Source organism: Citrobacter sp. Cf132 (genome assembly GCF_030333885.1).
Classification (GTDB): Bacteria; Pseudomonadota; Gammaproteobacteria; order Enterobacterales; family Enterobacteriaceae; genus Citrobacter; species Citrobacter freundii.
The window spans coordinates 1-115,343 of record NZ_JAOWFA010000054.1 but is presented as its reverse complement, the minus strand read 5'-3'; the positions used below and the strand labels follow the sequence as shown (position 1 = coordinate 115,343).

Below are 115,343 nucleotides of genomic sequence, written 5' to 3'. Positions count from 1 at the left end.
ACTTCGTCCTGGTTAAACCAGCCCAGACGCTGCTTGGTTTTACGCAGGTTAAAGAACAGCTTACGCTGCGCTTTAGTGGTCGCGACTTTAACGATACGCCAGTTACGCAGAACGTATTCGTGGATCTCAGCTTTGATCCAATGCACGGCGAAGGAAACCAGGCGCACACCCACTTCCGGGTTGAAACGGCGCACGGCTTTCATCAGGCCGATATTACCTTCCTGAATCAAATCCGCCTGCGGCAGGCCATAGCCCGCATAATTACGAGCAACATGAACAACAAAGCGCAGGTGAGACAGGATCAGCGTTTTAGCTGCTTCCAGATCGCCCTGGTAATGCAGCTTTTCAGCCAGTGCCCGCTCCTCGTCAGCCGACAACATCGGCCACGCGTTCGCAGCCCGGATGTAAGATTCCAGGTTACCAACAGGGGCTAAAGCTAAATTTTGCATTTCTTTGGTCATTCAAATCCTCTCAATCTTTTCATCTGGCGCATTGGCTAAAACCAATAGCAACAACCATGCCAGAGCTTATGAGCAACGAGAATATCATTCAATCTTTTATCAGACAGTGATTTTATCCACAAGTTCCATGTCGTAATGTGTATAGATTACGCACAAAATGTGACATCACAATGAATACGCCGGGAAGAGATCACAGGGACTCTTTCCCTGCAGAGCGAACTACTCAGTGCAGGGAAAGATTATACCAGAGATTTTTTAATCGGGGGTAAAGTGGCGTAAATGTTGAACCGTGGCAAGCCAGGCTGCCACCCAGCCAATCATCGAGCACACCAGCAGCAATAACAGGCATTCATCGAATGATAAACCATTGATATCAAACTTGGTTCCAAATACCTGTGCCACTTCAGTCACCGCTGACGACAGACGCATCACCAAAATTTCTGACAAAATCAGTGAAAGAAATGCACCGGAAAAACCGAGCAGTGCCCCGCCGTAGAGGAACGGACGCAGGATAAATCCATCCGTCGCACCAATCAGTTTTTGCACGTTAATGGTATCGCGACGCGCAAAAATACTCAGACGCACGCTGTTACCAATGACGAGGAAGACCGCCGCCACCATCAGCACGCCAATCATCGCGGAAACGCGTCCGACAAGGCCCGTCAGCGCCGCCAGGCGAGCGAACCAGCTGTCATCCATCCGCACTTCATCAATACCGTTGATTTGTGCGATGCGGTCACGCAGCGTGTTTAGCGACTCCGTACCCTGGAAGTCCAGTTTCGGAATCACCACCGCCACGGCCGGCAGCGGGTTCTCTTCCAGCATATCCAGCGCACCGCCAAATCCAGACCAGTTACGGAATTCGCCCAGCGCGTCGTCACGGGAAAGATAATTCACTTTCTCCACGCCCTGCTCGGCCTGCAACTGACCAACCACCCGCGCCGCCGCATCATCATCCAGCGTTTTTTGCAGGTAAACGGTGATCTGCGGGGACGGATAATACTGGCTTGCTGCATGGTTTACGTTCTTATAAACCATGTAGCACACGCTTGGTAGCGTCAGGGAGATGGCAATAACCATCACCGTCAGGAACGTCGCCAGCGGCTTGCTTTTCAGGTCCTGTAACGCGCCCTGGAACGCATAACGTACCTGCTCATTAAAGACATTGGTTTTACGCGAGTTCGGCTTTGGCGTGGCCTTCGCACGCTTAGGCGCGTTGCGACCGCCGTCACCCGGTGCACCGCCCGATTTACGAAAGCGATCCAGTCGGCCACCGAACTGCTTGATTTGATTAATAGCGTCACGTCTATTCATGCGCCAGGCCTCCATGCAGATGTCCATCGCTCAGAACCATTTGGCGATAGGAGCGACGGGAGATCAGGCCAATATCGTGCGTGGCCATTAATACCGTGACCCCGACGCGGTTAAACTCTTCGAACAGGCGCAGGATCCCTTCCGACAGCGCGTCATCCAGGTTCCCCGTTGGTTCATCCGCCAGCAGCACCGCTGGTTTATTCACCACCGCACGGGCAATGCCGACGCGCTGTTGTTCACCGCCAGAGAGCTGAATCGGGAAGTTTTTCGCTTTGTCCAACAGCCCGACCTTATCCAGCGCCGCTGACACGCGACGACGAATATCGTCCCCGCTGGCGCCCGCGATGATCAGTGGGATTGCCACGTTGTCAAACACGGTTCTGTCCATCAACAGGTGGTGATCCTGAAAAATCATGCCAATCTGACGACGCAGAAACGGCACTTCGCGGTTTTTCAAACGGCTGATGTCATGCCCGCTAAAGTAGATTTTCCCGGCGCTGGGCCGTTCAATTCCACAAATCAGCTTCAGCAGGGTACTTTTCCCCGCGCCGGAGTGGCCGGTCAGAAACGCCATCTCGCCAGGCTGCATATGGAAGGTCACTCCCTGCAGCGCTTGTCTCCCACCGAGATAGGCCTTGCTGACATGTTCAAAGCGAATCATTGTTAATCCTCTCGGGCAAAAAGTGCCTCTATAAAATCGTCCGCTTTAAACGGACGTAAATCCTCGATACGTTCGCCCACACCGATATAGCGGATAGGGATGCCAAACTGATCGGCAACCGAGAAGATAACCCCGCCCTTCGCCGTACCGTCCAGCTTGGTCAGGGTGATACCGGTTAAGCCCACCGCTTCATGGAACAGTTTGGCCTGGCTTATCGCATTCTGCCCGGTGCTGGCGTCGATAGTCAGCATAACTTCATGCGGCGCATCTTCGTCCAGCTTCTTCATGACGCGAACGATTTTTTTCAATTCTTCCATCAGGTGCGATTTATTCTGCAAACGCCCTGCGGTATCAGCGATCAGCACGTCTACGTTACGCGCCTTCGCCGCCTGGATGGCATCAAAGATAACGGACGCGGAATCCGCACCGGTATGCTGAGCAATCACCGGGATATTATTACGCTGACCCCAGACCTGCAGCTGTTCTACCGCCGCCGCACGGAAAGTATCGCCCGCCGCCAGCATTACTGTTTTACCCTGCTGCTCAAACTGACGCGCCAGCTTACCAATAGTGGTGGTTTTGCCCACACCGTTGACGCCAACCATTAAGATAACAAATGGTGTTTTGCCCTCAACATTCAGCGGTTCGTCAACCTTCGCCAGAATCTCGCCCATCTCTTCTTTCAGCAGGCCGTACAGCGCTTCCGCATCTTTAAGCTGCTTGCGGCTGGCACCTTCTGTCAGATTCGCAATGATCTTACGGGTCGTTTCTACGCCCACATCGGCGATCAGCAGCTGCTCTTCCAGCTCTTCAAACAGATCATCGTCGATCTTTTTACCACGGAACAGACTGATAAATCCGGAACCGAGGTTTTCTTTTGTTTTCAGCAGGCTGCGTTTCAGACGCGCAAAGAAACCTTCTTTGGTTGGTTTTTCCTGCTCCTGGACCGCCTCTTCTTCTACCGCTTCTTCTACAGCAGGTTCTTCTACCGGCGCCACCATAACCGCTTCTTCAGCAGCCTCAGCGTCCAGCGCCTGTGCTTCCAGCTCTTCGTCGGTCAGTTGCGGCTCGTTTTCAGCTTCTTCTTCAGCCGCCTCAACGATTTCCACGGTTTCCGCTTCGGCCTGCCACTCTTCGGCAGAAACTTCTTCGGTTTTCACCTCTTCCGGCAGCGGCAATTCTTCGCGTTCGATAACCACCGCCGCTGGCGTTTCCACTACAGTTTCAGCAACGGGTTCAGCAACCGGCTCAATTTCCGGCTGCGCCTGTTCGGCGACAGGTTCTTCTTCCGGCTGCGGTTTCTCAATTTCCGCAACCTGTTCAGTTACTTCAACGACTTCAGCTGCAAAGGCTTGCGTTTCCGCCTCGCTACGGGTTTCCTCGGCGCGCGGCTGTTCGTCAACGACGGTAGTTTCTTCAGCAACCGGTTGTTGTTCTTCGTTTTTTACTTCTGTCTCGTTTTCCGGTGCCTGCTCTTTTTGACCAAAGCCCAGCCAGGAAAAAAAGCCACGTTTTTTCTCTTTCGCCATTTGCGACTACACTCCCCCGCTGTTGCTTCATGGCACAGCGTCAACGCTATGTACATAGCAGCTAAAAAAATGATGAAATAGTCTATCACTTATACCCAATGAATTTCGAGTTACGTCAAGGCGGCAAGCGCACGAATCCCGATGAGCTTACTTTTAGTAAGTGATTCGGGTGAGTAAGTGCAGCCAACGAAGAGGTAACTTGAAAGGCGACGGGTTAACTTAACTCACATCACCGCCTGGAATGACATGCTATAGGCGGATTGAGCAATAATAGAAATGAAAAAACCGAATCACTCTGGTAGCGGCCAGATCCGCATTATTGGCGGGCAATGGCGTGGCCGTAAACTCCCGGTTCCGGACAGCCCCGGCCTGCGTCCGACCACCGACCGTGTGCGCGAAACGTTGTTTAACTGGCTGGCCCCGGTAATGGTCGATGCTCACTGTCTGGACTGCTTCGCCGGCAGCGGCGCGCTGGGGCTGGAAGCCCTCTCTCGCTATGCGGCAAATGCGACGCTTCTGGAGATGGATCGCGCGGTATCTCAGCAGCTACAAAAGAACCTCGCCACCCTGAAAGCCTCCCATGCCCGCGTCGTCAATACCAATACGCTGACATTTTTGGCTCAGACGGGTACGCCGCATAACGTGGTATTTGTGGATCCGCCGTTTCGCAAAGGGTTACTGGAAGAAACATTAACACTTCTGGAAACTCATGGCTGGCTGGCAAATGAAGCGTATATTTACGTTGAAAGCGAAGTAGAAAACGGTTTGCCGCCGGTTCCGGTGAACTGGTCGCTATACCGTGAGAAAGTTGCCGGACAGGTCGCCTATCGCCTGTACCAACGTGAAGCACGAGGAGAACACGATGTTGATTAACCTGGGACGCCTGCTGATGCTGTGCGTCTGGGCATTTTTACTACTGAATATTTTCCAACCCTTTCCACGCCCGCTTAACATCTTCGTTAACGTCGCACTGATATTTATGGTGCTGATGCATGGCATGCAGTTGGCGCTACTAAAAAGCACCATGCCTAAAGATGGCCCACAGATGACCAACGGAGAGAAAATCCGTATTTTTCTGTTCGGCGTCTTTGAGCTACTGGTGTGGCAGAAGAAGATTAAAGATCAGCTGAAGAAGTAACTGCGATCTTTTCGCCCGGCGGCACGTTGCGAGCCGGGGCGAAAAAATCTGTAGGCCGGATAAGGCGTAAGCCGCCATCCGGCATCAGTCAGATGACACCTTAGCGTTCAAGCGTAAAATCAACAAAACGCGAACCTTTGTAACTTAGCGTGCCTTTATCCCCGACCGTTAGCGCATGGTACTGCTGAGCATCCAGACGAAACGTCTGCTCCAGGCCGCCGTTTTGTGGCTTAAAGCTGGCTTCATAGCGCATGCTGGTTCCCGCCGGGCTCACTTCCTGTTGACGGGATCGTCGATCGTTAAGCGGTTTTTCCCGTTTGTTACTCACCACCACCTGCTTTTGCACCAGCGGCGCCGCATCATTATCGGCTTTTTCACGCCGCTGCTGAACAAAGCGAAACGACGCGGCGACAACAATTAAGATAATGATAACAATGAAAAAAAGTGGTGGTTTGCTCATAGTATTACCCCATCAGAAAATGCGGAAATAAGCATACATTGCCCGTTATGGTGTTGTCATCTGGCAGTGTCGACCTCTACACTGGACAGTAGAGCCGTAAGCACCCCGCTTACGAAAAAATAACGAATTCAAGGAACTAAGATGCTTTGGTCGTTTATCGCTGTCTGCCTTTCCGCATGGTTGTTCGTGGATGCTTCCTATCGTGGGCCCGCCTGGCAACGCTGGGTCTTTAAACCCCTGACGTTACTCCTGCTGGCGCTGCTGGCCTGGCAGGCGCCAATGTTTAACGCTATCAGCTATCTGGTGCTGGCTGGTCTGCTGGCCTCGCTGCTGGGCGATGCGCTGACGTTATTGCCGCGCCAACGCCTGCTGTACGCAGTGGGGGCATTCTTCCTGTCGCATCTGCTGTATACCATTTACTTCGCCAGCCAAATGACGCTGTCGTTCTTCTGGCCTTTGCCGTTGGTGCTGGCGGTACTGGGGGCGTTGCTGATCGCCGTGATCTGGACGCGTCTGGAAGAGCTGCGTGTCGCTATCTGCACCTTTATTGGCATCACGCTGATGATGGTCTGGATGGCCGGTGAGCTGTGGTTCTTCCGCCCGACCGCTCCGGCGCTGTCGGCATTTATGGGCGCATCGCTCCTGTTCATCGGCAATATTGTCTGGCTGGGTAGCCATTACCGTCGTCGCTTTCGCGCCGATAACGCCATTGCCGCCGCCTGCTACTTCGCCGGACATTTCCTGATTGTTCGTTCGTTGTATCTTTAAAACGCTTGACTCTGGAGTCGACTCCAGAGTGTATCCTCCGGTTAATACGAAATGATTATCAACCGGAGGATGCCATGTCGACACCTGATACCAGTGGCAAAAAGGCCCCACAATTTTCTTCTTTCAAGCCAGCGCCTGCGCCACAAAAGGCGGATGACTGCTGCTGCGAAGGAAGCTGCTCCACTACACCGCCCGTATCCGATACCGTACTAGGTACCCGCTATTCCTGGAAAGTGGCGGGCATGGACTGTGCAGCCTGCGCCCGCAAAGTAGAGAATGCGGTCCGCCAGGTCAGCGGCGTCAACCAGGTCCAGGTTCTGTTCGCCACTGAAAAACTGGTGGTCGATGCCGGTTCCGATATCCGCCAGCAAGTTGAAAACGCGGTGCAAAAAGCAGGCTATACCCTGCGCGATGAGCACGCGACGGACGCCGCCCCCGAGTCACGTTTTAAAGAAAACCTACCGCTGATTTCGCTGATTATCATGATGGCGATTAGCTGGGGACTGGAGCAGTTCAATCATCCCTTCGGTCAGATAGCGTTTATCGCCACCACGCTGGTCGGTCTGTATCCCATTGCCCGTCAGGCCCTGCGTCTGATGAAAACCGGCAGCTACTTTGCCATTGAAACATTGATGAGCGTGGCCGCCATTGGTGCACTGTTTATCGGCGCGACGGCGGAAGCCGCCATGGTGCTGCTGCTGTTTTTAATTGGCGAACGCCTGGAAGGATGGGCCGCCAGCCGTGCCCGTAAAGGGGTCAGCGCACTGATGGCGCTCAAACCGGAAACCGCCACACGCCTGCATAACGGCGAGCGCGAAGAGGTGGCTATCAATACCCTCCGGCCTGGCGATGTTATTGAAGTTGCCGCGGGTGGGCGTTTACCTGCCGACGGCAAACTGGTTTCCGGTTTTGCCAGCTTTGATGAAAGCGCCCTGACCGGCGAATCGATCCCGGTTGAACGCGCCACCGGCGAGAAAGTCCCGGCAGGTGCCACCAGCGTGGACCGTCTGGTTACGCTGGAAGTGCTCTCCGAACCGGGCGCCAGCGCCATTGATCGTATTCTGAAGCTGATTGAAGAAGCGGAAGAACGTCGCGCCCCCATTGAGCGCTTTATTGACCGTTTCAGTCGAATTTACACTCCAGCCATTATGGCGGTTGCGCTGCTGGTCACCCTCGTACCGCCGCTGCTGTTTGCCGCATCCTGGCAGGAGTGGATTTATAAAGGACTGACGCTGCTGTTGATTGGCTGTCCTTGCGCACTGGTGATTTCAACCCCCGCAGCCATTACCTCTGGTCTTGCCGCCGCGGCGCGTCGTGGAGCGTTAATCAAAGGCGGTGCCGCGCTGGAACAGTTGGGTAGAGTCACACAGGTGGCGTTTGATAAAACCGGCACCCTGACCATCGGTAAACCGCGCGTCACAGCGATTCATCCGGCAAGCGGTATTGGTGAAGCTGAACTGCTGGCACTGGCGGCAGCAGTAGAGCAAGGTGCGACACACCCGCTGGCACAAGCGATTGTCCGGGAAGCACAAACACGTGAACTGACTATTCCTGTCGCAAGAGAGCAACGGGCTCTGGTTGGCTCTGGAATTGAAGCGCTGGTCGACGGCGAGCGCGTGCTGATTTGCGCCGCCGGTAAGCAGCCTGCTGATGCCTTTGCCGGGCAGATAAGCGAGATGGAAAGCGCGGGCCAAACGGTGGTGCTGGTGCTGCGTAACGATACTGTACTCGGCGTGCTGGCCCTACAGGACACGCTGCGCGACGACGCTCGCAACGCTATCGCCGAGCTTGATCAGATTGGCGTGAAAGGCGTGATCCTGACCGGTGATAACCCGCGTGCAGCGGCCGCCATTGCCGGTGAACTGGGTCTCGAATTTAAAGCAGGACTCTTGCCGGAAGATAAGGTGCAGGCCGTTACCCATCTCAACCGACAATCGCCGCTGGCGATGGTTGGCGACGGTATCAACGATGCTCCGGCAATGAAAGCGGCTACCATCGGCATTGCGATGGGAAGCGGTACCGACGTCGCGCTGGAAACCGCCGATGCCGCCCTGACCCACAACCGCCTGCGCGGTCTGGTGCAAATGATTCAACTGGCGCGGGCCACCCACGCCAATATTCGCCAGAACATTGCGATTGCGCTGGGCCTGAAGGGGATTTTCCTCGTCACCACGCTGCTCGGGATAACCGGATTGTGGCTGGCAGTGCTGGCCGATACGGGGGCAACGGTACTGGTGACCGCTAACGCGCTGCGGTTGTTACGTAAAGGATAGTTTTTTGCCGGATGACGGCGTGGCCTTATCCGGCCTACGGGTTACACGTTCTTTGTAGGCCGGATAAGCGTTAGCGCCATCCGGCAAACAAAACTAGTGACCTTTACGCAGCAGATAGCGGTACGGCAGCGAGTCGGTCTCTTTGGCCACCAGCTCATGCTCCATATAGGTACAGAAGCCAGGAATATCGCGGGTTGTTGCCGGATCGTCGGCGACAATCAGCAGTGTTTCACCGGCCTGCATGCCACGTACGGTTTTACGCACCATCATCACCGGTTCCGGGCAGCGCAGTCCCTGGGCATCAAGAGTATGGTCGGGGGAAGTAAACAGATCGCTCATCGTCGTCTCATTCATACAAAAACGGCGTTATTTTACGCTCTGTTGTGGCGTAAGCCAATCAGGTTAACGATTGCGTGAAAAACAACCATTGCAATGTGCTCTTAAAGCAGTATCATGCGACGGTTTTTTATTGGGTTCCCTCACCCCATCCAACAAAAAGGTCACAATATGACTCCGTTTACACAAACTCAGCGCGTAAAAGCGTTGTTCTGGCTATCGCTATTTCATCTGCTGGTGATCACCTCCAGCAACTATCTGGTGCAGCTTCCAATCTCCATTTTTGGTTTCCATACCACATGGGGCGCGTTTAGCTTTCCGTTTATTTTCCTCGCGACCGACCTGACCGTGCGTATTTTTGGCGCGCCGCTGGCTCGACGTATCATCTTTGCGGTGATGATCCCCGCGTTGCTGATCTCCTATGTCGTTTCGTCCCTGTTTTATATGGGATCGTGGCAGGGATTTGGCGCACTGCTGCACTTTAACCTGTTTGTTGCCCGTATCGCCGCCGCCAGCTTTATGGCTTACGCGCTGGGACAAATTCTGGATGTGCACGTCTTTAACCGCCTGCGCCAGAACCGTCGTTGGTGGCTGGCACCGACAGCGTCCACGCTATTTGGCAATATCAGCGATACGTTGGCCTTCTTCTTTATCGCTTTCTGGCGTAGCCCGGATGCCTTTATGGCCGAGCACTGGATGGAAATCGCGCTGGTCGATTACTGTTTCAAGGTGCTGATCAGCATTATTTTCTTCCTGCCGATGTACGGCGTGCTGCTGAATATGTTGCTGAAAAGGCTGGCAGATAAATCCGAAATCGCTGCATTGCAGACGAGTTAAAGGTTCATTTTCCGAGTTGTGATAAGATGGACGAATGAGCCGTTATGGCCGTTTATCGAAAGGAAGAAGTCAATGCGCAATCTGGTTAAATATGTCGGTATTGGCCTGCTGGTTATGGGGCTTGCAGCCTGTGATAATAGCGATACAAAAGCGCCAGCCGAGGGTGCTGCCGCAGAAAGTAGCGCCAGCGGACAACCGGTCAGCCTGCTGGACGGCAAACTCAGTTTTTCCCTGCCAGCGGATATGACCGATCAGAGCGGCAAGCTGGGCACCCAGGCGAACAATATGCACGTCTATTCTGACGCAACCGGCCAGAAAGCGGTGATTGTGATTGTTGGCGACAACACCAACGAAGACCTGGCTGTGCTGGCAAAACGTCTGGAAGATCAGCAGCGTAGCCGCGACCCGCAGCTGCAGGTCGTCACCAATAAATCTATTGAGCTGAAAGGCCACACGCTGCAGCAGTTAGACAGCATCATCTCAGCCAAAGGCCAGACCGCTTACTCTTCCGTAGTGCTGGGTAAAGTGGACAATCAACTGCTGACCCTGCAAATCACGCTGCCTGCTGACGATCAGCAAAAAGCGCAGACTACCGCAGAAAACATCATTAACACGCTGGTTATCCAGTAACGGTTAAGACGATGACGCGGCCTCCGGTGACACCACCTGAGGCCGTTTTTTTAGCCGCCAGGTCAGCAATAACGCCACCGCCACCAGCCCAGCTGCCGCCAGATAGATAACCGGCACGCCCGCCCACGTCATTATCAACCCGGCCAGCGGCCCGGTAACCCCCAGCGATAAATCCATAAACACCGTGTAGGTCGCCAGCGCAGCGCCCTGATTTTGCTGCGGGACGGCTTTTACCGCTACCACGCCCAGCGCCGGGAAAACCAGTGAGAACCCAGCCCCAGCCAGCAGAACGCCGATTTTCGCCATCCACGGCATGGAAGCCATCCCGACCAGCAGCAGCCCGACAATCTCGACGCTAAAGCAAATCATCGCCACATTCAGCCCGCCTAAACGGTTGATACCATTTGGGAACAACAGTCGAGTGCCGACAAATGTGCAGCTAAAAAGCGTCAGCGCGAAAGCTGCGCCGTCCCAGCCTTTGGCATCATAAAACAGGGTAATAAACGTGGCGATCACCCCAAATCCAGCGGAGGCCAGGGCCAGCGCCATACCGTACAACCAGACGCGCCCGAGCACCGCGCGAAACGGCAACGGTTTGCCTTTGCTGGCCTTCACCGCAGGACGAGGAAGCGCCAGCAGTATCGCCACCAGCGCCACGCCCATCACGGTCAGCGCCAGCCCCTGTAAGCCCCCCCAGGCATAAAACAGAACGCCCAGCGGCGCGCCTATCGCCATTGCGCCATAGGTCACGATGCCATTCCAGGAAATCACCCGTCCGATGTGCATTGAGCCAACCACCCCCACGCCCCACAGCGTAGAGCCAGTTCCGGCAAAGCTTTGCCCGATCCCGAGAATCACCCGCCCCAGACACAGCAGCAGCAGACTAGCCAACGGCCAGCCGTTCGTTGATCCTGCCAGCAAATAGCCCAGACCACTTAAAAAGCAGCCACACAGCCCGAATACCACTATTTTCTTTGGCCCCAGCAGGTCAGCATAGCGACCGGCATGCGGACGGCTCAGCAGCGTAGCGAAATATTGCAGGCTGATAACCAACCCAGCCCAGAAGGCGCTGAACCCCATCACATCGTGGACGTAGCCCGGCAATACCGCGAGCGGCAGGCCGATGGTCAGATAGCTGGCGAAGTTGAACATCACCACAGAGACAATGCGCAGATTAAGGCGTAAACCGCTCAGCGTCGGTTCAGCGACGGGTTCGGGCATGGAGGGTCACCACATTTTCACAACAGTGTTTCATTTCTACCATGTTGCCGCGCAGAAATCAGCAGTCAGTTTAGGAATCTCAGCCGCAAGCCAGCCGCTACACTTAATGCAAAAACGCAAACAGGAAGAAAATATGACAACCGCTCAGCCCGATAAAACGGGTTTGCACATTTTACTCAAACTGGCTGCTTTGGTGGTGATCCTCGCCGGTATTCATGCCGCGGCGGATATCATTGTGCAACTGCTGCTGGCCCTCTTTTTTGCCATTGTATTGAATCCGCTGGTCGCCTGGTTTATTCGCCGGGGAGTACGTCGCCCGGTTGCCATTACGCTCGTAGTGGTGGTGATGCTGTTCGTCCTCACGGCACTGATCGGCGTCCTCGCGTCTTCGATCACGGAATTCATGGCCATGCTACCCAAATACAACAAGGAGCTGACACGTAAGGTCCTGCATCTGCAAGAGATGGTTCCCTTTTTAAATCTGCATATGTCCCCGGAGCGCATGCTACAACGCATGGACTCCGACAAAATAATGACCTTCACCACCACGCTGATGACAAGTCTTTCCGGCGCCATGGCCAGCGTCGTTCTGCTGGTGATGACGGTCGTCTTTATGCTGTTTGAGGTACGTCATGTTCCTTATAAGCTGCGCTTTTCGCTGAACAACCCACAAATCCATATTGCGGGGCTGCATCGGGCGCTCAAGGGCGTATCTCACTATCTGGCACTGAAAACGTTGCTCAGCTTATGGACCGGTGCCATCATCTGGCTGGGTCTGGCACTGATGGGGATTCAGTTTGCTCTGATGTGGGGCGTGCTGGCCTTCCTGCTAAACTACGTGCCCAACATTGGCTCGGTCATTTCCGCCGTCCCGCCCATGATCCAGGCGCTGCTGTTCAACGGCATTTACGAATGCGTACTGGTTGGTGCGCTGTTCCTGGTGGTGCATATGGTTATTGGCAATATCCTCGAACCCCGCATGATGGGGCATCGGCTGGGATTATCGACGCTTATCGTCTTCCTCTCTTTGCTGGTATGGGGATGGCTGCTCGGCCCGGTAGGCATGCTGCTCTCTGTGCCGTTAACCAGCGTGTGTAAAATCTGGATGGAAACGACCACAGGCGGTAGCAAACTGGCAATTTTACTGGGACCCGGCAGGCCCAAAAGTCGATTACCGGGATAAACTTGCAAACAGCATGTGAAGAGTGGTACACAACCCCATTATTACTAAAGGTTAGTCCTGATATGTACCGGATCGTTCTTGGGAAAGTTTCTGTTTTAAGCGCTGGCGAACTGCCTGCCGCGATGAAAGAGCAAGCGCCGCAAGGTGTTCGCCGTGCGCGCTGGCTGGCAGGTCGCGTGCTGCTTTCCCATGCACTTTCGCCATTACCGAACATCATCTATGGCGAGCAAGGAAAACCGGCCTTTTCCGCCGATACGCCGCTGTGGTTCAATCTCAGCCACAGCGGCGATGACATCGTCCTGCTGCTCAGCGACGAAGGGGAAGTCGGCTGCGATATTGAAGTTATTCGCCCGCGCGATAACTGGCAAACGCTGGCAAATACGGTATTCAGTCTTGGGGAACACGCTGAAGTTGAAGCCGAACACCCGGAGCAACAGTTGGCGGCGTTCTGGCGCATCTGGACGCGTAAAGAAGCTATCGTGAAACAGCGCGGCGGCAGTGCCTGGCAAATCGTCAGCGTCGACAGTACCGCGCTGACCTCCTCACTCTCCGTCAGCCAGTGCCAGATCGATACCCTGAGCCTGGCGGTGTGCACCCCCACGCCGTTTACCCTGACCGCCGACGCCGTACAGCGTCTGTAATGCCCTCATTCCCGTGCGCCACCGCGCAATATCGTAAGGTTGAAATCTGATGCAACGTATCACCATCACACTTGATGACGATTTATTAGAAACGCTCGACGGCCTGAGTCAGCGCCGTGGCTACAACAACCGTTCCGAAGCGATCCGCGATATTCTGCGCGGCGCACTGGCGCAGGAAACCACTCAGGAGCACGGCACTCAGGGCTTCGCGGTACTCTCGTATGTTTATGAGCATGAGAAGCGTGACCTGGCGAGCCGCATTGTTTCTACCCAACACCACCACCACGATTTATCGGTCGCCACGCTGCACGTGCACATCAACCATGACGACTGCCTGGAAATCGCCGTACTAAAAGGCGATATGGGCGATGTACAGCATTTTGCCGATGACGTGATCTCCCAACGCGGCGTGCGCCACGGTCATTTGCAGTGCCTGCCGAAAGAAGAGTAATTGCCTGTTTCGTTGCCGGATGGCGGCTACGCCTTATCCGGCCTACTCCGTTACCGTTTGTAGGCCAGGCAAGCGAAGCCCCTGGCAATAATGTTTACGCCATCGTGCCAATCGTCTTTCTAAAGCGCAGCAGCGCTATCAGGAAGAACGCGCTGCCAATCGCCAACAGCGTCAGGAACTGCGGCCAGACGATGCCAAACCCTGCGCCGCGGTAAAGTATCGCCTGCGCGAGGCTGACAAAATGGGTAGTTGGCATAGTCAGCATTATGTCCTGCACCACCTGCGGCATGCTTTCACGCGGTGTAGAACCACCAGAGAGCATCTGTAGCGGCAGCAGTACCAGAATCATCAGTAACCCCAGTTGCGGCATAGAGCGCGCCAGCGTGCCCATAAAAATACCGATAGAGGTGGTGGCGAACAGGCTCAGCGCCACGCCCAGCATAAACAGCGGTATCGAACCTTCAATCGGTACGCCGAGCACGCCTTTTACCATCAGCATCAGCGATAAACCGGAAACCACCAGCACCACCAGACCCATCGACCAGATTTTTGCCATCATGATCTCAAACGGCGTCACCGGCATAACCAGCAGATGCTCAATGGTCCCGTGCTCGCGCTCGCGAATTAGCGCCGACCCGGTAAGCACGATCGCCAGCATGGTGATGTTGTTGATAATCGCCATCACCGCACCAAAGCGGGCGGGTTCCAGATTAGGGTTAAAGCGCATACGCATTTCCAGCGCCACCGGCGGCTCACTATTGTCACGGTAACGCGCCACAAAGCTGTTCACCTCGCCGCTGATGATATTCTGGATATAGCTGTTGCCGGTAAAGGCCTGGCTCATCCGCGTGGCATCGACGTTAACCTGAATATCCGGCTGCCGCCCGGCCAGCACATCACGCTGAAAATCAGGTGGAATGTTCACGGCGAAGGTGTAGCGCCCGGCGTCCAGTCCGGCATCCATCTCATCAGCGGTGATCATCTCCGGCGGTAAAAACCACGGGCGATAAAAGCTGTTCACAATCCGGTTCGACAACTGCGACTGGTCCATATCGGCAATAGCAATCGGCGCCAGATGCAGCGAACCCGGCAGGACGGTCGCGGAAGAATAAACCGAAATCGTGAAGGCAAAGACGATCAGCGTCAGCATCGCTTTGTCACCCAGCAGGCTGCGCAACTCTTTGATGCCGAGGTTATAAATATTGCGTAATCGGCGCATCACCCCTCCTGTTTTTTCAGCAGTAATACGCTCAGACCAATCACCACCGGAATGGCTACCACCAGCGGAATAAACAGCTGCCAGAGATCGGTCAGATCCAACGCTTTAGAGAACGTCCCACGCGCGATGGTCAGAAAATGGCTGGTCGGGTAAATTTCACCAATCCAGCGTCCAGGCCCTTCGAGCGAGGCGACCGGATCGATCATCCCAGAAAACTGCGTCGCCGGGATCAGCGTAATAATCGCCGTACCAAAAATGGCCGCGATCTGGCTTTTCATAAACGTGGAAATTAACAGACCCAGCCCGGTAGCAATGGTGACGTACAGCAGCGCGGCCAGCGTCAGGGTTAAAAAACTCCCTTTATGCGGGACGCCGAACACAAACACCGACAGCGCACACAGCAGCAGGAAGTTCAGCATCCCCAGCACGATGTACGGCAACTGTTTGCCGAGTAAAAACTCGCTGCGGGTCGTGGGCGTAACGTACAGGTTGATAATCGACCCCAGCTCTTTCTCACGCACTACGCTGAGGGCGCTGAGCATCGAGGGGATCATCATCAGCAGCAGCGGGATCACCGCCGGAACAATCGCCGGCAGACTCTTTACATCCGGGTTGTAACGATAGCGAGTTTCAATGGTCATCAGCCCGTTTTGCCCACTGGAATTGGGTTGACGCGCCATCACATCCTGCAGCCAGGTCTGATGCATCGCCTGTACGTAACCTCTGACCGTTTCAGCGCGGCTCGGCATTGCGCCATCGACCCAGACGCCAATCTTCACCGGCGTGCCACGCGCGATATCGCGGCCAAAGTTTGGCGGGATCTCTATTGCTACCGCCACTTCGCCCGAACGCATCCGTTTGTCCAGCTCGTCATAGCTGGTGAGCGGCGGCTGTTCGATAAAATAGCGCGATCCCGCCAGATTCAGCGTCCACGCCTGGCTGCTGACGGTCTGATCACGATCGAGCACCGAAAAACGCAGGTTCTCCACATCCATGCTGATGCCGTAGCCCATGATCAGCATCAGGATCACTGTGCCCATCAGCGCCAGCGTTGAACGTACCGGATCGCGTCGTAGTTCCAGCGCTTCACGGCGGCTGTAGCTGAACAACCGCCGCAGGCTAAAGCCCTGCCGCGGCGGCTGACTATTTTCATGCGCTATCGGAACATTGGCTGGCGGTAACTGAGCTTCCGGTGCCGGGCCTGCCGCTTCCTGTAACCAGGAGATAAACGCCTCTTCCAGACTGGCGGCGCCACGCTGTTTCACCAGTTCCTGCGGCGTGCCGCTGGCCAGTACTTTTCCGGCGTGCATCAGCGACATCCGGTCGCAGCGCTCCGCTTCGTTCATAAAGTGGGTGGAGATAAAAATGGTCACTTTGTCCTGCCGCGACAGATCGACCATCAGTTGCCAGAACATGTCCCTCGCCACCGGATCGACCCCGGAGGTCGGCTCATCAAGAATGAGCATTTCCGGGCGATGGATCACCGCCACCGCCAGCGACAGACGTTGACGGATCCCCAACGGCAGCGCGCCGGGCAACGCGTCTTCGACATCGGTCAGCGAAAAGCGCTCGCTCATCTCTTGTACCCGCCCGGGGATTTCTGCTTCGGGGATATGGAACAACCGCGCATGTAGTTCGAGGTTTTGCCGGACGGTCAGCTCGCTGTAGAGCGAAAACGCCTGCGACATATAGCCCACCCGGCGGCGGGTATCGATATTCTTCGGGTCAACCGCTTGCCCAAACAACCACGCCTCACCTTCGCTTGCGGGTAGCAGACCGGTGAGCATCTTCATGGTGGTGGATTTACCGCAGCCATTGGAGCCGAGAAAACCGAAGATTTCCCCGCGCGGAATACGAAAGTTAACGTGGTCAACGGCGACAAACTTACCGAAGCGCATAGTCAGGTCTTTCGCCTCGATGGCAATCTCTTCCTGCTCAGCGTGATACGGCGGGATCACCACCGGCTTATGCGCCTGGCGCTGGGCTTCAGGTAGCAGCGCGATAAACGCCTGCTCCAGCGTGTTGCTGTTGGTTTGTTCGCGTAACTGCTGGGCGCTCCCGGTGGCTAACACCTCCCCGGCGTTCATCGCTACCAGCCAGTCAAAGCGCTCGGCTTCTTCCATGTAAGCGGTCGCAACCAGCACGCTCATGTTGGTCTGCCGCTGGCGAATGCTGTTAATTAGATCCCAGAACTGGGCACGGGACAGCGGATCGACACCGGTGGTGGGTTCATCGAGAATTAACAGTTCCGGGTCGTGGATTAACGCGCAGCACAATCCCAGTTTTTGCTTCATCCCGCCCGAGAGTTTCCCGGCGGGACGGTCGCGAAACGGTGCCAGGCCGGTGCTGTTCAGCAGCTCGGTAATCCGCGCTTCGCGTTCCGCTTTATCATGACCAAACAGCCGGGCAAAGAAATCGACGTTCTCATACACCGACAGCGTATGGTACAGGTTTTTCCCTAACCCCTGCGGCATCCAGGCAATGCGCGGGCAGACATCCCGTCGATGTTTTGGGTCGCGCATATCGCCGCCCAGCACCATCACGTTGCCGTGTTCAATGACCCGCGCGCCGGAGATGAGCGACAGCAGGCTCGATTTTCCGACGCCATCCGGGCCAATAAGCCCCACCATACAGCGGGCAGGGATATCCAGCGTGATGTTGTTCAGCGCGACCGTTTTCCCGTAATGCTGACTCACGCCGTCAAGGTGCGCCACGGGAGGAACGGGAACCAGCGCCAGATGCGTCATTGCGGCAACCTCACCACCAGGTCGTCAGGCCAGGGGTGATTTTCATCAACACGCACCCACGCCATGCCCGGCAGACCGGTTTTCACGTACTCCAGATGCTGCTGCAACAGCTCTGGCGGGATACGCGCTTTAACGCGGAACATCAGCTTCAGCCGTTCATCACTGGTTTCGACCGTTTTCGGCGTGAACTGCGCGACGCTAGCCACAAAGCTAATGGTCGCCGGAATACGCAGATCCGGCGCAGCATCCAGCACCAGGCGAGCTTCACCGCCAATCTTCAATAAACCAGCCTGTTCGGTAGGTAAGAAGAACGTCATGTAGACATCGCTGAGATCGACCATGTTCAGTACGCGCCCGCCCGCGGAAAGCACCTCGCCCGGTTCAGCGACGCGGTACTGCACACGACCATCGCGCGGGGCTTTCAGCTCGCTGTCATCAATATCAGCGGCAATGCGACGTTCGGTGGCCTGCGCGGCTTCTACGCGGGTTTGCGCCTGAATGATGCTGGTACGAGCGGCTTCAATTGCGGCTTTTGCCGCAGAGACCTGCGCCTTTGCGGATTCCAGTGCCGCGCGAGCACTTTCAGCCGCGGCCCTGTCGTCATCCAGCTGTTGCTCGGATACAGCCCCACGCTGGGATAGAGAACGGGAGCGAACGTGACGTTTAGAGACCGACTGCAGTTCCGCCTCGCGCTGTTTTACCACCGACTGCGCGGCTCGCATTTCACTTTGCCGCTGTTCCAGCAGCGCTCGTGCCGCCGCCACCGCGCTTTCGGCTTCTTTGATTTGCGCGACAGCTTCCAGCCGCTGCTCCTGCAGCACGCGGGTATCCATTTTCGCCAGCACCTCGCCCTGACGAACGAACTGCCCTTCCGATACGAGGATTGTGTCAATTCGTCCGGCAATCTTGGTGGCAATATCCACTTCGGTAGCTTCTATTCTGCCGTTGCTGGCCGCGAAACCTTCCGGAATCCCCGCAGGACGCAACATCCACCATGCTATTGCAGCAACCACCACCACAATACCCGCGCCCCACCACACCAGATGACGCTTAATCTTTTCCATATCCGACCCGCCGTAATCCCTGTTATCAAACGATGCGTGTCACAAAGCCCACTGAACAGCTATTCAGCGGGAGATTCCATCCGGGATGAGAAGGAATGAGAAATAATGGCCAGAGTGCGGACAGGCGTAATAGCAACGCACGCCGCGAAGGAAGTGAGTGACGAAAATGCTGTGAAATCGGGTAGTAATGTTGTCATCATCAGCGTTCCTGGCCGGAAATGAAACACGCATACTCATAACTGCTGTCTATTGAATACTAACACCTGGATTCAATATGTCTATTCGGTTGTCGTTTCCAGTTCAGCCCTGGCACAAGAAATATTTCGTATATCAACGATTGATAAACAATCGCAACTATAAACATAATCAATGATTAGGCATCCTTATAATAGCGGCTCATTTACCGATCTCGTTATGGCGAGGCTCCTGTACAAATACAAGTTACCGCCCTGCTGGTATCGAGAGAGACCACTCAGGGAAATACAGGCATCCATCGAATCAAGGTGTTGCCAAGGTAACTTCTGACGATTTCACCATCGGGCAGATACGTTGTTCAGTGCTAAAACCAGGACGTAGGGATCTGCCTGCGCTAACCCTGTCTTGTTCGCCCCTATGAGAGATTTTTATAGGGAATTACACCATGTCATCTATGCCACTCTGCGCCGCTCATCATCCTATGCCGGATTTCAACGGCGACGCTATCGCCCAATATATGCGCACCGATTTTATTACTCTGCCGGACCATCTCAGCGTGAACGGCGCTCGCGAGTACTTTGTCTCCCAACTCACAACGGATGACATCCCAGGCCAGGTCTTTGTTGTGGCCGGAAAAGCGCTGCGCGGGGTGTTATCCATCAAGCGCTTATTGCAGGAAAAAGATACGTCGCTGAACATCAACCATCTTACGGACAGCTGTTTATTTCATGTAAAGCCTGATGATGAACGGGCGCAGGTCGTTGCCGAGTTAGCCGAACGCGAAGTCGATCTGGTTGCTGTCGTTGAGAGAGGTGAGCTGGTCGGTTGTCTGATGGAAAAAGAGATCGCTCATCTACAGGAAGATGATGTTACTGAAGACGTTCAGCTTCAGGGCGCCACGCTACCGCTGGAAAAACCCTATCTGGAAATTAGTCCGTGGACATTGTGGAAAAAACGTTCGGTCTGGCTCCTGCTGCTGTTTGTCGCAGAAGCCTATACCAGCAGCGTGCTTCAGCATTTTGAAGAGGCGCTGGAATCCGCAATTGCCCTGGCCTTTTTTATTCCGCTATTAATTGGTACTGGCGGCAACAGCGGTACGCAGATCACTTCGACGCTGGTACGTTCAATGGCGCTGGGAGAAGTGCGGCTGCGCGATATGGGCCGGGTGATCCGCAAAGAAGTTTCAACTTCGCTGCTGATCGCTCTGACGCTGGGCCTGGCAGGGTGCTTACGCGCGTGGATGATGGGCATCGGCATGGAAATCACGCTGATCGTCAGCCTGACGCTGGTTTGCATTACGCTGTGGAGCGCCGTGGTGTCATCAGTGATCCCCATGGTGCTCAAGCGTATCGGCATTGATCCCGCCGTGGTTTCGGCCCCGTTTATCGCCACGCTTATCGACGGTACCGGGTTAATTATCTACTTTAAAATCGCCCAGCACTTTCTTGGTCTGAACTAATGATAACGCCCGGCAGCTCAGGTTGTCGGGCGTCACAGTCAGGCTGGCGCTAAATCTTGCGCACACGCCCAGGCACTCGACCATGCCCACTGGAAGTTATAGCCTCCCAACCAGCCGGTAACGTCCATCACTTCGCCGATAAAATAGAGTCCCGGCACTTTACGTGCTTCCATCGTGCGCGATGAAAGCTCATTGGTATCAACGCCGCCCAGCGTGACTTCAGCGGTACGATACCCTTCCGTACCGTTCGGCTGCACCCGCCAATCGGTCAGCGTCTCAACCAGCGTTTGTTGATCGCGCACGTTAAGCTGTTTCAGCGAGACGTCCGGGATTTGCCCTAACTGCTGTAAACATTCCACCAGACGTTTTGGCAACTGCATAGCAAGCGTATTCTTTAAGCTCTGATTAGGGTGGGCGCTGCGTTGGTCATCGAGGAAGCTCGCAAGGTCAACATCCGGCAACAAATTAATGCTGACAAATTCGCCTGGCTGCCAAAAACTGGAAATCTGCAGTACGGCCGGACCAGAAAGCCCGCGGTGTGTAAAGAGCAGATTTTCACGAAAGACGGTGCCGTCCTCGGCGGTGATAACAGAGGAGACCGACACGCCAGAGAGCACCTGAAGCTGCTCCAGCAGTGGCTTATGCAACGTAAAGGGCACCAGCCCTGCGCGCGTTGGCAATACGTTCAGACCGAACTGTTCGGCAATTTTATAACCAAACGGCGTTGCCCCCAGACCCGGCATAGAGAGACCACCGGAGGCAATAACCAGCTTTTTCGTGCCCACGGTCATCCCGTTCAATTCGAGAATGAAATCATCACCCTCTCGCTCGACGCTCAGGACTTCGCTACGTAACCGCATAGTTACGTTACCTTTTTCACACTCGGCCACCAGCATATCGACAATTTGTTGGGCGGAATCATCGCAGAACAGCTGACCCAACGTTTTTTCGTGCCAGGCAATACCGTGTTTGCCCACCAGGTCGATAAAATCCCACTGCGTGTAACGCGCCAGCGCCGATTTGCAAAAATGGGGGTTTTGGCTCAAATAGGCGGCAGGCTCGACATAAAGATTGGTAAAGTTGCAGCGTCCCCCGCCAGACATGAGAATCTTACGCCCTGGCTTTTTACCATTATCAATCAGCAGTACGCGACTACCTGCTTGTCCTGCCTGCGCGGCACAAAACATACCCGCTGCGCCAGCGCCTATAATAACGGTATCAAACCTTTCCACGTTGCGATCCTCTCTAAAAAGCGGGTGTGAATTGTAAAGATTCCTCAGTGGTCGCACCAGCACCAAACTACCGATAAAGGGTATTTATCTGAAATATATAGGATAATTCTTTAGTGGTGTAAAACAAAGCAGGAGACAAATCAAAAAAACTCTATATTTCACTTTGCCCGCGCCGCCAAAGTCACTGATAATGCGCCGCGTTCATGTCCTCAAAATGGCGTAACGTCCTATGCTACATTTGTTTGCTGGCCTGGATTTACATACCGGGCTTTTACTATTGCTTGCTCTGGCTTTTGTGCTGTTCTACGAAGCGATTAACGGCTTTCATGATACAGCCAATGCTGTCGCAACCGTGATCTATACCCGTGCAATGCGTTCGCAATTGGCGGTGGTCATGGCTGCGGTGTTCAACTTCTTTGGTGTTTTGCTGGGCGGTCTCAGCGTGGCGTATGCCATCGTGCATATGCTGCCAACGGATCTGCTGCTCAATATGGGATCGTCACATGGCCTCGCCATGGTGTTCTCCATGCTGCTGGCGGCAATTATCTGGAACCTGGGTACCTGGTACTTTGGTTTGCCTGCATCCAGCTCCCACACGCTGATTGGCGCCATTATCGGTATTGGTTTAACCAATGCGCTGATGACCGGCACTTCTGTGGTAGATGCACTTAACATTCCGAAAGTAATGGGTATTTTTGCCTCGCTTATCATCTCGCCGATTGTCGGCCTGGTGGTTGCAGGTGGTCTTATTTTCATTCTGCGTCGCTACTGGAGCGGTACGAAAAAACGTGCCCGTATCCACCTGACGCCAGCAGAACGTGAAAAGAAAGATGGCAAGAAAAAGCCGCCGTTCTGGACGCGTATTGCCCTAATCCTCTCCGCTATCGGCGTGGCGTTCTCTCATGGCGCTAACGACGGGCAGAAAGGCATTGGTCTGGTGATGCTGGTGCTGATTGGCGTAGCGCCTGCGGGCTTCGTGGTGAATATGAATGCTTCCGGTTACGAGATTACCCGTACCCGTGATGCCATCAATAACGTCGAAGTCTTCTTCCAGCAGCGTCCTGACCTGCTTAAACAGGCCACAGGCGTAGACCAGTTGATTCCGTCCCCGACGGACGCGGCTCCAGCGACGACGACAGAGTTCCATTGCCACCCGGCGAATACCATCAACGCGCTGGAACGTGCGAAAGGTATGCTGGCGAACCTGGAAACCTACGACAAGTTAAGCGTCGAACAGCGTGGTCAGCTGCGCCGTATTATGCTGTGCATCTCTGATACCACGGATAAAGTGGTTAAGCTGCCTGGCGTAAGCACTGACGATCAGCGTCTGCTGAAAAAACTGAAAGCTGACATGCTGAGCACCATTGAGTATGCGCCTATCTGGATCATTATGGCCGTCGCACTTGCGCTGGGCATTGGTACCATGATCGGCTGGCGTCGCGTAGCCACCACCATTGGTGAGAAAATCGGTAAGAAAGGCATGACCTATGCCCAGGGGATGTCGGCACAGATGACTGCCGCAGTCTCTATCGGTCTCGCCAGTTACACCGGTATGCCCGTTTCCACCACCCACGTTCTCTCTTCTTCCGTTGCGGGGACGATGGTTGTTGATGGCGGCGGTTTACAGCGTAAAACGGTGACCAGCATTCTGATGGCCTGGGTCTTCACCCTGCCAGCCGCAATTCTTCTTTCCGGCGGGCTTTACTGGCTCTCTCTGAAGCTTATCTAAGCGAATGCACGGTAAAAAAGCGGGTCAGTTTTCTGACCCGCTTTTTTTGTATCTGTCGTTGGCATCAGTGCCAGATAATCAGCGCAACCATGCTGATTAGCACCAGGCCACATAGCGCGCTGGTGAGGATGAACTGACCGCGAACCCGCTCACAGCGGCGAATAAACTCATCATCATGATGATCGCGGTAACGCTGAGCGTAGATATACCACACCAGACGCATCTGCTTGTTCGGTTGCCCATGCGAGGTAAAAAAGCCCCCACCATCTACATACTGGTAAAGCAATGGATCGCAACCACGAAGTACCACTAACAGTGCGCGTAACGAAGAAAAATAGCGCGCCATATTAACAATGCAAACGACACATAAAGCCCAGAACAATGCAATGGTGCTTATCATACCTCCTCCCCGGCGACCCGCCCACGGAACTCCTTTCCGGGACTACCGCTCCCCGATACCCTGCCAAACCATTCAGTGAAGAGTACAGCCGAACCGTTCGTATTAGTATCACGCATCCGAACGCCTCTCTAGATAGTGTAGGAGATTAGTTAATTTTTTTGCCAGAAGGTTAATCGCTATCAATGCAATTAACTAAAAAATTTGTTTAACTGCTTGGCAAGCAAGGCGGATTGACGGATTATCCTGGTCGCTATAATGTAAGGATAGTCCTTATATGGTACGTTTTTACGACTGGGCTAGCCCCGCGCGCAAGGTTCGCAGGATGCGGATGACGCGGCGGCAGGTAAACGCCAGCAGGCTAGTCATCGACAACTTATGGAAGGAGTAACACTATGGCTTATAAACACATTCTTATCGCGGTTGATCTTTCTCCGGAAAGCAAAGTTCTGGTTGAAAAAGCGGTCTCTATGGCGCGGCCTTACAATGCTAAAGTCTCCCTTATCCACGTTGACGTAAACTATTCCGACCTGTACACCGGGCTTATCGACGTGAATCTGGGCGACATGCAGAAACGCATTTCTGAAGAAACCCACCACGCGCTAACCGAGCTTTCCACCAACGCAGGCTACCCTATCACCGAAACCCTGAGCGGTAGCGGCGACCTGGGTCAGGTTCTGGTTGATGCCATCAAAAAATACGACATGGATCTGGTCGTTTGTGGTCATCACCAGGATTTCTGGAGCAAGCTAATGTCCTCCGCGCGCCAACTGATCAACACTGTCCACGTCGACATGCTGATTGTTCCGCTGCGTGACGACGAAGAAGCATAAAACGCTGGCCGTCGGGAGATAACCCGACGCGCTACAAGTCGTTAAGCCTGTAAACGCCCGCCTTTGCGGGCGTTTTTGTTTTTATCATTCAGACACAATTAGTACATCAATCCAACAAATAAATCATAATTAGTGTGATCAACTAATTGGATCGAAAACTATCTCTATAATACTCTACTCCTGCGGCCAATAACCGCAGTCTATAACAAAATAAGACTTTTTCGGCGCGTTTAAGCATACGCGTTCATACTTTTCGGGATGGCTTTGAAAGGCGATGGAATATGAATAAAACTGCACCTACGGGCTTGCTGCAGCAACCTCGTCCGTTCTTCATGATCTTCTTTGTGGAATTATGGGAACGATTTGGCTATTACGGCGTTCAGGGCATCCTGGCGGTATTTTTTGTTAAGCAGCTCGGTTTTTCGCAGGAACAGGCATTTGTCACCTTTGGTGCATTTGCCGCGCTGGTCTACGGCCTGATCTCGATCGGCGGCTACGTCGGCGACCATCTGTTAGGTACCAAGCGCACGCTGGTACTCGGCGCCATTGTGCTGGCGATCGGCTACTTCATGACCGGGATGTCACTGCTTAAGCCCGACCTGATTTTTATTGCTTTGGGTACCATTGCCGTCGGTAATGGGCTGTTTAAAGCCAACCCGGCAAGCCTGCTGTCAAAATGCTATCCACCGAAAGACGCCCGTCTGGACGGTGCTTTCACCCTGTTTTATATGTCGATTAACATCGGTTCACTGCTGTCGTTGTCGCTGGCACCGGTGATTGCCGATAAGTTTGGCTATGCGGTGACCTATAATCTGTGCGGGGCCGGGCTTATTGTCGCGCTGTTGGTCTACTTTGCCTGCCGTGGAATGGTGAAGAATATCGGTTCAGAGCCAGACCATAAGCCGCTGAATTTCCGTAATCTATTCTGCGTGCTGGCCGGAACGGTAGTGATGGTATTTATCTGCGCCTGGCTGATGCACAACGTGCAGATTGCCAACCTGGTGCTGATCGTCCTGTCGATTGCCGTGACGATCATCTTCTTCCGTCAGGCCTTCAAACTGGATAAAACCGGGCGCAACAAAATGTTTGTGGCCTTTATCCTGATGCTGGAAGCGGTGGTGTTCTACGTGCTGTACGCGCAGATGCCAACTTCGCTGAACTTCTTTGCTATCAATAACGTGCACCATGAAATTCTTGGTTTCGCCATCAACCCGGTAAGCTTCCAGGCGCTGAACCCGTTCTGGGTGGTACTGGCGAGTCCGGTACTGGCCGCAATCTATACCCGTCTGGGCAACAAAGGTAAAGACCTGACCATGCCGATGAAGTTTACGCTCGGTATGTTCCTGTGCTCGCTGGGTTTCCTGACCGCCGCTGCAGCCGGAATGTGGTTTGCCGATGCGCAGGGGCTGACGTCGCCGTGGTTTATCGTGCTGGTGTATCTGTTCCAGAGCCTGGGTGAACTGCTGATTAGCGCCCTGGGGCTGGCTATGGTCGCCGCTCTCGTGCCACAACACCTGATGGGCTTTATTCTCGGGATGTGGTTCCTGACCCAGGCAGCAGCCTTCCTGATGGGGGGTTATGTCGCGACGTTCACCGCCGTACCAGAGAACATCACCGACCCGCTGCAAACGCTGCCTATCTATACCAACGTCTTCAGTAAGATTGGTCTGGTGACCCTGGCCGTAACGGTGGTGATGGCGATTATGGTGCCATGGCTGAACCGCATGATTAATACGCCGAGCACCGAACAATAACCTTCAGTGCCGGATGGTGGCTATTGCCCTATCCGGCATTTTCACTCACTACCCTTTACGCGCGTCTATCCACTCCTGCACTTCCACCACAAAGGTGTCCGGCGCTTTGCGGTACATTTTGCGCGCCAAGTCCAGAATCGTATGCTGACCGAGCGCTTCTTCCATCCGCTGCTGGGCCATGTCCATTACCGAACGCACACCACAAATGCCTTCACAGGCCCACTCTGGTGGATGCTCCTCAAATACCGCCAACCGCTGGCGAATTTCACGACATTCAAAGATGCGCTTATCACCATCAATAGCATTCACCACATCCAGCACAGTGATGTGTTCAGCAGGTTTAGCTAACTGGAAACCACCGCCCTTGCCTTCAATGCTGCGCACCAGACCCGCTTTGGACAGACGGGTGAAAATTTTTGCCAGATAGTCATATGGCACACTTTGCAGTTCGGCAATTTCCCGCACGCTCATATCCCGCGCGTCGCCCTTACTGTCGACCATACACATCAGGCTATGAATGCCGTACTCAACCCCAGAACTGTAGAATGCCATTCTCTTATCTCAGTAAAAATTAATCTGAGTTTATTGTAGCTTTTTCGTTTCACTCATTCCAGACAGCAAAGTAACCCCTCTTCACAATAAAACTTTAAATACATATTTATCAAATAGATAATAAAAAATCCTCACCCTTTGAGGCAAAAAGGAGTTCAATCGCATTGCAATTCATAACTACGACAAATAAAATCCGAGTAAATAACTCGTAGTCACCAGTGAGAAAACTCCAATGCGTAAACAAATTCTGATCGTGGGCGCCGGCTTTGCCGGTATGTGGGCAGCATTAAGCGCCGCACGACTGGCGGATAAACATCAGCAGGCCATTGATATTACAGTAATTGCGCCACAGCCAGAGCTGCGTGTCCGCCCACGTTTTTATGAAAGCGCCGTTCATACGCTGGTCGCACCACTGCAACCGCTGTTTGACGTTACCGGCGTCAACTTCCTGCAAGGTCACGTCGAGCAAATCCTCCCGGACTCTAAAGAGGTGAGCTGGAAAGATGCCAACGGTGACATTCATCTGCGCCGCTACGACCGCCTGGTGCTTGCCAGCGGAAGTCACGTAAACCGCGACGCCGTCACCGGTGCCGCCGAGCACGCGTTTGACCTCGACCAACTTGAGAGCGCCGCCGTACTGGAGCAGCACATTAACGATCTGGCATTACAACCGGAAAGTGAGGCTCGCAATACGGTAGTGGTCTGCGGCGGCGGCTTTACCGGCATTGAAATGGCGCTGGAATTACCAGGTCGTTTGCGCGAAATATTGGGCGCTGATGCTAAGACCAGAGTTGTCGTAGTTGAACGCGGCGCTCAGCCGGGTGGACGCTGGAGCCAGGAATTACGTGACGTGATTATCGAAGCCTCTGCTGAACTGGGCGTCGAGTGGCTGGTCAATGCGGAAGTAGAGTGCGTGGATGCCTCTGGCGTCACGCTGAAAGATGGACAGGTGATTTCTTCCCAGACAGTTATCTGGACCGTCGGCGTACAGGCTAATAGCCTGACAGCACAGATTAACGCCCCGCGCGATCGCCAGGGCCGTCTGCATGTCAATGCCAATCTACAGGTTGTGGGTCACAATGATATCTACGCCACTGGCGATGTAGCCTATGCCGCCACCGACGACAAAGGCAATCATGCGCTGATGACCTGCCAGCACGCCATCTTGCTGGGTAAATTCGCCGGTAATAATGCCGCGGCAGACCTGTTAAACATAACACCACTGCCATATCGTCAGGAAAACTACGTCACCTGCCTGGATCTTGGTGCCTGGGGTGCGGTGTATAGCGAAGGATGGGATCAGCAGGTGAAACTGACGCGCGCAGAAGCGAAAAAGCTGAAGGTGTCGATTGTCAGCGAGCTGATTTACCCGCCGAAGGCGGACCGCGCGGTAGCGTTTGAGATTGCCGATCCGCTGGCACCGTTTGTTTAACCCATGATGCCGGATGCGGCTACCGCCTTATCCGGCCTACTAACGGCACCGAACTGTAGACCCGATAAGCGTAGCGCCATCGGGCACTATAGCTGACCATCTGGCCTATGCCGTTCCCGCATAAATATCGAACCGATGCCCTTTTGTAACTACCGCGTTCGGCGTGGCGACATCCGCCAGCGGCGGCGCGTAGTCCGGACGCTTCACCACCACTCGTTTGGTGGCTAACTGACGAGCAGGCTCCAGCAGCCCATCCGCATCCAGATCCGGCCCCACCAGCGACTGAAACACGCGCATCTCTTTTTTCACCAGCGCGCTTTTCTGCTTATGTGGGAACATCGGGTCGAGGTACACCACCTGCGGGCGCGGCGTGATATCGGTTAACGCCGTCAGGCTCGACGCGTGAATCAACTGCAAACGCTCCTGCAGCCACGGACCGATTTCCGGGTCGGCATACCCGCGCGCCAGGCCATCGTCAAGCAGCGCAGCAACCACCGGATTACGTTCCAGCATTCGTACGCGACAGCCTACCGAGGCCAGTACAAACGCATCGCGCCCCAGCCCTGCGGTTGCATCGACCACATCCGGCAGGTAATCGCCTTTAATGCCGACCGCCTTCGCCACCGCTTCACCGCGGCCACCGCCAAACTTGCGCCGATGGGCCATCGCACCGCCCACGAAATCGACGAAGATACCGCCGAGCTTAGGTTCATCGCGTTTGCGCAGCTCCAGATGTGCTGTCGTCATCACCAGCGCCATCAGGTTATCTTCATCGTGTTCCAGTCCCCAGCGGGCGGCCAGAACAGATAAGGCGCCGTCTCCGGCGCCTGTTTCATCGACTAAGCAGATTTTCACGTGAATAATCAGCCTTTAATCCCGTAATGCTCCAGCATTGCATCCAGCTGTGGTTCACGGCCACGGAAGCGCTTGAACAGTTCCATCGGCTCTTCAGAACCGCCACGGGTGAGGATGTTATCGAGGAACGATTGTCCGGTTTGACGGTTGAAAATCCCTTCATCTTCGAAACGAGAGAAGGCATCTGCCGCCAGCACGTCGGCCCACAGATAGCTGTAGTAACCCGCCGCGTAGCCACCAGCAAAAATGTGGCTGAAGGCATGTGGGAAGCGGCCCCAGGTTGGGCCCGGCACCACTGCGACCTGTTTTTTAATTTCCGCCAGCGTGTCGAGGATTTTAGCCCCTTGCTGCGGGTTAAATTCCGCGTGCAGACGGAAATCAAACAGACCGAACTCCAGTTGACGCAGAATAAACAGCGCCGCCTGGTAGTTTTTCGCCGCCAGCATTTTATCCAGCAGTTCCTTCGGCAGCGGTTCACCGGTCTCAAAGTGACCAGAGATAAACGCCAACGCTTCCGGCTCCCAACACCAGTTTTCCATAAACTGGCTCGGGAGTTCGACCGCATCCCATGGCACACCGTTGATACCGGAAACGCCCGCGGTTTCGATACGGGTCAGCATATGGTGCAGACCGTGGCCGAACTCGTGGAACAGGGTAATCACTTCATCGTGGGTAAACAGCGCGGGTTTGCCGTTCACCGGACGGTTAAAGTTACAGGTCAGGTAGGCAACCGGTTTTTGCAACGTGCCGTCACTTTTACGCATCTGGCCGACGCAGTCGTCCATCCACGCCCCGCCGCGTTTATGTTCACGGGCGTATAGATCGAGGTAGAAGCTGCCGCGCAGCTCGTTATTTTCGTCATACAGCTCGAAGAAACGAACTTCCGGGTGCCAGACGTCAACATCGGTGCGCTCTTTGGCAGTGATGCCATAAATACGTTTAACCACTTCAAACAGACCGTTAACGGCTTTGTTCTCCGGGAAATAAGGACGAAGCTGCTCGTCACTGATGCTGTAGAGGTGTTGTTTTTGTTTCTCGCTATAGTAGGCGATGTCCCACGGCTGAAGCTCATCAACGCCAAATTCCGCTTTGGCGAAGGCGCGCAACTGGGCCAGCTCTTTCTCCCCTTGCGGACGGGCACGTTTCGCCAGATCGGTCAGGAAGTCGAGGACCTGCTGCGGGTTTTCCGCCATTTTGGTAGCCAGAGATTTAAAGGCGTAGCTTTCAAAGCCCAGCAGCTGTGCCAGTTCGTGGCGCAGCGCAAGGATCTCTTCCATTATCGGGCTGTTGTCCCATTTGCCAGCGTTCGGCCCCTGGTCAGACGCGCGCGTGGAGTAAGCGCGATACATCTCTTCACGCAGTCCCTGGTTGTCACAGTAGGTCATCACCGGCAGGTAGCTTGGGATATCCAGCGTTAACAGATAGCCTTCCTGCTCTTTGGCTTCCGCCTGGGCCTTCGCCGCAGCCAGCGCGCTTTCCGGCATACCAGCCAGCTCGGCTTCATCGGTGACTAACTTCGTCCAGCCCATCGTGGCATCAAGGACGTTATTGCTGTACAAGTTGCCGAGTTCAGACAGACGGGTGGCGATTTCACCATAACGCTGCTGTTTTTCCTTCGGCAGACCGATACCAGAAAGCTCAAAATCGCGCAGCGCGTTATCGACCGCTTTTTTCTGCGCGGTACTCAGGGTGGCGTAATGATCGCCATCACGCAGGTCGCGGTACGCTTTGTACAGACCTTCATGTTGTCCAACCCAGGTGCTGTATTCAGACAGCAGCGGCAGCGTTTGTTCGTAGGCTTCACGCAGTTCCGGGCTGTTTTTCACCGAGTTCAGGTGGCTAACAGGAGAGAAAATACGCCCCAGCACATCGTCAACTTCCGCCAACGGCTGGCAGAGATTTTCCCAGGTGTATGGCGCGCCCTGCGCAACCACACGTTCAACGTTTTCGCGGCAATCGTTCAGCGCCTTAGTGACGGCAGGCACGACATGCTCAGGCTGAATTTTAGAAAACGGCGGCAGTTCGAAGGGAGTCAGCAATGGATTGGTCATTAGCGCGGTCCTGTTGAAAAGAGTGAATGAAGCGCGTATCCGGCGCTGTGCATATTAATTTGTACAATGGGGTTAAGTGTAGAGGATTTCAATGCTAACCGTGACGGAAAGACGCCCGGTGGTGCTGCGCTTACCGGGCCTACGGGTAATCTGTGCCGATCTGCTGTAAACTGTGGCAAATCGTCATTTCAGCGGAATTTCATTACCCATGCTCAGTTATCGCCACAGTTATCACGCAGGCAACCACGCCGACGTCCTGAAACACACCGTCCAGAGCCTGATCATTGAATCGCTCAAAGAGAAAGAAAAACCGTTTCTCTATCTGGACACCCATGCTGGTGCTGGCCGTTATCAGCTGAGCAGTGAGCATGCCGAACGTACCGGTGAATATCTGGAAGGGATCGCCCGTATCTGGCAGCAGGACGATTTGCCTGCCGAACTGGAACCCTACATTGGCGTGGTGCAACACTTCAACCGTAGCGGTCAGTTGCGCTACTACCCGGGCTCTCCGTTAATTGCTCGCCAGCTGCTGCGCGAACAGGATAGCCTGCAATTAACTGAACTGCACCCGAGTGATTTTCCTCTGCTGCGCGGCGAATTCCAGAAAGATGAGCGCGCACGCGTGGCCAAAGCCGATGGTTATCAGCAGCTGAAAGCAAAATTGCCACCGGTTTCACGTCGTGGGCTGATCCTTATCGATCCACCCTACGAAATCAAAAGCGACTACCAGGCGGTGGTCACCGGTATTAACGAAGGCTACAAGCGTTTCGCGACCGGCACCTATGCGCTGTGGTATCCGGTGGTTCTGCGCCAACAAATCAAGCGCATGATCCACGATCTCGAAGACACCGGCATCCGCAAAATTCTGCAAATTGAACTGGCGGTGCGCCCGGACAGCGATCAGCGCGGTATGACAGCGTCTGGCATGATTGTGATTAACCCGCCGTGGAAGCTGGAGCAGCAGATGAACAACGTTCTGCCGTGGTTGCACAGCAAACTGGTTCCGGCAGGAACCGGTCATACCTCGGTAAGCTGGATCGTGCCGGAGTAATCGCAGCCATCGGTGGAACCTTTTAATATCAGGTATACAATCGCGAATATTTTGGCGGATGGCGTAACGCTTCTCCGCCCTACAATGAACATGAAGGAGCGGTCATGACCAAGCACTATGATTACATCGCTATTGGCGGCGGCAGCGGCGGTATTGCCTCCATTAACCGTGCAGCAATGTACGGCCAGAAATGCGCACTCATTGAAGCCAAAGAGTTAGGCGGAACCTGCGTTAACGTGGGCTGCGTACCAAAGAAAGTGATGTGGCATGCCGCCCAGGTTCGCGAAGCGATCCACATGTACGGGCCGGATTACGGTTTCGACACCACCATCAATAAGTTCGACTGGGATAAACTGATCGCCACGCGTACCGCTTATATCGATCGTATTCATACCTCGTATGACAATGTGCTGGGCAAAAATAATGTCGATGTGATTAAAGGTTTTGCCCGCTTTGTGGATGCCAAAACCATTGAAGTGAACGGTGAAACCATTACTGCCGATCATATTTTGATTGCTACCGGTGGTCGCCCGAGCCATCCGAACATTCCGGGTGTGGAATACGGGATCGACTCCGATGGCTTCTTTGAGCTGCCCGCGCTGCCGAAGCGCGTTGCGGTCGTCGGCGCAGGTTACATCGCCGTTGAGCTGGCAGGCGTGATTAACGGCCTGGGTGCCCAAACGCATCTGTTCGTGCGTAAACACGCGCCGCTACGCAGCTTCGACCCGATGATCGTCGACACGCTGGTTGAAGTGATGAACGCCGAAGGCCCGACTCTGCATACTCACGCGATTCCGAAAGCGGTCATTAAAAACGCTGACGGCAGCCTGACCCTGCAACTGGAAGATGGTCGTAGCGAAACGGTAGATTGCCTGATTTGGGCAATTGGTCGTGAACCAGCCACTGATAACTTCAACCTGGCAGCGACTGGCGTGAAAACCAATGAAAAAGGCTACATCGTCGTTGATAAATTCCAGAACACCAGCGTGCCGGGTATTTATGCCGTCGGCGATAATACCGGCGCCGTTGAGCTGACGCCGGTTGCCGTTGCCGCGGGCCGTCGCCTGTCCGAGCGTCTGTTTAACAACAAACCGGACGAACATCTGGACTACAGCAACATCCCCACTGTGGTCTTCAGCCATCCGCCAATTGGCACCGTCGGCCTGACCGAGCAGCAGGCTCGCGAACAGCACGGCGATGACCAGGTAAAAGTGTATAAATCATCGTTTACCGCGATGTATACCGCTGTCACCACGCACCGTCAGCCGTGCCGCATGAAGCTGGTTTGCGTCGGTCCGGAAGAGAAGATTGTCGGTATTCACGGTATTGGTTTTGGAATGGATGAAATGCTGCAAGGCTTCGCGGTCGCACTGAAAATGGGCGCAACCAAGAAAGACTTTGATAACACCGTTGCGATTCACCCAACGGCAGCAGAAGAGTTCGTTACCATGCGTTAATCAGTAAAAGACCACCTTCTTAGAAGGTGGCTTTTGAAAATGCCCCCTGTAAGGGGGGCTACTTTCACCTTTCGCTTACTACTCTAGCAATTCCATCTGTTGTTCATGTGTTTGTTCCGTTTTCTCCTGATGCCGCACATATCTTCTGATAATTTCCTCGTTCACTCCTACCGTATATACAAAGTAACCACGCGACCAAAAATGGTTTCCCCAGAGCTTCTTCCTGATGTGTGGAAAACGATTGTAGAGCCTGATGGCACTGCGACCTTTCAAATGGCCCATTAGCGTTGATATTGAGATTTTAGGTGGGACGATGACGACTAGATGTACATGATCTGGCTGGACATTTAACTCCAGAACTTCACAATCCTTGATTCCGCAGAGAATGTAGATTGTCCTGTAAAGCTCCTTGCCCAGCTTGTCTTTGAGGATCCTGAATCGATATTTTGGTGTCCAGACTATGTGGTATTTGCAACGCCAATATACATGTGATGAACTCCTGTAAAGCCCCATGTTGGTTTGTCTCCTTTTACTTGTGGTGAGTAAGCAGAGATATTCCGGCATGGGCATTCTTCAGGCTATAGCCTTACAGGATCAATCACCACCTCCCTAGGAGGTGGTTTAGGGGTGACAATAAAATACCGGATGGCGCTTTGCCATCCGGTTTTCTCTTATTTACCCTGCATATACGGCGTATACACCCCGTTCAGACTCTCAAGAAACGCCACGATATCGTCGATATCTTCCTGCGGCAGTTCTTTACCCACCTGATAACGCAGCATCAGTTTTACCGCACCGTCGAGCGTAGGCACATCACCTCGATGGAAATAAGGCGCGGTCAGCGCAACGTTACGCAAGCCAGGGACTTTTTGACGCAGCTTGTCACGTAATTCATTAGTGACGTTCATGCGGCCAATATCTGCGGCAGTGACCTCGCCGAAATTAAAGTCCTTTTTCAAACCCAATGGCTCAAATGAACGCCCGCCTAAAATAATACCGCCATGACAGGTCGCGCACTTATTATCTTTAAACAACTGATAGCCATGTTTCTGCTGGGCGGTTAACGCCGCTTCATCACCGCGTAGCCATTTATCAAACGGCGAATTTGGCGTAATTAGCGTTTTCTCAAACTCAGCAATCGCATCGGTAATATTATCTCCGCTGAATCCCTGCGGATAAACCGCGATAAACTCTTGTTTGAGTTGCGGATCTTTATCCAGTTTCTGAATAATTTCATCCCAGGATTTAGACGCCATCTCGATAGGGTTCAACGGCGGGCCGCCTGCCTGCGCCTGCAATGTTGGTGCTCGACCATCCCAGAATTGTTCCACGTTGAATACAGAGTTAAATACCGTCGGCGCGTTGATAGGACCAACCGCGCCGCCTACGCCGATTGACGTTTTGCGGCCATCCACGCCGCCCGCATTCAGGGCATGGCAGTGCGCGCAAGAAATCGTGCTGTCACCGGAAATACGCGGGTCGTGATAAAGCGTAAAGCCCAGCGCCACTTTGCGGGCATCGGTCGGAATGCTTTCCGGTATCGGCTGCACAGGCTCATTACGATGCTGCACGGCGGTATCGTTACTGGCGTAATACTGCTCGCGCTGTTTCGCAATCCAGCCCAGGATCTCTGCTCGCTCCGTATCGCTTACCTTGCCGGCCCAGTGCAGTGCGGTATAACGCGTCGGCGGCATGGTGTCGTACTGCATCACCCATTCAATTTTATTCAGGTCGCTTTGCGAAACGGGTTTATCTGCGACCAGCGCCGCACGAACGGCCTCAAGATTGAATGATTTGTACCCCAGTTGAATATCGTAATTCATCAACTGCTTAGCGACAGGAAAAGAAGAATAGAAAGGTAATTCAGCTGAAGGCGTGTGACAATAATCGCATCCTTTTTCGCGTAAAAAACCTAATACTTTATTATTTTCTTCCAGCGTAGAGGCCTGAACATCTGCCTGTTTACTACGTTGATTATCGTGATACCACACATAACCGGATAATCCAAAATAACAAATCACGACGCCAGCTATGGCTATCGCGGTAAGACGGGTAATGATTTTCATTATTTTACCCTCACCGTTGTGAGTTATTGTGACCCAGAAAAATTAGAATAATGAGTGCATAGTCTTTATCAGACTTAACCATCATAGAAAGTAAGTGATTTATTATTTTGATAAGTATCAATCAATTACATGGGGGATAACTATCGATAGAATAGCCTGTGCCTATTACGGAGATAAGCCGTTATGGTTTTCCGTTCACAACTCGTTGCAATCGAATGTTCTGAAAATGAAATATCTTCAGGTCACGCAGAATTATGAATTCTTCATTATATTCATTGGGATAGTCTTATTTTCTAAATAATATGCAGCACTAAAATGTGATCAACCGCACGCTTTACTCACCAGACACCGAAGCGAATGTCTACGCTTAACTGACGACCGGGCAATAGCCTTAATCTTTCAACGTCCATCGGAGGTCTTTCTCATTATGCTCAACCAGAAACTACCCCACGCCCCTTCAGAAGAAATGACGATCGATATCGATCTGCTTTATGAAATGGATCCGTGCGAGTTAAAGCTGGATGAAATGATTGAGGCAGAGCCAGAGCCGGAGATGATTGCAGGGTTACCCGCGTCAGATGCGTTAACCCCCGCCGATCGTTACCTCGAGCTGTTTGAACACGTCCAGTCATCCAAACTATTTGCTGATAGCAAAACCTTCCCTGATTGTGCGCCCAAAATGGACCCACTGGACATTTTGATCCGCTATCGCAAAGTTAAACGCCACCGCGACTTTGATCTGCGACGCTTTGTCGAGAACCATTTCTGGCTACCGGAAACGCCCTCCAGTGAATATGTGTCCGATCCGGCAAGCTCGCTGAAAGAGCATATCGATCAATTGTGGCCTGTGCTGACGCGCGAGCCGCAGGATCACATTCCCTGGTCCTCGCTGCTGGCGTTACCGCAGTCATATATTGTGCCCGGCGGACGTTTTAGCGAAACCTACTACTGGGATTCCTACTTTACCATGCTGGGTCTGGCAGAGAGCGGCCGCGAAGATCTGCTGAAGTGTATGGCGGATAACTTTGCCTGGATGATTGAAAACTATGGTCACATCCCCAACGGTAACCGTACCTACTACCTGAGCCGTTCGCAGCCACCGGTCTTTGCGCTGATGGTGGAACTGTTTGAAGAGGATGGCGTACGCGGCGCGCGTCGCTACCTTGAACATCTGAAAATGGAATACGCATTCTGGATGGATGGCGCCGATTCCCTGGTGCTCAACCAGGCCTACCGTCACGTGATCAGAATGTCGGACGGCTCTCTGCTCAACCGCTATTGGGACGATCGTGATACGCCGCGTGATGAATCATGGCTTGAAGACGTTGAGACCGCCAAGCATTCGGGTCGTCCGCCCAATGAAGTGTATCGGGATTTGCGCGCGGGCGCGGCCTCCGGCTGGGATTATTCCTCGCGCTGGCTACGCGATGCAGGCCGCCTTGCCAGCATACGCACCACGCAGTTCATCCCGATTGATCTGAACGCCTTCCTCTACAAGCTGGAAAGCACTATCGCCAATATTTCCGCGCTGAAAGGCGACAAAGAAACGGAAGCGCAGTTTCGCCAGAAAGCCAGTGACCGTTGCAATGCGGTAAACCGCTATCTGTGGGACGATGAAAACGGCTGCTATCGCGATTACGACTGGCGGCGCGAACAAATGGCCCTGTTCTCTGCCGCCAGTATTGTGCCGCTGTATGTCGGTATGGCAACACATGAACAAGCCGACCGGCTTGCTAACGCGGTTCGCAGTCGCCTGCTCACGCCCGGTGGTATTTTAGCCACGGAGCATGAAACTGGGGAACAGTGGGATAAACCGAACGGCTGGGCGCCGCTGCAGTGGATGGCGATCCAGGGCTTCAAACTGTACGGTGACGACCATCTCGGGGATGAAATCGCCCGTAACTGGTTGAAAACGGTGAATCTCTTTTATCAGGAACACCACAAGCTTATCGAAAAATACCACATAGCCGACGCAGCGCCGCGCGAAGGCGGCGGCGGGGAATATCCGTTGCAGGACGGCTTTGGCTGGACCAATGGCGTGGTGCGCCGACTCATCGGTTTGTATGGCGAACCCTAGCGGCTGACGGTCTGAGTCATCAGGATGTCAGTTAATCGCATCGTACAACTCGGCGTGAATTTTCTGCCATTTCTTGTTCTCAGGGCTTGGCTGGGCGCGAACACGCAGCTCGGCCTGCTCAAGATCATATTGCTGACGCGCAACGACCGCAGGCACGGAACAAAAACTTTGCAGATAACTTTTATGCAGCGATGTGAGTGACGCCCCATTCGACATCGCATGGCTGAGCGTAGTCATAAACTGTCGGCATGGTTTGCTTTCATCCATCTGCGAAGGGTAACGCAGCAGCAGTCTCAACACCTCGGTATTGCCCGCTGAGAACGCCTGCTCCGTCCACGCCAGCTTCCAGTCCATCCCACCCTGCAGGAACAGTGACGTCACGCGGGTGTCATTGCGATCGATAGCCGCCCGCATGTTAAAGGCATCCCAGGTGATACCCATTCGGGTCACCGCCTCCCGCGCGCTGGGGGCGTCACGTCGCGGTTCCTCCTGCACAATTTCAACGGATTGTCCGGATGACGCCTGTGGCGCTGGCGAAGTGAATAACCAGAACGCACCCAGCGAAATCGCCAGCACCATCACGCCAACCGCTACCCACAACATGCCGGAAATCAGCTGTTCACGTTCTTCCGCCGAGCGTTTGGCCCGCTTCTCCGGCGGATCAATACTGTCTGCGATTTCATGCTTATCGCCTCCCGCTTGCTCGTCTTTTTGCTTTGCCGTTTCCCAAAACTGGCGGACCATGGACTCATCAGATTCCAGATACGACGCAGGATTAATGCGCGTACGCCGTTCTTCAAATGCCCGTTGCACAGGATGAGTTATCTGCCGGTACTGGTAGTCCAGCAACAGCAATTGTACTGACGTCAGCGGCTGCTGCGCGATAACGCAGTTACGAGCCAGGCGGCAATCATCCAAAAACATGCGTAGCGTGATGCGCGGTTCAACAAACGACATCAGCACCGAGGTATCGTTAAAAATCTGCGTAAAGTGGCGAACAAATAATTTCTTATCGACGACCATCAGTGCCAGCTCGCTAAACATCATACCGTCCAGCGCATCTCGTCCTTCGCCCAACTTTAGCCAGCGACGCAGACGTTCACCGCCAAAGTGCTGTTTCAGAAAGCTGTTGAGAGGATGCTGATCCGGCCATACCCGCGCAATCAGGGATTTGAGGGTTAATTCTATTGCGCGAAGTTGACGCTGCGCCCGCATCTGAGCATCCGGCTCTACAGGTGTAATTTCGGTTTGATACTTCAGGATGGGCTGTTGCTGGCGTAATTGTTCCAGAGAGGCCACAAAGCGCAGCGCTGAAATCAGCTGGTTTTCACTGACGTCCTGGCCATTTTCATATTGGGGTACACTCCGTTGAAGATGGCGTAGCCGCAGAGTGAACTGGCTCAATTGCGCATCATTCATCTGCAACCGTCTGGCGACAGCCCCCCAGCCGCCAAGATTCAGTCGTGCCTGATCCAGTTGTTCGAGAAACCACCGAGGGTCTTTGCCTTCTGTGACATGTACGCCTAACAGCAGTAATATTTCTGTCGACGCCTGACGGATAATCCCCAGACAATGTTCAAAGGGTGTACATGTCGCTTGTAACGCGCTATTGGTCATCATCTTCCCTAAAAGGACCCAAAACGTGCGGCCTCATCATGGTATGTAATTATCTTTTTTAAACGCAACGTTGTGCCGATGTAGACTAAAACACATTCATATAGCAAATAAATAAGTTTTACAGTGACTTCCGCACAATCATTGAAAATTATTCTGGAGATAAGCCTGTGCCTGTATTGCAAACATCACGTCTGCTCTGCCGCCCACTGACAGAAAATGACTGGACGTTCTTCTTAACGCTACAGCAGAATCCAGATGTGATGCGCTTTGTCGCTGACACGCGTAGTGAAGAAGAGATACGGACAGCCTTCAACTCCCGCCTGCCTGAATGGTCTCCCGGCAGCCCGCACTGGCTATGTCTGGTCCTGTGCGATAAGGCATCGGGAGCACCGCTTGGGGTAACTGGATATATTCATGAGAACAATGAATGTGCCGAGGTCGGTTTTCTGCTCGCCCCTGAAGCGCAGGGGAAAGGTTATGGTACTGAATCTCTGCATGCAGTTTGCGATTTTGCATTTACCACCGGAGGGCTACGCCGGCTGACGGCCTGTGTCACCGCAGGAAACGAAGCCTCACGGCGTCTGTTGGAAAAGGTCGGGTTCATTCACGAAGGCACGCTGCGGGAAAGCTACTGGCTGCATCAAAACTGGAATGATGACTGGATTTTCGGCCTGTTAAAACACGACTATCAGCCACCCGCAGCATAAGACGTTTTGCTGAAAAAACTGGCTGTATGGCAACTGGCGTAACGAGGGTGGTTTCTTAAAATAGGTCTCTTTGTACAGAGATGAATATGCCACTCCATTCAACGTATTTCACGCCCGCCTGTGTTGCATTTATTAAACAATGGCAAGGCCTGTCACTGGAAAAGTATCAGGACAAAAATGGTGTCTGGGTGATTGGCTACGGGCACGAAATCACATCCGATGAAAGCTTTCCTGCGCCTGTTTCGGTAACGCAGGCAGAAACACTACTGCTCGCGGATCTGGAAATCTGCGAGGAATTCATACACCAGAAAATGCCGCAAATAAAAGAAAGGTTTCAACAGGAAGCGTTAATTGCGTGGATGCTCAGCGTGGGGATAAGCCGGTTTTGTGCTGCAGAATTCTGCTTGGGGGTTATTTCACAGCCAGAAACGTTCTGACTGTGAAATATTCGCCCGTTAAATAGCGTCGTTTAACATCATTGCCGCCTGCGTACGGTTTTTTACCTCGAGGCGCTGATACAGCGATTCAAGATGGGCTTTGACCGTTCCGGTGCTGATATTTAACAATCGACCAATTTGTTTATTTGATTCTCCGGCGGCAAGCATAGTCAGAATCTCTCGCTGACGCGCACTAAGCGATCTGATATTTTGCCCGCTGTTCTCGGGGGTTGCCATGCAATCTCTGGGGATAAATATCATTCCCATTGCAATGCTATTGAGAGCCAGCGTGAAGGTTTCCGCGTCAGAGTCGCGTGGAACAATGGCCAGCACATTCAATTGCGTAACCTCCTGCAGCCATTTTTTACGGCAGTCCGTTGCTGTTACCAGCACTTTTACCGTCGAAAAGCGTTGCGCTATCTGCTGTAGCAAGTCACGGCAGAACTCAGCGTCCTGGTCGCCATCCAGCATTATCAGTGCATCAGGGGTGTCTTCCAGTTTCTGCCAAAGGTCATCTGCCTGACTGACACCCTGAACATCCACTCCTGGAATACGCTCTTGTAAACTTACATTCATTCCATGAATAAATATCGACTGCCTGTCAAACATTATTACCTGCATTACTTATCTCCGTCTGAATAAGATACTAGCCTTAACACGCGGAAGGGTATTACCCGAGGGGTAAAATAAGAAGTCACCATTTGGCGGGGGCCATTTTACCGATAGACGGAGAAGAAAAAAGTAGAAATCGCAAATAGTTACAGCTAAAACCAAATAATCACACAAAGGGACAAAAGTGGCGCTAAACATTAAGGAAATCCTTAATATCCAATACTCAAAATCAGCTTATTAATATTAATTTTTCGAAGTTTATATTCTTTGATAAAAATAAGGAACTCACGATAGCAGACAAATATGTTACAAAACGAAATATCGCATTAAATGATCATCAACTGTAGTTTTCCGCCTAACAGCGTTGCTATATCAATCGACACTGAAGGCTACGGGTGATTGCATCACTGTGATCAGGACTTCAAACAAACTGGTCTTGTAAAAAATCACAGTTCTTTAAGCGCAAATAATGGGCCTGAACCTGAGTCTCAACACCTTCGGCTATCGCCCGCAGATTCATCTTCTTCGCCAGTTCGATAACCCGCTGAACGCTTGCAGGGGCAAGCTTTTGCATGAGCGCCATCGCATCTGACTCAAAGTGCGCTTAGCGAACATTCATTGAAAATAGAAAGCAAAGATAACGATAAAAAAAGCCCCTCGCACTACATGCTCAGGGCAAATACCTGGGTTGACATCACTCACTCAGGTTATCTATTTTCTCCCTTTTTTTGACAGCATGAGTTGGGAGTTCGCTCACTTTGTAATAAACGGGAATGACATCAGGATAATTGATGACATAACCCTGACCTCTTATATTAAGGATAAAATCCCTGGGTAACCCCAGCAGGCCAAGTTTATTATTAAGATTGTGCAGGACTTGCCATAATCTTTGCGCAGAAGGGCTCAGATTATGCGCTTCCCAGATTTTTTCATATAACTCTTCTTTCGGTACCGGCTGGCTCCTGGCATTTATTAATAAATACAGGAAAAGCCTGAGCATTGTTTCATTAAAGTAAATTGACGCAAAAACGATGTTTTTCTCGGTATGGCTACCCGTAAGCCGATACAGTCGGCGATTAGAAATGTCAAAATGAATTTCAGCACCAATCATAAATCCATATAGACGATAGCCCATATCTTATACCCACGTTAAATGAAGACGAACATGCACCTCTACATATAAGCGTTGAGATAATCCATACCGTTTGTATGGTGGATTATATGACTGCTATAAATGCTTTCCAATCTTCATCCCAATCTACTATGAGGAAGCGGTCGTTTAGTATTCGTTTATGGTAGATTTGAGGTTATAAATGAAATTCACGATTTATTATTCTTCCTATGCGAAATTTTTAGCACATAGGCCATGTTTTCACATACGCGATCGAACGCTCAATTTTTAATGTCGAATTTTTAACATTTTAAAGAATTAAATTCTGAATCCGTGGGGGGGGTGGGGAAGTGATCATGGTTTCTTCTGAGACAAATCCGCTGTCGAAGAAAAATGAGTTATTCAGAAAGTTTATCCCGGATTTCTTTCGGCACCGCGATCGCTGAATTAGATTGCAGATAATACCGGTAAACGCCACCAGCTATATTTTTACCTGGAGTGGCGCACCGGTTTTCTATTGCTCAAAAGCTGAATAAGATACGAGCGATTTACAGGAACATTCCGCCCGATACTTCGATACGCTGCGCTGTCATCCAGGCCAGCTCATCACTGAGCAACGCGGCAATCGCGTCGCCAATATCATCCGGCAAGCCCGCGCGTCCCAGCGCCGTTTGCGATGCCACATATGCATTCAGCTCTTTATTATCCCGCAGTCGACCGCCGCCAAAATCGGTTTCAATCGCCCCAGGCGCGATGATATTTACTGAAATACCCCGCTCTCCCAGCTCTTTCGCCTGATAACGCGTCAGTACTTCCATCGCCCCTTTCATTGAGGCATAGGCGGCATACCCTGGCAGTGCAAAACGCGCCAGTCCCGATGAAACATTCAGGATCCTGCCGCCATTCTGGATCAACGGCAACAGACGTTGGGTCAGGAAGAAGGGGCCCTTAAAGTGAATGTTCACTAATTGATCAAACATCGCTTCGGAGGTATCGGCAAAAGCGCCATACAGACCAATTCCGGCATTGTTCACTAAATAATCAAACGCCTCACGATTCCACATGCTCTTCAGCTGCGCTTGTACCTCATGGGTAAAGGACTCAAAGCCAGCCACATCGCTGACATTCAGTTGTATTGCCGCAGCTTTTCTGCCTTTTTGCTCAATTTCAGCAACCACATCCAGCGCCGCCTGCTGCTGGCTGTTGTAGGTAAAGATAATGTCCGTTCCTCTGTCAGCCAGCTTAAGTGCGGCGTTTTTACCGAGCCCACGACTACCACCAGTCACTAATGCGATACGTTGCGTCATAAGAAACCTCATTTCCGACGTTGTGATGATTGAGATAAAGCTTATTAGGTGATAGAAAAACAATAAATGTCGTCTGTTGCACATTACTGTTTCATTTGGAACAACAATAGGGCATAAGAATGGATAAAATTCACGCAATGCAGTTGTTCATCCGCGTCGCAGAACTGGAGAGCTTTTCGCGTGCGGCAGACACCCTTGGTCTTCCTAAAGGTAGCGTATCGCGCCAAATCCAGGCCCTGGAAAATCATCTGAGCACACAGTTGTTGCACCGCACTACCCGCCGCGTTCAGCTCACACAAGACGGTATGATCTATTACGAACGAGCAAAAGATTTGTTGAGCAATCTGGATGAACTGGATGGACTATTTCATCACGATCCATCCAGCATCAGCGGCAAGCTGCGCGTCGATATGCCGGTTGGCGTGGCGAGAAACCTGGTGATGCCCCGCTTACCCACTTTCTTGCATCAGTATCCCGGCCTTGAGCTCGAACTCAGCAGCAGCGACCGCCTGGTGGATTTGGTCCGCGAAGGTTTCGACTGTGTGGTACGCGTAGGCACGCTGAAAGATTCAGGGCTGATTGCGCGCCCACTGGGGAAACTCACGCAGATTAACTGCGCCAGCCCGCAGTACCTCGCCCGCTTTGGTTATCCGGAAAGCCTGGAGGATTTAGCTTCACATGCAGTGGTGCACTACTCGGTCAATTTGGGAACGCGTGCGCAAGGTTTCGAAGTGGCGACAGAAAACGGCACGCAATGGGTTAAAACCGGCGGCATGCTAACGGTAAACAGTACCGAAACCTATCACGCGGCATGCCTTGCCGGTCTGGGCATTATTCAGGTACCGCGCGTTGGCGTGCGTGATGCCCTGCGCGCCGGTACGCTGGTCGAAGTGTTGCCGCAATATCGCGCCGAGCCAATGCCGGTCTCTTTGCTTTATCCGCATCGACGCAACCTCTCTCGCCGGGTACATCTGTTTATGGAATGGCTGACTGGCGTGATGAAAGACTATGTGGATTAGTCCATTTTTCAGGATGCGCCCCTGAGCAGGCTATAATGTCATGAGTGAAGAAAATAAGGACAACCGATCGGATGACGCAGGAACAAGACGCAAAACACCCTACGCCAGAACATAAACCAGCCTCCGCCGCGCCGGAGAAAAACGCTAAAGCGAACCAGGCGCTGAAAACGGCTCTCACCTTCGCCGATAAAATTCAACGTCAGCCCATCATCGCCCATCTTATTCGTGCCGCAGAGCGGTTTAACGATCGTATGGGAAATCAGTTTGGCGCCGCCATTACCTACTTCTCGTTTCTCTCGATGATCCCGATCCTGATGGTGTCGTTTGCCGCCGCGGGTTTTATTCTCGCTTCGCACCCTACACTGTTGCAGGATATCTTCAGCAAGATTTTGTTGAACGTCAGCGATCCGACGCTCGCCTCTACGCTGAAAAACACCATTAATACCGCCGTACAGCAACGTACCACTGTAGGTCTGGTAGGGCTTGGCATCGCGCTCTATTCCGGCATTAACTGGATGGGAAACCTGCGCGAAGCGATTCGTGCTCAGTCGCGGGATGTCTGGGAGCGTACCCCACAGGATCAGGAAAAAATTTGGGTCAAATATCTGCGTGATTTTATCTCATTGATTGGCTTACTGGTTGCGCTGATTGTTACCCTGTCCATTACCTCTATCGCCGGTTCCGCCCAGCAGATGATTATCTCTGCGCTGTATCTCGACGGTATCGAATGGCTGAAGCCCGCCTGGCGGCTGATCGGCCTGACCATCTCTATTTTCGCCAACTACTTGCTGTTCTTCTGGATTTTCTGGCGGCTACCGCGTCACCGACCGCGTAAGAAAGCGCTCATACGCGGCACATTTATCGCGGCTCTGGGGTTTGAAGTCATCAAAATGATCATGACATATACCCTGCCGTCACTGGTGCAATCGCCGTCAGGCGCGGCATTTGGTTCCGTGCTTGGATTGATGGCGTTCTTCTACTTCTTCGCTCGTCTGACTCTGTTTTGCGCTGCCTGGATTGCCACGGCTGAATACAAAGACGACCCGCGTATGCCAGGTAAAACGCAGTAGCCACCGCCGGATTAGTTGTGAATTGCCGGATGGCGACGCACGCGTCTTATCCGGCCTACGGGTGAGTTTTGTAGGCCGGATAAGCGCAGCGCCATCCGGCAATTATAATGCCGCCCGATCTCACCGATTTAGTGAATAAATCCAACCCGTAACTTTTATTTAACCAAAAACTAGTTTTATCATCTAAGTTTTAAATTATGTGAAGCATTTCATGGAAGTGAAATCTCAAGCCTAAAAATTATCCCCTTTTTGCTCCATTTTTGACCAACCTCAAAGTTTGTTACAGATTGAAATGTCTCTTTTGCTGTGCGTAATATGACCTTTCGTTCGGCCAAAAATAAGAAAATATTATGCAAGCAACAGCCACAACACTCGACAACGAACAGGAACACACCCCGGTCAACTCGCGCAATAAAGTCGTCGTCGCCTCGCTCATTGGCACCGCCATTGAGTTCTTCGACTTCTATATTTACGCCACCGCCGCGGTGATCGTGTTCCCGCATATCTTCTTCCCGCAGGGGGATCCGACTGCCGCGACGCTACAGTCCCTGGCGACTTTTGCTATCGCCTTTGTGGCACGACCGATCGGTTCTGCGGTATTCGGGCATTTCGGCGATCGCGTCGGCCGTAAAGTCACGCTGGTTGCCTCACTGCTCACCATGGGGATCTCGACGGTTGTGATTGGCCTGCTGCCGGGCTATGAAACAATCGGCATTTTCGCCCCCTTGCTGCTGGCGCTGGCGCGTTTTGGTCAGGGTTTAGGTCTGGGCGGTGAATGGGGCGGTGCTGCGCTGCTGGCGACGGAAAACGCGCCACCGCGCAAACGCGCGCTGTACGGATCATTTCCGCAGTTGGGCGCGCCTATCGGCTTCTTCTTCGCCAATGGTACCTTTCTGCTGCTCTCCTGGCTGCTGACCGACGAACAGTTCATGAGCTGGGGTTGGCGCGTACCGTTCATCTTCTCTGCGGTACTGGTGATTATCGGTCTGTACGTTCGCGTTTCGCTGCATGAATCCCCGGTCTTCGCCAAAGTAGCCGCGGCGAAAAAGCAGGTAAAAATCCCGCTGGGTACCCTGCTGACCAAACATGTTCGCGTGACGATCCTCGGCACATTCATCATGCTGGCGACCTATACGCTGTTCTATATCATGACCGTCTATTCGATGACGTTCAGCACCGCTGCCGCGCCTGTGGGACTTGGCCTGCCGCGTAATGAAGTGTTGTGGATGCTGATGATGGCGGTGATTGGCTTTGGTGTCATGGTGCCTGTGGCGGGCCTGCTGGCCGACGCATTTGGTCGTCGCAAGAGCATGCTCATCATCACCACGCTTATCATTCTGTTTGCGCTGTTTGCCTTTAAACCACTGCTCGGCTCTGGCAATCCGGTGCTGGTTTTCGCCTTCCTGTTGCTGGGCTTAAGCCTGATGGGGCTGACATTTGGTCCGATGGGCGCGCTGCTGCCGGAGCTGTTCCCGACCGAAGTGCGCTACACAGGGGCGTCGTTCTCGTACAACGTTTCGTCGATTCTTGGTGCTTCCGTTGCCCCATACATCGCTGCATGGTTGCAGGCGAACTATGGTCTGGCGGCAGTCGGTACGTATCTGGCATCAATGGCGGCGTTAACGTTAATTGCGCTGCTGTTAACCCATGAGACACGGCATCAATCGCTGTAATTTGATGGCCTGATGGCGCTATGCTTATCAGGCCTACAAACTGCAATCCCCCGTAGGCCGGATAAGGTGTTTACACCTCATCCGGCGCTCTCATCACTTCTTCATCTGCGACAGGATTGTCCGGCACTGATTAGCATCCCCTTCAGAAGGTGAAATCAGCGCCAGCAGGGCCGCCGCTGGCGTCACCAGCGTTGCCAGCGCAGCAGCAACCGCACCGCGCGCAATCAGCGGTCCGGCCTTCACGCCTGCCTGCGGATTCTTAAAGGTGCCGCGAACATACAACGGCGAACGCAGAGTAATAATACGAATCCCTTTACTCTCCGGATCGATGGTTAAATCCAGTTGCTCCGACGCAAAGCTTGCCGTACCGGTGACATTAATGACTGCGTTTTCCGTATCAAAAGCAAAAATCTGCGGACGCGCCACGCCGTTAACAATATCCAGATTCGCCGCCGCGCAGTTCACCCGCACTTCGTCATCGCCAAATATCTGCCCGACAAGATAGTTCCCCAGATTCAAGCCCACAATTTCCATCAGATTCCGGCTGATCAAACCGTCATTCATCAGCAGTTTCAGGTTGCCATTGCTGTTACCCAACAGCGCCGCCACCGAGTTTCCGCTCCCACTAAACCTGGCGTCACCGTTCATTTCACCAAGCGTTTTTTGCATCAGTTCCACATCCGGCATCAGCGCTTTAAGCTTCAGGCGGCGAGCCTGGATATCCGCCTGCCCCCGCATCGGCTTTTTATCCCCTTCCAGATGGATGCTGGAAACAATGCTGCCTCCAGCAAGACCAAATTTCAGCGGTTGCAGACGCAGGTCGGCATTTTTCAGGATGATATGAGTGGAGAGATCGCTGATCGGTAGGCTACTGCCATGCTCAATACGCCGTCCTTTGAAACGCACGTCAGCGTCCATGACGTTCCATTTGTCAGTTTCAAAACGGTCATACGGCAACACCTTGTCCGCAGGCTGAACGCTCTTCTCACCTTTGCGCTGTTCAGATTGTTTTGCCCGTTCCGCCCCTTTGCCTGAATCCACCCCGATCAGCGGCCCCAAATCGGCCAGCCTCAGCTGGCGTGATTCCACATCGCCCTTCAGCATGGGTCGCGGCTTGCCGGTGGTGTAGGCCAGCGTTCCGTGAATATCGCTGTCGCCAATGCGGCCATTGAAATCGCGATAATCAAAAACAGAGGATTTTTCCGGGTCAATTTTCGCTACCAGACGTCCGTCGGTTTCAAACGGCGGCGTATCCGGAAGCAGCACGCCGGTCAAATCGTATAAATCCCCTAGCGAATCTCCCGAGAATTTAAGTCGTAGATCCGCCCCGCCCATGTTCATCGGATCGTTTATCGTGCCGATAAACGCTACGCGCGTATTGCCCGAACGGAAATCAGCCTGAATCGGGAAAGGCGTATCTTCACCACGCAGCGCCAGCATTCCGCCAATTTTTCCGCTACCGCTTAGCGGTTCGCCGTTATATCGCCCTTGCGCTTTCAGACCAAACACGTAGTCCTCGACGTGGGCGTTGCTCTCTTTACCTTTTGCGCCGGTCACTTCGCTAAAGGGCAACGGTTTGCCCAGCGGATCGACCAGGATCTCAATCTCCGACTTCGTCATCTTATCGTTAATGGCGATGCGTCCCTGGTCAAACAGAATGTTATCCAGCCGGAACGACCACGCGGATGGCGGCGCATTAGGATCGCGGTTTTCGTCCCCAGCTAAGTTAAAGGTCCAGTTATTGTTTTTCTCCGACAGGCGGATCAGCCGCGCATCGGGTTTGACCAGCTTGACCCACGGGAGCCAGACGGTTTTTGTCAGCAGTGCCAGTGGGGCGAGCGTAGCTTCAACACGCGGGAGATGCACCATGGTAACGTCAGGAATGTCTGGCGGGTTGCCGAGGATGATATCTTCAGCATGAACATGCGGCCACGGAACCCAGCTACGCCAGCCGGTTTCCTGCTTCTGGCGTTCCCAAACCACGCCCAGGTCACCCCGTATAGCAAAGGGCCGGTTGAGTTCTGTAGAGACTTTCTGGTTGATGGTCGGTTTGAGCCGGTTCCAGTCAAATGTCGCAATCACAATGATGAGTACGACGATCAACAACAAGAAAACCCCTATTACTGAAGTGGTTATTTTACCTGTTTTCGTCATGTCTAACCTCTCTACTTCCTTCCTTGCCTGTCCTAAAGATAGTCCAGCAGGATGAAAAGGAGGTGTTCTACGTCCTCATCAAAGCGACAGGATCACCTCTTCAAGCGTGTCCAGAGGCACTGGACGAGAGAGAAAATAGCCTTGCGCGGCAAAAGCCGGTGAGTTTTGCACATCACGCCACTCTTCCAGCGTTTCAACGCCTTCGACAATCACGCCGCGGCAATAGCGGTTCATCAGCTGTAATAGTAGTGTGAAGAGATTACGTCCCTCCGGCGTCTTACGCAGCATGACGAACAGGTCTCGCGCCACTTTGATATAGTCATAATTCACTTCACTAAGCGCCGAGAAGTTTGCCATTCCGGTACCAAAATCATCCAGCCAGAGCGGGCCAAACTCGCACATTGAGGCGAAGGACGACCCCTTCGGTAAGCGGATATGTTCCACTAGCTCAAAACGCAGCCACGGTAGGCCTTCAATGATTTTCAGGATTTCGGGATCCTGGCGCATCGCTATGAGCGTTGGTCCGTCGACGTTCACGGAAGCCAGCAGGTTGTTGGCTCTGAAAAAGTCCCCTTTCAGCTCAAGTTGAAGAAGTTGCTCTATCACCACATCAACACGATGTCGGACGGTTACTTCGGCAAAATAGCGGTCTGGCGCAATACGTTGGGATGGATTATCAGGATGGCTCACGACAGTCAGCAGTTCAACAGCCATCAGTCGTCCGTTGGTCTGGTAAATTGGCTGGTAGGTGTAAGCACGCTCGCACTGCAGCCAATAGCGTCTCTCCTGCAAGTTTTCAATACTCGCATCGAGCGTAATGAGCTGCTGGGTAACCTGCTTTATCATCTGAGATGTCCTGTAAATAAGAGTGTGACTGACCGGACTCGTCAAAGGTTATCGGCGCTCAGACGCAGAACTTTACGTTCAGCTGTGCGCAAAAATAAAAACTAAGCGGCAAAAACAACGCAGAACACGTGCTGGCTCAAAAAAATAATGGAACGATGTTTTAATATAGTTGACCGCTTAACACCCACAGCGCACACTAACGCTAATTTTTTTCAGAGCAGGTTACGACTATGTCCAGAAAGATTGCCGTGATTGGCGAATGCATGATTGAGCTGTCACAGAAAGGCGCTGATGTTCAGCGCGGATTCGGTGGCGACACGTTGAATACATCCGTTTATATCGCCCGTCAGGTCGATGCTGCGGCACTTTCCGTACACTATGTGACTGCACTGGGTACCGACAGTTTTAGCCAACAAATGCTGGAGTCCTGGCAGGGTGAAAACGTGGATACCTCATTAACCCAGCGTATGGAAAACCGCCTGCCGGGTCTCTACTACATTGAGACCGACAGCACTGGCGAGCGCACCTTCTATTACTGGCGTAATGAAGCCGCCGCTAAATTCTGGCTGGAGAGCGAGCAGTCTGCCGCGATTTGCGAAGAGCTGGCGACATTTGATTACTTGTATCTGAGCGGAATCAGCCTGGCGATTTTAAGCCCGGCAAGTCGTGACAAGCTGCTGTCGTTGCTGCGTGAATGCCGTGCCAACGGTGGAAAGGTCATTTTTGATAATAACTACCGCCCGCGTCTGTGGAGCAGCAAAGAAGAAACCCAGCAGGTGTATCAGCAGATGCTGGAATGCACCAATATCGCATTCCTGACGCTGGACGATGAAGACGCGCTGTGGGGTGAAAAACCCGTTGCTGAGGTGATTGCCCGTACTCACGCAGCTGGTGTACAGGAAGTGGTTGTGAAGCGTGGCGCAGACTCTTGCCTGGTTTCCATCGCGGGCGAAGCGCTCATCGACGTTCCGGCCGTTAAATTGCCGAAAGAGAAGGTGATCGATACCACTGCGGCCGGAGACTCCTTCAGCGCCGGATATCTGGCGGTACGTCTGACCGGTGGCGATGCTGCTGAGGCCGCAAAACGCGGCCACCTGACAGCAAGCACCGTGATTCAGCATCGCGGGGCGATTATCCCACGCGACGCTATGCCGCAATAACGTCGATTATCCGGTCTGCATACCGTAGGCCGGGCAAGCGAAGCGCCCCGGCATCTCCAATGCCGGATGGCGGAGTAACCGTCTTATCCGGCCTACAGGTTATTGTACCGGCGGGATATCCGTCACTTCAGGGTGTGATTCATCCGTTTCAACAGATGTTGCCGCTGCGGTAACGGGCGCCATAATGCTATCCCACGTCGCCTGCAGATCCTTCATATTGAATTCAGGTTCACCCTTCGGCTGCAGCAGAATTAACGCCATATCTTGCGACAGCTGCTGTCGTAGGTCCTGATTCAACATCTCAACGCTCAGGCTGTTGAGGAAGCTCTGGCGTAAACGCTGATACTGTTCAGGCGCAATATCCACCACCTGATTTTGCAGCGAGCGCAAACGCTGGCTGATCAAAATATCGGTATCGGTACGACCATAGGTGGCAAACAGCTTCTGCAGTTCCAGATTCTTTTGCGCGACCAGCGCGTTGAACTCTTCTTCCGGAAGTCCTTTATCACGCACTTTCGCCAGCTCACGCGCAACCGTACCCAGATTGGCGTTCAGCTTATCGTTTGGCGACTCAACGTTAATCGCACACTGCGCGCGCAGGAACAGCACCCGGCAGTCAAATCCGAGGCCAATGTCTTTGGCATTGTTTTTGGTTAACTCTTGCTGAATGTGCCAGAACAGCGCCTCACGAGCTAAATCAGCGCGCCAGTAACGTAACAACGCGGCAGATTCACGGATCGGTTGCCACGGCATATCCCACATAATAGACAGGCGATCCTGGCGTACCGCATCAGTCATAATGCTTACGGCTTCTGCTCGCAGCGGAGAGAGCGTGGGTACCGGTGCAGGCGTTTCGCGTTTTCCTTTTAACTCGCCAAAGGTTTTATTGATTTGCTCAGCTACGCTGCGTGCATCAACGTTACCGACGATGATCAGCGTCATCGCGTCCGGGGTATACCATTTCTGGTAGAAAGACTGAATTTTCGCCGCATCTACAGGCGTTTTCAGCGGATCGGCGGGATCGTGCCCCAGCAGGGTCGATCCCTTCAGACGGTAACGCCACCACCCTTCTTTGGTATCTGACGGCCAGGTTGCAACCATATCTTCGCTGCTCAGCGCATGATTGACCGTTTCAGAGGTGATGCTCAGATTGCCGGAGATATTCGCCAGGTAAGAAAGTGACTCTTTCAGTAGATCGTTACGGCTGTTAGGCAGACTGAGGTTATACAACGTGGAATCATAGGAAACGATAACCGGCGGCATGGGACGTTTGGGATCGAACCCCTGCTGCCACAATGAACGGGCTTGCGTGGCATCGAGGCCACCGCTTTGCGTCAGCGCGATACGTGGGATCGCATGGCTGAAACCACTCTGTTGCGTACTTTCGGTGAGTGAACCGGTATTAACCAGCAGGCGGACCTCAATACGGTCGCTGGGGCGCTGGGGAGTGGCTAACACTTGCCACTGTAGACCATTTGCCAGCGTACCCTGTTGCCACGCCGGGTCAGGCTGGAGCGCATCTGCCTGCACATAGCCGGCAGTGGCCATCATCAGCAAGCCGCCCGCTAAAAGTCGAATTTTTGTGCCCTGCATGTGAACCCCTGATCAACTATCCTGGAAATAAAAAGACAGCCCGCAAACGGACTCTCTGAATATGACGTTAAAAACACTTCGTGTTAGACCGCGAGAACATAAAAATGTCACGGAAGAAGTGAAAAAATCCCGAGCCGCCGAATCGACGGTTTCAGGCACAGGGGGTAATTATGCGCAAACGCCCGCAGTCCTGGAAGGGAATACGGGCATAAGTGACGAGATTAAGAGGATATTTCGTGCGTTTTGCCATCCGGCGCACGATTATTCAGCACATCGTCCAACTTTTTATGGTCCAGTTCTTTGACCCATTTAGCGACGACGACAGTTGCCACACCGTTGCCGACCAGGTTAGTCAGCGCACGTGCTTCAGACATAAAGCGGTCAATACCAAGAATCAGTGCCAGACCCGCAACCGGCAAATGGCCCACCGCAGAGATCGTCGCGGCCAGAACAATGAAGCCACTCCCGGTCACACCCGCTGCACCTTTTGAGGAGAGCAGGAGCACCACCAACAGGGTTATCTGATGGAAGATATCCATATGGCTGTTGGTTGCCTGAGCGATAAACACCGCCGCCATCGTCAGATAGATTGATGTCCCATCAAGGTTAAACGAGTAGCCCGTGGGTATAACCAACCCGACAACCGACTTCCGGCAGCCCAGTTTTTCCATCTTATCGAGCATACGCGGCAGCGCGGATTCAGAAGAAGACGTACCCAGTACGATCAGCAGTTCTTCACGGATATAGCGGATGAATTTGAAAATGCTGAAGCCGGTTGCGCGAGCAATGGAGCCCAGTACCACAACCACAAACAGAATACAGGTGATGTAGAAGCAGATTATCAGCTGACCCAGTTGCACCAGCGTTCCGACGCCATATTTACCGATGGTAAAGGCCATGGCCCCGAAAGCACCGATCGGCGCCAGGCGCATGATCATATTGATGATGCCGAAAATAACCTGCGAGAAGCTTTCAATCACGTTGAAAATCATCTGGCCTTTGCTGCCCAGACGGTGCAGCGCAAAACCAAACATTACCGCAAACAGTAATACCTGCAGGATGTTACCGCTGGCGAACGCGCCAATCACGCTACCCGGGATAATATCCATCAGGAAGCCTACGATCCCCTGGTCTTTTGCCTGTTCAGCGTAAATGGCAACCGCTTTAGCGTCCAGCGTCGCCGGATCGACGTTCATTCCGGCACCGGGTTGCACCACGTTAACGATGATAAGGCCGATGATCAGCGCAATCGTACTGACAATTTCAAAATAGAGCAGTGCAACCGCACCGGTGCGGCCTACTGCTTTCATACTTTCCATGCCTGCAATGCCGGTCACGACAGTACAGAAGATGACAGGTGCGATGACCATCTTGATGAGCTTAACGAAAGCATCACCAAGCGGCTTCATTTGGGCGCCTAATTCAGGGTAGTAATGGCCAAGGAGAATACCAATGGCAATTGCTGTCAGGACCTGAAAGTAAAGGCTTTTGAATATAGAGGTCTTCATAGGGTGTCCTTAAAGTAAAAACCACAGGTCTTGTAAGGTTTTGTTTAACCTGCGGCCTTAAAGTAACACCCACTCAACATGACAGAAATGCACCTGGATCATAATTGATACAAAAATGTTAAAAATTTTGAGCTGGCTCGCACAAGCGAGACCTTTTTTAACTTTTGTAATCAGCGCGTTCCGGTGCCAGATAACGTTCTTCAAAGATATTTGCCGGAACGGGTCGGGCAAACAGGAATCCTTGCGCCACTTCCACCCCGGCTTTTGATAACCATTCGCGTTGCGCTTCGGTTTCAACGCCTTCGGCGATCATCTGCAAGTTGAGGCTATGTGCCAGCTGAATGATGGCGGAGATCATGCTGCAATCTTCGGGCACGCCATCGACAAACATCTTATCGATTTTGAGTACATCCACCGGCAGCGACTTCATATGCTGTAGCTGTCGCAGACCCGCATACCCCATGCCAAAGTCGTCTAGGGCGATGCGCACGCCCGCGTTGCGCAGCGGTCGCAAAATGGCCACTGCGGCGTGAGGATCGTCAATATGCCGGCTTTCAGTCACTTCCAGAATCAATGTGCCTGGCTTAATGCGATAGCGCGTCAACAATTCCAGCAGATCAGACACCATACTTGGGTGCATCAACTGGAGAGCTGATAAATTCACCGAGAGCGGCAGCATGAGACCGCGTTCTTGCCAGGCTGACAGCTGGCGGCATGTTTCTTCCAACACCCAATAACCGACGGTCACCATCAGACCACAAGACTCAATTCTGTCGATTAACCCTTCAGGCAGCTCCCAGCTACCGTCCGGCTGCTGCATCCGCAATAATGCTTCTGCGCTCAATACCTTGCCGCTGGACATCTCTACCTGGGGCTGCATCCAGAGCGCAAATTGCTGGTTATCCATGGCGGTTAAAATATCGTTCTCTTGGGTTAAACGCTGCTGCGCCTCTTCCATCTGCAACGGATCAAAGAACTGAATTTGGTTTTTACCTTTATGACGCGACGTTAACACAGCTGACAGGGCGCGGCGGTAGAGCTGCTCTGCGGTTAAATCACCATAAAACATCGCCACCCCAATGTTGCAGGTAGGACGTAGTTGAATACCCTGAATCGGTAACCGCTCATTAACGATAGTGAGTACTTGCTGACCTAGCGTAATAGCGTGCCAGGGTTCTTTTACACCATGGGCGATAATGGCAAAGTCATAGCCACTCACCTGGGTAAGCACCATCCTGGGAGCCAATACCGACTTCAGTTTTTCGACCAGCGTAAGTAACAGGATTTCTCGCTGGGTTTCAGTTAACACACCCGCGGTGTCACGTAGGGTTTCGCAGGTGACAATCATCAGCGCCGTCGTCTGTTGGCGGGTAACAACCTGCTCCAGCAGCCCCATTAAAAACGACTTATTGGGCAGTTCGGAAACCGGGAAACGCATTACTAAGTCGCTTTGATCTTCGCTATGTCGCTGAATCAACTGCTGATTAAGATTGTAGCTACGCACCAGCATACCAATCTCATCATCCTGATGTAGACGCGGCAATGCCAGTTGATAACCAATCAGGTCCTGCTGTTGAATGTCGTTCAGCTCACGGGCTATTTTACGTAAGGGGTGCACAATCAAGCGGTTAATGCACCAGGAGATAGCGACGGTCAGTATTAGCGACAAAAGTAAGTAAATGGTCACTAACGTCGAGAGCGTACTCATCACGAATTTGTACATGCGGTACGAATCCGCCTGCAGCACCAGATACGCCAGCGGTTGTGGGTTAGCGGAACGTTCAAGAGAATAGATCGGCAGCGAAATTTGTACCGGAAGCTCAAACAGGCGGGTCACCGTAACCGGAACCGGACGTTCGGGTATAAAGCTCATCCGCAGCGCCTGAAACTGATTAGGCAGCACCACATCGGCGCGACTTACCACGCCTGCTGGCCGAATACTTCTTAAAATAGCTTCCGCTTCGGGAATATCCCCTTTCAGGATAGTGTTCGACAGAGGTTCACGAACAGAGCGAGCGATACTTTCCAGTTGCGTAGCCGTGTTATAGCGGTTTTGCTGGACCAGATGGAACAACAAAACGGTGCAAAAAATAAAAACGAACACCATAACAACGGCCGCAACCATTGCCATCTGCTTAATTGTTAACGAGCGACTGACACGCAAACTGACTCTCCACGGATAGACGAAACTGCCGTCAGAGTATACCCGATCGTAGCGGTATTAAGAGAGGCGGTATCTGAAAACTTCCCAGCGTGCATTATCGCGACAGGATAGGCACCTGGCGACGAGATTTATCTGCATTTAAGCCGAAAAAGGCCGCAAGGTTAGCCCCTGCGGCCTGGTTCGGGCGCATGTTGCCATTACGGCAGGCAGACGCCCACAAAGTGCATTACTTCCTGTTACGCAGCCAGTTCACAATCAAGCTGGCAATAATGCCAGCGATAATTGGAGCCGCTAAATCGTGCCAGAAAGCCACGCCTAACTGTGCGAGCGTCATATAGCCGCCTGTGTTGCAATGGCAACTGTTCGCGGCTATTCTTAACTTGTCTGGAGTCAAGTTAGCCCCCGTTTTGTTGCCAGGTTTATACCGAACAACGTGCGGGGGTTTTCTCTTTCCAGCAACCTATGCCGCCGGGGATCAAGCCCCCGCAACATCGCGCCTCACCGGGTTAACCCGGCTTGCTGCTGATTCTACGGTAACACTTCCGTCTCATCACCCCAGAGTGATCCAGTCTGCGTAAAGCCTCGCAATTACGGCTTAATAAATCCGCCAATCGCTGGAAAGTTTCTTGCCAACTGGCAACTTTCCTGACGGCCATCCGCACGATAAAACTAATAACATATTGATATCTATTAGTTTATTTTCTGGCACAGCGATTGCTATATGACTGTGAGCTGTTCTGTTCCGAATCAAAGGAGATATCATGTCTGACTGTCGTACTTACGGATTCAACACCCAGATCGTTCACGCGGGGCAACAACCCGACCCTTCAACTGGCGCGCTCAGTACGCCTATTTTCCAGACTTCAACGTTTGTTTTTGACAGCGCCGAACAAGGTGCCGCCCGCTTTGCGCTCGAAGAGTCCGGGTACATTTACACCCGCTTGGGTAACCCTACCACTGATGCGCTGGAGAAAAAGCTGGCGGTACTGGAAAGAGGTGAAGCCGGGCTGGCTACCGCGTCCGGTATTTCTGCTATCACCACAACGCTGTTGACGCTTTGTCAGCAGGGTGACCATATCGTTTCCGCCAGCGCGATTTACGGTTGTACCCACGCGTTTTTGTCGCACAGCATGCCGAAGTTTGGGATTAACGTCAGCTTTGTCGACGCCGCGAAACCGGAAGAAATCCGCGCCGCCATGCGCCCGGAAACCAAAGTTGTGTATATCGAAACGCCCGCTAACCCGACGTTGTCGCTGGTCGACATTGAAACGGTAGCCGGTATCGCCCATCAGCAAGGCGCATTGCTGGTGGTGGATAACACCTTTATGTCGCCGTACTGTCAGCAGCCTTTGCAACTGGGCGCGGATATTGTGGTGCACAGCGTCACCAAATATATCAACGGTCACGGGGATGTGATTGGCGGCATCATTGTTGGTAAGCAGGAGTTTATCGACCAGGCGCGGTTTGTTGGCCTGAAAGATATCACCGGCGGCTGCATGAGTCCTTTCAATGCGTGGTTGACGCTGCGCGGCGTTAAAACGCTGGGCATTCGTATGGAGCGTCACTGTGAAAATGCGCTGAAAATCGCCCGCTTCCTCGAAGGGCATCCGTCCATTACCCGGGTGTATTATCCAGGCCTGTCATCGCATCCGCAGTATGAGCTGGGCCAGCGACAAATGAGCCTGCCAGGTGGAATTATCAGCTTCGAAATCGCCGGCGGCCTCGAGGCTGGCAGACGGATGATCAATTCTGTAGAATTATGCCTCCTCGCGGTCAGTCTCGGTGATACCGAAACCCTCATTCAGCACCCAGCGTCTATGACACATTCGCCCGTTGCGCCAGAGGAACGGCTTAAAGCAGGTATTACCGACGGGCTTATCCGTCTTTCTGTGGGTCTTGAAGATCCAGAAGATATTATTAACGACCTTGAACACGCCATCAGAAAGGCAACATTCTGACCAATATGGCCTGAACCGACGCCGTTCGGTTCAGGTTGTTGAGAATCAAGGCACAACAGTCTGGCAATACGCGCAATCCTCTTTCGGGGAGAACGTGTATTTTGGGCAGGGGGTTCTATGCAGGACAACACATTACAATTAAGCAACAATACAGCAACCGCCGTACCATTCTCAAAAAAAATACCGTTTACGAAATACGATTTTGGCTGGGTATTACTGTGCATAGGCATGGCCATTGGTGCCGGAACGGTACTGATGCCGGTACAAATTGGCTTAACCGGCATTTGGGTATTTATCGTCGCCTTTATTATTGCTTATCCGGCAACTTATATTGTGCAGGATATTTATTTAAAAACATTATCAGAAAGTGAAACCTGTAATGACTACACGGATATTATCAGTCATTATCTGGGAAAAAACTGGGGCGTATTTCTTGGCGTCATCTATTTTCTGATGATTATTCACGGCATATTTATTTATTCCTTATCCGTGGTTTTTGACAGCGCCTCATATATCAAAACCTTCGGCTTGACCGAGTCCGATCTTTCACAGTCGATAATCTACAAAGTGGCCATTTTTGCCGTGCTGGTCGCCATTGCTTCCGGGGGAGAAAAACTGCTATTCAAAATCTCCGGCCCGATGGTAGTGGTCAAAGTGGGTATCATCATCGTATTTGGTTTTGCGATGGTTCCGCACTGGAACTTCGCTAATATCAGCGCCTTCCCTGAAGCCTCGGTGTTCTTTCGCGATGTGCTGCTGACTATCCCGTTCTGCTTCTTCTCCGCGGTGTTTATTCAGGTGTTGAACCCTATGAACATCGCTTACCGCAAACGGGTGGCGGACCGGGTACTGGCCACACGTATGGCTATACGCACGCATCGGATCAGTTACATTACGCTGATTGCGGTCATCCTGTTTTTCTCTTTTTCTTTTACCTTTTCCATTAGCCATGAAGAAGCCGTTTCAGCCTTCGAACAAAATATTTCCGCACTGGCGCTGGCGGCACAGGTCATTCCGGGACAGATTATTCATATCACATCAACGGTATTAAATATCTTCGCCGTATTAACCGCGTTCTTTGGTATTTATTTGGGATTCCACGAGGCGATCAAAGGAATTATTCTTAACGTACTGAGCCGCGTTATTGACGTGGAAAAAATTAATCCTCTGGTGCTTACGCTGGGTATTTGTACCTTTATTGTTATCACCCTGGTGATTTGGGTATCATTTCGCGTGTCAGTACTGGTGTTCTTCCAGTTAGGCAGCCCGCTGTACGGGATTGTGTCGTGTATTATTCCGTTTTTCCTGATCTATAAAGTCACACAGCTGGAAAAACTACGCGGGCTGAAAACCTGGCTAATCCTGTTGTACGGGATCCTGCTGTGCCTGTCGCCATTACTGAAGCTGATTGAATAACCCGCGTAAACTGCGCCGTCAGCTCCTGGCGGCGCTTAGCTCACACTCTCCAGTTGATAGCTGCGAATTTTATTCAGTACCGTGGTATGTGATACCCCCAGCGCTTTGGCGATATGCCGCGACGACACATTCTCTTCCATCATCTGTTCAATAAGCTGGCGTTCCGCATACAAAACCTGCTCTTTAAAAGGACGTTCTGTCGGGCCTTGCTCAGCGGCGGGCAAATTCACCATCCCTAATTCTTCGGGCGTAATGACATCGGATTCCGCCATTAGCATCAGACGAATAATGGTATTTTCCAGTTCGCGCACGTTTCCCGGCCAGCTGTGATGGTGCAAGGCATCAAAACAAGCTTTATCCAGAATGATCCGCCGCTGGAATTCCTTTGCGTATTTCTGCACAAAGTGGCGAATCAACAGACTGATGTCCTGCGGGCGTTCCCGCAAGGGCGGAATAGTCAGGGAAAGTACATTGATGCGGTAATAGAGATCGGCGCGCAGCAGACGTTGTTCCACCATATCTTCCAGATTGGCGTTGGTTGCCACAATAATGCGTACATTAACCGGAATAATTTGCGCCCCGCCAACGCGACGGATCCCGCCATCCTGCAGGACGCGCAATAATTTAGCCTGTAAGCCCAGCGACATTTCACCAAATTCATCGAGAAAAAGGGTGCCTTTATCAGCCATTTCAAACAGCCCTTTTTTGCCTTTACAATCCGCGCCGCTAAAAGCCCCTTTCTCATAGCCAAAGAATTCACTCTCCATAAGCGACTCAGGTAGTGCAGAGCAGTTGACCGGAATAAACGGATAAAAACGTCGCTGCCCAGAATTATGGATAGCCCGGGCCAGCAGCTCTTTGCCGGTACCCGTATCGCCACGGATCAGAACGGTATATTTGCTGTCAGCAATTTTTATCGCCTTTTCGATAAGCGCGTGCATGCTCAGGCTGCTGCAAATAATGTCAGAGAAATAACGCGGGCGTTCCGGCTCCGGCGTTGATAGCTCGCTTATCTCCTCACAGAGGTAAGCGACATTAATAATATCGGCGCGCTGGCTTAAACAGGATTGCACACAGGAAATATCCTGTAGCTGGCGGCACCAGGATTTAATCAGGATCCGTCCAGGTGTGACTTTCATGGAGATGATATTGATATCGCAGCAGGAAAATTCCTTCAGGACATCCTCAACCATCGACAGACGATCAATTGTTTTAATATCCCAGCGTATCGTGACCACATTTGCTCCTGATAGTTAGCAACTGCGAAATAGATATTTCTGTGACGAGAGGAAACCTGACTACATTTTAGACGCTGTGGAATAATGTTCTGCCAGAGGACTCACATTGTGGACGGAAAAACAAAATATAAAAAAACCGGAGCACAAGGCTCCGGTTATCGGGTCATAACCCACGTTTATTGCTGTGGGTTTTCGTCCTGGTCAACGGCGAAACAGGCCACCAGCTGACCGCCATAGTCTTTTAACTGTGGCTGAAGCTGAGTACACGGACCAAAGCGACGGCGGCAACGGGCGTTGAATGCGCAGCCTGGTGGCGGATTCAACGGGCTTGGCAGCTCACCGGTCAGCTTGATACGCTCGCGGCGATCGTCCGGGTTCAGGCGCGGCGTTGCGGAGAGTAGCGCCTGAGTGTACGGATGCCGTGGATTATTGAAGATCTGATCCTTGGTTCCTTTTTCCACACAGCGGCCTAAATACATCACCATCACTTCATCGGCAATGTGCTCTACCACCGACAGGTCGTGCGAGATAAAGACGTATGACAGCCCCAGTTCCTGTTGCAAGTCCATCATCAGGTTCAACACTTGCGCACGTACGGAAACGTCCAGCGCCGAGACCGGTTCGTCGGCAATCACCACATCCGGGTCAAGCATCAGACCGCGGGCAATGGCGATACGCTGACGCTGGCCGCCGGAGAACATATGCGGATAGCGGTCGTAGTGCTCGGTTTTCAGCCCCACTTTCGCCATCATCGCCAGCGCTTTTTCACGACGCTCCTCTTTGCTGAGCGTGGAGTTGATCAGCAACGGCTCTTCCAGAATCTGCCCTACTTTTTTACGCGGGTTCAGGGAACCATAGGGGTTCTGGAACACTATCTGGATTTTCTGCCGACGCAGCTTCTGCGCTTGCGGGTCATGCTTGAGTAAATCCTGTCCCTGGTAATACAGCTCACCGCCAGTCGGGATTTCAATCATCGTCAGTAGACGGCCAAGGGTGGATTTCCCACAGCCCGACTCACCTACCACCGCCAGCGTTTTACCGCGCTCCAGAGTAAAGGAAACGCCATCCAGCGCTTTCACCAGGCGTTCCGGGGCGAACATGCCCTTCTTCACCGGGTAGTGTTTTTTCAGGTCAATTGCCTGCAACAGCGGCTGTTGCGCGGCGGCCTTTTGCGTACTCATAGCCCAGGCCTCCCGGCATCATCAAGTGGGTAGTGGCATTTCGACTGACGACCGCCTTCCAGCAGGTTCAGTTCAGGTTCTTCAGCGCGGCATTTGTCGGTCGCATAGGGGCAGCGTGGATTCAGCAAACAGCCGCTCGGGCGGTCATATTTACCGGGAACCACGCCCGGCAGTGAGGCCAGACGCGCTTTGTCCTGAGCAAACTCCGGCAGCGCGCGCAGCAGCGCCTGGGTGTAAGGATGACGCGGCGCGCGGAAGATATCCTGCGCGGCCCCGGTTTCCACTACCTGCCCAGCGTACATCACGATGATTTTGTGTGCCGCTTCAGCCACCAGCGCCAGATCGTGCGTGATTAAGACCAGCGCCATGTTCTCTTTTTGCTGCAATTCCAGCAGTAGCTCGATGATCTGCGCCTGAATGGTCACATCCAGCGCCGTTGTCGGTTCATCGGCAATCAGCAGCTTCGGACGACAGGCAATCGCCATCGCGATCATCACGCGCTGACTCATCCCACCGGACAACTGGTGCGGATAGACATCCAGACGCGAGGCCGGATCGGGGATCCCCACCAGCGTCAGCAGGTCAATTGCCCGCTGAATACGCGTTTTTTTGTTGCCGCCCTGGTGCACCTTGATGGCTTCCATAATCTGGTAGCCGACGGTGTAGCAGGGGTTAAGACTAGTCATCGGGTCCTGGAAGATCATTGCCACTTCCGCACCCACCAGTTGGCGACGCTCTTTCTCAGAGATGCGCTTCAGGTCGCGACCATTAAACTCCAGATTTTCGGCCATAACGCGGCCAGGGTAGTCAATCAGTCCCATAATCGCCAGCGAGCTGACGGACTTACCAGAACCAGACTCCCCAACAATGCCAACCACTTCACCCTGATTCACACTGTAGCTAATGCGGTCTACGGCGCGGAATTCGGAACCTACGTCGCCGAAATGCACCGATAATTTATCTACATTTAATAACGCCATCTCGAACCTCTTACTGCTTCAGTTTGGGATCGAGCGCGTCACGCAGACCGTCACCCATCAGGTTAAATGCCAGCACCGTCAACAGGATCGCCAGCCCCGGGAAGGTCACGACCCACCAGGCGCTTTGGGCAAACTGCAGAACGTCAGAGAGCATGGTGCCCCATTCCGGCGTAGGCGGCTGTGCGCCCATCCCCAGGAAGCCGAGGGCAGCCATATCGAGAATGGCGTTAGAGAAGCCAAGCGACGCCTGAACAATCAGCGGCGCAAGACAGTTAGGCAGAATATTGACGAACATTTGGCGCATCGCGCCGGCTCCCGCCACGCGGGATGCGGTGACGTAGTCGCGGTTAACTTCCACCAGCACAGCGGCGCGCGTCAGACGCACATAGTGCGGCAATGCTACAAACGTCAGCGCCAGCGCAGCGTTGCCTATCGAGGGACCAAATACCGCCACCAGCACCAGCGCCAGTAACAGGCTCGGCAATGCCAGCATGATATCGACCACACGCATGATGACGTTATCGACAATTCCACCAAAGTAGCCAGCGATCAGCCCAAGAACCACGCCCATCAGCAGGGAGAGTACAACCACCAGACAGCCAACCAACAGCGACAGACGCGCACCGTACATCAGGCGGGACAGCACGTCGCGGCCCACATCATCAGTACCAAACAGGTGCGCCATGGTACCGCCTTCCTGCCACGCAGGAGGAGCTAGTAGCGTATCGCGGAACTGGTCTGCCGGGTTGTAGGGTGCAAGGACGTTGGCAAAGACCGCAATCAGGATCATCACCACAACGTACACCAGCCCAACAACCGCACCTTTGTTGCGTTTAAAATAGTGCCAGAACTCCTGCAGCGGCGTCATCGGCACCGGTGCGGCAATAACTTTATTTTCAGTAACCTGTGACATGATGGCCCCTTACTTCTTATGCCGAATACGCGGGTTCACCACGCCGTACAGCAGGTCTACCAGCAGGTTGACGAGGATAATCATCGTCGCGACCAGCAGTACCCCACCCTGCACTACCGGATAATCACGGCGTTGTAGCGCATCGATCAGCCAACGTCCCAGCCCCGGCCACGAGAAGATAGTCTCGGTCAGGATTGCCCCTGCCAGCAACGTACCAACCTGCAGGCCGATAACGGTGACAACGGGCAGCATCGCGTTACGCAGAGCGTGAATGATGATGACGCGCATACGGGTCAAACCTTTAGCGCGCGCGGTACGAATGTAATCCTCACCCAGCACTTCCAGCATCGATGAACGGGTCATACGCACAATGACCGCCAGAGGTATAGTGCCCAGCACCATTGCCGGTAGGACCATATGCGCCAACGCATCGATAAAGTTGCCCTCTTCACCCCAGATGGCGGTGTCGATCAGCATAAAACCGGTCAGCGGATTGGAATCATCAAGGAACACCATGTCGCTCACCCGCCCAGAAACTGGCGTCAGGTTCCACTGCACGGAAACCAGCATGATCAGCATCATGCCCCACCAGAAAATCGGCATGGAGTAACCGGTCAGCGCCAGGCCAACGGCGGTATGATCGAAAATGGAGCCGCGCTTAACGGCAGCAAGTACACCCACCGGGATACCCACTGCGACGGCGAAAATCATCGCGCAGACGCCGAGTTCCAGCGTGGCTTTGAATCGAGGTACGAACTCTTCCCACACCGGTAAGCGGCTTTTCAGTGAGATACCTAAATCGCCATGCATAACCCCCCAGATATAGTGGAGGTACTGCTGCCACATCGGCTTATCCAGACCGAGTTCAGCCAGCAGTTGAGCATGACGCTCAGGGGAGATCCCACGTTCACCTGCCATGATCATAACCGGATCGCCGGGGATCATATGGACGAAGGCAAAGGTGAGAAGAGTGATACCGATAAACGTGGGGATGACGAGTCCCAAACGTCGGAGAATGAACTGCAACATAACCCGGATTCTCTCTAATGACGCACGGCCTGGAACCGTGAGTCTGCATTGCTCACAAATCTTATCCCACGCAAACTGCATCGTGGGTAAAGCATTACGCCGGATGGCGCTGCGCTTATCCGGCCTACACAATACCGGGGCGCAGCGCTTCCTTGATTGCTTTTAATTATTCGACAGAGACGTTTTCGAAGTGGTGTTTGCCTAATGGATCAACCACATAGCCTTTTACTTCTTTACGCACTGGTTCATACACGGTGGAGTGAGCAACAATCAGAGCCGGGGCCTGATCGTGCATAACAACCTGAGCTTGCTTGTACAGTTCAATACGTTTGTTGTGATCGTCGGTCGCACGCGCCGGTTGGATCAGGTCTTCAAACGGCTTGTAGCACCAGCGAGAGTAGTTGGAGCCGTCTTTCGCTGCCGCACAGCTGAACAAGGTGGCGAAGAAATTGTCCGGATCCCCGTTGTCACCGGTCCAACCCATCATCACCGCCTGATGTTCACCCGCTTTGGCGCGTTTCAGATACTCGCCCCACTCGTAGGTCACAATCTTGGCCTGAACGCCAATTTTCGCCCAGTCAGCCTGAACCATTTCCGCCATACGACGTGCGTTCGGGTTATATGGACGCTGTACCGGCATAGCCCACAGCTCAACGGTAAAGCCTTTGTCCTGACCGGCTTCCTTCAACAGCGCTTTGGCTTTCTCAGGATCGTAGGTGTAGTCTTTAACGTCGTCGTTATAGCCCCACATGGTCGGTGGGATCAGGTTTTTCGCGGCAACGCCAGCACCCTGATAAACCGCTTTGATGATCGCTTCTTTGTTCACCGCGTAGGTCAGCGCCTGACGGACTTTCACATCATCAAACGGTTTCTTCTCGGTGTTGAAAGAGAGGTAGCCAACGTTCAGACCGGCCTGCTCCATCAGGTTAATATTTTTATCCTGCTTCATGCGCGCGATGTCAGCCGGGTTCGGGTACGGCATCACCTGGCACTCGTTCTTCTGCAGTTTGGCGTAACGCACAGAAGCGTCAGGCGTAATGGAGAAGACCAGACGGTCGATCTGCGGCTTAGTGCCCCAGTAACCTTCGAATGCTTTATACAGAATACGAGAGTCTTTCTGGTACTGCTGCAGCTGGAACGGACCGGTACCGATTGGGTTCAGATCCACTTTCTCCGGGGAACCGGCTTTCAGCATGTTGTCCGCATATTCTTTGGAAAGAATAGAAGCGAAGTCCATCGCCAGGTCAGCCAGGAACGGTGCTTCCGGGCGAGTCAGTACGAACTGAACGGTTTTATCATCCACTTTTTTCACTTCGGAGATCAGGTCTGGCAGACCCATCCCTTCGAAGTATTCATAGCTGCCGCCAGAAACTTTATGGTACGGGTTCTGGGCATTTTTCTGACGATCGAAAGAAAACACCACGTCATCGGCGTTTAAATCGCGCGTCGGTTTGAAATCTTTGTTGTCCTGCCACTTCACGCCAGGGCGAAGGTGGAAGGTATAGGTTTTACCGTCTTCGCTGATTTCCCACTTCTCAGCAAGTCCCGGGATCACTTCAGTTGTGCCGGTTTTGAACTCGACCAGGCGGTTATAGATCGGCACGGAGCTGGCATCATAGGTGGTACCAGAGGTGAAAAGCTGCGGGTTAAAGCCTTCAGGAGATCCTTCTGAACAATAAACCAGAGTTTTAGCCTGTACGCTTGCTGCGACGGTCATAGCCACCAGGCTCAGACCAAGCTTCAGCATCCCTGACTTCTTCAAGGAAATACTCATTCTTCTGCTCCAAATGTGATGTTTGTTGTTTTACCCTTTGCAATGGGTTTGCACCGCCTGGCCTTTTTTGTTTTTTACCCGGCCGGGTCAGCGTTAAGAGGATGGGGATTCCGTTCACATAAGCGACTGAGTTGCAGTGCGGATTCTCCATGAAATGCCCCTCATACCCTACAATCTGTCAACAGAATGTGAAAACGTCAATACAGGTAACCGCGATTTACACCAACGGTGAGAATTGGCAAACAAAGATTAAAAAAAGTGCAAGCGGGTATTTTCAGCAGGGAAATTTGTGCTACGCGCACTATGCCAGAATAAACATCTTCATACTTCGCAACATTTGGAGATTAACATTTATGCAATTTATTCAAATTTTCCCAATGAATGCTGCATATCTGAGCGATTAATGCCATGAACGTTAAAACGCACAGCGGAAAATGCCAGCGCCAGCCATAAGTAGCGCAAAAAAAGTTTCAAGCAAACATAAAAAAAGGCAATGGAATATGTCACAGAATCGTTAACTGTCAGTGGGAAGTGATGCACAATTTTTGCAGATAAAAGGAAGGTCAAAGGTGGGGTTGGAATAACGCCATACACGCTGGGATGAAACTGAGTCTGTAGGCCGGATAAGGCAAAAAACCCTGCTCGTTGAGCAGGGTTTTAAATTTGGTCGGTGATAGAGGATTCGAACCTCCGACCCCTTCGTCCCGAACGAAGTGCGCTACCAGGCTGCGCCAATCACCGAATGCGGGGCGCATCTTACTGCTCAGCCGCGCGCCCGTCAATCCCTTAGTATCAAAATGCCATTTGATCGGCGAGAAAGTCAGCAGCTCTGTTACTGGGCTGTAACCTTCTTCGCGTCCGGGATACGACACCAGTTGTTATTCTCGTTAATCCCCCCATTTGGCGAGGTATAACCAAGGCAACCCAGAACGGTATCGTACAATTCCACATGACGACGCGGCACCTTCATCTCAGCTTCTTGCTTCAGGTGCGCAAACGCCTTCGCATGGTCAGGGTCTTCCAGATATTTGTCAGACATCCACACCATCATAGGAACGCGGAACTGCTCAGGCGGCGCCATTTTACGCGGCGTTCCGTGCAGGTGCTCACGTTCGTTAATTGACTCACCGTGATCGGCGGCGTAGAACACAATCGCTTTCTTATCGCGCAATTGATCAAACACTTTGGTAATAAAGTGATCAACGTAGGTTACCGAATTATCAAATGAATTAATCATCTCAGCTTTCGAGCAGCCACTATCCACGTTGACACACTCCGGCTTCCACTGTGCATATTCGCGGGTGTAGCGCTGGGTGTAGTTAAAATGCGAGCCCTTGGTGTGCAGAATAATCAGACGCTTTTCGCCATCATCAGTCTTCTGTAAAGATTGCTGCATCTCATTAATCAGCAGCATATCGTCAACGTTTTTGCCACGGTTACGCGGCTCAGCGCCAATCTGCTCACGATAGGCAATGTTCTCTGCCATAGTATTGCTGTAGAACCACATCTCGCTTTGCATCGCGTAAAGATCGGTCTTGAACCCTAACTGGCCGAGCACAGAAAAGACGTTTTGTTCTTTCAGAGTACGCTGCGGGTTTTCTTCCGCCCCGCCCTCGCGCACAAACATACAGCGCAGCGAAAGTTTAGTCGCCGTATCACAGGAATATCCTCGGAACGCGGCCAGATTTTTCTCCTGGGCGAGCCTTGGCGTGGTATTGCGCTCATAGCCAAAAATCCCCATATGATCCCAGCGGGTCGTTTCGCCAATAATAAAGACCACATAGGTATCGTCGAGGTTTTTGGGCGCAACATAGGTAAACTTCTTCGCCGGGTTCATCAGCGATTTGTTGTCTGAGGATTCATCCACCTGTGCCCAGGCGTACAAACCCAGCGCAGAGAGCCAGTTTGACGGCAGATAGGAATTCGCCACAACCCCACCATAGCTGGGTAAATCGATTCCTGTTTCTCGCTCAACGCTTCTCTGTTGCATGCTCAGCAAGCGAATCGGCGCCCATACCATCAGGCCAGCCAACAATACCACCGCCACGCTACGCCATCTCATGCCAGGCGTGCGGATCTGTTTCATCAGGGTATAGCGGCAGCGATTACTCCAAATCAGAACCAACGGTAAAATGCTGACCGAAACCAGCCACACGATAAAATGCCAGCCAACAACTTCTTTCGATAAATCAATATCCGTTGTCATTACGGAGGCAATAATACCGTAGCCAATGACCACGTTCAGGAAGGTCATGTAATAGCTGGCGCCGGCAGAGCAGAGCACCACAAACGTTGCCAGTACACGCCAGGCGCGTCGGCCAAATAAAGAGAGAATACGGAGTAAAAAGAAGGTCACCAGCACAGTGCCAGCTAATTCAACAACCGCAGAGAGTCCTTTCCAGACGGTAAACTCGTGCGCATATCCGCTAAAACGACGGAAAAACACAGCGCAATTCATAAAAAGACCGATATAGATCGCCAGCAAGAAACTCAGCTTCTGCTGCGTCATCGATTTGATATATCTCATGCAAACAAACCCTGGAGGAAGGGATAAAAACACCCTGCGCAAAAGCCTGTCAGGCCATACAGGGGAAAAGTGCGACAAATGCAGATAATAAGACAATTCTACAGCGCAGGTAAGTAGACCACAGGAGGGAAGAAAAGTGCTTATAGAGAATGCAAACGGCGCATATATTTTTGTAAATATATGCGCCGGGCATTAATCAGACCACTAATAGATCAGGCGTGTGCCTCGGTATAGACGCTACGCTGCGGCTGACGAATAGTGGTAGAAAGCGCCAGCGAGATAATTAACAGCGCAAAGATAACGCAGAAGGTCACATAGAATCCGCCGAACAGCGAGGCGATAATGGAACCACAAATGCTACCGATACCGAAACCTAAGTAAATGACACCGTAGTTTTTAGCCAGGTTGTTCAAACCGAAGAACTCACTCACCAGTGACGGGAACACGGTGATGGTGCCGCCAAAGTTAAATGCCACACAGGCAATCGCCGTAAAGAAGGTCACATCATTCAACGGCGCGAACAGCAGTGCCGCCATACCCACCAGCGAAACGACCTGCCCAATGGTGATAACGCGAATACGAGAGATTTTGTCGGACAGAATCCCCAGAACCAGACGACCGGACAGGTTAGCGATAGAAATCACGGTCACCGCGTTTGCCGCCGTTGCCACATCCATATGTGCCAGACTTTGTGCGATATCTTTCGCCACGCCAATTACGTACAGCCCGCTCATACACGCCGTCAGGAACATGACCGCCAGCATCCAGTACTGCGGTTTACGCATGGACTGCGCCAGGGTGTAGTCATTCTCAACCACGCCATTTTTCGTTTTCACTTCCTGATTCGGGGCGTCTTTCATCAGCGTGGAGCCAAAGACGATCATTACCAGCACAATCGCGCCCCAGATCATGAAGGTTTTTTCCAGACCCACGGTGCTCAACAGTTGGCTATCGATGAATTTAAAACCGAGGCTGCCAAGACCGTAAGAACCGATAGCGAAGGCGGAAATCAGCCCTTTACGCTCCGGGAACCATTTTACACAGTTGGAAAGTGTTAACAGGTAGCCTGCGCCATCCGCCAGACCAACCAACACACCAGCGCTCAGCCACAGCATAATCAGGCTGTCAGAGTGGGCGGTTAAGAAGAAGCCAACACCGAGTAAAATACCGGAGGCCATGGTGACGCGTTTCACGCCAAAACGTTCCTGCAGTTTCCCGGCGACGGAAGAAGAAATTGCCAGCCCGAGGCTCAGCAGGCCAAAGGAAAAGGCAACCTGACTCACCGGCGCATCAAGCTTAGAAGAAAGCGCACCGTTAAACAGGCTCCAGGTATAAACAGAACCTAAAGCAAATTGGGTAATGATGGTGCCGATCAGTGTCAGCCAGCGGGTACGCTGATAATCAGAAGTTTTCATGGCAGTCTTCCTGCATAAACAAAATGGGAAATTCTCTGCCAACAACCATACCGAAGCGTTTTTATGAGCAGGGGAAAACGGCATGAAATGCCGCCAGGACGGAATGAAATGCCTGGAATGCGGAATGAATGACGAGACAAAAAGTCGGGTTACTGAATTTTATCGCATGAGTTAGTACACGCTATCGCTGGAGTGCGTGTGATTGTTGATCTCAACATGTAATCAAGATGTTTATGTGATGATTGTTTACGTTAAAATTTGGCGCTCACTCCCATGGTGTACATATAGTCGCTGTTGTTGGTGCTATTTTCCGCCTGCGACAGCGCCGCGTAAGCCGCCATGTGCGGGTTCAACAGCATATCCGCACCGACGGTAACATCTACCCAGTTACCGTCCTGACCCGCCGCCGTCATGCGACTGAGACCCGACTGCGCCTTCCAGATATTTTCGCCAAACTGCTGGTTATAGCTGATTTGCGCCCACGGTCGCACATCACCGAACTGCGAATTGACTCGCCAGCCCAACGAGCTCACGCTGGCATGCCACAGCGGATCGTTCTGCGTTGCCGACGTCGCGCTATCGCCAAATTCGTTGTAAGTAGATGTGGTGGAACCGTCATAATGCAGCGCGGCAACCGGACCGGTTGTCACCTGCCTTGAAAGCGGGAAGTTCCAGCCCATACTCATGCCGCTGGTGGCATCCATTGGCGTCTCATCCGCCAGATTCACCACGGGCCCCGCCACGTTCTGAGTGGAACGAATACGTTCTTCCAGAATGTCGTTATAACGTGGTTGGTGATCGCTGTCCCATGTATAACGTTCAGCCGTATGCCCTGACAGCGCATCAACGATATATTCTTGTTGCCAGCCATATGCTGTATTGATGGACAGCGCACAAACTATGACGCTCGCCAGAGTTAACCTTTGGCGACCACTACTGTTTCTTATAAGCATCAACGCGACTCCAGAAAAGAGCCGAATTCGGCGATATTATTGTCATTGTGTGAAGTATTTGGGCCAGCAGGCCTTGTATTAAATATTGTCTTTTTAGCTGGCGCGTCAAGGCGGGCCGAATGAAATTTTTACGCCAGTAAAAACAGCGAGGAAGAATATGCAGCGTTGCGGATGGGTCAGTCAGGATCCACTTTACATTGCCTACCACGACAAGGAATGGGGCGTCCCCGAAACCGATGGCAAAAAGCTGTTCGAAATGATCTGCCTCGAAGGCCAGCAGGCCGGGTTATCGTGGATTACCGTACTCAAGAAACGGGAAAATTATCGCCACGCTTTCCACCATTTTGACCCGGAAAAAGTGGCAGCCATGACCGAAGAGGATGTGGAAAGGCTGGTACTGGATGCCGGCATAATTCGCCATCGCGGAAAAATTCAGGCCATTATCGGCAACGCTCGCGCCTTTCTGACGATGGCACAAAACGGAGAGTCGTTTAGCGAGTTCGTCTGGTCATTTGTTGATAACCAACCGCAAGTGACCCGCGCCGCCAACCTGAGCGATATTCCCACCTCCACGCCTGCGTCAGACGCGCTGTCTAAGGCGTTAAAAAAACGCGGATTTAAGTTTGTTGGCACCACCATTTGTTACTCCTTTATGCAGGCATGCGGCCTGGTCAACGATCATGTCACCAGCTGCATCTGTTATCCGGGAGAACAACATGATTCGTGAATCAAAGGCTGAAGATCTACCGGCGATTCTAACGCTGTGGATGGAAAGCACAATCCATGCCCATCCGTTTATCGAAGAGCGCTACTGGCGCGAAAGTGAATCCGTGGTGCGGGATGTTTATCTGCCAGCCGCGCAAACCTGGGTGTGGGAAGAAGAAGGCGAGCTCAAAGGTTTTGTCAGCGTCATTGATGACCGCTTCCTCGGCGCGCTGTTTGTCGCGCCTGCCGCCATCAGAAGCGGGATCGGCAAAGCGCTGGTGCAGCATGTGCAGCAGCGCTTTTCGTTACTCAGCCTGGAGGTCTACCAGAAGAATCAATCAGCGGTGAACTTCTACCATGCGCTGGGTTTTCGCATTGAAGACGGCGCATGGCAGGAAGAGACTCACCATCCTACGTGGATTATGGGCTGGCAGGCGGATCAAACGCCGTAAGCGCCAGGTTCGGTCCGCTGTACTTTTCGAGCCACGCCAGCGCAGTGTTGCCCGCGCAGCCATTCCCCAGCTTCGAGCTGGGGAGATCTTTGGTCAGCACGTTGACGGCGCCATTTTTACAAATACCGTCAGCTGTCGGCTCCAAATCAGGCCAGGCGCCTTCATGAATACAGATGACGCCAGGTTTGATGCCTTCCGTCACCACGGCCCCCGCCAGAACGTGTCCACGCTGATTCCACACCCTGACCGTGTCGCCATCCGTAATGCCGCGCGCGTTGGCATCCTGCGGATGAATCGTTACCGGCTCACGATCCGCTACTGCATACTGCTCACGCAACGCGCTGTAGTTAAGCTGACTGTGCAACCGGTGCGCCGGGTGCGCGGAAAGCAGCTGTAACTGCTCCGACTCGGCGTTACCGAACCACTCATCCGGCTCCAGCCACATCGGGTGTCCCGCGCAATCCGCATAGCCGTAACCGGCAATCCTCGCGGAGTAGATTTCAATTTTACCGCTGTCCGTTTTCAGCGGATGTGCCTGTGGGTCGCGGCGAAAATCCGCAAAACGGATAAACTGCGCGCTGGCGGCATTTTCCGGCATTTCGATCAGGGCGTTGCGCTGCCAAAACTCGGCGAAAGGCGGCAATGTCACCTGCTGGCTGGCCCCACGCTGCCCGGCAATATTGTAAAACGTCTCCAGCCATTCCAGCTCGCTTTTGCCTTCGGTGAATTGCTCGTAACCGCCTACTGCCCAGCGTTCACTCAGTTCGGCAAAAACATCATAATCATTTCGCGCTTCGTCCTGCGGCGGGACAACCTGTTTCATCGGCACCAGGTGCTGGTTGCTGTAATCGCCGGTCATGGTCAAATCATTGCGTTCAAAAGAGGTGGTCGCTGGCAGCACGATATCGGCATGCTTCGCTGCGGCGGTCCAGAAACACTCCGAGATAACCACCAGCTCCGGTTTTTGCCAGGCGCGAATCAGACGGTTGGTATCCTGATGATGGGTGAAGTTGGCGCCGCCCGCCCACCACAGCATACGGATGTCCGGGAAATGGCGATCCATACCGTTATGCTGATAAAAGCCTCCGGGGTTCTCCAGCGCTTCGACTATTCGCGCCACCGGGATTTTATCCACCGCATCGGTACCACCTTTAACGCTGCCTTGCATTGAAGCCAGCACCGCTGCGCGACGCGTCGGGTTCCCGCCGTTGGCAAAATGGTACGACAGCCCAAAACCACCGCCTGGCGTCCCAATCTGCCCAAGCATGGCGGCCAGGGTAACAATCATCCAGTGTTTCTGCTCGCCATACTGCTGACGCTGCATACCCCATCCTGCCATCAACATGGTGGTATTTTGGTGAAACATCGCCGCAAGTTCGCGTATTTTTGTTGCGGATATACCGCAAATCTCCGCAGCCCACTCTGCCGTTTTCACAACATCATCAGATTTACCCAGCAGATAGTCGGCAAAACGGTCATAGCCGGTCGTACATCGGGCAAGAAAATCCGCATCGTGCCAGCCGTTTTCCACCAGCGTATGCGCGATGCCCAACATCAGCGCCACGTCGGTCCCCATATGCGGGGCAATCCATTCCATCTTTTCGCCAAAGAATTCGACGCTTTCCGATCGCATCGGATCGATACAGATCAACCGTTTACCGCTGTCGCGCAAAGCCTCAAAGTAAGCAAGCCCCTGCTCATCGGACGCGTTCCAGGCAATCTTCAGTGTATTCAGCGGATTAGCGCTCCATAACACCACCACCTCGCTGTTCTCAAGCACCACAGGCCAGCTGGTTTGCTGCTGGTAAACTTCGTTACCGCCCACCACGTACGGCATGATCGCCTGAGCAGCCCCCGTCGAATAATCCCCCAGATGCCCGGTATAACCGCCTGCCAGCGCCATATAACGCTGTAGCAGAGTTGCCGCTTTGTGTAACACGCCATTAGATCGCCAGCCGTAGGAACCGGCAAAAATCGAGGCCGGGCCGTAGCTGTCACGGATACGTTTATGCTGCGTATGGATAAGATTCAGCGCATCGTCCCAACTGACGCGAACAAATTCATCCTGCCCACGCACGCCCTGGGGATTCTCCGGCGAGGCGAGAAAGCCTTTACGCACCATTGGAAAACGTACCCGCGTTTTACTGTGAACCTGGTCGCGCACCACGGTTTGCAAAGAGTTGGGATGGGAAGTGGGCAGCGCGCCACGCGAGGAGAAAACCGTCTCACCATCGGTGTCGACGAGAATTGGTCCCCAGTGGGCGGCGGTTAACACCGAGTAATGTGCGGGTGAATTAGCCAAGATGGCGCTCCTGAATGCGATGTGACGGCTTATTTATTATGCCGTTCAATGTTACTTACAAATTTCAGAGTCTTCCCTGGAATTTTCTTCATGTTCACACGTCATAATCAACCGCCACGGTCGCTGTGGCAAAGAAGAAAAAGTCATTAAGGAATTAAGATGAAGAAACGTGTTTTTGTTATTGCTGCCATCGTGAGCGGCGCCCTGGCGGTTTCTGGCTGCACAACAAACCCTTACACCGGCGAACGCGAAGCGGGTAAATCCGGCATTGGCGCGGGTATTGGCTCTCTGGTCGGCGCGGGCATTGGCGCACTCTCTTCTTCGAAGAAAGATCGCGGTAAAGGCGCACTGATTGGCGCGGCGGCGGGTGCGGCCGTTGGTGGTGGTATCGGCTATTACATGGATGTGCAGGAAGCAAAACTGCGCGAAAAAATGCAGGGAACGGGCGTCAGCGTGACGCGTAGTGGCGATAACATCATTCTGAATATGCCGAATAACGTCACCTTCGACAGCAGCAGCGCCAACCTGAAACCTGCTGGTGCCAACACTCTGACCGGCGTGGCAATGGTACTGAAAGAGTACAATAAAACCGCCGTCAACGTGCTGGGCTTCACCGACAGCACCGGCAGCCAGGATCTGAATATGCGTCTGTCTCAACAACGCGCGGACTCCGTGGCCAGCGCCTTGATCACGCAAGGGGTTGCCGCTAATCGTATCCGCACTCAGGGCATGGGTCCGTCAAATCCGATCGCCAGCAACAGCACGGCGGAAGGTAAAGCGCAGAACCGTCGCGTAGAGATTACGTTGAGTCCTGTGCAGTAATCGTTGAGCCGGGTGGCGGCTTCGCCTTACCCGGCCTACGTTCGACATGTAGGCCCGGTAAGCGCAGCGCCACCGGGCAAATTACTTGCTTCGTCAGATTTTCCCGCTAAGGTATTCACACGAAATTCAGGGAAATCAGCGATGAGCAAATCAACACGGGCAACCATCAGCGATGTGGCGAAAGCCGCAAAAACCGGCAAGACCAGCATTTCACGCTATCTCAACGGTGAAAAGCACCTGCTTTCCGACGCGCTACTGGCCCGCATTGAACAAGCCATTGCCGATCTCGACTACCGTCCCAGCCTGATGGCAAGAGGCCTTAAACACGGTCGTACCCGCCTGATTGGCCTGATCATCGCCGATATTACCAATCCCTACTCCGTCAACGTGTTGAGCGGCATTGAAGCTGCCTGTCGTGATAAAGGCTTTACCCCGCTGGTGTGTAACACCAACAACGAAGTGGATCAGGAACTGCATTATCTTGACCTGCTGCGCAGCTACCAGGTCGAAGGGATTGTGGTCAACGCCGTCGGGATGCGCGAAGAGGGGCTAAATCGGCTGCAGCAGTCTGCGCTGCCGATGGTGCTGATTGACCGTAAAATTCCCGATTTCGCCTGTGATATGGTCGGGCTGGATAACACCCAGGCGGCAACGGTTGCCACGGAACATCTGGTCGAACAGGGTTTTGAAGCCATCCTGTTCCTCAGCGAACCACTCGGCATGGTGAATACCCGCCGCGAGCGCCTGAGCGCTTTTCGCGCCACCCTCGCACAGTACCCCGGCGTTATCGCACAAAATGCCGAAGTCCCACTAACGGACAATACACAACTGGATGACACCCTGCGCCAGTTTCACCAGCAGCACCGGGGAATGCGCAAAGCCGTTATCTCAGCCAATGGCGCTCTCACACTGCAGGTTGCCCGCGCCCTGAAACGCATTGGCCTTAACTGGGGCAGCGATATCGGCCTGCTCGGTTTTGACGAACTGGAATGGGCCGAACTGGCGGGCGTTGGTATTACCACGTTGAAACAACCTACCTGGCAGATTGGCTACACCGCCGTTGAGCAGGTTGTACGCCGGATCGATGGCGGCTCTGCTGCCATTCAGGAACAGGTCTTCTCCGGCGAACTGATCGTTCGCGGCTCTACCGCCCGTTAAATTTCCTTCGTGATGGTGATCATAAATTCAACATCATAAGCTTTTCTTTGGAACCGGTTCCATCTAGCGTTATAGCAAGAACGCTAGTCTGGAGTTTCCATGAAAAGAAAAATTATGGTGGTCACCGCCGCTTACGGCCACGACCAGGTACGGGCCGCTGGCGGGCAAACGGCAATGCTGCCCATTATCGCTGAAGCCGGTGCTGACGGCGTCGAAATCCGCCGCGAATTGCTGACCGACGCAGAGCTGCACACGCTGTCTACGGTGGCATCTGCTATCGAAATCTTCGGCCTGCTAGCCTGTTACTCAGCGCCTGAGCCGTTGTTCCTTGAGGACGGTAGCCTCAATCCCCGACTTCCTGCGCTACTTGAAGAAGCACAGGCCCTGCAGGCGCTGTGGCTAAAAGTCTCCCTCGGTCATTTCTCCCATACCGAACAGTTCAACGTGTTACGCGAATGGCTGGACAACAGCGGAATGGAACTGGTTGTCGAAAACGATCAGACCGCCTGCGGACGCCTGAAGCCGATGCAGCGCTTTAACGAAGCCTGCCAGACGCAAAATCTGCCGATATCTCTGACCTTCGATATGGGCAACTGGCTGTGGGTGGGCGACTCCCCGGAACAGGCGGCGCAGAAACTGGCGTCAACCGTTGGGTATATCCATGTCAAAGCCGCCGTTGCACATCGCGACAGCTACCGTGCCGTACCGCCTGATGCAGCCGATCCGCGCTGGCTGACGCTGTTGAAAACGCTGCCGGGCGATGTTCCACGCGGCATTGAGTTTCCCCTGGAAGGGCAGGATTTGGCGGCGGTTACCCGCCGTTACGTCGAGTTGTTACGCGAGGAGTAACACATGAAAAATTCACTGGATGTGGTCACTATTGGTGAAGCGATGGCGATGTTTGTCGCCACGCAAACCGGCGAACTGGCGGATGTGGAGCAGTTTCTCAAGCGCGTTGCTGGCGCTGAACTCAATGTGGCGACCGGTCTTGCCCGGCTGGGCCTGAAGGTCGGTTGGGTAAGCCGTGTAGGCAACGACAGTTTTGGCCGTTTTATCGTTAAGTCGCTGGAAAAAGAAGGGATTGATGCGCAGGGAGTCACCCAGGACGAGCGTTACGCTACCGGCTTTCAGCTTAAATCTAAGGTCGAAAATGGAACCGATCCCATTGTGGAATACTTCCGCAAAGGTTCCGCTGCCAGCCACCTCAGCATTGAGGATTATCACGAAGCCTACTTCGCCAGCGCGCGCCACCTGCACCTGAGCGGCGTAGCGGCGGCGCTTTCTGCCAGCTCTTATGAACTGTTAGCCCATACCGCCCGCACACTGAAAGCACAAGGGAAGACCATCTCGTTCGACCCGAATTTACGCCCTGTGCTGTGGAAAAGCGAAGCCGAGATGGTGGAAAAACTGAACCGTTTGGCATTCCAGGCCGACTGGGTTTTGCCTGGATTAAAAGAGGGCATGATTTTAACCGGTCAGCAGACGCCTGAAGCCATCGCCGACTTTTATCTGCGCCACGGGGTGAAGGCCGTGATCATCAAAACCGGGGCTGATGGCGCCTGGTACAAAACCGCCGGCGGTGAACAAGGCTGCGTTGCACCGGTAAAAGTCGACAACGTGGTTGATACGGTCGGCGCAGGTGATGGTTTTGCCGTGGGCGTTATTAGCGCCCTGCTGGAAGGCCGCTCGCTGCATCAGGCGGTGACCCGCGGCAATAAAATTGGCGCACTGGCCATTCAGGTTCAGGGCGACAGCGAAGGATTACCCACACGTGAACAATTAGGGGAATAAATTCCCGGCCAACTCTGTCTCTGTACCCTACATACAGAGGCGGCGTAACAGCATAACCAGAGGGCAGTCTATGAATAGCTCAACTAATGCAGCAAAACGCTGGTGGTACATCATGCCAATCGTGTTTATCACGTATAGCCTGGCGTACCTTGACCGCGCGAACTTCAGCTTCGCCTCCGCCGCAGGTATCAACGAGGACCTCGGCATTACCAAAGGGATCTCTTCCCTGCTGGGCGCGCTGTTTTTCCTCGGCTACTTCTTCTTTCAGATCCCGGGCGCAATTTACGCCGAACGCCGCAGCGTACGAAAACTGATTTTTGTCTGTCTGATCCTCTGGGGTGCCTGTGCGTCGTTAACCGGCATGGTCAGCAATATTCCAATGCTTGCCGCCATCCGCTTTATTCTTGGCGTCGTTGAAGCCGCGGTCATGCCCGCAATGCTGATTTATATCAGTAACTGGTTTACGAAGTCCGAGCGTTCGCGCGCAAACACTTTCCTGATCCTCGGTAACCCGGTTACCGTCCTGTGGATATCCGTGGTTTCCGGGTATCTGATCCAGGCGCTGGGCTGGCGGGAAATGTTCATCATCGAGGGCTTCCCGGCCATCATCTGGGCGTTCTGCTGGTGGGTGCTGGTAAAAGACAAACCGTCTCAGGTCGGTTGGCTGTCAGAATCTGAAAAAGCCGCCCTTCAGGCACAACTGGAAAAAGAGCAGCAAGGCATCAAAGCCGTACGGAACTATAGCGAGGCTTTCCGCTCACGTAACGTCATCCTGCTGTGTATGCAGTATTTCACCTGGAGTATTGGCGTCTATGGTTTTGTCCTGTGGCTGCCGTCGATTATCCGCAACGGCGGTGCAAATCTGGGGATGGTTGAGGTTGGCTGGCTGTCATCCGTACCTTATCTGGCGGCGACGGCGGCGATGATCCTCGTTTCCTGGGCCTCCGATAAACTGCAAAATCGTAAGCTGTTTGTCTGGCCACTGTTACTGATAGCTGCTTTCGCTTTTATCGGCTCCTGGGCCGTGGGCGCAGACCACTTCTGGATTTCTTATACGCTGTTGGTTATTGCGGGTGCGGCAATGTATGCCCCTTATGGTCCTTTCTTTGCCATCATTCCTGAAATGCTGCCGCGTAACGTTGCCGGGGGTGCAATGGCGCTGATTAACAGTATGGGCGCGCTAGGCTCATTCTTTGGTTCATGGTTTGTCGGCTACCTCAATGGCGCTACCGGCAGCCCGTCCGCCTCGTACATTTTTATGGGGGTAGCGCTTTTTGTCTCAGTATGGCTAACTCTCGTTGTTAAGCCTGCTAATAATCAACAGCTACCTATTGGCGCACGCCACGCTTAAATTTTAACTTACGGAGATTCGCATGAAGCCGTCCATTATTCTCTATAAAGCGTTACCTGACGATTTACTGCATCGCCTGGAAGAGCATTTTACTGTGACTCAGGTGCCTAACCTGCGCCCGGAAACGGTCGCACAGCACGCTGAGGCTTTTGCCAATGCGGAAGGTCTGCTGGGCTCCAGTGAAGCCGTCAATACCGCTCTACTGGAGAAAATGCCGAAACTGCGTGCGACCTCCACGATTTCCGTCGGCTATGACAACTTCGACGTCGATGCCCTTAACGCGCGTAAGGTGCTGTTGATGCACACGCCAACCGTACTGACAGAAACCGTCGCCGATACGGTGATGGCGCTGGTGTTAAGTACCGCTCGCCGCGTGGTAGAAGTGGCTGAACGCGTGAAGGTCGGTGAATGGACCAAAAGTATCGGGCCGGACTGGTTCGGTACGGATGTGCACCACAAAACGCTGGGGATTGTCGGAATGGGCCGCATTGGGCTGGCGCTGGCACAACGTGCGCATTTCGGCTTTAGCATGCCGATTCTCTATAATGCGCGCCGTCATCATCAGGAAGCAGAAGAACGCTTCAATGCGCGCTACTGCGACCTTGATACGCTGTTACAAGAATCCGATTTTGTCTGCCTGATCCTGCCGTTAACCGACGAAACGCATCATCTGTTCAGCACCGAACAGTTTGCCAAAATGAAGTCTTCCGCCATTTTCATTAACGCCGGACGTGGGCCGGTGGTCGATGAAAAAGCACTGATTGCCGCCCTGCAAAACGGTGAAATTCATGCCGCTGGCCTGGATGTGTTTGAGCAGGAGCCATTACCGGCTGACTCACCGCTGCTGTCGCTGCCAAACGTGGTTGCTGTGCCGCACATTGGTTCAGCCACGCACGAAACGCGCTATAACATGGCGGCCTGTGCGGTGGATAACTTAATCGATGCGCTGCAAGGACGCGTTGAGAAGAACTGCGTAAACCCGCAGGTCGCACCATAAACAAAAGGCCGGGTAGCGCTTACGCTCACCCGGCCCTTCATATCTTACAGCGGCTTAATTACTGAGCGGCATTCACCGCAGCAGTCCAGGCCTGGTTAAATGCTTGATGTTGAGAAGCCAACGGGCCAATCAGCGTGTTGTACTGACTTGCCTGCTGTGACGTTGGGAACTGGATACCGTTGGCGACAAAGCTCACCTGCGTATCCTGCTGCGCCACAAAATCACCAACCTGCACTAACTGCTGCGTGAAGATTTGCGCTGCAGGGATCAGCGGCTGTAACGCCTCTGCAGGTACAGTAACGACTTTATTGTAAACCTGGTCAAAGACCGGCTTCAGATCTTCGCCCTGCTTCAGCGCGCCATGCGCAGCATCTGCCTGTAGTTTCGCATTCTGCAACTGTTGCCCTAATACACCTAGCGCACCATTTGCCTGACGCAGCGGCTCACGCTGAGTCACATAATCCTGAGGAACACGAATCGCATTTACGCTATCAACCACCGGACGCAGACCGGAGTCCATCGCCTGATTAACCTGCTGCGAATAGCCATACAGAATCGCGTAATCGGACACAAACGGGCCAAACTGTTTTTTCTGATCGGCGGTCAGCGTTGGTAAACGCTCTCCGCTACGCATTGCAGTATTCTGCAGAAAATCGATAAACGCTTTACGTTGATCGCCTTCTTTATCAAAACACCCACTCAGGCCAACTACCATTAAGAGCGCCAAAACAGGCGCAAACCAGCGAGAGCAGGACTTACCTGTCGCCATTTTAATACTCCTTTCACCCAAAAATGCGCACAACGACACCCGCGTGCCTGACGTTAACAAGGATAGTCCAGGTCAGCCCCGCAAGATACCCTTTCCGCATAATCTTGTGGGGGAAAATAACCGTTCCCACCACCGTTCGTTTTGCTAAACAATGCTGCATTTACTACTCGGCGTCATATTTTAGTCATCTTTACAATCGGAATCGATCGTTCGGAGATCCCGACCTTTATCAGTTCGTTAGCCAGCAACAGATTGTCACCTGCGATCTGCTGAAACGAATCCATCTCTCAAACCCCGAATCCGACTTCATTTTTTGCGACTACTCTTAATGAGCTTCGAGAAAATTCACGATCCCGCTGTGTGATTTATAGGAGTTCTCAATGGAATACAAAGATCCTATGTTTGAACTGCTAAGCAGTCTGGAGCAGATTGTTTTTAAAGATGTATCGCAGACGGTCACTCTGACGCAAAAAACCAACCCTTTCACCGAATTTGAACAGTTACGACGAGGGACGGGTTTAAAAACAGATGATTTTGCCCGAGTAATGGGCGTGACAGTCGCGATGGTTCATGAATGGGAGTCTAAACGCGTAAAGCCTTCCACTACCGAATTGAAGTTAATGCGCCTGATCCAGGCAGATCCAAGATTAAGTAAGCAACTGATGGATTGAACTATTTTTCAATTTTGCTTAAGAACGGTCCTGTAACGGGGCCGTTCCCTTACGAAGGTTATCCACAAAAAAGAAAATAGTAGTTGCATCCACATGCGTAAAATGAGTTAATGCCCTCAACGGTTTGACGTACAGACCATTACAGCAGTTAGTAAGGCAAGTCCCTTCAAGAGTTATCGTTGATACCCTTCGTAGTGAGCATTTCCTTTACTGTTAAAAAATCTGTAAAGCACGCCATATCGCCGAAAGGCACACTTATTTTTTAAAAGGTAATACACTATGTCCGGTAAAATGACTGGTATCGTAAAATGGTTCAACGCTGACAAAGGTTTCGGCTTCATCACTCCTGACGATGGCTCTAAAGACGTGTTCGTACACTTCTCTGCTATCCAGAACGATGGCTACAAATCTCTGGACGAAGGTCAGAAAGTTTCCTTCACCATCGAAAGCGGCGCTAAAGGCCCGGCAGCTGGCAACGTAACCAGCCTGTAAGCTTAAAAAGCTCAAGATTCTGAATCCCTGCCAAACGGCGGGGATTTTTTTTATCTGTACTTCTTAAAACGCCTCGCCCACACGCGTCTTTGCATTACTTTACCCGCCGCCCCTTTGACCTTTCCCTAAGGGCAAGCTTTATAGTGAGCCAGTCTGTATTCCACAACGTTCACAAGGAATTGAAGCTATGTCAAAATCCTCATTACTGCTGGTTTTAGGTTTACTCACCACCGGTAGCGCGTTCGCCGCAACCCCTGAAGCCACTTTTTTGGCGGAACACGGGCTCAGCGGAAAATCCGTCGAGCAAATCGTCGAGGCCATTGACCAGTCTCCACAGAGCCGCCCACTGCCCTACTCGGCATCCGTCACCAGCACTGAACTGAAGCTCTCTTCAGGCGATCAGATCTATACCCTGCCGCTCGGTGACAAGTTCTATCTGTCATTTGCCCCTTATGAATGGCAAACACATCCTTGCTTCAACCACAGCCTTTCCGGTTGCCAGGGCGAAATGCCGGAGAAGACATTCAATGTCAAAGTGACGGATAACAAGGGTGATGTAGTGCTACAAAAAGAGATGAAGAGCGGTCGAAATGGCTTCGTCGGGGTTTGGCTACCGCGCAATATGGCAGGCACCATCGCAGTAAGCTACAACGGCAAAAAAGCAGAGTATCCCATTAAGACCATGGAAGACAGCCAGACCTGTCTGACTAAATTACAGCTGCGCTAACAACATAAAAAAATGCCGGATGGCGGCTTCGCCTTATCCGGCCTACGAGATAAACACCAGTAGGCCGGATAAGCATTGCGCCATCCGGCATTTTCTAAGTCAGCTCAGGACCGTTACTGTAGCAGCGAAATATCCGCCACGCGCAGGAACAGTTCGCGCAGTTTTTCGAGCATGGAGAGACGGTTGATACGCAGATCTTTATCTTCTACGTTGACCATCACTTTCTCGAAGAACGCATCAACTGGCTCACGCAGTTCCGCTAACTCAACCAGCGCTTCCTGGTAATGGCCAGCGGCGAAAACTGGCTCCAGCTTATCGCGCAGCACCACAACCTGCATCGCCAGCGCAATTTCTTCCGGCTCTTTCAGCGTTGCCGCATTCACACGGTCATTCAGCGTTTCTTCAGACTTCGCCAGGATGTTCGATACACGTTTGTTCGCGGCAGCCAGCGCGGACGCGGCCTCCAGTGTACGGAAGTGCGAAACCGCCTTCATACGTGCGTCGAAATCAGCCGGACGAGTCGGACGACGCGCCAGCACGGCCTGAATGGTATCGACGGTATAACCTTCGTCCTGATACCAGGCGCGGAAGCGACCAAGCATAAAGTCGATAACGTCATCCACCACGTTGGCGTTGGTCAGCTTGTCGCCATACAGACGAACAGCCTCTTCCGTCAGCGTTTGCAGATCCAGATTCAGGTTCTTCTCAACGATGATACGCAGCACGCCCAGAGCAGCACGACGCAGCGCAAACGGGTCTTTGTCGCCTTTCGGATGCTGACCAATACCGAAGATACCCGCCAGGGTGTCCATCTTGTCAGCAATCGCCACGGCACAAGCCACCGGGTTAGACGGCAGGTCATCACCGGCAAAACGCGGCTGATACTGCTCGTTCAGCGCCACCGCGACATCTTCCGCTTCGCCATCGTGACGCGCGTAGTGCATTCCCATCACGCCCTGGGTGTCGGTGAACTCGAAGACCATGTTGGTCATCAGATCGCACTTGGACAGCAGGCCAGCACGCGTTGCGTGGTTAACGTCAGCGCCAATTTGACCAGCAATCCAGCCCGCCAGCGCCTGGATACGGTCAGTCTTGTCGCGCAGCGTACCCAGTTGCTGTTGGAACAGCACGGTTTGCAGACGCGGCAGATGGTCTTCAAGGCGTTTTTTACGGTCGGTATTGAAGAAGAACTCAGCATCCGCAAGACGCGGACGAACAACCTTCTCGTTACCGGAGATAATCTGGGTCGGATCTTTCGATTCGATGTTGGCAACGAAGATAAAGTTCGGCAGCAATTTGCCGTCGTTCGCATAAACCGGGAAGTACTTCTGGTCACCTTTCATGGTGTGTACCAGCGCTTCAGACGGAACAGCGAGGAATTTCTCTTCGAATTTCGCGGTAAGCACTACCGGCCATTCTACCAGCGAGGTGACTTCTTCCAGCAGGCTTTCGCTCAGGTCAGCGTTACCGCCAATCTTACGCGCCGCTTCTTCAGCATCGGCTTTGATTTTCGCTTTACGCTCAGCGTAATCCGCAATGACTTTGCCTCGCTCACGCAGGATTTCCGGATACTGATCGGCAGAATCGATAGTGAATTCCGGCTCGCCCATAAAGCGGTGTCCACGGATCACACGATCGGACTGAATGCCCAGAATCGTTGCCGGAATAACTTTGTCGCCCAGCAGCAGAGTCACGGTGTGAACCGGACGCACGAAGTGAACGTCAGACGCGCCCCAGCGCATCAGTTTCGGGATCGGCAGCTTCGCCAGCGAAGTGGCAATCATGTTTGGCAGCAGCGTTTCAGCGCTTTCGCCTTTCACATGCGCGCGATACAGCAGCCATTCGCCTTTGTCGGTAGTCAGACGCTCAGCCTGATCAACCGTGATGCCGCAGCCACGTGCCCAACCTTCTGCCGCTTTGCTCGGTTTGCCTTCAGCGTCAAACGCCTGGGCAATGGCCGGACCACGTTTTTCAACTTCACGATCGGGTTGAGATTCCGCCAGATTCGCGACTTTCAGCGCCAGGCGACGCGGTGCAGCAAACCACTCAACGTTGCCGTGCGCGATGCCAGCGTTGTCCAGCTCCGCGGTAAAGTTTGCAGCAAAGGACTCAGCCAGGCTGCGCAGTGCTTTTGGTGGCAGCTCTTCAGTGCCGATTTCCACCAGAAAAGTTTTCTCAGACATGGCCGCCTCTTATTTGTCTTTGTTGCACATCGGGAAGCCAAGGGCTTCACGGGAAGCGTAGTAAGCTTCTGCCACTGCTTTGGTCAGGGTGCGAATGCGCAGGATATAGCGCTGACGCTCGGTGACGGAGATGGCTTTACGCGCATCCAGCAGGTTGAAGCTATGGGCGGCTTTCAGAATACGTTCATACGCAGGCAGCGGCAGCGGATTTTCCAGCGCCAGCAGCTGCTGCGCTTCTTTCTCGTACTGCTCGAAGCAGGTGAACAGGAAGTCCACGTCGGCGTATTCAAAGTTGTAGGTGGATTGCTCCACTTCGTTCTGATGGAACACGTCACCGTAAGTGGTTTTACCCAGCGGGCCGTCGCTCCAGACCAGGTCGTAAACGCTGTCTACGCCCTGAATGTACATGGCCAGACGTTCCAGACCGTAGGTAATTTCCCCGGTTACTGGTTTACATTCCAGACCACCAACCTGCTGGAAGTAGGTGAACTGAGTCACTTCCATGCCGTTCAGCCACACTTCCCAACCCAGACCCCAGGCACCCAGCGTCGGGTTTTCCCAGTTATCTTCCACGAAACGAATATCGTGAATGGTCGGGTCTATACCCAGCTCTTTCAGAGAACCCAGGTACAGCTCCTGAATGTTGTCCGGTGACGGCTTAATCACTACCTGGAACTGATAGTAGTGCTGTAAGCGGTTCGGGTTTTCGCCATAGCGGCCATCGGTCGGACGACGGGAAGGCTGCACATAAGCAGTCGCCATCGGTTCCGGCCCCAGCGCACGCAGGCAGGTCATTGGGTGAGATGTTCCCGCGCCGACTTCCATGTCCAATGGTTGAACAATGGTGCAGCCCTGGCGAGCCCAGTAATCCTGTAAGGTCAGGATCAAGCCCTGGAAGGTCCTGGTATCAAACTTTTGCATATTATTTCGTGCTGGATACGTGTGGATTTAAAGGAAGCGATCAGTATACCCGCTGGCTGCAAGATATACAGTACGAAACGGGAAAAAGGGGGAACTTAGCGCATGGAAAGGTGCAAAAACTGCCCGTCTGCATCAAAAGAACAGACAAAACTCTCTTTACGGAAGGTAGAACCACGCATCTCATAGCTGCCCTGGAATTGCTCCAGGCCGGAGATATCAATTTTCTGCGCGCCAGTGTTGTAGCGTTGCGCCGCCTCATTTTTGCACAATGACTCCATATCCAGCGAACGTGTGGCACTGACCTTAACCTTTTGCGCTTTCTGCGCGGGTGCAGACGGTTGTGTGTCAGCGCACGCTACCAGCAAAAGGGTAGCGATTGTGGGAAAGAAATACTTCATCATCATTTTATTACCGCCTGGTTTGCTGGTCAGTCTTATTATTAGTGTCTGGAAACAGATCCTATTTTGAGAATCTCATCAGACCATCTCAAGCTTTAGCGTAAGAACTCGGATTATTCCAGTGAGCTACGTTCGCAAAATATCGGTCAGACTTTTTTTAATGGACACAGAGGAACTGATGCAGCCCAAAATTTTCTGGATTGATAACCTGCGCGGGATAGCCTGTTTAATGGTCGTGATGATCCACACCACGACCTGGTACATCACCAATGCGCAAAGCGTCAGCCCGTTGAATTGGGATCTGGCTAACGTGCTCAATTCAGCCTCTCGCGTCAGCGTCCCGCTGTTCTTTATGATTTCGGGTTATCTGTTTTTTGGCGAGCGTAGCGCCAAACCGCGCCATTTCCTGCGCATCACGCTCTGCATTCTGTTTTACAGCAGCGTGGCGCTGGCCTATATCCTGCTGTTTACCTCGATCAACGCTGAGCTGTCGCTGAAGAACCTGCTGCAAAAGCCGGTGTTCTATCATCTGTGGTTTTTCTTCGCGATCGCCGTCATCTACCTGGTTTCTCCGCTGATACAGGTGAAAAATATCAGCGGCAAGATGCTGCTGGCGTTGATGGTGGTGATAGGCGTGATTGCCAATCCCAATACCGTCTCGCAAAAAATTGGCGGTTTTGAATGGCTACCCATTAACCTGTACATCAGCGGCGACACCTTCTATTACATCCTGTACGGCATGCTGGGCCGGGCGATTGGCATGATGGATACGCAAAAGCGCGCGCTCAGCTGGCTCTGTGCGGCGTTATTCATTACCGCAGTATTTATTATTTCTCGTGGCACATTGCATGAACTGCGCTGGCGAGGCAATTTTGCCGACACCTGGTACCTCTACTGCGGCCCTGCGGTATTTATTTGCGCCGTCTCACTCCTGACGCTGGTCAAAAATACGCTCAGCACACGTACTCTGCCGCTACTGGGCCTTATTTCTCGCCATTCATTGGGCATTTATGGTTTTCATGCGCTGATCATTCACGCGCTGCGCACCAATGGCATCGAACTCAAGAACTGGCCGCCGCTCGATATGCTGTGGATTTTCAGCGCCACGCTGGCGGGAAGCCTGCTGCTATCCATGCTGCTGCAACGCATCGATACGCGCAGGCTGGTGAGTTAATCCCCCGTATTTTGCAGGCGCAGCAATAAAGCTTGCCCCAGTAAACATACGATGAATGCCATCGGGTAAAGCCCCTTTTCAAGGGGCGATAATGGGGCGTTCCAGACGCCCACCAGCAGCAACCCTACCGTGATGAGTGTGACCATTTGACATACAGAGGTTAAGCGCTCGTCGCTCTGATCGAGATTTTCAGCACGCTGATAAACATATGTCACAAACATTCCCGTCATCAGCACGCCGAAAAAATAGCCTTTGCCACTCAATAACGGGCATGCCCGCCAAAAACCAATAACGTAAATCAGTGCGCCAGAGAGGAATAACATCCATAGCAACAGCCTTGTCGTCTTCATTGGGATCTCCTTATCCATCATGGATACAATATGAATAACCCGCTAAAGACAACACAGAAAAATGGCACTACGCCGGACTTTCAGAATAAATCCATGCGTACTAACTATTTATTGGATTGAAATATACATTTGATAAATCCCCTCTGTTTACCAGAGGGGAACGAGGATCAGGACATCAGCGGTTGCAACTGCTGGTAGATTCGGCGGAAGGTTTCCCGACGTTGTTGGTAAAGCGCGTGGCGCCCGGCGTCAGGATAATGCGCTTGTTCCAGCGTAAGCTGAGGCAGAAGGTCTGATAAAGGCCGCTGCGGATTGATGGCAATTTGCGCCAGTCGCGCCGCACCAAGTGCAGGGCCGACATCACCGCCGGTACGATAATCCAGCTGCAATCCGCTGATGTCAGATAGCATCTGACGCCAGTATTCACTGCGCGCCCCGCCGCCAATCAACGTAATGCTGGCGGGCTGCACGCCGCAGGCATGTACCACGTCCATACCGTCAGCCAGCGCAAACCCCACACCTTCCAGCACCGCCTGCGCCAGTTCTGCCGGACCATGCTGATGCGTCAGACCGAAAAATACGCCCTTGGCCTGCGGATTGTTATGCGGCGTACGTTCACCGGAAAGATAAGGTAAAAACCAGACCGGCTCCGCGAGTTCATCAGCCTGTTGCGCAGCGTCAATCAATGCAGGAACGCTCGCCAGTCCGGTTAATTTTGCCGCCCAGTCCAGACACGATGCCGCACTTAACATCACAGACATCAGATGCCATCGCTCAGGCAAAGCATGGCAAAAACTGTGAACCGCACTTTCCGGTTTGCTAAGGAAACCATCACTCACCGCAAAATAGACACCGGACGTCCCCAGCGAAAGCATCGCCTGACCGGCATTCATCATGCCTACGCCAACCGCCCCCGCCGCGTTATCACCACCTCCGGCAACAACCGCAATCTCCTGCATTCCCCAGGCTTTAGCGACGTCTGGCAACAAGGTTCCGGTAATCTCGCTGCCTTCATAGAGCGCAGGCATATGTGCGCGAGTCAGTTTACAGGCAGTCAGCATGACATCGCTCCAGTCACGCTTCGCGACATCCAGCCACATTGTCCCTGCCGCATCAGACATATCGCTGGCAAAATCACCGGTCATGCGCAAACGCAGGTAATCTTTCGGCAGCAGGACTTTATCAATCTGGTTGAAAATCTCCGGCTCGTGGCGTTGCACCCACAGCAGTTTTGGCGCGGTAAAGCCAGGCATCATCAGGTTGCCGGTGATCGCACGAGACTGCGGAACCTGATTCTCCAGCATCACGCACTCTTCACCACAGCGACCATCGTTCCACAGAATAGCCGGACGCAATACCTTCTGTTGCTCATCCAGTAGCGTCGCGCCGTGCATCTGTCCGGCAATCCCCAACGCTTTCACCTCGCGAAGCGAATGCTGCTGGCCCAATGCTTTCACAGCCCGATCCGTTGCCGACCACCACTGCTCAGGGTCTTGTTCAGACCATAACGGATGCGGGCGCGAGACGGTGAGTTTCTCCGTGTGCGAAGCGACCACATCCCCCTGCTCGTTGAGCAGGATGGCCTTTACGCCTGATGTGCCAAGATCTATCCCGATATACATAAGGCATCGTTCCTTAAAGAAAGGCCCGGTAGCGCGAGCTGACCGGGCTTACGGACGTTCTCAGAAACTCGTTATTTGTCGAACAAATAATGGTTCACCAGATTTTCCAGCAATTCCTGATGACCGCTCTGGTGCACCGGCGCCAGGTTATGTTGTTCAGCGTACTGCGCAATTTCCGTCAGCGTCATCTGCCCTTTCAGAATTTGCTGGCCCAGCTCACCATTCCAACCGGCATAACGTTTTGCCACGCGCTGATCCAGACCACCGTCTTCAATCATACGGGCCGCAATTTTCAACGACAGTGCCATGGTATCCATCGCGCCAATATGACCATAGAACAGATCATATTTATCGGTACTCTGACGACGTACTTTGGCATCGAAGTTCAGGCCACCGGTGGTGAAGCCGCCCGCCTTCAGGATTTCGTACATCACCAGCGCGTTCTCTTCTACGCTGTTCGGGAACTGATCAGTGTCCCAGCCCAGTTGCGCGTCACCACGGTTGGCATCAACAGAGCCAAACAGACCCAGCGCGATAGCGGTGGCGATTTCGTGATGGAACGAGTGGCCCGCCAGCGTGGCATGGTTAGCTTCGATATTCAGTTTGATCTCTTTTTCCAGACCGAACTGCTTGAGGAAGCCGTAGACGGTCGCCGCATCGTAGTCGTACTGGTGCTTGGTCGGTTCCTGCGGTTTCGGCTCGATAAGCAAAGTGCCCTGGAAACCGGTTTTGTGTTTGTGTTCCACCACCAGTTGCATGAAGCGACCAATTTGCTCACGTTCCTGACGCAGATCGGTATTCAGCAGCGTCTCATAGCCTTCACGACCACCCCACAGAACGTAGTTTTCACCGCCTAACTTGTGCGTGGCATCCATGGCCGTAACCACCTGCGTGGCGGCCCAGCTGAATACTTCCGGATCAGGGTTCGTGGCCGCACCCGCGCCGTAGCGTGGGTTGGTAAAGCAGTTTGCTGTTCCCCACAGCAGCTTCACGCCGCTCTGTTCCTGTTTTTCCGCCAGCACATCAACCATCTGCGCAAAGTTGTTTTTGTACTCTTTCAGTGAAGCCCCTTCAGGCGAGACATCCACATCATGGAAGCAGTAGTAAGGCACGTTCAGCTTGTGGAAGAACTCAAATGCCACGTCCGCCTTGCGTTTCGCCAGCGCCAGTGCTTCACCAGGCTGCTGCCACGGACGATCGAAAGCCCCCATACCGAACATATCCGCACCGTTCCAGCAGAAGGTATGCCAGTAGCAGGCAGCAAAACGCAGATGATCTTCCATACGTTTGCCCAACACGATTTCGTCAGGATTGTAATGGCGAAATGCGAGCGGGTTAGTGGATTGAGTACCTTCAAAACGAACACGATCGAGTTGGTCAAAATAAGCCGGCATAATAAGCTCCATAATCAGGTAATACGGTAAGTAAACTGCGATATGGCTATACTGGAATTTCCTGATTTATTGCTCAATTACGTTATTTCACACCGCTATTAAGAGAATACCCAAACGTGCGCTGGCTCCCAAAAAAACGCGCTGAAAAACGAAATAAAAAAGCGATCGCGATCGAAGGTTAGCCATTAAACAAAAAACCGTAATGCGCAGATGAAAAATGACAATTGTCATCCCGCTGACAGTATGTAAATTTTGCCTGGCCTCAGGCAATCAGGAAATTTGTCACGCTTCATCAAGCAGTCGTACCGGCGGTTTTGCTAGTATCGACAGGCCCACGTTAACCTTTCCAGGACAGGTTCTTATGTTTGATAAACGTCACCGCATCACTCTGTTATTCAATGCCAATAAAGCCTATGACCGTCAGGTGGTAGAAGGAGTGGGTGAATATTTACAGGCATCGCAATCCGAGTGGGATATATTCATTGAGGAAGATTTCCGCGCCCGTATCGATAATATTAAAGACTGGTTAGGCGATGGCGTTATTGCCGATTATGACGATGATGACATTGCGCAATTACTTGCCGATGTCGATGTTCCGATCATCGGCGTTGGGGGTTCCTACCATCGGGAGCAAGATTACCCCCCGGTACATTACATTGCTACCGACAACCACGCGCTGGTAGAAAGCGCTTTTCTGCATCTGAAAGAGAAAGGGGTTAACCGTTTTGCGTTTTACGGCCTGCCTTCCTCAAGCGGTAAACGCTGGGCCGCAGAACGTGAATATGCCTTTTGCCAGTTGGTGGCTAAAGAAAAGTACCGCGGCGTCGTCTACCAGGGGCTGGAAACTGCGCCGGAAAACTGGCAGCACGCGCAAAATCGTCTGGCAGACTGGCTCCAAACGTTGCCGCCGCAAACCGGCATTATCGCGGTCACCGACGCGCGGGCACGACACGTCCTGCAAGTCTGCGAGCACCTACATATTCCGGTACCGGAAAAGCTATGCGTGATAGGAATAGATAACGAAGAACTGACCCGTTACTTATCACGGGTAGCGCTGTCATCCGTGGCTCAGGGAGCCCGGCAGATGGGCTACCAGGCCGCAAAACTCCTGCACCGCTTGCTGGCGAATGAGGCGCTGCCGCTGCAACGCATTCTGGTTCCTCCGGTGCGCGTGGTTGAGCGGCGCTCAACCGATTACCGCTCCTTGACCGATCCTGCCGTTATTCAGGCGATGCACTTTATCCGCAATCATGCCTGCAAAGGGATTAAGGTTGAGCAAGTTCTTGATTCAGTAGGGATTTCACGTTCAAATCTGGAGAAGCGTTTTAAAGAAGAGGTCGGAGAGACTATCCACGCCGTGATTCATGCCGAAAAGCTGGAAAAAGCGCGCAGTCTGTTGATTTCTACCACGCTTTCAATCAACGAAATTTCACAGATGTGTGGCTATCCGTCTCTGCAGTATTTCTATTCGGTCTTCAAGAAAGAGTACGACACGACGCCAAAAGAGTATCGCGATGTGAACAGCGAAGTGTTGCTGTGAGGATTATTGCCGGATACGGCGAAGCCGCCATCCGGCACACAGAATTACATATGCGCGGCGATTAAACGCTGGTTATCCTGATACATTGCGAACAGATAGTTGTTGTAGCTCTGTCCTTTAGTGGAATAACCCTTCAGCTTATGGATCATCGCGGTAGCGGTGACTTCCTGATCGGCTTTACGCAGCTGCGCACGTGATTTACGGAAAGAAGAGTAAGCCGGGTGCGTGTTCAGGTTGATGACGTAAGCATTCACCGACTCTTTCACCGATTCAAACTGTGAGTAGCCTTTCACCTTACCTGGGGCATTGTTACAACGACCTTTGCCACATTTCATGCCAAACAGGTTGTTATTGCTACGCGCCAGCTTCGACGTACCCCAGCCGCTTTCGGCCGCAGCCATGGTTGCCACCATACTGGTCGGGATAATGTCTACGCGCTCAAGCAGCGTATTCCACGGAATTTTACGCGTGTTGCCAGACCAGCTCACCTTGTAGCGCTTCGCGATGTCTTTCATACGCGTACGCTCAGTCGGTGACCAGCGGTTCTGGTACTGTTTTGAAATCAGCCAGTTACGGTCCGCAGTAATGGCAGCATTTTGACTGGTAATATAAGGCATAACCGTCCGGAGAAACGCTTTTTTCCTTGGTGTTCCGGAAGGGTATTTTCGCAAATCAGGAAGTGAACTACTCTTTGCACTATTGCGAGAATACTCTTGTTTACTGCTAACCTGTTTATTACTTGCCTTGGTTATCTGGGGCTTGTGACTCGTTGTCGCCGTGTGTGTCTTTGCCAGCACCTCACCCGAAAATGCAACGGTGAGTAACATAAGAATCATTGCCCCATATCGTCGAATGGGAGTCAATATCATTAGGTCTCCTGGTCGGATTTATACATTCCAACACCTTATATTTTTCACAAAAATGAGAGATGAATCTCAAATCATATCAAAAATAGCCGTCAAGAGCACCCAAAGGAATAGTCCAATTCTGAAACTATGTCACGCATTAACGGTTCAGGGTGCCATTAATTCGAAGAAAATGTGGAGGTTATCGCAAAACAAGTTCATTTTTTGAACGCGATCGCTCACCCTCACTTCTCCTCCTGGCGGAATCGACTCAAAGGATGAGTTTCCAGCCTGATTTCACTGGCAAACTGGCGAAAACAGCAGCACCAAGGACAGCATTATGAAACTTGCCGCCGTTGCGCTGGCGCTCATGCCCGGCATTGCCATCGCCTCATCATGGACTTCTCAGGGACTCCCCAACTTCGAAGCGGAAGGTACGGGTAAATTCGTCAGCCATGCAGCGTTGACGAAGGGTACTCGTCCTTTAATCCTAAATTTTGACCAACAGTGCTGGCAGCCTGCTGATGCGATAAAACTCAACCAGATGCTATCGCTAAAACCGTGTGAAGGCGCGCCGCCGCAGTGGCGTTTATTCAAAGACGGCGATTACACGCTGGAAGTCGATACTCGCTCCGGAACGCCAACGTTGATGCTCTCGGTAAAAAGCGCCGCAGACCCTGTCACGACCCAGATTCGCCAGTGCCCGAAATGGGATGGTTCGCCGTTAACACTGGATGTGAGCCAGACCTTTCCGGAAGGTGCCGTGGTGCGCGATTACTACAGCAAACAAACGGCAACGGTAAAGAATGGGTCGATTACCCTACAGCCTGCCGCAGCCAGTAACGGGCTGTTGCTGCTGGAACGGGCGGAAACCGATGCCCCGGCTGCTTTCGACTGGCATAACGCTACGGTGTATTTCGTTCTGACGGATCGCTTTGTAAATGGTGACCCAGGCAACGACCACAGCTACGGACGTCGCAACGACGGCATGCAGGAAATTGGCACTTTCCACGGTGGCGATTTGCGCGGACTCACCAGTAAACTCGACTACCTGCAACAGTTGGGCGTCAACGCCTTGTGGATCAGCGCACCGTTTGAGCAAATTCACGGTTGGGTCGGCGGTGGCACCAAAGGCGATTTCCCCCACTACGCTTATCACGGCTATTACACTCAGGACTGGACCACGCTCGATGCGAATATGGGTAATGAAGCTGACCTGCGTGCCCTGGTTGAGGGTGCGCACCAGCGCGGCATTCGTATCCTGTTCGATGTCGTCATGAATCATACCGGCTACGCCACGCTGGCGGATATGCAGGAGTATCAGTTTGGAGCGCTGTACTTGTCGGGCGATGAACTGAAAAACACGCTCGGTGAACGCTGGACGGACTGGAAGCCAGCCGCCGGGCAAAGCTGGCACAGCTTTAATGATTACATCAACTTCAGCGATAAAACAGGTTGGGAAAAATGGTGGGGGAAAAACTGGATCCGTACCGATATTGGCGATTACGACAATCCTGGCTTTGACGACCTGACCATGTCACTGGCCTTCCTGCCCGATCTGAAAACCGAATCCACCACACCTTCCGGGCTGCCAAACTTTTATCAGCACAAACCAGATACGCACGCTAAAGCTATTGCCGGTTACACGCCCCGCGATTATCTGACGCACTGGCTCAGCCAGTGGGTGCGTGATTACGGGATTGACGGATTTCGGGTTGATACCGCCAAACACGTCGAGCTTCCCGCCTGGCAGCAATTAAAAACACAGGCCAGCGCAGCGCTGGCTGAATGGAAGAAAACCAACCCGGATAAAGCGCTGGATGATAAACCTTTCTGGATGACCGGCGAGGCCTGGGGTCACGGCGTGATGCAAAGCGACTATTACCGACACGGCTTTGATGCGATGATCAATTTCGACTATCAGGAGCAGGCGGCAAAGGCCGTCGATTGTCTGGCAAATATGGATGTCACCTGGCAACAAATGGCTGAAAAACTGCAGGATTTCAACGTCCTGAGCTATCTCTCCTCACACGATACGCGTCTGTTTCGCGAAGGTGGAGACAAAGCCGCCGAGCTATTGCTGCTGGCGCCTGGCGCGGTACAACTCTTTTACGGCGACGAGTCGGCCCGACCCTTTGGACCAACAGGCTCAGACCCATTGCAGGGCACGCGCTCAGAAATGAACTGGCAGGATGTGAGCGGGAAATCTGCCACCAGCGTCGCACACTGGCAGCGCATCAGTCAGTTCCGAGCCAGACATCCCGCCATCGGCGCCGGTAAACAGACTACGCTTACCCTGAAGCAGGGATACGGATTTATCCGCGAGCATGACGACGATAAGGTGATGGTGGTGTGGGCCGGCCAGCCCTGATCCCAACAGGCTTCCCGCTGTGCATACGGCGGGAAACCCAACACAAAATAAAAAACCAGCCAGGCAAACATCTGCAGCACAAAACATCAATCCGGTCCGTTTCTCCTGATTTGCACCCTGCCATGGGTAGCGCTATGGTTAGCCACTTTACTACTCAGTTCGACAGACCCCCTGCTATGACATTCTCACTTTTTGGCGACAAATTTACCCGCCATTCAGGCATCACCCGCCTGATGGAGGACCTCAACGACGGTTTACGCACCCCAGGCGCCATCATGCTCGGCGGTGGTAATCCGGCGCAAATTCCAGAGATGCAAAATTACTTCCAGTCTCTGCTGACAGATATGCTGGCAAACGGCAAAGCCACTGATGCGCTTTGCAATTATGACGGTCCGCAAGGGAAAACCGAGCTCCTGTCTGAGCTGGCGAAACTGCTACGTGAGAAGCAGGGTTGGGATATCGAGCCACAAAATATTGCACTGACAAATGGCAGTCAGAGCGCGTTTTTCTACTTATTCAATCTGTTCGCCGGACGCCGCGCTGACGGAACAACGCAAAAAGTGTTATTCCCATTAGCCCCGGAATACATTGGCTATGCCGATTCCGGGCTAGAAGAAGATCTTTTCGTCTCCGCGCGTCCGAACATCGAACTGTTACCGGAAGGCCAGTTTAAGTATCACGTTGATTTTGAACACCTGCACATCGGTGAAGAGACGGGGATGATCTGCGTGTCACGCCCGACTAACCCGACAGGCAACGTGATCACAGACGACGAGCTGATGAAGCTGGACCGGCTGGCCAACCAGCATGGGATCCCGCTGGTGATTGATAACGCCTATGGCGTACCATTCCCTGGCATCATCTTTAGCGAAGCGCGTCCGCTGTGGAACCCCAACATTGTGCTGTGCATGAGCCTTTCCAAGCTGGGCCTGCCAGGTTCCCGCTGCGGCATCATTATCGCCAATGAAAAAATCATCACTGCGATTACCAATATGAACGGCATCATCAGCCTTGCTCCTGGCGGGATGGGACCGGCGATGATGTGCGAGATGATTAAACGTAACGATCTACTGCGCCTGTCCGAAACGGTAATTAAACCGTTTTACTATCAGCGCGTTCAGGAGACGATTGCGATTATTCGCCGCTACTTGTCAGAAGATCGCTGCCTTATCCATAAACCAGAGGGCGCGATTTTTCTTTGGCTGTGGTTCAAAGATTTGCCCATTACTACTGAACTGCTGTATCAGCGCCTGAAAGCGCGCGGCGTACTGATGGTTCCCGGTGACTACTTCTTCCCGGGGCTGGATAAACCCTGGCCACATACCCATCAGTGCATGCGGATGAACTACGTGCCAGAACCAGAGAAAATCGAAGCTGGCGTGAAGATTCTGGCTGAAGAGATCGAACGCGCCTGGCTGGAAGGCTAACGCAAACCCGACCCAAGTGCGGGTCGGGCTCACTTCACAGCGGTTGTGAACGCAGACGCTGTCGCTGAATACTGACGGCATCAATACACTGCAACGCGCTGGTCGGGCAGGCTTCTACACACGCAGGCCCCGTCTCACGATGCCAGCACAAATCGCATTTTATCGCCTGCACCCGCGACGAACGGGCAACGACATTCATTGCCCCAAACGGGCAGGCCAGCATACAGCTTTTACAACCAATACAACGTGTCTGTTCAACGAAGATATGCCCATGTTCACGACGAATGGCGTAAGTTGGACAAACATTCGCACAGGGAGCGTCTTCGCATTGATGGCAGGCGACCGCCGTTGTAAAGGCGTCATCTTTGATTACCCGAATCCGCGGTATAAACGCAGAAGAAGAGACCGACGCACAGTCCTGGTTTTGCTGGTGCGCGACGACGCAGGCAACTTCGCAGGTACGACACCCAATACATTTTGCCGCATCCGCCATAATAAACCCGTTCATTGCCTTCTCCGTCGCCGTTAAAAACCACAGAGTGCCAGAGAGGCTATCCCTGTCGCTTTGATCGGACAGGGGAAACGGTTAAATAGTGTCAGGTGCCTGAATAACTATGGATCTCTGCCTAATCGCGAACGGTAAAACCCAGCTCATTTGAAATCGCCTGCGCGGTTTCCCGTAGTGGCTTGAGTAGATTTTTTTCCCCTATCTGCTTAAGTCGCGAGGTAGAGAGTGAAATTGACACCGCGTACGGCACCCGACCATGAATATCAAACACCGGCACGGCAATACAGGAAACGCCCAGTTCGTTCTCTTCCCGATCCATCGCCATACTGCTTTCGCGGATCTGCGCCAATTCGTCGTACATCGCCGGTAAACCGGTAATGGTATTGCGGGTCAGGGGCTGAATAAGATCCTGATGGCTCTCCCAGTAGGCTTCCACATAATCCGCATGCCCAAACGCCATGTAAATTTTACCCATCGCCGAGCAATACAGCGGCATATGTTGGCCGATATAAGCGCGGGTACGCAGCATGCCCGTCGTCGGTTCCAGCTTATAAATCAGAATCGCGTGGTCATCTTCACGGCTTGAGAAGTTGATGGTTTCACCGGTGGCGATATTCAGCGCTTCGAGGTGCGGCGCAGCAACATGGATGATGTTCAGTGACGACAACGCCTTCTGACCCACGGCAATAAATTTGGTGGTCAGGCGATAACTCCCTGCCGCTGGCGCGGGGGTGACATACCCACAGGATTGCAGCCCTTGCAGGAGTCGATGCACAGTACTTTTGTTCAGCCCTGCCAGTTCAGACAAATGCGCCAACGGGCACCCATTCGGATAGTTACTCAGAATCTCAATCAACATCAAACCACGGAACAGGCTCTGACTTCCGGCTGGCCTCTCTTTGTCTTGCGTCATTTCACTCTCTTTTGTGCCCATCGCTTCCGCTCCCCTTTTCGTCGCGCTCTGATGGTAGCGCAAAGTGTGTTTCAGTTCACGATCTGAACCGAAAAAACACAACTATTTGATTTTGATGATTTTAAAAAATAGACCACCCCGTTGATCTGTCAAAATTTGATCGCTATATTTGAAATCAGATTTCGCATAGTGAAATTTAGAGATAAAAAAGCAATCAAATTTAAACAAGGAAACAGGAATGAAAGTCACTTTTGAGCAGTTGAAAGATGCGTTCAATCGGGTACTGCTGGCACGCGGTATCGCCGTTGAAACCGCCGATGCCTGTGCCGAAATGTTTGCGCGCACCACCGAGTCCGGCGTGTATTCACACGGCGTGAATCGTTTTCCTCGTTTTATTCAGCAATTAGATAACGGCGACATCATTCCTGAGGCCAAACCGCAACGCATTACTAGCCTGGGAGCGATTGAACAATGGGATGCCCAGCGTTCGATCGGAAATCTGACGGCGAAAAAGATGATGGACAGAGCCATTGAGCTGGCCTCCGATCACGGTATTGGCCTGGTCGCACTGCGTAACGCCAACCACTGGATGCGCGGCGGCAGCTATGGCTGGCAGGCGGCGGAGAAAGGTTACATCGGTATCTGCTGGACTAACTCGATTGCCGTCATGCCGCCGTGGGGTTCGAAAGAGTGCCGCATTGGTACTAACCCGTTGATCGTCGCGATCCCCTCATCGCCAATCACCATGGTTGATATGTCGATGTCGATGTTCTCCTACGGCATGCTGGAAGTGAATCGCTTGGCCGGTCGCGAACTGCCGGTAGATGGTGGCTTTGATGATGAAGGCAATCTCACTAAAGAGCCGGGCGTTATCGAAAAAAACCGCCGCATTTTACCAATGGGTTACTGGAAAGGTTCAGGTCTGTCGATTGTGCTGGATATGATCGCCACCCTGCTTTCAGACGGTTCTTCCGTGGCCGAGGTCACCCAGGACAACAGCGATGAATATGGCGTTTCACAGATTTTTATCGCCATTGAAGTGGATAAGCTTATCGACGGCGCCACCCGCGACGCCAAACTGCAGCGCATTATGGATTTCATCACCTCCGCCGAACGCGCCGATGAAAACACACCTGTCCGCCTGCCGGGCCACGAGTTTACAAAGCTGCTGGAAGAAAACCGCCGCAACGGTATCACCGTTGATGACAGCGTCTGGGCCAAAATTCAGGCCCTGTAAGGAGCAACACCATGATCTTCGGACATATTGCTCAGCCTAACCCATGTCGTTTACCCGCGGCGATTGAAAGGGCACTCGACTTTCTGCGCAGCACAGATTTCCGCAATCTGGAACCGGGTGTGGTAGAAATCGACGGTAAAAATATCTTCGCGCAGGTTATCGATTTAACCACGCGTGACGTTGCCGAAAATCGCCCGGAGGTGCATCGCCGCTACCTGGATATTCAATTTCTGGCCTGGGGCGAAGAGAAAATCGGGATCGCGATTGATACCGGGAATAACCAAATCAGCGAATCATTATTAGAACAGCGCGATATTATTTTTTATCACGCCAGCGAACATGAATCTTTCATTGAAATGATTCCGGGAAGTTATGCCATATTTTTCCCGCAGGATGTTCATCGCCCTGCATGTCATAAAACTGTCGCCACGCCGATCCGCAAAATAGTCGTGAAGGTTGCTATTTCAGTTTTATAAAAAGGAGCACAACATGAGCGTTAATAATGCCGGTTATATTATCGGTGCGTACCCCTGTGCACCCTCATTTCACCAAAAGAGTGAAGAGGAAGAGAAGGAATTCTGGCGACAGCTCGCCGATACTCCGGATATTCGCGGTCTGGAGCAGCCCTGCCTTGAACATCTTCACCCGTTAGGCGACGAATGGTTATTACGTCATACGCCGGGCGACTGGCAAATCGTAGTCACCGCCATTATGGAAACCATGCGCCGTCGCGGCGCAAACAGCGCTTTTGGGCTGGCCTCCAGCGACGAAGAACAGCGTAAAACCTGCGTGGCGTATTACCGTCATCTGCAGCAGAAAATCAACCATATCAATACGGCACACGCCGGAAAAGTGATTGCGCTGGAACTGCATGCCGCCCCCAATGCCAGCAACCCAAATGTTGCACAGGCCACCGACGCGTTTGCCCGTTCGCTGAAAGAAATTACCTCCTGGGACTGGTCCTGCGATCTGGTGCTGGAACATTGCGACGCCATGACCGGCATTGCGCCGCGCAAAGGCTTTCTGCCGTTAGACAATGTGCTGGAGGTCATTGCCGGGTATGACATCTGCGTGTGCATTAACTGGGCGCGATCGACCATTGAAGGGCAGAATCCCGCCCTGGCGCTGGCCCACACGCAGCAGGCCAAACGGGCTGGAAAACTGGGCGCGCTGATGTTCTCCGGTACCACGCTTGCGGGGGAATACGGCGAGTGGCAGGACTTACACGCGCCGTTTGCCCCATTCTGCCCACAAAGCCTGATGACCACCGACCATGCCCGCGAATTATTCGCCTGCGCAGAAGCCGAACCACTGCAATTTGCCGGTATTAAATTGCTGGAAATAAACGCCAATGCAGATGTGAACCATCGCGTAGCAATATTGCGCGACGGTATCGCCGCATTAAATAAAGCAAAACTATAAAAATAAAATACTACTCTACGAGAATATTAATATGAACATGACCTCTCGCCCTACACTCAAAGATATACCCCGTCAGCGCTGGCTGCGGATTATTCCACCTATTCTCATCGCCTGTATTATTTCTTATATGGACCGCGTCAATATCGCTTTCGCGATGCCGGGCGGAATGGATGAGGAATTAGGTATTTCCGCCACCATGGCAGGACTGGCTGGCGGTATTTTCTTTATCGGTTATCTGTTTTTACAGGTTCCCGGCGGAAAAATTGCCGTTCACGGTAGCGGCAAGAAATTTATCGGCTGGTCGCTGGTTGCCTGGGCGGTTATTTCCGTCCTCACGGGGTTAATCACTAATCAGTACCAACTGCTGGTTCTGCGCTTTTTACTCGGCGTTGCCGAAGGCGGCATGCTGCCGGTGGTGCTGACGATGATCAGTAACTGGTTCCCCGACGCCGAGCGTGGTCGCGCCAATGCGATTGTGATTATGTTTGTGCCGATTGCCGGGATCATTACCGCTCCGCTCTCGGGCTGGATTATCACCGTTCTCGACTGGCGCTGGCTGTTCATCATTGAAGGTTTGCTTTCCGTCGTTGTACTGGTGTTGTGGGCCTATACCGTTTACGACCGTCCACAGGAGGCGCGCTGGATCTCTGAGGCCGAGAAAAATTACCTGGTCGAAACGCTGGCCGCCGAGCAAAAAGCCATTGCCGGAACGGAAGTCAAAAATGCCTCTCTGGGCGCGGTGCTTTCCGATAAAACCATGTGGCAGCTCATCGCGCTGAACTTCTTCTATCAGACCGGGATTTACGGTTACACCCTGTGGCTGCCGACCATCCTCAAAGAGTTGACGCACAGCAGCATGGGACAGGTCGGTATGCTCGCCATTCTGCCGTACGTCGGGGCCATTGCCGGGATGTTCCTGTTCTCTTCTCTCTCTGACCGCACCGGTAAACGCAAGCTGTTCGTCTGCCTGCCGTTGATTGGCTTTGCCCTGTGCATGTTCCTTTCCGTGGCGCTGAAAAATAACGTCTGGCTGGCTTATGCCGCGCTGGTCGGCTGTGGCTTCTTCCTGCAATCGGCAGCGGGCGTGTTCTGGACCATTCCGGCGCGTTTGTTCAGTGCGGAAATGGCCGGTGGCGCGCGTGGAGTCATCAACGCGCTGGGCAACCTCGGCGGCTTCTGCGGCCCTTATGCGGTCGGCGTACTCATCACCCTGTATAGCAAAGATGCGGGGGTTTACTGCCTGGCTATCTCACTGGCTCTGGCCGCGCTGATGGCGCTGCTGCTGCCAGCCAAATGCGACGCCGGTGCCGCTCCGCTAAAGACACTGAATCCACATAAACGTACAGCGTAAAACAATGCCCGGTGGCGCTGCGCTTACCGGGCCTACAGGTAGCAACCGTCCCAGGCCGGATAAGCGCAGCGCCATCCGGCAAAAATGAGATAACAAGATGAGTGAGAAAGAGACCTTCTGGCTGGGTATTGATTGTGGCGGTACGTATCTGAAAGCCGGGTTGTATGACGCCAAAGGTCATGAACATGGCATTAACCGGCAATCGTTGCAGACCGCATCGCCATTGCCCGGTTACGCCGAACGCGATATGCACCAGTTGTGGCAACAGTGTGTAGCCACGATCGCCGGGCTGTTAGCGCGCACCGGCGTCTGCGGCGATCAAATCAAAGGCGTCGGTATTTCCGCTCAGGGCAAAGGCCTGTTCCTTCTCGATAAGCAGGATAAACCGCTGGGCAATGCCATCCTCTCTTCCGACCGCCGGGCGATGGACATCGTTCAGCGCTGGCAGCAGGATGGGATCCCTGAGCAGCTCTACCCGGTCACCCGCCAGACATTGTGGACCGGGCATCCGGCATCATTGCTGCGCTGGGTGAAAGAGAATCAACCTCATCGTTACGCGCAAATTGGCTGCGTCATGATGGGCCATGACTATCTGCGCTGGTGCTTAACCGGCGTCAAAGGCTGTGAAGAGAGCAATATTTCCGAGTCGAACCTCTACAACATGGCTTCGGGTCAGTACGACTCGCGCCTGACCCAGTGGCTGGGCATCAGTGAGATCGACAATGCGCTACCACCGATTGTCGGTTCAGCAGAAATATGCGGGGAAATCACCGCTCAGACAGCCGCCATAACCGGTCTGGCGGCGGGCACGCCCGTCGTCGGCGGACTGTTTGATGTGGTTTCCACCGCACTCTGCGCCGGTATCGAAGATGAATACACCCTCAACGCGGTGATGGGTACCTGGGCCGTCACCAGCGGGATCGCTCACGGTCTGCGCGACCACGAGGCCCATCCCTATGTTTATGGGCGCTATGTCAACGACGGGCAGTACATCGTTCACGAAGCCAGCCCGACCTCTTCCGGCAATCTGGAATGGTTTACCGCCCAGTGGGGCGAACTCTCTTTTGCTGAGATCAATCAGGCCGTCGCCAGCTTACCGAAAGCCGGTAGCGAGCTTTTCTTCCTGCCCTTTTTGTACGGCAGCAACGCCGGGCTGGAGATGACCAGCGGCTTTTATGGCATGCAGGCAATACACACTCGCGCCCACTTATTACAGGCCATCTACGAAGGCGTGGTTTTTAGCCACATGACCCACCTCAACCGCATGCGCGAACGTTTTACGAAGGCGCATACCCTGCGCGTCACCGGCGGTCCGGCGCACTCCGACATCTGGATGCAAATGCTGGCAGACGTCAGCGGTTTACGTATCGAATTGCCGCAGATTGAAGAGACCGGTTGCTTTGGCGCTGCGCTCGCCGCCCGCGTCGGCACCGGCGTTTATTCCAACTTCAGCGACGCCCAGCGCAGCCTACAGCACCCGGTACGCACGCTATTGCCGGACGCCGCCGCGCAGGCGAGCTACCAGCGTAAATACCGCCAATACCTGGATTTAATTACCGCACTACAGGGCTACCACGCCCGCATTAAGGAGCACGAATGATGAGTCGACCATTACTGCAACTGGCGCTCGACCACACCAGCCTTGAAGCCGCACAACGCGACGTCGCGCTGCTACAAGAGAACGTCGATATCGTTGAAGCGGGGACGATTCTCTGCTTAACCGAAGGGCTAAGTGCCGTGAAAGCCCTGCGCGCTCAGTGCCCGAATAAAATCATCGTCGCCGACTGGAAAGTGGCCGATGCGGGCGAAACCCTCGCGCAGCAAGCCTTTGGAGCAGGTGCCAACTGGATGACCATTATCTGTGCTGCGCCCCTGGCGACGGTAGAGAAAGGTCATGGCATCGCGCAGTCCTGCGGCGGTGAAATTCAGATGGAGCTGTTCGGTAACTGGACGCTGGATGATGCCCGCGACTGGTATCGCGTTGGCGTTCGCCAGGCGATTTACCATCGTGGCCGCGATGCTCAGGCCAGCGGACAACAGTGGGGAGAAGCAGACCTGGCGCGCATGAAGGCGCTTTCTGATATTGGTCTGGAACTGTCGATTACCGGTGGGATCACGCCCGCCGATCTGCCGTTGTTTCGCGAAATTAACGTCAAAGCTTTTATTGCCGGGCGCGCGCTGGCGGGAGCGCAAAACCCAGCGCAGGTTGCTGGCGAATTCCATGCGCAAATCGACGCCATCTGGGGAACACTGCATGCGTAATCATCCATTAGGTATCTATGAAAAAGCGCTGGCGAAAGACCTCTCCTGGCCGGAACGGCTGGTGCTGGCAAAAAGCTGCGGTTTTGATTTCGTCGAGATGTCGGTGGATGAAACCGATGAACGTCTGTCGCGTCTCGACTGGAGTCCGGCTCAGCGCGCATCGCTAGTGAGCGCGATGCTGGAAACCGGCGTAGCGATCCCGTCAATGTGCTTGTCCGCCCACCGTCGTTTTCCCTTTGGCAGCCGCGATGAAGCCGTGCGTGAGCGGGCGCGAGAAATAATGAGCAAAGCCATTCGTCTGGCGCGCGACCTGGGTATTCGCACCATTCAGTTAGCCGGTTACGACGTCTATTACGAAGAACATGACGCAGGAACGCAGCAGCGCTTTGCCGAAGGACTGGCATGGGCAGTCGAGCAAGCCGCCGCCGCGCAGGTGATGCTGGCGGTAGAAATCATGGATACCGCGTTTATGAACTCGATCAGCAAGTGGAAAAAGTGGGATGAAATGCTGTCATCGCCGTGGTTCACCGTTTATCCGGACGTGGGCAACCTCAGCGCCTGGGGGAATGACGTCACTGCCGAATTGACGCTGGGCATTGACCGCATCGCTGCTATCCATCTGAAAGACACGCTGCCGGTAACCGAAACTCATCCGGGCCAGTTTCGCGATGTGCCGTTTGGCGAAGGGTGCGTGGACTTTGTTGGCATCTTCAAAACGCTGCATCAGCTGAACTATCGCGGGTCGTTTCTGATTGAAATGTGGACTGAAAAAGCGAAAGAGCCGGTACTGGAAATTATCCAGGCACGGCGCTGGATAGAAGCACGCATGCAGGAAGGAGGATTTCCATGTTAGAACAACTGAAAGCCGAGGTGCTGGCGGCAAACCTGGCGCTCCCGGCTCATGGCTTAGTCACCTTTACCTGGGGCAACGTCAGCGCAGTGGATGAAACACGTAAACTGATGGTGATTAAGCCATCCGGCGTGGAATATGAGGTGATGACCGCCGACGACATGGTGGTAGTGGATATTGCCAGCGGCAACGTAGTGGAAGGCAACAAAAAACCGTCGTCCGACACACCAACCCATCTGGCACTGTATCGTCGTTATCCACAGATCGGCGGGATCGTCCATACCCATTCTCGCCACGCGACGATCTGGTCGCAGGCGGGTCTGGATCTCCCAGCATGGGGCACCACGCATGCCGATTATTTCTATGGTTCTATTCCGTGTACGCGTCTGATGACCGCTGAAGAGATCAACGGCGAATATGAATATCAAACCGGAGAGGTGATCATTCAGACCTTCGAGCAGCGCGATCTCAATCCGCTGCAGGTTCCGGCGGTATTGGTGCACTCCCACGGACCGTTCGCCTGGGGTAAAGACGCCGCAGACGCGGTGCATAACGCTGTGGTGCTCGAAGAGTGCGCCTACATGGGGCTGTTCTCTCGCCAGTTAGCCCCGCAATTGCCGGATATGCAGTCTGAGTTGCTGGATAAACATTATCTGCGCAAACACGGGGCGAATGCGTATTACGGACAATAACAGGTCAGGCGCTATTGATATGTTCTTTGCAATAGCGCCGTTTCCACGCCGCGGGCGTCAGGCTGGTGTGCTTGTGGAATATTTTGCGAAAATACCCCACATCATTAAATCCACATTTCATCGCCACTTCGGTTAGCGACAGCGAATCGCTGATTAACAGTTTTTCTGCCGCCCTTACCCGCTGACGGTGCAACGCTTCGGTTAGCGTCAGCCGGAAAGCCCCACGGAAAACGCGCCCCAGATAGTCCGCATTGCAATGCAGCTCTTTCGCCAGTGTTGAAGCACTAATCGGCAGGTGGAACCGGGTGTGAATGATTTGCTGCGCTTTCCAGGCTAGCGCATTACCGGGGCTTTCGGCGAGGTGCTCGCTGGCAGCCGCAGAAATTTGCTGCAAAATTAGCAGCAGGATCAGTTCCAGCGCCATGCTGCGATGAATATTTTCCTGCTCGCGTAAGAACTGGCGAAACAGCGAAATAATATATTGGGGCTCGCCCACCTGGGTATGCTGAGGTATAGCAAGTAACGATCCTGCTATTGATGGTTCATTTTCTGCTGTCACCTCAAAGTGCAACCAGTAAAATTTCAAATCAGCCGGAAATTGCCCAACGCCAATATGCAAGCGCTGCGGCCACAGCAGCAAACTTTCTCCGGCATTCACGCAAAAAACTGTCTGACCTTCGCGAATTGTTAATGTCCCTTTTTCAACAAAGATAATTTCCCAGGATTGCAATCGTCGCGCAGGATGACTGCCTACGCCCCGGGAAATAAATAGCCCACCATTTTGCACTTTAATCGGAAGAAACATGGATAATTCGGGCATATATATTCAAATTCCCGCTTTCTACATTATTTAAACCGCTCTTTATCATTGATTATTTACGATAAATCCGCTTTCCGCTGGATCGAAATCACATTTTTATAATGAAGTCGGAATTGTCATCTTTTTATACTTTTCTCTTCCCTTGTTGACCCAAAAATTTCGTGCAGAATAAATAACGTATTTTGCAAATTACAAACAAATAACCCGCAACGTAGCGGGATACTTTCTGAACATCCTCTCCGGGAGTTATTTATGACTTCGGCTCCGATTACAACATCTGATTTGGCACAGCGCGCCCAGGACGACAAATTATCCCTGCGTGAAAAAATTGGTTATGGGCTAGGCGATGCTGGCGGGACGGTAATTACCTGCCTGATCATGAACTTCCTGACATTTTTCTACACCGATGTCTTCGGGTTAACGCCTGCGCTAGTCGGCACATTATTTATTGCCCTGCGTGTATTTGACGCCATTTCCGACCCCATCATGGGCGTGCTGGCCGACCGTACGCAAAGCCGCTGGGGGCGCTTTCGCCCGTGGCAACTGTGGGTTGCGATTCCGATCGGTATTATTGGCGTGCTCACTTTTACCGTCCCGGACGCCAGCATGGGGGTCAAGATCGCCTGGGCATTCGGCACCTATCTCCTGCTCTCTGTCGGCTATACCGCCATCAACGTACCGTATTGTGCGCTGATCAACACCATGACGACCCGCCATAACGAGGTGATCGCCTGTCAGTCCTGGCGCTTTGTGCTGTGCGGCGTGGCGGGATTCCTGGTTTCCGTTGGTCTGCCGTGGATGGTGGATATTCTGGGTCAGGGCAATGCCGCGCAGGGTTATCAGTTTGGCGTGGGCATCCTGTGTGCCATCGCGGTGGTGATGTTCCTGTGCTGTTTCTTCTGGGTTCGCGAGCGTGTGCCGCTGGCGATGATGGGGAAATTTACCCTGCGTGAACACATTGGCGGGCTGCGCAAAAACGATCAGCTATTGTTGATGCTGGTAATGTCTTTCCTGCTGATCAACGTCTTTAATATTCGCGGCGGCGGGTACATGTATTTTATTACCTACGTGCTGGAAGGCAGCACCGCCTATACGTCGCTGTTTTTCACCATGGTCACTTTCGCGTCCATCATCGGTTCAGTGATCGTCAGCCCCCTGACCCGCCGCATCGATACCGTCCAACTCTATTACTACACCAATCTGGTGCTGACGGCCCTGGCGATACTGATGTGGTTCCTGCCAACCGGCCCGGCTTATCAGACGCTGTGGCTGGCAGTCATCCTCGGTAACGGCATTATTTTAGGCTTCACGCTGCCGTTGCACTTCTCACTGATGGCCTTCGCCGACGATTACGGCGAGTGGAAAACCGGCGTACGTTCCTCCGGCATGAATTTCGCCTTCAATCTGTTCTTCATCAAGCTGGCCTGGGCCTCAAGTGCGGGGATCATCAGCCTGCTGTTTATTTTTGTCGCCTATCAGCCAGGCGCTGGTAACCAAACCGCCAGCTCGCTGCAAGGAATTACCGCGATGGAGACGCTGCTTCCCGCACTGTTCCACCTGCTGTTGGCGCTGTCCATCCGCATCTGCAAACTCAATAATCCGATGATGTCGCGCATTGCCACCGATCTGCGTCAGCGTCATGTACAGCCTTAAGGAGCACGAAATGAACGTACTGGAAGTCGACCTGCATAAGCTCACCGTCAGCGATCCGTTCCTCGGACAATATCAGCAGTTGGTGCGTGACGTGGTGATCCCCTATCAATGGGATGCGCTCAATGACCGCATTGCAGAGGCGGAACCAAGTCATGCGATAGAGAATTTCCGTATCGCCGCGGGCCTGCAGGATGGCGAATTTTACGGCATGGTTTTTCAGGATAGCGACGTAGCAAAGTGGCTGGAGGCCGTTGCCTGGTCCCTGTGCCAGAAACCCGATGCGGAACTTGAAAAAACGGCCGATGAAGTCATTGAATGGTGGCGGCCGCCCAGTGTGAAGACGGCTATCTCAATACGTACTTCACAGTGAAAGCACCGGATGAACGCTGGACCAACCTCGCCGAGTGTCATGAGTTGTACTGTGCAGGTCATTTGATCGAAGCAGGCGTCGCGTTCTTTCAGGCGACGGGTAAACGCCGTCTGTTAGAGGTGGTGTGTCGCCTGGCAGATCACATCGACAGCGTGTTTGGACTCAGGGAGAATCAACTGCGCGGCTACCCAGGACACCCGGAAATCGAGCTGGCGTTGATGCGCTTATACGAAGTGACCCAGCAACCACGCTATATGGCGCTGGTAAATTACTTTGTGGAACAGCGCGGCGCACAGCCCCATTTCTATGACGAAGAGTACGAAAAGCGCGGCCAAACCTCTTACTGGCATACTTACGGTCCGGCATGGATGGTGAAGGATAAACCTTATAGCCAGGCTCATCAGCCCATTTCAGAACAGCAAACGGCGATCGGGCATGCGGTGCGCTTTGTCTACCTGATGACCGGCGTCGCTCATCTGGCACGCTTAAGCCAGGACGAAGGCAAGCGTCAGGATTGCCTGCGTCTGTGGAAAAACATGGCCCAGCGCCAGTTGTACATTACCGGCGGGATCGGTTCACAAAGCAGCGGCGAGGCGTTTAGCAGCGATTACGATCTGCCCAACGACTCCGTGTATGCGGAAAGCTGCGCCTCTATCGGCCTGATGATGTTCGCCCGCAGAATGCTGGAAATGGAAGCCGACAGCCAGTATGCCGACGTGATGGAGCGCGCCCTGTATAATACCGTATTGGGCGGGATGGCGCTCGATGGCAAGCACTTCTTCTATGTGAACCCGCTGGAAGTACATCCTAAATCATTAAAATTCAATCATATTTATGACCACGTGAAACCTGTTCGTCAGCGCTGGTTTGGCTGCGCCTGTTGCCCGCCGAATATCGCCCGCGTGTTAACCTCAATTGGCCACTACATCTATACACCGCGTCAGGACGCGCTGTATATCAATATGTACGTGGGCAATAGCATGGAGGTCCCTGTTGTAAACGGCTCGCTTAAACTGCGTATTAGCGGAGATTACCCATGGCATGAGCAGGTAAAAATCACCATCGAATCACCGCAGTCGGTTTATCACACCCTGGCTCTGCGCCTGCCAGACTGGTGCTCCGCGCCACAGGTTTTGTTGAATGGTCAGCCGGTTGAGCAGGATATTCGCAAAGGCTATTTGCACATCAGTCGAACCTGGCAGGAAGGCGATACGCTCAGTTTGACCCTGCCAATGCCGGTGCGTCGGGTATACGGAAATCCATTAGTGCGTCATGTTGCCGGTAAGGTCGCCATTCAGCGTGGGCCACTGGTATATTGCCTGGAGCAGGCCGACAACGGCGAGGAATTGCATAATCTGTGGTTGCCAAAAGAGAGTGAGTTCAGAGTATTCGAAGGTAAGGGATTGTTCAGCCATAAAATGTTAATTCAGGCTGAAGGTGTGAAGCAAAGTGCAGCCGATGCAGCACAACAATCGTTGTGGCACTACGATGTTTCCCCAACTTCACGTCAGGCGCATACATTGATGTTTATTCCGTGGTTTAGCTGGGCAAACCGTGGTGAAGGCGAAATGCGTATCTGGATAAACGAGCAGTAATAATAAGGCGGATGGCGGCGGTTAGCCCCCATCCGTCAATGTCTTATGAAAAGATTGCCCTCCTCCCTGAGGACAAACGGGTGAGAATCAGAAACGCCAGGTCAGACCGGACATAAAGGTAAAGCTGTCATCGCGATCAACCATCGGGCTATTTTTAATGTCATCCGGCAGTGCGCTGTAATTGGCGCTTGCCAGCAGCGTCAGGTTAGTGGTCAATGCGTATTTAGCGGACAGGCCAACATACGGTGTCCAGCTATCGCCTGGGGAATAGCTTGATAAGCCACTACGACGGGACTCATTACCCGATATGCCGTAGTAGTATTCATTGAAGTTTTCGTCATAGTAGAGCACGCCAATCGATGGCGTCAGCGTCAGTTTGCCCATCGGCATTGGACGGAACAGTGAAACTTCCCCTACCCAGCCATTACTGTTGTCCAGCACATCCGCAGCGGCGGAGACTTTCACGCTACCCCATCTTTCATGGTGATACCACGCGGCACCCGCCATTGCAGTTGCGTCACGCTTATCCAGCTTTTTCATCGCATGATCGTCATTATCGCCGGGATCAAACTCAAGCGGCATATAAGAGGCAGTAATACTAAATTCATTACTTTCACTCTTAGACAAAATATAACCTAGCGTTGTTTGCCTAAAATAAAATGATTCACTTTCGTAACTGACTAGCGGTACTGCGTGAACATTATCATTATACCCGCGATAAGGTGATTCATTATATACAGCACCAGCGCCAATTGAAAACTCTGCGGCAGTTGCACTCGCCATAAAAGAAAAGGCGAGCAGCGCCACAATATTGTGTTTAATTAACATGCCAACATTCCATTTTAAAATAAGCTACAAAACTGGTGCATAATAATGCTTACAATTTCATCGGTGCAAGGTTCATATTTATATAGTAATATATAAAAAATTATATATATTGGGCTTGGCGATGAATAAATTACAACTTAAACACCGGGAGTTGAAGATTATTTCGGTAATCGCTGCCAGTGAAAATATCAGTCATGCCGCGACTGTTCTCGGCATCGCACAGGCCAACGTCAGTAAATATCTTGCTGATTTTGAATCAAAAGTTGGATTAAAGGTGTTTGACCGCACCACCCGGCAACTGACCCTCACGCCGTTTGGTATAGCGTTACTTCCTTACATCAATGACATGTTAGACAGAAACGAGCAGTTAAATAATTTCATTGCTGATTATAAGCACGAGAAACGTGGAAAAGTAACGGTATATGCACCAACCGGAATTATCGCTTACTTATCGCAACATGTTATTGCAAAAATTATGGATATTGGCGATATCAGTCTGGTGCTAAAAACCTATAACCTGGAACGTAAAGCCTTTTATGAAGGAGTCGAATTTCCAGATGACTGTGATGTTTTAATTACTTATGCACATCCAAAAGATGAATCTTTGGTCGCCAGTTTTATTACCAAATATGTGGTTACCGCTTTCGCCAGTAATCAATACCTGGCCCAACATCCCATCAGCACTCCTGAAGAACTTGAGCATCACTCCTGTATTCTGATTGATTCCATGATGATTGATGATGCTAAGGAAGGTGCGAATAAGCAGGTCATTTCTTCCCAAGCTGACTCGCTGATTAAAATTTCGCGGATCTGGGCCGATTTTTTTCCCGCAAACACATCGAATCAGCCTATTTAGGCTATTTTTTCCACCATTTCTGGCGTTATTTCCGGTTTTTACTGAGATCTCTCCCACTGACGTATCATTTGGTCCACCCGAAACAGGTTGGCCAGGGTGAATAACATCGCCAGTTGGTTATCGTTTTTCAGCAGCCCCTTGTATCTGGCTTTCACGAAGCCGAACTGCCGCTTGATGATGCGAAACGGGTGCTCCACCCTGGCACGGATGCTGGCTTTCATGTATTCGATGTTGATGGCCGTTTTGTTCTTGCGCGGATGCTGCTTCAAGGTTTTTACCCTGCCGGGACGCTCGGCGATCAGCCAGTCCACATCCACCTCGGCCAGCTCCTCGCGCTGTGGCGCTCCTTGGTAGCCGGCATCGGCTGAGACAAATTGCTCCTCTCCATGAAGCAGATTACCCAGCTGATTGAGGTCATGCTCGTTGGCCGCGGTGGTGACCAGGCTGTGGGTCAGGCCACTCTTGGCATCGACACCAATGTGGGCCTTCATGCCAAAGTGCCACTGATTGCCTTTCTTGGTCTGATGCATCTCCGGATCGCGTTGCTGCTCTTTGTTCTTGGTCGAGCTGGGTGCCTCAATGATGGTGGCATCCACCAAAGTGCCTTGGGTCATCATGACGCCTGCTTCGGCCAGCCAGCGATTGATGGTCTTGAACAATTGACGGGCCAGTTGATGCTGCTCGAGCAGGTGGCGGAAATTCATGATGGTGGTGCGATCCGGCAGGGCGCTATCCAGGGATAATCGGGCAAACAGGCGCATGGAGGCGATTTCGTACAGGGCATCTTCCATGGCACCGTCGCTCAGGTTGTACCAATGCTGCATGCAGTGAATACGCAGCATGGTCTCCAGCGGATAGGGCCGTCGGCCATTGCCCGCCTTGGGATAAAACGGCTCGATGACAGCGGTCATATTCTGCCATGGCAGAATCTGCTCCATGCGGGAGAGGAAAATCTCTTTTCGGGTCTGACGGCGCTTAGTGCTGAATTCACTATCGGCGAAGGTGAGTTGATGGCTCATGATGTCCCTCTGGGATGCGCTCCGGATGAATATGATGATCTCATATCAGGAACTTGTTCGCACCTTCCCT

Annotated in this window: 101 protein-coding genes, 1 tRNA gene, 2 pseudogenes and 1 riboswitch (1 of these 105 running past the window's edge); of the genes and pseudogenes, 51 read left to right on the top strand and 53 right to left on the bottom strand. The window is 52.9% G+C overall.

What is annotated here, in order from left to right:
• The 4 genes from rpoH to ftsY all read right to left on the bottom strand — a co-directional run.
• Positions 1–461 carry the 5' portion of an RNA polymerase sigma factor RpoH gene (gene rpoH, locus OGV85_RS11850; protein WP_003023425.1) on the bottom strand. 394 nt of this gene lie to the left of the window's left edge, so only the first 461 of its 855 coding nucleotides appear in the window; the start codon lies at positions 459–461; its stop codon lies beyond the left edge, outside the window.
• 255 nt (positions 462–716) lie between these two features.
• A complete protein-coding gene (gene ftsX / locus OGV85_RS11845) occupies positions 717–1,775 on the bottom strand; it encodes a permease-like cell division protein FtsX (protein ID WP_003023423.1) in 1,059 nt (352 codons plus the stop codon).
• The gene (gene ftsE, locus OGV85_RS11840; protein ID WP_003023420.1) at positions 1,768–2,436 is read right to left on the bottom strand and encodes a cell division ATP-binding protein FtsE; all 669 of its coding nucleotides are present in this window, start codon (positions 2,434–2,436) and stop codon (positions 1,768–1,770) included. Before ftsE ends, ftsX begins: the two co-directional genes overlap by 8 nt.
• A 2-nt stretch (positions 2,437–2,438) precedes the next feature.
• The gene (ftsY, locus tag OGV85_RS11835) at positions 2,439–3,965 is read right to left on the bottom strand and encodes a signal recognition particle-docking protein FtsY (RefSeq protein WP_061547461.1); all 1,527 of its coding nucleotides are present in this window, start codon (positions 3,963–3,965) and stop codon (positions 2,439–2,441) included.
• Between the two features lie 276 nt (positions 3,966–4,241).
• Here ftsY and rsmD point away from each other — a divergent pair, with 276 nt between their 5' ends.
• The gene (gene rsmD / locus OGV85_RS11830) at positions 4,242–4,838 is read left to right on the top strand and encodes a 16S rRNA (guanine(966)-N(2))-methyltransferase (protein ID WP_003837832.1); all 597 of its coding nucleotides are present in this window, start codon (positions 4,242–4,244) and stop codon (positions 4,836–4,838) included.
• Positions 4,828–5,103 (top strand): DUF1145 family protein, encoded by a 276-nt coding sequence (locus OGV85_RS11825; protein WP_003023415.1) that lies wholly within the window; start codon positions 4,828–4,830, stop codon positions 5,101–5,103. Before rsmD ends, OGV85_RS11825 begins: the two co-directional genes overlap by 11 nt.
• 100 nt (positions 5,104–5,203) lie before the next feature.
• On the opposite strand, the gene OGV85_RS11820 is transcribed toward OGV85_RS11825, so the two are convergent.
• Positions 5,204–5,563 carry a DUF2500 domain-containing protein gene (locus OGV85_RS11820; protein WP_003023413.1) on the bottom strand — a complete coding sequence of 120 codons (360 nt, stop codon included), beginning with the start codon at positions 5,561–5,563 and terminating at the stop codon, positions 5,204–5,206.
• A 141-nt stretch (positions 5,564–5,704) separates the two neighbouring features.
• Between OGV85_RS11820 and OGV85_RS11815 the strand changes: the two genes are divergently transcribed.
• Both OGV85_RS11815 and zntA read left to right on the top strand, forming a co-directional pair.
• Positions 5,705–6,331 (top strand): lysoplasmalogenase, encoded by a 627-nt coding sequence (locus OGV85_RS11815; protein WP_003023410.1) that lies wholly within the window; start codon positions 5,705–5,707, stop codon positions 6,329–6,331.
• Positions 6,332–6,405: 74 nt separating this feature from the next.
• Positions 6,406–8,604 (top strand): Zn(II)/Cd(II)/Pb(II) translocating P-type ATPase ZntA, encoded by a 2,199-nt coding sequence (gene zntA / locus OGV85_RS11810; protein WP_061547460.1) that lies wholly within the window; start codon positions 6,406–6,408, stop codon positions 8,602–8,604.
• A 93-nt stretch (positions 8,605–8,697) separates the two neighbouring features.
• Here zntA and tusA read toward each other — a convergent pair whose 3' ends face one another.
• Complete coding sequence (gene tusA, locus OGV85_RS11805) at positions 8,698–8,943, bottom strand: sulfurtransferase TusA (RefSeq protein WP_061547459.1); 246 nt, start codon at positions 8,941–8,943, stop codon at positions 8,698–8,700.
• A gap of 168 nt (positions 8,944–9,111) precedes the next feature.
• On the opposite strand from tusA, the gene OGV85_RS11800 reads away from it, so the two are divergent.
• Together OGV85_RS11800 and OGV85_RS11795 are read left to right on the top strand one after the other, a co-directional pair.
• A complete protein-coding gene (locus OGV85_RS11800) occupies positions 9,112–9,777 on the top strand; it encodes a 7-cyano-7-deazaguanine/7-aminomethyl-7-deazaguanine transporter (RefSeq protein WP_003837818.1) in 666 nt (221 codons plus the stop codon).
• A gap of 72 nt (positions 9,778–9,849) precedes the next feature.
• Complete coding sequence (locus OGV85_RS11795) at positions 9,850–10,407, top strand: DcrB family lipoprotein (protein ID WP_003837816.1); 558 nt, start codon at positions 9,850–9,852, stop codon at positions 10,405–10,407.
• Positions 10,408–10,410: 3 nt separating this feature from the next.
• On the opposite strand, the gene OGV85_RS11790 is transcribed toward OGV85_RS11795, so the two are convergent.
• Positions 10,411–11,628: an MFS transporter gene (locus OGV85_RS11790; protein WP_016151126.1), complete on the bottom strand. Its 1,218-nt coding sequence runs from the start codon at positions 11,626–11,628 to the stop codon at positions 10,411–10,413.
• Positions 11,629–11,761: 133 nt separating this feature from the next.
• Between OGV85_RS11790 and OGV85_RS11785 the strand changes: the two genes are divergently transcribed.
• The 3 genes from OGV85_RS11785 (at position 11,762) to nikR (ending at position 13,903) form a co-directional block, all read left to right on the top strand.
• Positions 11,762–12,811 (top strand): AI-2E family transporter, encoded by a 1,050-nt coding sequence (locus OGV85_RS11785; RefSeq protein WP_003023393.1) that lies wholly within the window; start codon positions 11,762–11,764, stop codon positions 12,809–12,811.
• Positions 12,812–12,873: 62 nt separating this feature from the next.
• Positions 12,874–13,452 (top strand): 4'-phosphopantetheinyl transferase AcpT, encoded by a 579-nt coding sequence (acpT, locus tag OGV85_RS11780; RefSeq protein WP_061547458.1) that lies wholly within the window; start codon positions 12,874–12,876, stop codon positions 13,450–13,452.
• 49 nt (positions 13,453–13,501) lie between these two features.
• Positions 13,502–13,903, top strand: a complete 402-nt coding sequence (nikR, locus tag OGV85_RS11775; RefSeq protein WP_003023387.1) for a nickel-responsive transcriptional regulator NikR — start codon at positions 13,502–13,504, stop codon at positions 13,901–13,903.
• A gap of 94 nt (positions 13,904–13,997) precedes the next feature.
• On the opposite strand, the gene OGV85_RS11770 is transcribed toward nikR, so the two are convergent.
• The 3 genes from OGV85_RS11770 to OGV85_RS11760 are packed head-to-tail and all read right to left on the bottom strand — an operon-like array spanning position 13,998 to position 18,933.
• On the bottom strand, positions 13,998–15,122 hold the full coding sequence (locus tag OGV85_RS11770) for an ABC transporter permease (protein ID WP_061547457.1): 1,125 nt from the start codon (positions 15,120–15,122) through the stop codon (positions 13,998–14,000).
• Complete coding sequence (gene rbbA / locus OGV85_RS11765) at positions 15,122–17,869, bottom strand: ribosome-associated ATPase/putative transporter RbbA (protein ID WP_048218800.1); 2,748 nt, start codon at positions 17,867–17,869, stop codon at positions 15,122–15,124. The genes OGV85_RS11770 and rbbA overlap by 1 nt, the downstream gene beginning before the upstream one ends.
• Positions 17,866–18,933, bottom strand: coding sequence for an HlyD family secretion protein (locus OGV85_RS11760; RefSeq protein WP_061547456.1), 1,068 nt, complete (start codon positions 18,931–18,933; stop codon positions 17,866–17,868). The genes rbbA and OGV85_RS11760 overlap by 4 nt, the downstream gene beginning before the upstream one ends.
• Before the next feature lie 401 nt (positions 18,934–19,334).
• Positions 19,335–19,518, top strand: a riboswitch (M-box (ykoK) riboswitch).
• 55 nt (positions 19,519–19,573) lie between these two features.
• Here OGV85_RS11760 and OGV85_RS11755 point away from each other — a divergent pair.
• Positions 19,574–20,587: a magnesium transporter gene (locus OGV85_RS11755; RefSeq protein WP_003837796.1), complete on the top strand. Its 1,014-nt coding sequence runs from the start codon at positions 19,574–19,576 to the stop codon at positions 20,585–20,587.
• 38 nt (positions 20,588–20,625) lie between these two features.
• Here OGV85_RS11755 and OGV85_RS11750 read toward each other — a convergent pair whose 3' ends face one another.
• Positions 20,626–21,819: a BaiN/RdsA family NAD(P)/FAD-dependent oxidoreductase gene (locus OGV85_RS11750; protein ID WP_057101814.1), complete on the bottom strand. Its 1,194-nt coding sequence runs from the start codon at positions 21,817–21,819 to the stop codon at positions 20,626–20,628.
• 229 nt (positions 21,820–22,048) lie between these two features.
• Here OGV85_RS11750 and pitA point away from each other — a divergent pair, with 229 nt between their 5' ends.
• Positions 22,049–23,548, top strand: coding sequence for an inorganic phosphate transporter PitA (gene pitA / locus OGV85_RS11745; protein WP_061547455.1), 1,500 nt, complete (start codon positions 22,049–22,051; stop codon positions 23,546–23,548).
• A 64-nt stretch (positions 23,549–23,612) separates the two neighbouring features.
• Here pitA and uspB read toward each other — a convergent pair whose 3' ends face one another.
• A complete protein-coding gene (uspB, locus tag OGV85_RS11740) occupies positions 23,613–23,948 on the bottom strand; it encodes a universal stress protein UspB (RefSeq protein ID WP_003023371.1) in 336 nt (111 codons plus the stop codon).
• Between the two features lie 392 nt (positions 23,949–24,340).
• Between uspB and uspA the strand changes: the two genes are divergently transcribed.
• Both uspA and dtpB read left to right on the top strand, forming a co-directional pair.
• Positions 24,341–24,778: a universal stress protein UspA gene (uspA, locus tag OGV85_RS11735; RefSeq protein WP_003023368.1), complete on the top strand. Its 438-nt coding sequence runs from the start codon at positions 24,341–24,343 to the stop codon at positions 24,776–24,778.
• A 281-nt stretch (positions 24,779–25,059) separates the two neighbouring features.
• Positions 25,060–26,532: a dipeptide/tripeptide permease DtpB gene (dtpB, locus tag OGV85_RS11730; protein WP_003023364.1), complete on the top strand. Its 1,473-nt coding sequence runs from the start codon at positions 25,060–25,062 to the stop codon at positions 26,530–26,532.
• A 48-nt stretch (positions 26,533–26,580) separates the two neighbouring features.
• On the opposite strand, the gene OGV85_RS11725 is transcribed toward dtpB, so the two are convergent.
• Positions 26,581–27,084, bottom strand: a complete 504-nt coding sequence (locus OGV85_RS11725) for an RrF2 family transcriptional regulator (RefSeq protein WP_003023361.1) — start codon at positions 27,082–27,084, stop codon at positions 26,581–26,583.
• A 232-nt stretch (positions 27,085–27,316) separates the two neighbouring features.
• Between OGV85_RS11725 and OGV85_RS11720 the strand changes: the two genes are divergently transcribed.
• Entirely contained in the window at positions 27,317–28,516 is a 1,200-nt protein-coding gene (locus OGV85_RS11720; RefSeq protein WP_061547454.1) for an NAD(P)/FAD-dependent oxidoreductase, read from the top strand.
• Between the two features lie 105 nt (positions 28,517–28,621).
• Here the strand turns inward: OGV85_RS11720 and rsmJ are convergent, their stop codons facing one another.
• Together rsmJ and prlC are read right to left on the bottom strand one after the other, a co-directional pair.
• Positions 28,622–29,371, bottom strand: a complete 750-nt coding sequence (rsmJ, locus tag OGV85_RS11715; protein WP_003023353.1) for a 16S rRNA (guanine(1516)-N(2))-methyltransferase RsmJ — start codon at positions 29,369–29,371, stop codon at positions 28,622–28,624.
• An 8-nt stretch (positions 29,372–29,379) separates the two neighbouring features.
• On the bottom strand, positions 29,380–31,422 hold the full coding sequence (gene prlC, locus OGV85_RS11710) for an oligopeptidase A (RefSeq protein ID WP_061547453.1): 2,043 nt from the start codon (positions 31,420–31,422) through the stop codon (positions 29,380–29,382).
• Between the two features lie 208 nt (positions 31,423–31,630).
• Here prlC and OGV85_RS11705 point away from each other — a divergent pair, with 208 nt between their 5' ends.
• Positions 31,631–32,473 (top strand): 23S rRNA (adenine(2030)-N(6))-methyltransferase RlmJ, encoded by an 843-nt coding sequence (locus tag OGV85_RS11705; protein WP_003023347.1) that lies wholly within the window; start codon positions 31,631–31,633, stop codon positions 32,471–32,473.
• Between the two features lie 104 nt (positions 32,474–32,577).
• A complete protein-coding gene (gene gorA, locus OGV85_RS11700) occupies positions 32,578–33,930 on the top strand; it encodes a glutathione-disulfide reductase (RefSeq protein ID WP_048218803.1) in 1,353 nt (450 codons plus the stop codon).
• 78 nt (positions 33,931–34,008) lie between these two features.
• Here the strand turns inward: gorA and tnpA are convergent, their stop codons facing one another.
• The gene (gene tnpA / locus OGV85_RS11695; RefSeq protein ID WP_057063024.1) at positions 34,009–34,443 is read right to left on the bottom strand and encodes an IS200/IS605 family transposase; all 435 of its coding nucleotides are present in this window, start codon (positions 34,441–34,443) and stop codon (positions 34,009–34,011) included.
• 158 nt (positions 34,444–34,601) lie between these two features.
• On the bottom strand, positions 34,602–35,996 hold the full coding sequence (locus OGV85_RS11690) for a cytochrome-c peroxidase (protein ID WP_003023339.1): 1,395 nt from the start codon (positions 35,994–35,996) through the stop codon (positions 34,602–34,604).
• A 427-nt stretch (positions 35,997–36,423) separates the two neighbouring features.
• Between OGV85_RS11690 and OGV85_RS11685 the strand changes: the two genes are divergently transcribed.
• A complete protein-coding gene (locus tag OGV85_RS11685; RefSeq protein ID WP_061547452.1) occupies positions 36,424–38,073 on the top strand; it encodes an alpha,alpha-trehalase in 1,650 nt (549 codons plus the stop codon).
• 27 nt (positions 38,074–38,100) lie between these two features.
• Here OGV85_RS11685 and OGV85_RS11680 read toward each other — a convergent pair whose 3' ends face one another.
• Entirely contained in the window at positions 38,101–39,690 is a 1,590-nt protein-coding gene (locus OGV85_RS11680) for an STY4199 family HEPN domain-containing protein (RefSeq protein ID WP_061547451.1), read from the bottom strand.
• Positions 39,691–39,857: 167 nt separating this feature from the next.
• Between OGV85_RS11680 and OGV85_RS11675 the strand changes: the two genes are divergently transcribed.
• Positions 39,858–40,397 (top strand): GNAT family N-acetyltransferase, encoded by a 540-nt coding sequence (locus tag OGV85_RS11675; RefSeq protein WP_003023332.1) that lies wholly within the window; start codon positions 39,858–39,860, stop codon positions 40,395–40,397.
• Positions 40,398–40,483: 86 nt separating this feature from the next.
• On the top strand, positions 40,484–40,834 hold the full coding sequence (locus tag OGV85_RS11670; protein ID WP_003023330.1) for a glycoside hydrolase family protein: 351 nt from the start codon (positions 40,484–40,486) through the stop codon (positions 40,832–40,834).
• An 18-nt stretch (positions 40,835–40,852) separates the two neighbouring features.
• Here the strand turns inward: OGV85_RS11670 and OGV85_RS11665 are convergent, their stop codons facing one another.
• The 4 genes from OGV85_RS11665 to OGV85_RS11650 form a co-directional block, all read right to left on the bottom strand.
• Entirely contained in the window at positions 40,853–41,455 is a 603-nt protein-coding gene (locus OGV85_RS11665; RefSeq protein ID WP_003023327.1) for a response regulator transcription factor, read from the bottom strand.
• Positions 41,456–41,867: 412 nt separating this feature from the next.
• Positions 41,868–42,020, bottom strand: a complete 153-nt coding sequence (locus tag OGV85_RS11660; protein ID WP_225623515.1) for an EAL domain-containing protein — start codon at positions 42,018–42,020, stop codon at positions 41,868–41,870.
• Positions 42,021–42,140: 120 nt separating this feature from the next.
• Entirely contained in the window at positions 42,141–42,581 is a 441-nt protein-coding gene (locus OGV85_RS11655; protein WP_003023322.1) for a winged helix-turn-helix domain-containing protein, read from the bottom strand.
• 524 nt (positions 42,582–43,105) lie between these two features.
• Positions 43,106–43,864, bottom strand: coding sequence for an SDR family NAD(P)-dependent oxidoreductase (locus tag OGV85_RS11650; protein WP_003023319.1), 759 nt, complete (start codon positions 43,862–43,864; stop codon positions 43,106–43,108).
• A gap of 119 nt (positions 43,865–43,983) precedes the next feature.
• On the opposite strand from OGV85_RS11650, the gene OGV85_RS11645 reads away from it, so the two are divergent.
• From OGV85_RS11645 to OGV85_RS11635, 3 genes are all read left to right on the top strand, one after another.
• Positions 43,984–44,883, top strand: a complete 900-nt coding sequence (locus OGV85_RS11645) for a LysR family transcriptional regulator (RefSeq protein ID WP_061547450.1) — start codon at positions 43,984–43,986, stop codon at positions 44,881–44,883.
• A 71-nt stretch (positions 44,884–44,954) separates the two neighbouring features.
• Positions 44,955–45,953 (top strand): inner membrane protein YhjD, encoded by a 999-nt coding sequence (gene yhjD / locus OGV85_RS11640; RefSeq protein ID WP_003023314.1) that lies wholly within the window; start codon positions 44,955–44,957, stop codon positions 45,951–45,953.
• Positions 45,954–46,303: 350 nt separating this feature from the next.
• A complete protein-coding gene (locus tag OGV85_RS11635; RefSeq protein WP_003023312.1) occupies positions 46,304–47,626 on the top strand; it encodes an MFS transporter in 1,323 nt (440 codons plus the stop codon).
• 93 nt (positions 47,627–47,719) lie between these two features.
• On the opposite strand, the gene OGV85_RS11630 is transcribed toward OGV85_RS11635, so the two are convergent.
• Both OGV85_RS11630 and pdeH read right to left on the bottom strand, forming a co-directional pair.
• On the bottom strand, positions 47,720–49,780 hold the full coding sequence (locus OGV85_RS11630; protein ID WP_003846134.1) for an AsmA family protein: 2,061 nt from the start codon (positions 49,778–49,780) through the stop codon (positions 47,720–47,722).
• Positions 49,781–49,858: 78 nt separating this feature from the next.
• Positions 49,859–50,626, bottom strand: coding sequence for a cyclic-guanylate-specific phosphodiesterase (gene pdeH / locus OGV85_RS11625; RefSeq protein WP_003023308.1), 768 nt, complete (start codon positions 50,624–50,626; stop codon positions 49,859–49,861).
• 230 nt (positions 50,627–50,856) lie between these two features.
• Here pdeH and kdgK point away from each other — a divergent pair, with 230 nt between their 5' ends.
• Entirely contained in the window at positions 50,857–51,786 is a 930-nt protein-coding gene (kdgK, locus tag OGV85_RS11620; protein WP_032950474.1) for a 2-dehydro-3-deoxygluconokinase, read from the top strand.
• Positions 51,787–51,885: 99 nt separating this feature from the next.
• On the opposite strand, the gene OGV85_RS11615 is transcribed toward kdgK, so the two are convergent.
• From OGV85_RS11615 to OGV85_RS11600, 4 genes are all read right to left on the bottom strand, one after another.
• The gene (locus OGV85_RS11615; protein ID WP_032950476.1) at positions 51,886–53,379 is read right to left on the bottom strand and encodes a M16 family metallopeptidase; all 1,494 of its coding nucleotides are present in this window, start codon (positions 53,377–53,379) and stop codon (positions 51,886–51,888) included.
• Between the two features lie 221 nt (positions 53,380–53,600).
• Entirely contained in the window at positions 53,601–54,887 is a 1,287-nt protein-coding gene (gene dctA, locus OGV85_RS11610; RefSeq protein ID WP_003023301.1) for a C4-dicarboxylate transporter DctC, read from the bottom strand.
• Positions 54,888–55,044: 157 nt separating this feature from the next.
• Positions 55,045–57,051 carry a biofilm formation regulator HmsP gene (gene hmsP / locus OGV85_RS11605; protein WP_072291287.1) on the bottom strand — a complete coding sequence of 669 codons (2,007 nt, stop codon included), beginning with the start codon at positions 57,049–57,051 and terminating at the stop codon, positions 55,045–55,047.
• A 226-nt stretch (positions 57,052–57,277) separates the two neighbouring features.
• Entirely contained in the window at positions 57,278–57,385 is a 108-nt protein-coding gene (locus OGV85_RS11600; protein WP_003023297.1) for a type I toxin-antitoxin system toxin Ldr family protein, read from the bottom strand.
• Between the two features lie 427 nt (positions 57,386–57,812).
• Here OGV85_RS11600 and megL point away from each other — a divergent pair, with 427 nt between their 5' ends.
• Entirely contained in the window at positions 57,813–59,009 is a 1,197-nt protein-coding gene (gene megL, locus OGV85_RS11595; RefSeq protein WP_003023295.1) for a methionine gamma-lyase, read from the top strand.
• Positions 59,010–59,126: 117 nt separating this feature from the next.
• The gene (locus OGV85_RS11590; RefSeq protein ID WP_016151142.1) at positions 59,127–60,425 is read left to right on the top strand and encodes an aromatic amino acid transport family protein; all 1,299 of its coding nucleotides are present in this window, start codon (positions 59,127–59,129) and stop codon (positions 60,423–60,425) included.
• A gap of 35 nt (positions 60,426–60,460) precedes the next feature.
• Here the strand turns inward: OGV85_RS11590 and OGV85_RS11585 are convergent, their stop codons facing one another.
• The 11 genes from OGV85_RS11585 to OGV85_RS11535 form a co-directional block, all read right to left on the bottom strand.
• Positions 60,461–61,663: a sigma-54 interaction domain-containing protein gene (locus tag OGV85_RS11585; RefSeq protein WP_032950481.1), complete on the bottom strand. Its 1,203-nt coding sequence runs from the start codon at positions 61,661–61,663 to the stop codon at positions 60,461–60,463.
• A gap of 176 nt (positions 61,664–61,839) precedes the next feature.
• Positions 61,840–62,844 carry a dipeptide ABC transporter ATP-binding subunit DppF gene (gene dppF / locus OGV85_RS11580; protein ID WP_003024319.1) on the bottom strand — a complete coding sequence of 335 codons (1,005 nt, stop codon included), beginning with the start codon at positions 62,842–62,844 and terminating at the stop codon, positions 61,840–61,842.
• Positions 62,841–63,824 carry a dipeptide ABC transporter ATP-binding protein gene (gene dppD / locus OGV85_RS11575; protein WP_003024317.1) on the bottom strand — a complete coding sequence of 328 codons (984 nt, stop codon included), beginning with the start codon at positions 63,822–63,824 and terminating at the stop codon, positions 62,841–62,843. Before dppD ends, dppF begins: the two co-directional genes overlap by 4 nt.
• 10 nt (positions 63,825–63,834) lie before the next feature.
• The gene (gene dppC, locus OGV85_RS11570; RefSeq protein WP_003024315.1) at positions 63,835–64,737 is read right to left on the bottom strand and encodes a dipeptide ABC transporter permease DppC; all 903 of its coding nucleotides are present in this window, start codon (positions 64,735–64,737) and stop codon (positions 63,835–63,837) included.
• Between the two features lie 9 nt (positions 64,738–64,746).
• Positions 64,747–65,766, bottom strand: coding sequence for a dipeptide ABC transporter permease DppB (gene dppB / locus OGV85_RS11565; protein ID WP_003837733.1), 1,020 nt, complete (start codon positions 65,764–65,766; stop codon positions 64,747–64,749).
• Between the two features lie 166 nt (positions 65,767–65,932).
• Positions 65,933–67,540 carry a dipeptide ABC transporter periplasmic-binding protein DppA gene (dppA, locus tag OGV85_RS11560; protein ID WP_032937213.1) on the bottom strand — a complete coding sequence of 536 codons (1,608 nt, stop codon included), beginning with the start codon at positions 67,538–67,540 and terminating at the stop codon, positions 65,933–65,935.
• A complete protein-coding gene (locus OGV85_RS11555) occupies positions 67,455–67,691 on the bottom strand; it encodes a hypothetical protein (RefSeq protein ID WP_127674029.1) in 237 nt (78 codons plus the stop codon). Before OGV85_RS11555 ends, dppA begins: the two co-directional genes overlap by 86 nt.
• A 513-nt stretch (positions 67,692–68,204) precedes the next feature.
• A tRNA-Pro gene (locus OGV85_RS11550) sits at positions 68,205–68,281 on the bottom strand.
• Positions 68,282–68,372: 91 nt separating this feature from the next.
• Positions 68,373–70,067 carry a kdo(2)-lipid A phosphoethanolamine 7''-transferase gene (gene eptB / locus OGV85_RS11545; protein WP_061547448.1) on the bottom strand — a complete coding sequence of 565 codons (1,695 nt, stop codon included), beginning with the start codon at positions 70,065–70,067 and terminating at the stop codon, positions 68,373–68,375.
• 212 nt (positions 70,068–70,279) lie between these two features.
• Complete coding sequence (locus OGV85_RS11540) at positions 70,280–71,482, bottom strand: L-lactate MFS transporter (RefSeq protein ID WP_003024301.1); 1,203 nt, start codon at positions 71,480–71,482, stop codon at positions 70,280–70,282.
• A gap of 251 nt (positions 71,483–71,733) precedes the next feature.
• On the bottom strand, positions 71,734–72,435 hold the full coding sequence (locus OGV85_RS11535) for an autotransporter outer membrane beta-barrel domain-containing protein (protein ID WP_003024299.1): 702 nt from the start codon (positions 72,433–72,435) through the stop codon (positions 71,734–71,736).
• Between the two features lie 157 nt (positions 72,436–72,592).
• Here OGV85_RS11535 and tag point away from each other — a divergent pair, with 157 nt between their 5' ends.
• Together tag and OGV85_RS11525 are read left to right on the top strand one after the other, a co-directional pair.
• Entirely contained in the window at positions 72,593–73,162 is a 570-nt protein-coding gene (tag, locus tag OGV85_RS11530; RefSeq protein ID WP_003846107.1) for a DNA-3-methyladenine glycosylase I, read from the top strand.
• Positions 73,152–73,592, top strand: coding sequence for an N-acetyltransferase (locus tag OGV85_RS11525; RefSeq protein WP_016151144.1), 441 nt, complete (start codon positions 73,152–73,154; stop codon positions 73,590–73,592). The genes tag and OGV85_RS11525 overlap by 11 nt, the downstream gene beginning before the upstream one ends.
• On the opposite strand, the gene OGV85_RS11520 is transcribed toward OGV85_RS11525, so the two are convergent.
• Entirely contained in the window at positions 73,561–75,894 is a 2,334-nt protein-coding gene (locus OGV85_RS11520) for a molybdopterin guanine dinucleotide-containing S/N-oxide reductase (RefSeq protein WP_061547447.1), read from the bottom strand. The two genes, OGV85_RS11525 and OGV85_RS11520, sit on opposite strands and share 32 nt — an antisense overlap.
• A 159-nt stretch (positions 75,895–76,053) precedes the next feature.
• On the opposite strand from OGV85_RS11520, the gene OGV85_RS11515 reads away from it, so the two are divergent.
• The 6 genes from OGV85_RS11515 to ghrB all read left to right on the top strand — a co-directional run bounded on the left by OGV85_RS11515 (position 76,054) and on the right by ghrB (position 82,013).
• The gene (locus OGV85_RS11515; RefSeq protein ID WP_003024287.1) at positions 76,054–76,716 is read left to right on the top strand and encodes an OmpA family lipoprotein; all 663 of its coding nucleotides are present in this window, start codon (positions 76,054–76,056) and stop codon (positions 76,714–76,716) included.
• Between the two features lie 141 nt (positions 76,717–76,857).
• A complete protein-coding gene (locus tag OGV85_RS11510; protein WP_005133828.1) occupies positions 76,858–77,874 on the top strand; it encodes a LacI family DNA-binding transcriptional regulator in 1,017 nt (338 codons plus the stop codon).
• Between the two features lie 99 nt (positions 77,875–77,973).
• Entirely contained in the window at positions 77,974–78,723 is a 750-nt protein-coding gene (locus OGV85_RS11505; protein WP_003024284.1) for a sugar phosphate isomerase/epimerase family protein, read from the top strand.
• Positions 78,724–78,726: 3 nt separating this feature from the next.
• Positions 78,727–79,665: a sugar kinase gene (locus OGV85_RS11500; protein WP_061547446.1), complete on the top strand. Its 939-nt coding sequence runs from the start codon at positions 78,727–78,729 to the stop codon at positions 79,663–79,665.
• 70 nt (positions 79,666–79,735) lie between these two features.
• Positions 79,736–81,016 (top strand): MFS transporter, encoded by a 1,281-nt coding sequence (locus OGV85_RS11495; protein ID WP_061547445.1) that lies wholly within the window; start codon positions 79,736–79,738, stop codon positions 81,014–81,016.
• A gap of 22 nt (positions 81,017–81,038) precedes the next feature.
• On the top strand, positions 81,039–82,013 hold the full coding sequence (ghrB, locus tag OGV85_RS11490; protein WP_032950490.1) for a glyoxylate/hydroxypyruvate reductase GhrB: 975 nt from the start codon (positions 81,039–81,041) through the stop codon (positions 82,011–82,013).
• Between the two features lie 58 nt (positions 82,014–82,071).
• On the opposite strand, the gene OGV85_RS11485 is transcribed toward ghrB, so the two are convergent.
• Complete coding sequence (locus OGV85_RS11485) at positions 82,072–82,782, bottom strand: DUF3053 domain-containing protein (protein WP_003837709.1); 711 nt, start codon at positions 82,780–82,782, stop codon at positions 82,072–82,074.
• 380 nt (positions 82,783–83,162) lie between these two features.
• Here OGV85_RS11485 and OGV85_RS11480 point away from each other — a divergent pair, with 380 nt between their 5' ends.
• The 3 genes from OGV85_RS11480 (at position 83,163) to cueP (ending at position 84,672) form a co-directional block, all read left to right on the top strand.
• On the top strand, positions 83,163–83,453 hold the full coding sequence (locus OGV85_RS11480) for an HTH-type transcriptional regulator (protein WP_003024273.1): 291 nt from the start codon (positions 83,163–83,165) through the stop codon (positions 83,451–83,453).
• 279 nt (positions 83,454–83,732) lie between these two features.
• Positions 83,733–83,945, top strand: coding sequence for a transcription antiterminator/RNA stability regulator CspE (gene cspE, locus OGV85_RS11475; RefSeq protein WP_000014594.1), 213 nt, complete (start codon positions 83,733–83,735; stop codon positions 83,943–83,945).
• Positions 83,946–84,132: 187 nt separating this feature from the next.
• On the top strand, positions 84,133–84,672 hold the full coding sequence (gene cueP / locus OGV85_RS11470) for a copper-binding periplasmic metallochaperone CueP (protein WP_003024269.1): 540 nt from the start codon (positions 84,133–84,135) through the stop codon (positions 84,670–84,672).
• 113 nt (positions 84,673–84,785) lie between these two features.
• On the opposite strand, the gene glyS is transcribed toward cueP, so the two are convergent.
• From glyS to OGV85_RS11455, 3 genes are all read right to left on the bottom strand, one after another.
• Entirely contained in the window at positions 84,786–86,855 is a 2,070-nt protein-coding gene (glyS, locus tag OGV85_RS11465) for a glycine--tRNA ligase subunit beta (RefSeq protein ID WP_003837705.1), read from the bottom strand.
• A gap of 9 nt (positions 86,856–86,864) precedes the next feature.
• Positions 86,865–87,776 (bottom strand): glycine--tRNA ligase subunit alpha, encoded by a 912-nt coding sequence (gene glyQ, locus OGV85_RS11460; RefSeq protein ID WP_286553571.1) that lies wholly within the window; start codon positions 87,774–87,776, stop codon positions 86,865–86,867.
• Positions 87,777–87,871: 95 nt separating this feature from the next.
• Positions 87,872–88,180 carry a YsaB family lipoprotein gene (locus OGV85_RS11455; protein WP_003024259.1) on the bottom strand — a complete coding sequence of 103 codons (309 nt, stop codon included), beginning with the start codon at positions 88,178–88,180 and terminating at the stop codon, positions 87,872–87,874.
• A gap of 172 nt (positions 88,181–88,352) precedes the next feature.
• On the opposite strand from OGV85_RS11455, the gene OGV85_RS11450 reads away from it, so the two are divergent.
• A complete protein-coding gene (locus tag OGV85_RS11450) occupies positions 88,353–89,348 on the top strand; it encodes an acyltransferase (RefSeq protein ID WP_048218932.1) in 996 nt (331 codons plus the stop codon).
• Here the strand turns inward: OGV85_RS11450 and yiaB are convergent.
• From yiaB to xylA, 3 genes are all read right to left on the bottom strand, one after another.
• Positions 89,345–89,698, bottom strand: coding sequence for an inner membrane protein YiaB (gene yiaB, locus OGV85_RS11445; RefSeq protein WP_054528877.1), 354 nt, complete (start codon positions 89,696–89,698; stop codon positions 89,345–89,347). The two genes, OGV85_RS11450 and yiaB, sit on opposite strands and share 4 nt — an antisense overlap.
• A 167-nt stretch (positions 89,699–89,865) precedes the next feature.
• Positions 89,866–91,320 carry a xylulokinase gene (xylB, locus tag OGV85_RS11440; RefSeq protein WP_049014516.1) on the bottom strand — a complete coding sequence of 485 codons (1,455 nt, stop codon included), beginning with the start codon at positions 91,318–91,320 and terminating at the stop codon, positions 89,866–89,868.
• A 71-nt stretch (positions 91,321–91,391) separates the two neighbouring features.
• On the bottom strand, positions 91,392–92,714 hold the full coding sequence (gene xylA, locus OGV85_RS11435) for a xylose isomerase (protein WP_061547444.1): 1,323 nt from the start codon (positions 92,712–92,714) through the stop codon (positions 91,392–91,394).
• A 361-nt stretch (positions 92,715–93,075) separates the two neighbouring features.
• Here xylA and xylR point away from each other — a divergent pair, with 361 nt between their 5' ends.
• Complete coding sequence (gene xylR, locus OGV85_RS11430) at positions 93,076–94,254, top strand: D-xylose utilization transcriptional activator XylR (protein WP_003024250.1); 1,179 nt, start codon at positions 93,076–93,078, stop codon at positions 94,252–94,254.
• A gap of 44 nt (positions 94,255–94,298) precedes the next feature.
• On the opposite strand, the gene OGV85_RS11425 is transcribed toward xylR, so the two are convergent.
• Positions 94,299–95,123: a protein bax gene (locus tag OGV85_RS11425; protein ID WP_003024247.1), complete on the bottom strand. Its 825-nt coding sequence runs from the start codon at positions 95,121–95,123 to the stop codon at positions 94,299–94,301.
• A gap of 316 nt (positions 95,124–95,439) precedes the next feature.
• Between OGV85_RS11425 and malS the strand changes: the two genes are divergently transcribed.
• Together malS and avtA are read left to right on the top strand one after the other, a co-directional pair.
• The gene (malS, locus tag OGV85_RS11420; protein ID WP_061547443.1) at positions 95,440–97,470 is read left to right on the top strand and encodes an alpha-amylase; all 2,031 of its coding nucleotides are present in this window, start codon (positions 95,440–95,442) and stop codon (positions 97,468–97,470) included.
• 176 nt (positions 97,471–97,646) lie between these two features.
• Positions 97,647–98,897: a valine--pyruvate transaminase gene (gene avtA, locus OGV85_RS11415; protein WP_003837697.1), complete on the top strand. Its 1,251-nt coding sequence runs from the start codon at positions 97,647–97,649 to the stop codon at positions 98,895–98,897.
• Between the two features lie 34 nt (positions 98,898–98,931).
• On the opposite strand, the gene OGV85_RS11410 is transcribed toward avtA, so the two are convergent.
• The gene (locus OGV85_RS11410; protein WP_061547442.1) at positions 98,932–99,405 is read right to left on the bottom strand and encodes a 4Fe-4S dicluster domain-containing protein; all 474 of its coding nucleotides are present in this window, start codon (positions 99,403–99,405) and stop codon (positions 98,932–98,934) included.
• A gap of 118 nt (positions 99,406–99,523) precedes the next feature.
• Positions 99,524–100,339 (bottom strand): IclR family transcriptional regulator YiaJ, encoded by an 816-nt coding sequence (gene yiaJ / locus OGV85_RS11405; RefSeq protein ID WP_003024237.1) that lies wholly within the window; start codon positions 100,337–100,339, stop codon positions 99,524–99,526.
• Positions 100,340–100,556: 217 nt separating this feature from the next.
• On the opposite strand from yiaJ, the gene yiaK reads away from it, so the two are divergent.
• The 8 genes from yiaK (at position 100,557) to araD (ending at position 108,132) form a co-directional block, all read left to right on the top strand.
• A complete protein-coding gene (gene yiaK / locus OGV85_RS11400) occupies positions 100,557–101,555 on the top strand; it encodes a 3-dehydro-L-gulonate 2-dehydrogenase (protein ID WP_003024235.1) in 999 nt (332 codons plus the stop codon).
• An 11-nt stretch (positions 101,556–101,566) separates the two neighbouring features.
• On the top strand, positions 101,567–102,031 hold the full coding sequence (locus OGV85_RS11395; RefSeq protein WP_003024232.1) for a YhcH/YjgK/YiaL family protein: 465 nt from the start codon (positions 101,567–101,569) through the stop codon (positions 102,029–102,031).
• A gap of 13 nt (positions 102,032–102,044) precedes the next feature.
• Positions 102,045–102,977: a DUF4862 family protein gene (locus OGV85_RS11390; protein WP_061547440.1), complete on the top strand. Its 933-nt coding sequence runs from the start codon at positions 102,045–102,047 to the stop codon at positions 102,975–102,977.
• Between the two features lie 31 nt (positions 102,978–103,008).
• A complete protein-coding gene (locus OGV85_RS11385) occupies positions 103,009–104,328 on the top strand; it encodes an MFS transporter (RefSeq protein ID WP_003837687.1) in 1,320 nt (439 codons plus the stop codon).
• A gap of 97 nt (positions 104,329–104,425) precedes the next feature.
• Positions 104,426–105,928, top strand: a complete 1,503-nt coding sequence (locus tag OGV85_RS11380; RefSeq protein WP_061547439.1) for an FGGY-family carbohydrate kinase — start codon at positions 104,426–104,428, stop codon at positions 105,926–105,928.
• Positions 105,928–106,590: a 3-keto-L-gulonate-6-phosphate decarboxylase UlaD gene (ulaD, locus tag OGV85_RS11375; protein WP_044700504.1), complete on the top strand. Its 663-nt coding sequence runs from the start codon at positions 105,928–105,930 to the stop codon at positions 106,588–106,590. Before OGV85_RS11380 ends, ulaD begins: the two co-directional genes overlap by 1 nt.
• On the top strand, positions 106,583–107,443 hold the full coding sequence (locus OGV85_RS11370) for an L-ribulose-5-phosphate 3-epimerase (protein WP_003024218.1): 861 nt from the start codon (positions 106,583–106,585) through the stop codon (positions 107,441–107,443). The genes ulaD and OGV85_RS11370 overlap by 8 nt, the downstream gene beginning before the upstream one ends.
• Positions 107,437–108,132, top strand: a complete 696-nt coding sequence (araD, locus tag OGV85_RS11365; protein WP_003024215.1) for an L-ribulose-5-phosphate 4-epimerase — start codon at positions 107,437–107,439, stop codon at positions 108,130–108,132. The genes OGV85_RS11370 and araD overlap by 7 nt, the downstream gene beginning before the upstream one ends.
• 4 nt (positions 108,133–108,136) lie before the next feature.
• On the opposite strand, the gene OGV85_RS11360 is transcribed toward araD, so the two are convergent.
• The gene (locus OGV85_RS11360; protein ID WP_286553565.1) at positions 108,137–108,952 is read right to left on the bottom strand and encodes a helix-turn-helix domain-containing protein; all 816 of its coding nucleotides are present in this window, start codon (positions 108,950–108,952) and stop codon (positions 108,137–108,139) included.
• Positions 108,953–109,204: 252 nt separating this feature from the next.
• Here OGV85_RS11360 and OGV85_RS11355 point away from each other — a divergent pair, with 252 nt between their 5' ends.
• The gene (locus OGV85_RS11355) at positions 109,205–110,605 is read left to right on the top strand and encodes an MFS transporter (RefSeq protein ID WP_032950504.1); all 1,401 of its coding nucleotides are present in this window, start codon (positions 109,205–109,207) and stop codon (positions 110,603–110,605) included.
• Between the two features lie 10 nt (positions 110,606–110,615).
• Positions 110,616–112,570: pseudogene (locus tag OGV85_RS11350) on the top strand (glycoside hydrolase family 127 protein).
• Between the two features lie 87 nt (positions 112,571–112,657).
• Here OGV85_RS11350 and OGV85_RS11345 read toward each other — a convergent pair.
• A complete protein-coding gene (locus OGV85_RS11345; RefSeq protein ID WP_003024206.1) occupies positions 112,658–113,398 on the bottom strand; it encodes a MipA/OmpV family protein in 741 nt (246 codons plus the stop codon).
• Positions 113,399–113,519: 121 nt separating this feature from the next.
• On the opposite strand from OGV85_RS11345, the pseudogene OGV85_RS11340 reads away from it, so the two are divergent.
• Positions 113,520–114,143: pseudogene (locus OGV85_RS11340) on the top strand (LysR family transcriptional regulator); the annotation flags it as partial.
• A gap of 149 nt (positions 114,144–114,292) precedes the next feature.
• On the opposite strand, the gene OGV85_RS11335 reads toward OGV85_RS11340, so the two are convergent.
• Positions 114,293–115,273 carry an IS5-like element ISKpn26 family transposase gene (locus OGV85_RS11335; protein WP_000019450.1) on the bottom strand — a complete coding sequence of 327 codons (981 nt, stop codon included), beginning with the start codon at positions 115,271–115,273 and terminating at the stop codon, positions 114,293–114,295.
• Positions 115,274–115,343 lie beyond the last annotated feature (70 nt).

Excerpts from the sequence above, each read along its gene's own strand:
- ulaD (WP_044700504.1), top strand. The coding sequence starts at position 105,928 with ATGAGTCGACCATTACTGCAACTGGCGCTCGACCACACCAGCCTTGAA.
- glyQ (WP_286553571.1), bottom strand. The coding sequence starts at position 87,776 with ATGCAAAAGTTTGATACCAGGACCTTCCAGGGCTTGATCCTGACCTTA.
- OGV85_RS11705 (WP_003023347.1), top strand. The coding sequence starts at position 31,631 with ATGCTCAGTTATCGCCACAGTTATCACGCAGGCAACCACGCCGACGTC.
- OGV85_RS11645 (WP_061547450.1), top strand. The coding sequence starts at position 43,984 with ATGGATAAAATTCACGCAATGCAGTTGTTCATCCGCGTCGCAGAACTG.
- dppB (WP_003837733.1), bottom strand. The coding sequence starts at position 65,766 with ATGTTGCAGTTCATTCTCCGACGTTTGGGACTCGTCATCCCCACGTTT.
- OGV85_RS11345 (WP_003024206.1), bottom strand. The coding sequence starts at position 113,398 with ATGTTAATTAAACACAATATTGTGGCGCTGCTCGCCTTTTCTTTTATG.
- OGV85_RS11725 (WP_003023361.1), bottom strand. The coding sequence starts at position 27,084 with ATGGCATTCTACAGTTCTGGGGTTGAGTACGGCATTCATAGCCTGATG.
- OGV85_RS11360 (WP_286553565.1), bottom strand. The coding sequence starts at position 108,952 with ATGCCCGAATTATCCATGTTTCTTCCGATTAAAGTGCAAAATGGTGGG.
- OGV85_RS11800 (WP_003837818.1), top strand. The coding sequence starts at position 9,112 with ATGACTCCGTTTACACAAACTCAGCGCGTAAAAGCGTTGTTCTGGCTA.
- yiaJ (WP_003024237.1), bottom strand. The coding sequence starts at position 100,339 with ATGGGCACAAAAGAGAGTGAAATGACGCAAGACAAAGAGAGGCCAGCC.
- prlC (WP_061547453.1), bottom strand. The coding sequence starts at position 31,422 with ATGACCAATCCATTGCTGACTCCCTTCGAACTGCCGCCGTTTTCTAAA.
- kdgK (WP_032950474.1), top strand. The coding sequence starts at position 50,857 with ATGTCCAGAAAGATTGCCGTGATTGGCGAATGCATGATTGAGCTGTCA.
- OGV85_RS11535 (WP_003024299.1), bottom strand. The coding sequence starts at position 72,435 with ATGCTTATAAGAAACAGTAGTGGTCGCCAAAGGTTAACTCTGGCGAGC.
- yiaK (WP_003024235.1), top strand. The coding sequence starts at position 100,557 with ATGAAAGTCACTTTTGAGCAGTTGAAAGATGCGTTCAATCGGGTACTG.
- OGV85_RS11815 (WP_003023410.1), top strand. The coding sequence starts at position 5,705 with ATGCTTTGGTCGTTTATCGCTGTCTGCCTTTCCGCATGGTTGTTCGTG.
- rsmD (WP_003837832.1), top strand. The coding sequence starts at position 4,242 with ATGAAAAAACCGAATCACTCTGGTAGCGGCCAGATCCGCATTATTGGC.
- OGV85_RS11370 (WP_003024218.1), top strand. The coding sequence starts at position 106,583 with ATGCGTAATCATCCATTAGGTATCTATGAAAAAGCGCTGGCGAAAGAC.
- OGV85_RS11410 (WP_061547442.1), bottom strand. The coding sequence starts at position 99,405 with ATGAACGGGTTTATTATGGCGGATGCGGCAAAATGTATTGGGTGTCGT.
- OGV85_RS11495 (WP_061547445.1), top strand. The coding sequence starts at position 79,736 with ATGAATAGCTCAACTAATGCAGCAAAACGCTGGTGGTACATCATGCCA.
- nikR (WP_003023387.1), top strand. The coding sequence starts at position 13,502 with ATGCAACGTATCACCATCACACTTGATGACGATTTATTAGAAACGCTC.
- OGV85_RS11670 (WP_003023330.1), top strand. The coding sequence starts at position 40,484 with ATGCCACTCCATTCAACGTATTTCACGCCCGCCTGTGTTGCATTTATT.
- OGV85_RS11615 (WP_032950476.1), bottom strand. The coding sequence starts at position 53,379 with ATGCAGGGCACAAAAATTCGACTTTTAGCGGGCGGCTTGCTGATGATG.
- OGV85_RS11655 (WP_003023322.1), bottom strand. The coding sequence starts at position 42,581 with ATGGGCTATCGTCTATATGGATTTATGATTGGTGCTGAAATTCATTTT.
- OGV85_RS11770 (WP_061547457.1), bottom strand. The coding sequence starts at position 15,122 with ATGCGCCGATTACGCAATATTTATAACCTCGGCATCAAAGAGTTGCGC.
- OGV85_RS11500 (WP_061547446.1), top strand. The coding sequence starts at position 78,727 with ATGAAAAATTCACTGGATGTGGTCACTATTGGTGAAGCGATGGCGATG.
- ghrB (WP_032950490.1), top strand. The coding sequence starts at position 81,039 with ATGAAGCCGTCCATTATTCTCTATAAAGCGTTACCTGACGATTTACTG.
- pdeH (WP_003023308.1), bottom strand. The coding sequence starts at position 50,626 with ATGATAAAGCAGGTTACCCAGCAGCTCATTACGCTCGATGCGAGTATT.
- dppD (WP_003024317.1), bottom strand. The coding sequence starts at position 63,824 with ATGGCGTTATTAAATGTAGATAAATTATCGGTGCATTTCGGCGACGTA.
- OGV85_RS11455 (WP_003024259.1), bottom strand. The coding sequence starts at position 88,180 with ATGATGATGAAGTATTTCTTTCCCACAATCGCTACCCTTTTGCTGGTA.
- OGV85_RS11785 (WP_003023393.1), top strand. The coding sequence starts at position 11,762 with ATGACAACCGCTCAGCCCGATAAAACGGGTTTGCACATTTTACTCAAA.
- dppF (WP_003024319.1), bottom strand. The coding sequence starts at position 62,844 with ATGAGTACGCAAAAGGCCGCCGCGCAACAGCCGCTGTTGCAGGCAATT.
- OGV85_RS11790 (WP_016151126.1), bottom strand. The coding sequence starts at position 11,628 with ATGCCCGAACCCGTCGCTGAACCGACGCTGAGCGGTTTACGCCTTAAT.
- OGV85_RS11385 (WP_003837687.1), top strand. The coding sequence starts at position 103,009 with ATGAACATGACCTCTCGCCCTACACTCAAAGATATACCCCGTCAGCGC.
- OGV85_RS11425 (WP_003024247.1), bottom strand. The coding sequence starts at position 95,123 with ATGATATTGACTCCCATTCGACGATATGGGGCAATGATTCTTATGTTA.
- dppA (WP_032937213.1), bottom strand. The coding sequence starts at position 67,540 with ATGAGTATTTCCTTGAAGAAGTCAGGGATGCTGAAGCTTGGTCTGAGC.
- eptB (WP_061547448.1), bottom strand. The coding sequence starts at position 70,067 with ATGAGATATATCAAATCGATGACGCAGCAGAAGCTGAGTTTCTTGCTG.
- ftsE (WP_003023420.1), bottom strand. The coding sequence starts at position 2,436 with ATGATTCGCTTTGAACATGTCAGCAAGGCCTATCTCGGTGGGAGACAA.
- acpT (WP_061547458.1), top strand. The coding sequence starts at position 12,874 with ATGTACCGGATCGTTCTTGGGAAAGTTTCTGTTTTAAGCGCTGGCGAA.
- OGV85_RS11755 (WP_003837796.1), top strand. The coding sequence starts at position 19,574 with ATGTCATCTATGCCACTCTGCGCCGCTCATCATCCTATGCCGGATTTC.
- OGV85_RS11795 (WP_003837816.1), top strand. The coding sequence starts at position 9,850 with ATGCGCAATCTGGTTAAATATGTCGGTATTGGCCTGCTGGTTATGGGG.
- OGV85_RS11525 (WP_016151144.1), top strand. The coding sequence starts at position 73,152 with ATGATTCGTGAATCAAAGGCTGAAGATCTACCGGCGATTCTAACGCTG.
- uspA (WP_003023368.1), top strand. The coding sequence starts at position 24,341 with ATGGCTTATAAACACATTCTTATCGCGGTTGATCTTTCTCCGGAAAGC.
- OGV85_RS11505 (WP_003024284.1), top strand. The coding sequence starts at position 77,974 with ATGAAAAGAAAAATTATGGTGGTCACCGCCGCTTACGGCCACGACCAG.
- tag (WP_003846107.1), top strand. The coding sequence starts at position 72,593 with ATGCAGCGTTGCGGATGGGTCAGTCAGGATCCACTTTACATTGCCTAC.
- araD (WP_003024215.1), top strand. The coding sequence starts at position 107,437 with ATGTTAGAACAACTGAAAGCCGAGGTGCTGGCGGCAAACCTGGCGCTC.
- OGV85_RS11650 (WP_003023319.1), bottom strand. The coding sequence starts at position 43,864 with ATGACGCAACGTATCGCATTAGTGACTGGTGGTAGTCGTGGGCTCGGT.
- dctA (WP_003023301.1), bottom strand. The coding sequence starts at position 54,887 with ATGAAGACCTCTATATTCAAAAGCCTTTACTTTCAGGTCCTGACAGCA.
- OGV85_RS11720 (WP_061547454.1), top strand. The coding sequence starts at position 27,317 with ATGCGTAAACAAATTCTGATCGTGGGCGCCGGCTTTGCCGGTATGTGG.
- avtA (WP_003837697.1), top strand. The coding sequence starts at position 97,647 with ATGACATTCTCACTTTTTGGCGACAAATTTACCCGCCATTCAGGCATC.
- pitA (WP_061547455.1), top strand. The coding sequence starts at position 22,049 with ATGCTACATTTGTTTGCTGGCCTGGATTTACATACCGGGCTTTTACTA.
- xylB (WP_049014516.1), bottom strand. The coding sequence starts at position 91,320 with ATGTATATCGGGATAGATCTTGGCACATCAGGCGTAAAGGCCATCCTG.
- OGV85_RS11820 (WP_003023413.1), bottom strand. The coding sequence starts at position 5,563 with ATGAGCAAACCACCACTTTTTTTCATTGTTATCATTATCTTAATTGTT.
- tusA (WP_061547459.1), bottom strand. The coding sequence starts at position 8,943 with ATGAGCGATCTGTTTACTTCCCCCGACCATACTCTTGATGCCCAGGGA.
- zntA (WP_061547460.1), top strand. The coding sequence starts at position 6,406 with ATGTCGACACCTGATACCAGTGGCAAAAAGGCCCCACAATTTTCTTCT.
- OGV85_RS11515 (WP_003024287.1), top strand. The coding sequence starts at position 76,054 with ATGAAGAAACGTGTTTTTGTTATTGCTGCCATCGTGAGCGGCGCCCTG.
- rbbA (WP_048218800.1), bottom strand. The coding sequence starts at position 17,869 with ATGACGCATCTGGCGCTGGTTCCCGTTCCTCCCGTGGCGCACCTTGAC.
- cspE (WP_000014594.1), top strand. The coding sequence starts at position 83,733 with ATGTCCGGTAAAATGACTGGTATCGTAAAATGGTTCAACGCTGACAAA.
- dtpB (WP_003023364.1), top strand. The coding sequence starts at position 25,060 with ATGAATAAAACTGCACCTACGGGCTTGCTGCAGCAACCTCGTCCGTTC.
- uspB (WP_003023371.1), bottom strand. The coding sequence starts at position 23,948 with ATGATAAGCACCATTGCATTGTTCTGGGCTTTATGTGTCGTTTGCATT.
- OGV85_RS11665 (WP_003023327.1), bottom strand. The coding sequence starts at position 41,455 with ATGCAGGTAATAATGTTTGACAGGCAGTCGATATTTATTCATGGAATG.
- OGV85_RS11685 (WP_061547452.1), top strand. The coding sequence starts at position 36,424 with ATGCTCAACCAGAAACTACCCCACGCCCCTTCAGAAGAAATGACGATC.
- OGV85_RS11450 (WP_048218932.1), top strand. The coding sequence starts at position 88,353 with ATGCAGCCCAAAATTTTCTGGATTGATAACCTGCGCGGGATAGCCTGT.
- OGV85_RS11600 (WP_003023297.1), bottom strand. The coding sequence starts at position 57,385 with ATGACGCTCGCACAGTTAGGCGTGGCTTTCTGGCACGATTTAGCGGCT.
- OGV85_RS11690 (WP_003023339.1), bottom strand. The coding sequence starts at position 35,996 with ATGAAAATCATTACCCGTCTTACCGCGATAGCCATAGCTGGCGTCGTG.
- OGV85_RS11555 (WP_127674029.1), bottom strand. The coding sequence starts at position 67,691 with ATGGAGAATCCGCACTGCAACTCAGTCGCTTATGTGAACGGAATCCCC.
- OGV85_RS11540 (WP_003024301.1), bottom strand. The coding sequence starts at position 71,482 with ATGAAAACTTCTGATTATCAGCGTACCCGCTGGCTGACACTGATCGGC.
- glyS (WP_003837705.1), bottom strand. The coding sequence starts at position 86,855 with ATGTCTGAGAAAACTTTTCTGGTGGAAATCGGCACTGAAGAGCTGCCA.
- OGV85_RS11380 (WP_061547439.1), top strand. The coding sequence starts at position 104,426 with ATGAGTGAGAAAGAGACCTTCTGGCTGGGTATTGATTGTGGCGGTACG.
- OGV85_RS11480 (WP_003024273.1), top strand. The coding sequence starts at position 83,163 with ATGGAATACAAAGATCCTATGTTTGAACTGCTAAGCAGTCTGGAGCAG.
- OGV85_RS11590 (WP_016151142.1), top strand. The coding sequence starts at position 59,127 with ATGCAGGACAACACATTACAATTAAGCAACAATACAGCAACCGCCGTA.
- tnpA (WP_057063024.1), bottom strand. The coding sequence starts at position 34,443 with ATGGGGCTTTACAGGAGTTCATCACATGTATATTGGCGTTGCAAATAC.
- cueP (WP_003024269.1), top strand. The coding sequence starts at position 84,133 with ATGTCAAAATCCTCATTACTGCTGGTTTTAGGTTTACTCACCACCGGT.
- xylA (WP_061547444.1), bottom strand. The coding sequence starts at position 92,714 with ATGCCGGCTTATTTTGACCAACTCGATCGTGTTCGTTTTGAAGGTACT.
- ftsX (WP_003023423.1), bottom strand. The coding sequence starts at position 1,775 with ATGAATAGACGTGACGCTATTAATCAAATCAAGCAGTTCGGTGGCCGA.
- malS (WP_061547443.1), top strand. The coding sequence starts at position 95,440 with ATGAAACTTGCCGCCGTTGCGCTGGCGCTCATGCCCGGCATTGCCATC.
- OGV85_RS11630 (WP_003846134.1), bottom strand. The coding sequence starts at position 49,780 with ATGACGAAAACAGGTAAAATAACCACTTCAGTAATAGGGGTTTTCTTG.
- megL (WP_003023295.1), top strand. The coding sequence starts at position 57,813 with ATGTCTGACTGTCGTACTTACGGATTCAACACCCAGATCGTTCACGCG.
- ftsY (WP_061547461.1), bottom strand. The coding sequence starts at position 3,965 with ATGGCGAAAGAGAAAAAACGTGGCTTTTTTTCCTGGCTGGGCTTTGGT.
- OGV85_RS11660 (WP_225623515.1), bottom strand. The coding sequence starts at position 42,020 with ATGCAAAAGCTTGCCCCTGCAAGCGTTCAGCGGGTTATCGAACTGGCG.
- gorA (WP_048218803.1), top strand. The coding sequence starts at position 32,578 with ATGACCAAGCACTATGATTACATCGCTATTGGCGGCGGCAGCGGCGGT.
- OGV85_RS11485 (WP_003837709.1), bottom strand. The coding sequence starts at position 82,782 with ATGGCGACAGGTAAGTCCTGCTCTCGCTGGTTTGCGCCTGTTTTGGCG.
- OGV85_RS11510 (WP_005133828.1), top strand. The coding sequence starts at position 76,858 with ATGAGCAAATCAACACGGGCAACCATCAGCGATGTGGCGAAAGCCGCA.
- OGV85_RS11635 (WP_003023312.1), top strand. The coding sequence starts at position 46,304 with ATGCAAGCAACAGCCACAACACTCGACAACGAACAGGAACACACCCCG.
- OGV85_RS11355 (WP_032950504.1), top strand. The coding sequence starts at position 109,205 with ATGACTTCGGCTCCGATTACAACATCTGATTTGGCACAGCGCGCCCAG.
- dppC (WP_003024315.1), bottom strand. The coding sequence starts at position 64,737 with ATGTCACAGGTTACTGAAAATAAAGTTATTGCCGCACCGGTGCCGATG.
- xylR (WP_003024250.1), top strand. The coding sequence starts at position 93,076 with ATGTTTGATAAACGTCACCGCATCACTCTGTTATTCAATGCCAATAAA.
- OGV85_RS11395 (WP_003024232.1), top strand. The coding sequence starts at position 101,567 with ATGATCTTCGGACATATTGCTCAGCCTAACCCATGTCGTTTACCCGCG.
- OGV85_RS11390 (WP_061547440.1), top strand. The coding sequence starts at position 102,045 with ATGAGCGTTAATAATGCCGGTTATATTATCGGTGCGTACCCCTGTGCA.
- OGV85_RS11335 (WP_000019450.1), bottom strand. The coding sequence starts at position 115,273 with ATGAGCCATCAACTCACCTTCGCCGATAGTGAATTCAGCACTAAGCGC.
- yhjD (WP_003023314.1), top strand. The coding sequence starts at position 44,955 with ATGACGCAGGAACAAGACGCAAAACACCCTACGCCAGAACATAAACCA.
- OGV85_RS11680 (WP_061547451.1), bottom strand. The coding sequence starts at position 39,690 with ATGACCAATAGCGCGTTACAAGCGACATGTACACCCTTTGAACATTGT.
- yiaB (WP_054528877.1), bottom strand. The coding sequence starts at position 89,698 with ATGAAGACGACAAGGCTGTTGCTATGGATGTTATTCCTCTCTGGCGCA.
- OGV85_RS11760 (WP_061547456.1), bottom strand. The coding sequence starts at position 18,933 with ATGGAAAAGATTAAGCGTCATCTGGTGTGGTGGGGCGCGGGTATTGTG.
- OGV85_RS11825 (WP_003023415.1), top strand. The coding sequence starts at position 4,828 with ATGTTGATTAACCTGGGACGCCTGCTGATGCTGTGCGTCTGGGCATTT.